Genomic DNA, 115,343 nt, shown 5'->3' with positions numbered 1-115,343 from the left:
ATAAATACGATGCACACCGTATTGGATCTATGCTGGGTCCCATGACAGCAGATGGCCGGAGGGAAAACAAGAGGCCGAACCCTTCGTCGCCCGGACGGCCCCGCGACGGGCGCATCGATGCCGCGATCATCGCGGCCACCCGCGAGCTCATCCTCGAGACGGGTTACCCGGCGTTGTCCCTCTCGGCGATCGCGGCCCGCGCGGGCACCACCACCGCGGCCATCTACCGGCGCTGGTCCGGCAAGGCCCAGCTCGTCCACGAAGCAATTCTGGCCGCCGAAACCCTGGAACCGCCAACGGGTTCAGGTGACGCCCGACAGGACATCCGGGCCCTTGTCGAGATCGTGCGTGCCATGTTCAACCGACCCGAGGTGCGCGTGGCGCTTCCGGGTCTCATCGCCGACACCGTGGCCTCACCCGAGCTGCACAGTCAGATGATCGCCCGGCTCGCCGGCGACCTCACCGCCTTCGAATCCCGGTTCGGTCAGGAACGCCGGGGCGACGACCGGTTGCCCATGCTCGCGGAGGTCGTCGCCGGTACCGCGATCTTCCGCATCCTCATCCGCAGCGACGCCGCACTCGACGACGCGTGGGTCGAGGAGATGGTCGAGCTGATCACCGAGCGGTGGCCGTCGACGTGACGTCGTGAGGATCAAGCCGTCGCGGATCGCGGCCTCACCCCGGTCGGCCGCGAGATCGCGGTGTCCGTAAGGTCGAAAATCGGACACGGCGATTCGCTGTCGCCGCCGTAGCACGTACAGCTCTTGAGCCGAGGGAGTCCCCCATGTTCCGCAACGCGTGGCGCGAACTGCACAAACCGGTGTTCCTCACCGCGTCGGCCGTCATCTTCGGTCTGATCATCTTCGCGGTGATCTACGCTCAGACCGCGGCCGACGCCTTCGACAAACTGAACACATGGATCACCGACGGCGTGGGCTGGTGGTACGTCCTGATCGCCACCGGCTTCGTCCTGTTCGCGGTGTACTGCGCGATCAGCCGGATCGGCACCATCAAGCTCGGCGAGGACGACGAGGACCCCGAGTTCGGGGTGCTCTCCTGGTTCGCCATGCTCTTCGCTGCCGGGATGGGCATCGGACTCGTGTTCTACGGCGTGGCCGAGCCTCTCTCGCACTACGTGAACCCGCCCGAGGCCGGCGGCATCCCGGGTGGCACCGACGCCGCGGCCAATCAGGCGATGGAACTGACGCTCTATCACTGGGGTCTGCACGCCTGGGCGATCTACGTCGTCGTCGGACTCGGCCTGGCCTACATGACCTTCCGCAAGGGACGGCCGTTGTCCGTCCGGTGGCTGCTCGAGCCGCTCCTCGGCCGCGAACGCGTCGAGGGCTGGCTGGGTCACGCGGTCGACATCGTCGCCATCGTCGGCACTCTGTTCGGCGTCGCGACCTCGCTTGGCTTCGGCATCCAGCAGATCAGCGCCGGTCTCGATTACCTCGGATGGGTCGACGTCAACAACTGGATCATCGTCGCGCTGATCATCGGCATCACCGGCCTGGCCATCTTCTCGGTGGTCACCGGGGTGACCAAGGGCCTGCGGTGGCTGTCCAACCTCAACATGGCCGTCGCGGCGGCACTGACCGTCTTCGTCCTGCTCCTCGGTTCGACGCTCTTTCTCATCCAGTCGTGGGTGCAGAACATCGGCAACTACATCCAGGCCTTCCCCGATCTGATGCTGCGCACGGCGCCGTTCACCGACGACGGATGGGAGGGCGCGTGGACGATCTTCTACTGGGGCTGGTGGATCAGCTGGGCGCCGTTCGTCGGTATGTTCATCGCGCGGATCTCGCGGGGCCGGACGATCCGGCAGTTCATCGGTGGCGTGCTCATCATGCCGACCCTGGTCAGCACCATATGGTTCACCGTGTTCGGCGACTCGGGCATCCTGCGGCAGATGGAGTTCGGCGACATGCTCGTCGACGGCGAGGTCGACACGAACACGTCGTTGTTCCAGCTCCTCGACACCTTGCCGATGTCGGCCATCAGCAGCGTCGTCGCAATCGTCATCGTCGTGCTGTTCTTCGTCACGTCTTCGGACTCGGGGTCGTTGGTCATCGACATGCTGGCTACCGGCGGCAAGATCGACACCCCGAAACTCACCCGCGTCTACTGGGCGTCGCTGCAGGGCGTGGCGGCCGCGGTCCTGCTGCTGGTCGGCGGCACCAGTTCGCTGACCGCGCTCCAGACGATGTCGATCGCCACGGCGGTGCCGTTCTCCATCGTCATGGTGCTGGCGTGCATCTCGCTGCTCCGTGCGTTCCACTACGACGTCGCGGTCCGTCCGCGGTATGTGCAACTGAGCACAACCGAACCCGCCGGGGGGTCCGCGGATACTGCGGACATGTCGGCGGCGCAGCACCATCGTCACCGCAGGGCACGCCAGCCGGTGTCGGCGACCTTCGCGGGCCTGCCCGGCGAGGGAGCGGTCCGCAATCGCGACGGATCGCCCATGGTGCTCGCAGTCCGTGAGGTGCCGCATCATGCGGTGACGGTCAATCCAGAGACCGGCTCGTTCGCGGTGTCCGAAGGGCACGAACCGGAGAACCCCCTCGGGAACGACCCGACCGAGAAGGGCTGAGCAGCGTCGGTCCAGGATCGTCGCGCGGGGTCGGGTCAGAGCGAGTTCTCGGCCGCGGCGAGGATCTGTCGCCGAAGGGTCGACGAGGTGTTGGGCAACCACATCGCGCGGACGGGTGCGAACGGCGGATCGGTGAACTCGACGATCCGGATGCGGTTGACGTAGATCCAGCCGGGTTCATTGGTGACGAAGGCGCACGCCTTCGGGTGTGCGATCACCGCCGTGTGCGGGGGCGTACCCAGCAGGGTCGACAGGATGATCTTCGGTTCGAATCCGGCGCGCCGGCACATGCCGACGAGGATGTCGGTGTACTCGTACTCGTGCTCGGGACCCCAGACGACGATCTCGTAGCCGGCGAGGTCGGCCATGTCGACCCGGTCGTGCGCGGCCAGCGGGTGATCGGCACGCACCGCCAGACGCAGTTCGTGTTGTGTCGCGATGGTGGTGGCCATGTCCGGCGGGGCCGCCACGCCTCGTCCGAGAGCCATGTCGATGGCTCCCGACAGCAACTCGTCGCGGATGAGTTCGGCGAAGACCGGTCGTACCGTGATCGGCACCGACGAGTCGGCGAGCACCACCGGTTCGATGATCCGGAAGACCTCGGAGGAGGCGAGGTCCGGGGCGTGACCGATCACGAACGGCGCAGGCGAGCCGGCGTCCACCCGTCGTACCTGCGTCGCGAGCTGTTCGCCACCGGCCAGCAACGGCACTGCACCACGGTAGAGCGCCTCACCGGCAGGCGTCGGCGTGAGGCTTCGGCGCGACCGCGAGAAGAGCTCTACCCCCAGGTGTCGCTCGAGTTCGCGGATCGCCGAGGAGAGCGCTTGCTGGCTGATGAACAGGTCATCCGCGGCGACACGAAGGCTGGGCGCCTCCATCACCACGACGAACATCCGCAGTCGTCGGAGGTCGATATCACGTAGTCCGGGCTCCCCGGGACCATTCATCAACGATCTCCTGTCAGTTATCCCGATTGATGTGATTGTAGGTTGACCATCGAGCCAATATGCTGGATTCCGCGAGGCCAGGTTCGCGCCGGCCACATCGCATTCGGACTACCTGCTGGGGTCCCTCCCGCGGAGGGGACGGGAGGACCCCAGCAGGCGGCGGCTGATCGGGCCCGATCGGCACGACCGTCTCAGCGCGCATCAGATCGACGGCGATTCTGCCGATTCTTACATCTTTCGCTCCGTTGGGTCATATCGCGGATTTCGAGAAGAAACGATCTTTAATCGTCCTCTAAACTCCGTAACGTGTGTTCGACGATTCTTCGTCGCGACATGCATGCGCGTCACGCGCATCACGAGTGAAAGAGGACGTGGCCATCGAGCACCGACAACGCGGAGACCACGAGGAACGGCCCGCCGCACGTTTCCGGGCTCTTCGCCACGGGCCGGCCACCGATGAGATATCCGGACACCCCCACCTTTTCTACGACAACGCAGATCACGTCCTCAAACAGGTCCGGATGCGCGAATGGCATGTCCGCGTCACCATCGCCGTATTGGTCGCGGTCTGCGGAGCGCTCGGTACGATCGCGCTCTTCACGCCGAGTGGCACACAGGGATCCGTCCCGCGCTCGATCGCCCTCGGCATCGTCGCCGCCACCACGATCCCGATGGCTTTCGTGGTCAGCCGGGTCCACCTCGGCGTGATCTGGTGGACCAAGCAGTCGTCGATAAGGGGGTTCAACACCCTGTTCGTCCTATGGGCCGACGCTGTGCTGACCGTTGCGATCCTCGCCATCTCCGACATCATCCTGGCCCAGTTCTGCGCCGTGATCTTCGCTGTCATCGGGTCATATGTGGCGCATTTCGTCCGGTCCCCGGTCGCGTACGCCCACATGATCTACTCGAGCATCGCGGTCTGCGCGATGGGCCTCATGTCGTGGGCAGATGGCACTCCGGTGTTGAACGTCCTGTTCACCACCCTCGCATTGTTGGTCGTCACCAATGGCACAACGGCCCTTCATCGCAGTTACACATCCGATTTCCAGCGATCGCTGAAACATCAGCTCACCATGGCAAATACCGATTCGCTCACCGGATTGCTGAATCGTCGCGGCTTCATCTACGCGACGACGACAATGCTCCGTCGGAGCCCCGCTCAACCGTTCGCCTTAATCACCGCGGATGTCGACCGGTTCAAGGCCATCAACGACGAACACGGTCACGCGACGGGTGACGACGTCCTGGAGCGGGTCGCGGCGATTCTGCAGGGGGCCACCGACGAGCAGGCCATCGTCGCGCGACTCGGCGGTGACGAGTTCGCGATCGCGACGCTTGCCGACGAGACCTCGGTGCGCGCGCTCGCCGAACGCATCCGCGCGCGGCGCATCACGATCCCCGGTGGTGCGACCGCGACGATGAGCCTGGGGATCGCCGTGGGTGCCACACCAGGCGGCCACATGTCCGCCGACGACGCCGACGCCTTCATCCGGCACGAGTTCGACGTCGCCGACCACGCGCTCTTCGACGCCAAGGCCGCAGGCCGCGACACCTATGTGGTGGCGGGGCGCACCGCGGCCTCCCGGTCCACCGGAGGACGCCCGGCTACAACAGCACGCCCGGGTTCAGCAGACCGTCGGGGTCGAGAGCCTGCTTGATCCGAGCCGTCAGTTCCATGACGTCGGGCCCCACCTGGTCGGGCAGCCAGCCCTTCTTCAGTCGCCCCACCCCGTGCTCGCCGGTGATGGTGCCGCCCAACTCGATCGCGAGGTCCATGATCTGACCGAAGGCGACCTGCGCGCGCTTCGCCTCGTCCACATCGGCGGGGTCGAAGACGATCAGCGGGTGCGTGTTGCCGTCGCCGGCGTGGGCGATCACCGAGATCATCACCCGGTTGCCGGCCGCGATCTCGGCGACACCGTCGATGAGGTCGGGCAACGAGGGCAGCGGTACGCCGACGTCCTCGAGCAGCAACGATCCCAGCTTCTCCACCGCCGGGATCGCCGCGCGGCGGGCCGCGGTGAACGCCTCGCCCTCGACGGGGTCGTCGGTCGCGAAGACCTCGCCGGCGCCATTGGACTCGAACGCCTTCCGGATGAACTCGACCTCGGCCGCGCCGGCCGCACCCGGGGCGTCGGACTGGGCGACGAGCAGCGCCCCGGCCTCTCGGTCGAGGCCCATCCGCAACAGGTCCTCGACGGCGTTGATGGCCACCGAGTCCATGAACTCGAGCATCGCGGGACGCATTTCCCCGGTCACCGCCAGCACCGCTCGGCTGGCGTCGTGCACCGAACCGAACACACCGACGACGGTGCTCGCGGGGCCTTGCGGTGGCAACAGCCGCAGGGTGACCTCGGTGATGATCCCGAGCAGCCCCTCGCTGCCCACGAACAGCTTGGTCAGCGGCAGGCCCGCGGAGTCTTTGAGCTGCTTGCCGCCGACGCGTACCGCCCGGCCGTCGGCCAGCACCACCTCCAGGCCCAGGACGTAGTCCGTGGTGACGCCGTACTTGACGCAGCACAGTCCGCCCGCGTTGGTGGCGACATTCCCGCCGATCGAGCAGATCTCGAACGACGACGGGTCCGGCGGATACCACAGCCCCGACGCGGCGGCCGCGGCCTTCACCTCCGAGTTGAACAGTCCGGGTTGGACGACGGCGGTGCGCGTCGCCGGGTCGACGTCGATGTCCCGCATCTTCTCGGTGGACAGCATGATCGCGCCGTCGACCGCCGTCGACCCGCCCGACAGACTGGTACCCGCACCCCGCGTGATGACCGGGACACCGTTGGCGGCACACCAGCGAACGGTGTCCTGCACTTCGGCGGTGGTGGTCGGCCGAACCAGCGCGAGCGGGGTGCCGGCCGTCGGATCGGCGGCACGGTCCTGCCGGTAGCCGGCGAGGATGTCGGCGTCGGTGACCACCATGCCGTCGGGAAGGGAAGCGGCCAGCGAACTCGGGTCGGCACTCATCTGTTCAGAGTATTCGCAGACCGAACGACCACGGTTTCAGATTGATACATGGCCGGAAACGCCGGGCACCGCGACAATGAGCGACGTGAACGATTTCAACGCGACCGTCATCAACGAGTTCCGCTCCAACAACGGGCATGTGGACACCGCCGGCTTCGGCAAGAACCTGGTGCTCCTGCACACGCTGGGCGCCAAGTCCGGCGAGCCGCGGATCAGTCCCCTGTTCGCCCTGCCCGACGCCGACAGCTGGCTGGTGATCGGCTCGTACGCCGGTTCGCCGAAGGCCCCGGCGTGGGTGCACAACCTGCGGGCACATCCCGAATCGGTCGCCGTGGAGGCGCCGGCGGAGAACGGCGTCGAACGGCTCGACACCGCGGTGACCGAAGTCGAGGGTGACGACTGGGAACCCGCGTGGCAGAAGTTCATCTCGGCATCCGAGCAGTTCCTGAAGTACACCGAGACCGCGCAGGGCCGCCGGTTCCCGATCTTCCGGCTGACACCGGCTCGCTGACCCGGCGGTTACCGCCGTCGGCCCGCGAACGCCACTACCCTGGCAGGGTGTTCGAGGTTGGCGAGAGCGTGGCCGGCTTCACCATCGACGACTTCCTCGGTGGCGGGGCGAGCGCCGATGTGTTCCGGGTCCATCGCACCGGCGACGACGGGGACCCGTCGTGCGATGGGCCGCTGGCCCTGAAGGTACTGCACCCGAACGCGTCCGACCACGCGCGGGTCCGGGAGCGCTTCGAGCGGGAATTCGGGATCGCGTCGCTGCTCGACCATCCGCACATCGTGCGCATGATCGAGCACGGCGAGATCGCCTCGCCGCGCGGGTCGCTCGGGCCGCGGCACCTGCCGTCGATGTGGCTGACCATGCAGTACATCGGCGGCCCCGCGGCGACCGCACTCGTCCCCGAGCGCGGCGACGAGCCGGACATGGACACCATCCTGCGGGTGGCGATGCAGATCGCCGATGCGCTGGATCATGCGCATTCGCAGGACATCCTGCATCGCGACGTCAAACCCGCGAACATCCTCCTCTCCCGCACCCCGCGATCTGTGGGTACACCCCTCGACGCCTACCTCTCGGACTTCGGGATCGCCCAGTTCCTCGACGACACCCGTCCACTCGCGCGCAACGGTCGTGTGCAGGGTTCCATCGGCTACGCCTCGCCCGAACTACTGCAGGCCCAGAAGCTCACCCCCGCAACCGATTTCTACGCATTCGCGTGCACGCTCGTCGAACTCATCACGGGCACACCGCCGTATCCGCGGAACACCGCTTTCGCGATCACCTATGCCCACCTCAACGACGACCCGCCGAAACTCACCCGACGCCGCCCCTGGCTGCCGTCGGCGATGAACTCGATCTTCGCCAAGGCGCTGGCGAAGTCACCGGAGGACCGGTATCCCTCGTGCACCGCCCTCGTCGAGATCCTGACCCGGCTCATGCGGGACGTGCCCGTGCCGGAGTCGCCGCAACGTTCGACGCGGTGGCCCCGCGGCCGGTGAGCGGTCAACCCGCCGCGTCATCGATCGTATAGACACGAACAGCGGTGTCGCGGAAGATCTTCCGCAGAGCCTCCGAACCCCACTGGGACACACAGTCGACGAGCGCGCCGACCAGCACGTCGACCGCGGCGTTGGGCCGGTCGATCGGATAGTTGGACCCGAACATGATGCGGTCCGACCCGAAATGGGTGACGATGTGCTCGACGAAGGGACCGATCATCTCGGCGAGCGTGGCCTGACCGCCGATGTTGCCCCACCGTTCGTGACCGTAACCCAGTATCGGCATCGCCAGACCCGACAGTTTGACGACGACGTTGCGGTGGTTCGCGAGGGTCGTCATCCGTTCTCGCCACAATCGCCAGATGTCCGCGCGCGCAGCGGCTGTCGCGCCGGTGCGGACACCGACGGGACCGAAGACCCCCGCCGGGATGCCGAAGTGGTCGAGGACGATCGTCGTGTCCGGGTACTCCCGGGCCAGCAGGATGACGTCGTACAGCTGATGGGAGTACACCGACGCCTCGAAGACCAGATCGCGGCTCGCGAGTTCGGCGAACCCCTCGAGGAACGCCGTCGAGGACAGCAGGTTGTCGGTGTCCCCGCCGTCGCGGACTCGCGGATCAGGATGTCGGGACGCGACGATGCGGATGCCGCGGAACCGCGGGGAGGCCGCGAACTGTTCGTCGAGCATGGTCGCGAACGTGCGGGTCCGCGGATCGCCGTGCGAGATGACGGCGCCGAGGCGGGGGGTACCGGCCTGGCCGAACGGCAGGCTCTCGAGATATCGGGTCTCCTCGACGGCGGTGCTGTCCACCGGGGGCTCCGCGGCGTCGGCGACCTCGCGGCGCCAATGCGACTCGACGTGCACCACCGTGTCGATCGGTACCCCCACCACGGTCGGCACCAGCGCCGCATCGGTGGCGTACTGGCGCGGCTCGTAGGCCCGGGCCACGGTGCGCGGGGTCAGGATGTACTCGCGGTCGGCGCGCGAGACCACGAGCGGAAACACCCGGTCGCCCAAGGTGGGGACGAACCCGTACAGCCGCGACGCCCGCGTCGCCGCCCACGGGGTGCGCCGCGGGTTCCAGTGCTGCACATGGGCATCAACGATGCCCGTGAGGACCCCTTCGAGGGACGTCATCCCCGTACCTTGCCATACCTCATCACTGTCCGACATGGGATGCCGGATCCTGAATTGTGACGTGTTGAAGGACTAGTGTGGGTCTCTTGAACCGGGTGGGGAGACGAGCCGCGACGGAGGTGTGATCTTTTCGAGATGGCGACACATACGCGCCACGCGCTGCATCAGCTGCGGACGGCTGTCAATCGACAGCCCGACCGGTTCGTCACCAACGTCTACACCCGGATGTTTGCGATCGATCCCGACCTGCGTGACCTGTTCGGGGTGTCGATGGCGGCCCAGCGAGTGGCCTTCCATCGGGTCATCGACCATGTGCTGGAAGCGATCCCGGCCGAGTCGGGTCACGCCGAACTCGTGGAGTTCCTCGCGCAGCTCGGACGCGACCATCGCAAGTTCGGGGTCGAGCCCGAGCATTACCACGTGATGTACGCCGCCCTGATGGGCGAGTTCGGCAGCCTCATGGCCGGTTACTGGGACGCCGAGACCGAACAGACCGTCTCGCAGGCGATGATGCTGGTCACCGGGGTCATGCGGGGCGCGGCCGAGAGCGCGACCCATCCTGCGCGCTGGACCGCCGAGGTCGTCGAGAAGTACCGGATCACCCGGGACCTCGCGGTCGTCCGACTCCTCGCCCACTCGCCGCTGACGTTCAACACGGGCCAGTACCTCGAGGTGCACACCCCGCAATGGCCCAAGCAGTGGCGCAATCTGTCCCCCGCCATCCCGCCCAACCCGGCCGGTGAACTGGAGTTCCACGTGCGTGCGATCCCCCGTGGAACGGTCAGCACCGCGATCGTGAGCGAGACCAGCATCGGCGATGTGTGGACCCTCGCCCAGGGGCACGGGACGCTGCACGTCGACCGCGACAGCAAGGTCCTCATGGTGGCGGGCGGGACCGGGCTCGCACCGCTGCGGGCGTTGTTGATCGAGATGTCCATGCGCGCGGATTCGCCGGAGACGCACATCTTCTACGGCATGCGCTACCCGGGCGAGCTCTACGACCTGACCGTCCTGCGCCGCATCGCGTCGACCAATCCCTGGCTGCGGGTCACCGCCGTGTCCCAGGAGGAGAGCGATCCGTGGTGGATCAACGCGGTGGCGACACCCGCCGAGCTCGGCATCGACCACGAGATCGGCACCCTCGCCGACGTCGTGGCCCGGTCCGGTGACTGGCAGGACCGTCAGGTGCTCATCGCGGGATCACCGCAGATGATCGAGAACACCCGACGCACGCTGATCATCGCGGGTGTCCGGGCCAGCCGCATCCAGCACGACCCGGTGTTCTGAGCCGGCACAAGAGTTGACTTCCCCGAACCGGTTGCAGCTCAGGGGACTTCGAGGCTCGGCTCGCTGCCGGCCGGAGCCGTGACCGTTTCGGTCTCGGTCACGGTGTACGTCTCGGGAGCCGACTCGGTCACCGTCTCCGTTCGAGTGACCGGACGCGGGGTGCTGGTGACCGTCGTCGTGCGGACGGAGGTCTCAGTCTCGGTCTCGGTGACCGTCGCCTCCTGGGTCGAGGTGACCGCTGCCGGTGTCTCGGTCACGGTGACGGGCGCGGGTTCGGCGACCGTTGACTCGGCGGTGAGGATGAGCGTCATCCCGACGGCGGCCAGGAACACGGCCGCGCCGATGGCGGCGCCGACGAACCACCAGCGACGTCCCGTGGACGTCCGCGGGGCGACGGGGGGTGCTGCCGCGGCTACCACCGCGGCGTCGGCCGCACCGAGGGCCGAGGCCAGCGCCGGGTTGTCCGCGACGGTGACGGGGCGTTGCGCCGCGTACTCGAAGGCCGGCGCGATGCCGGGGAGTTGCGCGCCGGGGCCGACCACGATGACCGACGTGATGTCACGCCCGCGCGGCAGGCGGGTGACCGCCGTCGCGAGCCGGGTCGCCGCGTCGGGGTCGGTGACCGAGGCGATCTCGCCCGGCGCGAAGTCGGTCGTGCCGAGGACGGCGCCGGAGGACGTGTCGACGGTGGCGAGGGTCGTGCCGGCGGCCGGCGCGGCATCGCGATCCAGGTCGACGACGGCCACCACCCCACCGCGCGTCGCATGCGTGCATGCGATCTCGGCGAGTGCGGCGGCATAGCCGGTGACGACGACCTTCTCCGTCCACGACGGCCCGGTGCCGGCGCCCGGCGCGAAGGCCCGTGCCAGGTGGTCGCGGACGTCTGCGCGGGACGCCGAGATGCCGATGCGGTCGACCTCCACGGGGACGGAATCGACGAGTTCGAGGATCGCGGCCTCGGCACCGGCCGCCGACGCGTCCGGGAGGTCGACGAGATTGCTCGCCAGGACGTGGCCGTCGGCGTCGCGGACCACCGAGCTGATCTGGTCGTCGACGACGGAGATACCCAGGACCACGAACCCTGGCATCGGGCCGTTTGCCGGTACCTCGGACATGGTTCACCTCCCGTCGCCGACCTTGCTGTGGCGTTCTGACCCGCAAGCCTAGCGGCTGACGCGAGGACCGGGGCATCCGGCTGTGTCCGGCGTCCGGCTCAGATCGACTCGGCAGCGTGCTGGGTGTACGCGGCGTCGCGCACCGCTTCGTCGGTTTCCAGGCCGGCGCCCAGGGCGCCGCCGACGGTCGCGAGGGAGCACGTCAGCCAGGCAACCTCCAGATAGTCGGTGAAGCCGACAGGGTGGTCGAGCGTCGCACCGATGACCTGCGGTACCACGAGGCAGAGCGCGCCGATCGCGGACAAGACGAACAGCGCCGCGTAGAACGCGCCCACACCGAGAACGACTGTGATCATGGTGACGATGTTGAACAGCGCCACCTGTTCGCGCGTCTGACGGGAGGTGCCACGTTCCCACAGGTCGGCGCCGATGATCAGCGTCGCGGTGATTGCGATGATCGAGCCGAGCGCCACCCCGGTCAGGCGAATCCCACCGAAAGTGTCTGCGAGAAGCCAGATGTCGGCGGTGACGAGTGCGAAGACCCCGGCCGCGATCGCCCCGGTGAGGGCGCGGGTGAGCCCGAGTGCGAGCCGCCACGGCCGATTGGCCCGCACCATGCCCGTGAGCAGACGCAGATTGCCCGTCAGCACGCGGGCGGTGAACGCGGTGCCCTCGTCCTCGACGTCGGTCCCGAGTTGACGGACACGGTGGCGTAGCGCCGATCGCGTCGGCGACTTCTGGTGTTCGCGGAGGTCGTCGGCGTCGGCACCGAGGAGCTGGCCGACCAGCCCGGTGATGATCCCGCGCGTCCGCTGCCGCACCCCGGTCGCGCCGAGGGCGGGCACCGAGAGCACCGCCACTCCGTGGACCGCGTTGGCGTGCGCCACCACCGGGCGTTTGCCGACGTGCAGCGGCAGGTCGGTCAGACAGACCACCAGATCCCACTCGCGTTCGAGCAGTAGGTCTCTCGTTGCATCCACGATCTCGGCATCACCCGCGGGCGGTTGCACGAGTCCGGCCTCGACGAGTTCGACCTGCCAGCGTGCGCCCGGGAAGTTCGTCTGGACATGGTCCGAGAGGTTGTCGTCGACGAGTTTGCGCGCCAAGCCGATCGCCTGGCCCGGCGCGGCGACGACACCGAGGACGACGACGGGTTCATCCGAGGCGTCGGACTCGGTCGACGTACCGGTGGCGGAGTCCATCGGCGGTCCGGCTCAGGCGAACCGGGCCGCGAGGGCCCGCAGGGTGCCCTCGATCCCCTTGCCGTTCTTCTTGTCGTAGCCGATGAGTTCCATGATCTTCGGTACCCGGAGCGTCGAGTAGTCGAAGGTCTCGGTGACCGCGGTCGTGGTCGGTGACGTCGACTCGAGTTCCCACCGCCAGCGGTGCCCCATCGGGTGCTGCCATTCGACGACCCGACCGGGTTCGAAGTCGGTGACGGTCGAGGTGATCTTGTACGGCACGCCGTACTGCTTCATCCCGACGCTGAAACGCGCCCCACGGGTCAGCGTCTCGGGCCCGTCCACAGGGGTGTCGCGGACCGTGCCGGAACCGTCGAGCTCCGGATGCCGATGCGGATTCGACACGAGCGCGAACACATCGGCGGCCGGGGCGTTCACGACGACCCGGCGCGAGACCTTGTGCGGGCCGGAGTCGACGGTGTTGACGGGTTCAGAAGCCATACGCTCAACGTTACGCACGTCCGTGGGCTCGGCGAAACCAAGCAGGTGGTCAGTCGGTGGTGCGTCTGCGTCGCGGCTGCCAGACGACCAGGGCATTGGTGCGCGGCACCGGGACGAGTTCGCCGCCGCGGCGGGTCCGGGACGCCTGCACCTCGTCGGTCAGCTCGCGCACGCGGTGCTGGAGCGCCTCGACCTGATTGCTCAGATCGATGATGCGTTTGATGCCCGCGAGGTTGACGCCTTCCTCCTGCGAGAGACGCTGGATCTCGCGCAGGAGTTCGACGTCGCGGGACGAGTAGCGGCGACCACCGCCACTCGTCCGTTGCGGGGTGACCAGACCCAGGCGGTCATAGGTCCGCAGGGTCTGGGCGTGCATGCCGGCGAGTTCGGCGGCCACCGAGATCAGGAAGGTCGCGCCATCACCGTCGAAGTTGCTCGCACCGGCCATGACTCATCGCCCCCAGTCCGCCCGCGGGTCGAAACCGCTTGCCCGCTCGGCCTGGTCGTAGGCGCGCATCGCCTCGACCGCGGCCTCGTCGAGCTTGTTCGGAACCGCGACCTTGACGGTGACGAGCAGGTCGCCCGCCCCGCCGGAGCGCTTGGGCACCCCACGACCGCGCACGCGCAGCGTGCGGCCGTCGGTGGTGTTCGGCGGGATCTTCACCCCGACCGAACCCTCCAGGGTCGGAACCGAGACCGTCGCTCCGAGAACGAGTTCGGAGATCCGCACCGGCAGCTGCACCCGAAGGTCGTTGCCGCTGCGGGTGAACTGCTTGTGCGGGGTCACGTGCACGACGACGTAGAGGTCACCCGACGGGGCGCCACGACGACCGGCCTCGCCCTGCCCGGCGAGCCGGATGCGTTGACCGTCCTCGACGCCGGCGGGGATCCGGACGTTGATGGTGCGCGCGCGAACCTTCACGCCGCTGCCGTCGCAATCGGTGCACGGGTCGTCGATCCGCGACCCGGTGCCCTGGCAGTCCTGGCAGGGCTCGCTGAATCCGAACGCGCCCTGGTTGCGGCTCACGAACCCGGAACCGTTGCAGTTCGCGCACACCCGCGGACTGGTACCGGGCTTGGCGCCCGAGCCGTGGCAGGTGGTGCAGGGCGACGGACTCGTCACCCGCAGGGGGACGGTCGTGCCGAGCGCGGCGTCGGAGAACGAGAGCGTCGTCTCGGTCTCGAGGTCCTTGCCACGACGCGGCCGGCTCGCCGTCGAAGTACGTTGCGTTCCGCCGCCGCGGTTGAACAGGCCGTCGAAGATGTCGCCGAAACCGCCACCGCCGCCCCCGGTCTGCGCCCCGCCGAACAGGTCGCCGAGGTCGAAGTCGCCACCGCCGCCGGTGGTGTAGGTGGTTCCGCCGCCGGGGAAGCCACCCGGGAAGCCGTTGCCGCCGCCGCGGAATCGTCCGCCGGCGAACATGGCGCGTGTCTCGTCGTATTCCTTGCGCTTCTCGGCATCGCCGAGGACGCTGTGGGCTTCGGACACCCGCTTGAAGCGCTCTTCGGCCGCGCTGTCACCCGGATTCGCATCAGGATGCAGCTCGCGCGCGAGCTTGCGGTAGGCCTTCTTGATCTCTTCAGCCGAAGCGTCAGAAGCAACGCCCAGGTCCTTGTAGAAGTCGTGTTCTAGCCACTCACGTTGTGGTGCCACCAGACGTCACCTCCTTGAGTTCTGTTGTCTGGATTGAAGTTTCAGTTGGGGCCACCTGCTCCCTGAGGTGCGAGCAGACCACCTGCTCCCTGAGGTGCGAGCCGACCACCTGCTCCCTGAGGTGCGAGCGAAGCGAGCCACGAAGGGTTCGTCGCCCTTCGTGGCTCGTCGCTTGCGCTCCTCGCACCTCAGGGATCAGTGGTGAGTTCGCCCACTCAGGATCGAGCGACGGTCGTTCTATTGTGCACCGGGCGCGTCGCCCGCGGGAGCGGGATCGGTGACCGTCACCATCGCGGTGCGGATCACCTTCTCGCCCAGGCGGTAGCCGCATCGGTACACCGATCCGATCACCGGATGTGCCCCGGTGCCGTCGTGCTGCACGGCTTCGTGGAGTTCGGGATCGAACTCGTCACCCGCCGCACCGAAGGCCACGAGACCTTCGGCGGCCAGCACACCGGTCAGCTTGTCGGCGACCGAACGCAGCGGACCGCTGTCGAGGTCGCCGTGTTCACGGGCACGGTCGAGATCGTCGATGATCGGCAGCAGCTTGTCGATCAGGATCTGCTTGCCGTAGGCGACCGACCCCTGCTTCTCCTCGGCGGCACGCCGCCGGAAGTTGGCGAACTGGGCGCGTTCGCGCTGCAGGTCGGCCGTCAGCTCGGCGACGCGGGCATCCGGCTCGTCGGCTGCCCCGTCCGCCTGCTGCTCGTCACTGGTCTGCTCGTCGACGACCGGTCCGGCATCGGCCGGGCCGGGGCCGGCGGCCGGCTCGTCGCGCACCTCACCCGTCTCCGGGTCGATACGACGACGGTCGGTCACCGTCACCGGCTCCTCGCCGGACCCATTCGACGAATGGGCTCCTGCGGTCACTTGTTCTCCTTCGAGTCGGCATCGTCGACGACCTCGGCGTCGACGACGTCGGGATCGCTGTCGGCCGCGGCGGACTCACCGTTGGGGGACTCGGCAGCGGCGCTGGCGTAGATCGCCTGGCCGAGGGCCTGCGATTCCTCCGACAGCTTCTCGATCGCGGACTTGATCGCCGCGGTGTCGTTGCCCTTGAGCGCTTCCTGCGCCCCGGCGACGGCCGCCTCGACCTTCTCCTTCAGCTCCGCCGGGACCTTGTCCTCGTTCTCCTTGAGGAACTTCTCGGTCTGGTGGACCAGCGACTCCGCCTGGTTGCGGGTCTCGGCCTCCTCGCGGCGCTTGCGGTCCTCGTCGGCGTGAGCCTCCGCGTCCTTGATCATGCGGTCGATCTCGTCCTTGCTCAGGCCGGAACCGTCCTGGATGCGGATCGAGTTCTCCTTGCCGGTGCCCTTGTCCTTCGCGGTGACGTGCACGATGCCGTTGGCGTCGATGTCGAAGGTCACCTCGATCTGCGGGACACCCTGCGGCGCCGGGGCGATGCCGCCGAGCTCGAAGCTGCCGAGCAGCTTGTTGTGCGAGGCGATCTCGCGCTCACCCTGATAGACCTGGATCTGCACCGACGGCTGATTGTCCTCGGCGGTCGTGTAGGTCTCCGACCGCTTGGTCGGGATCGTGGTGTTGCGCTCGATCAGCTTGTGCATCACGCCGCCCTTGGTCTCGATACCGAGGGAGAGCGGGGTGACGTCGAGCAGCAGCACGTCCTTGACCTCACCGCGGAGCACACCGGCCTGCAGTGCGGCGCCGACGGCGACGACCTCGTCCGGGTTGACGCCCTTGTTGGGCTCGCGGCCACCGGTCAGTTCCTTCACCAGGTCGGTGACGGCCGGCATACGGGTCGAACCACCGACGAGCACGACGTGGTCGATGTCGCCGACGGAGATGCCCGCATCCTTGATGACGGCCTGGAACGGTGCGCGGGTGCGCTCCAGCAGATCAGAGGTGATCTTCTGGAACTCGCTGCGCGAGAGCTGCTCGTCGAGGAACAGCGGGTTCTTGTCGGCGTCGACGGTGATGTAGGGCAGGTTGATCGAGGTGCTCTGCGAGCTCGAGAGTTCGATCTTGGCCTTCTCGGCGGCCTCACGGAGACGCTGCAGGGCCATCTTGTCCTTGGTCAGGTCGATGCCGTTCTGGCTCTTGAACTTCTCGACGAGCCAGTCGACGACGCGCTGATCCCAGTCGTCACCACCGAGGTGGTTGTCACCGGAGGTCGCACGGACCTCGACCACGCCGTCGCCGATCTCGAGCAGCGAGACGTCGAAGGTACCGCCACCGAGGTCGAAGACCAGGATGGTCTGTTCCTTCTCACCCTTGTCGAGCCCGTAGGCCAGGGCGGCCGCGGTCGGCTCGTTGACGATGCGGAGCACGTTGAGGCCGGCGATCTGGCCGGCTTCCTTGGTGGCCTGACGCTGCGCGTCGTTGAAGTAGGCCGGGACGGTGATGACCGCGTCGGTCACGTCCTCGCCCAGGTACGACTCGGCGTCGCGCTTGAGCTTCATGAGCGTGCGCGCGCTGATCTCCTGCGGGGTGTACTTCTTGTCGTCGATCTCGACGGTCCAGTCGCCTTCGCCCATGTGGCGCTTGACGGAGCGGATGGTGCGGTCCACGTTGGTGACCGCCTGATTCTTGGCGGGCTGACCGACCAGCACCTCGCCGTTACGCGCGAACGCGACCACCGACGGGGTGGTCCGTGCGCCTTCGGCGTTGGCGATGACGGCGGCCTCGCCGCCTTCGAGCACGGCCACCACCGAGTTGGTGGTACCGAGGTCGATTCCAACAGCACGAGACATGTTTGGCTTCCTCCTAGTTTGCGGGTGTGCACCCGAGTCCTTGTCCCGGGGTCTCGCGACCGCGGGGATGTCGTGGCGAAACTCTGCGGGACCGGACTTCAGTGCGTCCGACTCATGTCCTACTGAAAAAGTAGATCCGAGTCAAACCGACTTGAGTCTTCGCCGCTCAGGTTTCTCGAAGTGTGCAACGGGGGTGACCGACGGATTGTTCCCGGATCGTCGAAAAAATTGAGCGGAGTTCGCTCAATTTGGGCCGGGGCCTCAAACGCAAATGACGTTGCGCCCGGTTTCCGGGCACAACGTCATACGGATGCGTGGCTTCTTCGACCTCGCCATCGCCGGGGCCCCGGGCCCGCAACTTCCACGGTGGTCAGTACGCCACCACCCCAACACGCTGCGCCTCCGTTACCCATCGGTCCCGGTCGCGTGGGGGCTACGGTCGATACATCCCCTCGACGCGGAGGTGGCGATGACCAAGACCACACCGAGCGATCCGCGATGGGTGCTGTGGCGCGTCGCGCCGGCGTCTGGCTTCGAGGTCGACGACCCGACCGGGCGTGGCGAGGTCGAGATCGCGCAGATCGACGAGCGACAGTTTCTCGTGCGCAACGCCTTTCGGTTCTCCGATCCCGCGGTCGAGGAGTACCTCGTAACACAACTGGTCGAGCGAGGACAGACGGAAGCCCATGCGCGGGGCGCCGTCGACGCGGCCCGCACGTTTGTGCCCGGCGACGACAACCCCACCGACCTCGCCTCGATCCCCCGGTTCCTGCGCTGGTTTGAGAACCCCTACGGCAGACACTCACTCGCGGCGCTCATCCACGACGAGCTCATCACGGGCACCGTCAACTCCGGCGCGCTCGGGAGTGACACCCTGTCCGACCGGTTCTTCCGCGAGATGATGCGGGCGTCCGGCGTCCCCTGGCTCAAGCGGTGGATCATGTGGTCGGCCGTGGCACTTCGCACGCGATGGGTCGCCGGCGGATGGCGACGTCTCAGTGTGGTCGCGTGGCTGGTGCTGAGCCTCGTCGGCATCTGCGCGGCGGTCGGTTCGGGCGGGGCGTTGCTGTTCGATTGGTCGTGGCCGACATCATCGCCGGCGGTCTCTCTCCTGCTCTCCCTGCTGATGATTTTCGTCGCCGCGCCGCTGTGGGGGCGCCAGTGGGCGGCGAGTCTCGTTGCGGCCGTGGCCGCCTTGTGGGTCCTGCCCGCCGCGATCGTGGCCTACTTCGCCTATGCGCTGTATCTGTTGTCGGAGAGGATCGCTCGCACCGTCGGGCTCACGTAGCGGCTCGGCCGAGCATTCTTGTCGGTGGTCGGGTCTATCTTGGATGTATTAGTTGGACCGGTCAACCAGGCCGGGCGGCAACGACTTCGGGGGGAGTCACGGTGGGGGCATGGACGGATCTGCCGGGCGGGTTCCTCGCCGGGGTCGATCCTGCTTGTCCGGCCGATGCCGACACCGCTACCCATATGCAGCGTCTGGGGTCGATCCGCGCGGGCGAGTCGTATCTGGCGTGGTGTCGCTACCAGACGATCCTGGTGTTGTGTGATCGGCTGTTGACCACGGTCGGCAACAGTTACGTGTCCGACGGTTTCGGTGACATCGTCGCCCGGGTCTCGCGCGAGGCCGGGATCACCCGCTACCGGGCGGGGATGCTGGTCGACGAGGCACTGTGTCTTCGTGACCGACTGCCGCGGGTGTTGGAGACGTTGCGCGACGGTGTCATCGGGCCGCACCAGATCCGCGAGATCATCGGACGCACCCACCTGGTGTCCGATGATCACCTTCTCGACCCCGACGACCCCGACGACCCCGACAGCCGTCGGATCATCGAGGTGCTCGATGAATCGATCGCCGACCTGCTGCGCTCCCGGTCCGGGTCGTGGTCGACGTCAGGTCTGCGCGACATGATCGACCGCCTGGTCTTCGGCCACGACGCCGACGCCGTCCGCGAACGGCGCCGCGAAGCGCTCGACAAACGAGGCGTGTGGACCGAGAACCACGGTGACGGCACCGGTGAGATCACCGCGGTCATGGCCGCCGAGAACATCCGAGCTTCCGACGCCTCGGTACGGGAGCTCGCCGCCTCCGTCTGCGACCGGGATGGCCGCACCCTCGGGGAACGCAAGTCCGACGCCATGTACGCGTTGCTCACCCGAACAGCGTTCACCTGCGCGTGCGGTCAGTCCGACTGCACCGCAACATTGCCCGATCCTGCCGGCGCCACCGCGGGTACCGAGATCGTGATCCATGTCGTCACCGACGCCGACACCCTGGCCGGCGGGTCCGGACCCGGCTGGGTCGACGGGCATGGGGTGATCTCCGATGACCATGTGCGCGACCTCGCCGCCCGGCCCGACGCGACGATCAGGCCGGTCACCCCGGTCCGCACACCACCGTCGCAGGTTGTCGCCGGAGGCCCAGCCGTGACCGGCGAGGACGGATATGACGACGACACCACGCGGACGGCGAACATCGCCGCGCCACAGCAGGATACGGCGGGCAGCGACACCGACACGAACGCCGATGCCGGCGGCGCGGGTGACGCGTCGACACCCCCGACTTCGACCTCATCGTCGACGGAGCCGGTGTCGTCGGAGATGGTGGTGGTCTACCCGGCTGCCCTGCCTGGTGACCCGTACCGGCCGACGAGTGCGTGCGCGGAGTTCGTGCGGGTGCGCGACGGCTACTGCACCGAGCCGGGTTGCACGCGTTCGGCATTCACCGCCGATGTCGATCACGTCGCCGAGTACGACCACGCCCGACCCGCCCGCGGGGGTGCGACCTCGAGTGAGAACCTCAACGCCAAATGCCGTCCCGGTCATCTGCACAAGACCCACGGTGACTGGATCGATGTGCAGTACCGCGACGACGAGGGCCGCCTGGTCATCGAATACGTCACGCCCGAGGGCTTTGTGATCCCCGGCGAGGCCGAAACCCTCGAAGACCTCTTCCCCAACCTGCGTCGCATCCGATTCGAACAAGCCGCGAAAGCTCCACCCAGTCCGCGGATCATCGTGCCCGAACGGCAAGGCAGACAACAGCAAGGCCGACAACCGCGCACGATCACCGAACGCACCGCCGCCAAACACGCGAAGCGGCGAGAAGAACGTGCCCGCAACAAGAAACAACGCGAAGCGGATCGACTAGCCCGAGTCGAGGCAGCCAGCCATCAACCCGACACGCCCGACGACCCGCCACCCTTCTGACAGACGCCAACACCCCGGCGGAACGTGATCGTCCACGAACCACCGGGGCGTTGGGCTGGGCCTGGGCTACAGCGCGCGGGATCAGGCCGCGGTCACCTGCGCGTCGACGGCGACTTCCAGCGCCTGCGAGACGATCTCGGCGACGTCGGTCATCGGCCGCACGTCGAGGGCGTCGAGCACCTCGGCCGGCACGTCGTCGAGGTCGGGCTCGTTGCGCTGCGGGATGAAGATGGTCTTCAGCCCGCTGCGTTGTGCGGCAAGCAGTTTCTGCTTGACCCCACCGATCGGCAGGACCCGCCCGTTGAGCGTGACCTCGCCGGTCATCCCGACATCGCTGCGCACCTGACGTCCCGTCGCCATCGACACCAGCGCGGTGACCATGGTGACGCCGGCACTCGGACCGTCCTTCGGCACGGCTCCGGCCGGAACGTGCACGTGGATGGTCCTGTCGAGCGCCTTCGGGTCGACGCCGAGCTGCTCGGCGTGCGCCCGCACGTACGACAGTGCGATCTGCGCCGACTCCTTCATCACGTCGCCGAGCTGGCCGGTCAACTTCAGACCCGGCTCACCCTCGGTGGCGTTCACCTCGATGAACAGGACGTCGCCGCCCATGCCCGTGACCGCGAGACCGGTTGCGACACCGGGGACCGCCGTCCGCTCCGCCGATTCCGGCGTGAAACGCGGACGCCCCAGGTAGTCGCGCAGATCGGGCTCGTCGATGATGACGGGCGCCGTCGCGGTTCCCCCGTCTCCCGATTCGACCGCGAGGTTGGTCGCGGCCTTGCGCAGCGCCTTCGCCAGCAGCCGTTCGAACTGCCGCACACCGGGTTCGCGGGTGTAGTTGGCCGCGATCTCCCGCAGCGCCGCATCGGTGACGGTCACCTCGTCGGGTGTCAGCGCCGCCCGCTCGGCCTGCCGGGGCAGCAGGTAGTCGCGGGCGATGGCGACCTTGTCATCCTCGGTGTACCCGTCGAGGGTCACGAGCTCCATACGGTCGAGCAGGGCCGACGGGATGTTCTCGATGACGTTGGCGGTCGCGAGGAACAGCACATCGGACAGGTCGAGATCGAGATCGAGGTAGTGATCGCGGAAGGTGTGGTTCTGCGCGGGGTCGAGGACCTCGAGCAGCGCGGCGGCCGGGTCGCCCCGGTAGTCCGAGCCCACCTTGTCGATCTCGTCCAGCAGCACAACGGGATTCATCGATCCCGCCTCACCGATGGCCCGCACGATCCGGCCGGGCAGCGCACCGACGTAGGTACGCCGGTGGCCGCGGATCTCCGACTCGTCGCGCACACCACCGAGGGCGACGCGCACGAACTTGCGGCCCAACGCCCGGGCGACGCTCTCACCGAGCGATGTCTTGCCGACCCCGGGAGGACCGGCGAGCACCATCACGGCGCCCGACCCGCGTCCGCCGACGACCTGCAGGCCGCGTTCGGCGCGACGGGCACGCACCGCGAGGTACTCGACGATGCGGTCCTTCACGTCGTCGAGGCCGTGGTGGTCGGCGTCGAGGATCTCGCGCGCACCCTTGACGTCGGCCGAGTCCTCGGTCCGGGTGTTCCACGGCAGGTCGAGGACGGTGTCGAGCCAGGTGCGGATCCATCCGGTCTCCGGCGACTGGTCGCTGGCGCGCTCGAGCTTGCCCACCTCGCGGAGCGCGGCCTCGCGCACCTTCTCGGGCAGGTCGGCTTCCTCGACGCGGCCGCGGTAGTCTTCGGCGCCCTCGGGCTCGTCCTCGCCGAGCTCCTTGCGGATGGCGGCGAGCTGCTGGCGAAGCAGGAATTCCTTCTGCTGCTTGTCCATGCCCGCGCGGACGTCCTCGGCGATCTTCTCGGTCACCTCGGACTCGGCCAGATGATCGCCCGTCCACTCGATGAGCAGCCGCAACCGCGCCGCAGTCACCGGCGTCTCGAGCAGCTCGCGCTTCTGTTCATCGGACAGCCACGACGCATAGCCCGAGGTGTCGGCGAGATCCGCCGGATCGGACATCTTGTTGACGGCGTCAATGAGCTGCCATGCCTCGCGGCGCTGCAGCATCGCCAGCACGAGCTTCTTGTACTCGCCGGCGAGTTCACGGTCTTCGTCGGTGACGTCAACGGCGTCGACCTCGGTCACCTCGACCCACAGCGCGGCACCGTGACCGGGTGTCCCGGTCCCGATCTGCGCGCGCTGCTCACCCTTGACGACGGCTGCGATGCCGCCGCCCGGGATGCGGCCGACCTGCACGATCGACGCGATGACACCGTAGGTGGGATACCGGTCGTCCAGACGTGGGGCGACCAGCAGTTTCCCGGTCTCGCTCGCCCGGGCGGCGTCGACCGTGGCCTGCGCGGCATCGTCGAGCGGGATGGGCACGACCATGCCGGGCAGGACGACGACGTCGGGAACGAAGAGAACCGGCAGTGAATATGTCTGCGACATGAAACCTCCAGAGTTAAGTCTGACCGACTCAACCCAGGTGGCAGGAATCTTGTTCCCGAGCGATTTATGCCAGGAGCGAACGGGGTGCGGCCGCCCAGGTGAAGCCGTCCGGTCGGGACAGTGGGCGTGAGCGTCAGCCGGGCGAACCTCAGGTGAGGTCGACCGCGGCGCGGGTGGCGAGGACGACGATCTGGGCGATCACCAGAACCGCGACCGCGACGAAGAACGCCGCGGTGGTCACGACGACACCGGCCGCCCCGCGCAGCGCACTCGGCACCGCATGCAGCCAGGACACGGAGAGTCGGTGTGCGGGTGCGACATCGGGGGTCATGGGCGGTCCTCTGCATACAACGAGCGACCACACCGTTGTGGTCGCAATCACAACACTCAATCACAAGTAAGTACTTCTGTGCCACAAATCGACATCAAGACTCATCCCGACCCGAACCCTCCGGCGCTGACCGTCCGAAACCCCGCCCGCCACGAAGTGCGGTAGAACCGAACCGACACCCACCCGAGGAGCCCACATGTCGATCGTCACGCCGACCACCACTCGCCAGCCGCTGGGCCGGGCCATCGCCCGGATCGCCCTGGGAGCGGTGCTGGTGATCGCCGGCGTCGGCCACCTCACCGCCCAGCGCGAGGAGTTCCAGGCACAGGTCCCCGACTGGGTGCCGTTCAGCAAGGACTTCGTGGTGCTGGCCTCCGGCGGCGTCGAGATCGCCCTGGGCGCCGCGCTGATCGCGCTGCCGCGTCACCGCAAGGTGGTGTCGTGGATCGTGGCCGCGTTCTTCGTGGTCATCTTCCCCGGCAACATCAACCAGTACGTCGAGCACATCGACGCCTTCGGACTCGACACCGACCAGAAGCGCCTGACGCGACTGTTCTTCCAGCCCGTACTCGTGCTCTGGGCCATCGCGGCCGGCACCGGCGAACGCCGGGCCTAACCTGCCCGGGTAGCCGCATCCTGGCAGGCGGTGTCCACACCCGCACGGACCTGCGGCCGCACATCCGTGCTCGAGCGGATCGTGCACGCCGCCACCAGCCCGCCGACCGCGCAGCACGCCGCGCAGATGTACATGGCCGTCCGGAAGCCGGCGCCGAGCGGATCGCCGGGGCCCGCATCGATCCCCGCCACGGCGGGCAGCACCGCCACCGCGAGCAACCCCGCGAGCCGCGCCACCGCGTTGTTCACGCCCGACGCGGTACCGGCGAGCGCGTCGTCGACGGCGGCGAGCGCCGCTGAGGTGAGCGGCGCGACCGTCACCGTCATGCCGAGGCCGAACAGCAGCACCCCGGGCAGCACGGAGTCGACGTAGCCCGAGCCCGGATCGACCCGGGACATCAGCGCGAAACCACCGGCGGCGATGAGCGGGCCGACCGTCATCGGCAGCCGTGGCCCGGTGCGCTGCGCCAGCTTGCCGACCAAGGGCGACCCGAACAGCATGATGAACGTGCTCGGGAACATCGCCGCGCCGGCCTCGAACGCCGAGTAACCGAGGCTCTGCTGCAACTGCAGGGCCAGCAGGAACAGCGCACCGCCCAGCGCCGCATAGACCAGCAGCGTCGTCAGATTGGCGCCGGTGAACTGCGACGACCGGAACAGCCCCAGCGGCAGCAGCGGCGCCGGCACCCGCGACTCGATCACCACGAAGCCCACCAGCGCGACGACTCCGACCACCCCCGCCGCAACCGTTACCCCGTTCCACCCGTTCGACGGCCCCTCGATGAGTGCGTAGATCACGCCCGCGAGCCCGACGGTCATCGCCAGGGCACCCGCCACGTCCAGACGGGCGTTCGACGTCGCGCCTCGCGATTCGGGGACGTGCCGGATCGCGATCCACAACGCTCCCAGCGCGAGCGGCACACTGAGCAGGAACGTCCACCGCCACGACGCCGCGTCGACGAGCCAGCCACCGAGGAACGGGCCCAGAGCCGTGGTCGCGCCGGACATCCCGGCCCACAGACCGACCGCCGCACCGCGGTCCGACGGACGGATCTCGGCGTTGATCAACGCCAGGCTGCCCGGCACGACCGCGGCGGCGGCGATCCCCTGCACGATCCGTGCGGCGACGAGGAGTTCGACGGTCGGCGCCAGCCCGCACGCGACCGTGGCCACCGCGAACACGGCGAGACCTCCGGCGAAGACGAGCCGACGCCCATACCGGTCGCCGGCGACACCACCGATCAACAACAACGCGCTCAGCGTGAGCAGATACCCGTCGAGCACCCATTGCTGGCCGCGCAGACCGGTGTCGAGGTCGTTGGCGATCGCGGGCAGGGCGACGTTGACGACCGTGCCGTCGATGAACGCGACCCCCGAACCGAGAACCGCGGCGACGATCAGCCAGCGCCCCGCGGGCGACGCGGCCGGCACTCCACGGGCGTCGGTGTCGGCCGCGCTGTTCTCGCTCATCGGTTCTCGGCGGTTATGAGCTCGGCGGCGAGGACGTCGGCGAGCCCGTCGAACTGGTGACCGCCCACCGGATGACGATGCAGCGGCGCCGACGGAAGGAACGCCGCGTTCAGGTCCAGGTGCTCGACGGGCACCACGTCGTCGTCGACGCAGTGGTGGACCGAAGGGAGCAGAGTGCCGGTGCCGGGGAACACGTACTGCGGAACATCCCAGCCGTCCGGTCCCCAGTTCGGCATCGCAAGCAGCACAGCACTTCTCGAGACGACATCGGCGTCGGCGAAGACATGCATCAGCACCGTCGCCCCGAACGAGTGCGCGACGACGTGATCGTCGGCGTCCAGCCCCACGAGACGCCGGCGGATCGGCCGGGCCCACGCCTCGATCGACATGTCATCGTCGGAGAACCGAGGCATGTCCAGCGTCGCGTCGAGAGCCGCGGCCAGCGCCTCGGCGAGCGGGCCGTCGTCGGCGTATCCGCCCGCGCCGTGGATGAAGAACAGCCGACGGTGCGTCATGGGGTCTCCTCGAAATCGCGTTCCGTTCTCGAAGGCTGACTGCGACGTATGACGGATCTCATCGCCCCGCACCCTCCTCTCGTGCCGAAGATGCACCGGAGCCGACCAGCAGCAGACCGACCATCGCCCTGGCGTCGGCGTCGGTGTACCCGGGTCCGATGATGCACAGGTTGCCGATCGCCCGTAGGAAGGTCAGCGCGCAGATGTCCCGGCTGACCTCTCCCGTGGCCTGCGCCGGTTCGAGTAGCGAGGCGAACGCCGGCACGAGGGTGTCGAAGATGAGCGCGTGCAGATCGACGAGGCTCGGGTCGTCCGAGCTGAGCGCGTCACTCAAGCCGTGTTTGGTGACGAGGAAGTCGGTGAACGCCGACGTCCACCGGCACAGCGCGGCACGCGGCGGGACCTGTTCGGCGAGAAGCTGTTCCGCCAATGCCGCACATTCGTCGACCTGGTGCCGGTACACCGCGGTGACCAGTTCCGCCCGGGTCGGGAAATGCCGGTACACCGTGCCGACGCCGACACCGGCACGCGTGGCGATGTCGCGCACCGGGGCCTGCACGCCCGCATCGACGAAGGCCGCGGCCGCCGCCTCGAGAAGTGCCGTACGGCTCCGTTCAGCCTGCATCTGACGTGCTGTTTTTCCTGCGGACACCCTCCACCCCTTGCTCGCGGAACACTGTTCCGCTAGTTTGGCGGAACATCGTTCCGTCCAGGTTATCGCGCACCGGCCCCGCCCCGAAGGGAACTCCCATGTCCACGAAAGTGCTCGCTCGTCAGATCGTCTCCGTCAAGCCCATCGTCGTCCCCACCTCGGACCGTCCGTTCCCGTTGACGGTGAGGGTCACCGCACCGGCCACCGGGGATCGGCTCCCGGTCCTCGTGTTCTCCCACGGCAACGCCTGGTCGATGGACGGTTACGCACCACTCGTCGATCGTTGGGCCGCATCAGGTTTCGCCGTCATACAGCCGACGCATCTCGATTCCCGGCGCCACGGGATCGGATTCGACGACCCGCGATTCTCGTCCATCTGGCGCACGCGGGTGCAGGACGCGCACGCGGTGATCGACCATCTCGACGAGATCCTGATCGCGGCCGGCGGGGACCTGCGCCCGCGCGTCGACATCGACCTGCTCGCCGCGGCCGGCCACTCATGGGGCGGTCAGACCGTCGGCACCCTCCTCGGCGCGCGTGTGATCGGGCCGGACGGGGTCGTCGGCCCGGATCTCGCACACCCCGCCGTGCGAGCGGGCGCGCTGATAGCGACGGCCGGGACCGGCGACAGCCTGAGCGAGTACGCGCGCGAACACCTGCCGTTCATGCGGCCGGACTTCTCGACGATGTCCACCCCGGCGCTCGTCGTCGCCGGCGGCAAGGACGACTCGGCACTGTCGACACGTGGCCCGGAGTGGCTGACCGATGCCTTCCACCTCTCGCCCGGCGCGACGGACCTGATGTGGATTCCGGACGGCGAACACACTCTCGGCGGTATCGCCGGTGAGGCGGTCCGGGAGACCACCGATGAGAACCCGGCCCGGGTCGCGCTGGTGGCCGACGCCGTCGCGGCCTATCTACTCGACGCGCTCGGCGTCAGCTCGGCCGCGTGGGAAGCTCTGCGGCACGCGGACTCCGCGGAGTTCACGGTGCAACCAAAGTGACAACGTCCGGGTCTACCCAGACGGACACTAGGCCAAGTAATCCGCCTCCAGCAACGATTTCAGTTGTGCGAGATCCTTTTCCACCATCTGGGTGTCGCGGTCGAACTCGTCGTCGGACATGGCCAGCTGCCGGATCGTGAAGACGACTTCGGCACCTTCTGGATGCGCCAGCACCCGAAACGGATTGAGCACGGTGTCCCCGGTGGGGAGCACCACCTCGTGGTCGACGACGCCGTGTCCGTTCCGCGGGACGAACCGGACGGTCACGGTGCCCATCGGCGACTCCACGAGCAACTCGTCACCCCGCCGGACCACCTCCGACTTCGCCAGCCCCGCGGCCCAGCGCGGCAGATTGTCGGGCTCGGCCGCGAAGTCGTAGACCTTCGCGGGTTCGGCGTTGATGACCACACTCACGTGCCGGCTGCGCATGTGGCCAACGTAGTCGTGACAGCATGCTGCCGCCTACCGATCCCGACGCCGATCCGCCCGGTCAGGAGAGAGACTCCGCGCTCCCGTCGGTGGGCTCGGCCAGTTCCCTCTCGATGAGCTGTTCGGCGACCTTGGCCAGCGGCGTGTTGGTGTCCTGGGACAGGCGTCGGAGCAGAGCGAAGGCGGCGACCGCATCGATGCGGAAGCGGTACATGATCATGCCCTTGGCCTGACCGATGATGTCCCGGCTGGCCAACGCACTGCGGAAGTGTTGTTGCTGCCGCGCGGCACGCAACGCCAGGGCGGCGTGGGTCGCGAACAACAGGCCGACTTCCAGGGACTCGTCGCCGAAGGCGTCGGGCGTATCGGCGAACATGTTGAGCGCGCCGATGGTCCCCTTGTCGGTGAACAGCTTGAACGACAGGCTGGACCGCAGCGGACTCTCGTCGAGAATGCGAGCGGAGAAGGCGGGAAAACGCTCGTCGCGGGCGATGTCGTTCACGAGCACGGTGTGGTGGTCCCAGGCCGCCTGCAGGCACGGGCCCTCGCCCGTTTCCTTTTGAATCCGGTCTGCCAGATTCATCAGCGGGTCGGTGGGCGCGAGCGTGTCGAAATTGTTCTTCTGATCGACCACGAGAACGCCGGCGTACTGCGCACCGGGGACGTACTCGACGGCGCCGGCGGTGACCGAGGGCAGCACCTCGGCCGACGTGTCCTCAGTGGACTCGGGAATGGCATGCATCTGCCGCGCCAGCTCGGCGATCTTGAAATGGACGTCTGTTGCCACCGGCACTCAACCTCGATTCGATGCGCCGGCTCAGCCCGGCGAACCCCGTAATTCTACAAATCGCGCATGCGCTCAACCCGGTTGTTCGTGCCGAACCGTCTCTCGGATGGCCCTGAATCGGCTCAATCTTTGGGACGATCAGGCCCTTATCCCCGGGCGACGTGATCTCTACCATTGGCCTGGTGATCAAACGGTTGAGTGTCTCCGTCCTTTGTGTCATCGCGGCGATCACGGGGGCGGTGGCCGTCGGCACGCCCGCGGCGCAGGCCGCACCGTCGTGCTCCGACGTCGAGGTCGTGTTCGCGCGCGGAACCGTGGAGACCTCTCCGCCGCTGGGCCTGACCGGGATCTCCTTCGTCGAGGCCGTTCGCTCGCAGCTGCCGGGCAGGTCCGTCAGCGCCTACGGCGTCAAGTACCCGGCCAGCGACCGGTTCAACAACCGGCTGAAGTTCGCGCGCACGGTGGCCGACGGCGTCCGCACCACCCAGAACCGCATCAAATACCTGGCCGCGAAGTGCCCGGACACCAAGGTCGTCCTCGGCGGCTACTCCCAGGGCGCCGTCGTCGCCGGCTACGCCGTCCATGCCGGGCTGGACCTGCCCGCCCGGTACGCCGCGTACGACCGGTTCGTGCCGCCGCCGCTGCCGGCGAACATGGCGCGCAACGTCGCCGCGATCGTGCTCTACGGCGCGCCGTCGGATCGCTTCATCGACGACATCGGCGCTCCCCCGGTCAAGGTGGCCGCACCGTACCGTAGCCGCACCGTTCGCTACTGCATCCCCGGCGACACCATCTGCGACGGTGCGCCGGTTGGCGGCCCGAATGCCCTGCACGTGCTCTACTCGGTCAACGGCATGACGCTCGAGGGCGCCCGGTACGCAGCCCGGCGGGTCTGACCCGGGCGCTCCTCGGGGAGCGACTCGGCGCTCGGCTCAGAAGTCCGGCGCAGGCACGACTTTCGCGAAGGTCCTGCTGGCGTCGGACTTCTCCGCTTCGTAGACGAGAGCCAGTTCGGCGCGCTCGAAGTTCTGGAACCACTCGTCCCAGGTGATGTGCTCGAGGTCGCCGTCGACCGCACCGTCGAAGTCGATGCGGAGCATTCCTGTTCCGCCGACGCTCCGGATGTCGCGAACGCGGGCGGGCACACCCCGGTGGGTGGTCGCCCACTCTCGGATCTCGTCGTGATCGCGCGTCGTCCTGCAGTGAGACCCCATCGGTCGTCTCCTATCGTGCCGCACCGAAACCCACCATTGGGCATCGCGGTCCGTGGACCGCCCTGTCCTTGTCTCGGCGTCCGGGCGTCCGACGTCAACCGCTGATCGGTGCGCTGTTCATACCCAGGACAGGCTCTCGTCAACCCTGCGTGACCCGGGATGTCAGGGCGCGGCTCGGAGCGAGACGGTGAGATCGAAATGGTCGAAGGCGCGTGGCATCTCGACGTCGCCGCCGCGCACACGTGGCGCGAGCACGTTGTCGTCGGTAGCGTCGGCCTCTCGACGGCCGCCCGCGTCCGCCAGGCCGCCTCGTGGAATAGCCCGCGGGACAGCGAGCGAAACCGGCACCGGTCATGCGCAATCCACTGGTCGGCGATGCCCCCCGAGCGCGGAGTTTGACCCGTCGGGGCGGTTCCTCAGCCCGCGAGCAGCGCGACGATGGCCTTCGCCAGGCCACGTCGGGCCAGCTGCTGGTCCTGGAAGGTGCCGAGTTGCTTCTCCGACACCAGGCCTCGCATGGCCCCGGGCAGGAACGCCGCGACCTCGCGCACCCGCTCCGGATCGACGTCGAGGTCGGCGAATGCACGCTGGCACGAATCGATCCACGACGGCCCCCACGACGCGAACTCGGCGGCGGTCTTGGGAAACATCCGACGCAACTCGTCCGGATCGCGCGGCAGGGCCGCCCGCAGGGTCTCGATCGCGCGGGATTCGGGCGCGGTCAGTCCGTCGTACATGAGGTCGACGATGGCCGCAACCCGCTCTGCCAGTGGCGCATCGGGTTTCACACTCATCGGGAGGTCGCCACGATGTTCCGCGGTCCGATGAAGCACCGCCGCCCACAGGCCGTCGATGTCGTCGAACTGGTACTTGACCGCGCCCCACGTCGCGCCGATGTCCTTGGCGATCCGGTTGCCCGACACGGAGGCGGGGTCGCCGGTGGCCAACGAGGCGAGCGCGGCGTCGAGCATCGCCTCGCGCGTCGCCTGGCCGCGCCTGTTCACCCTCCGGGTGACGCTGCCCGTAGCACCGTTGGGGGACCCGTCGTCCGCGGCGCGGACGTCGGAGGCGCGGGATTCGCCGGGAACCATGGCTGCCGATCGTAGCCGCTGCCGACCGCGGTCACGACGTCGCGGCGATGCGCTGACCGGCGCGATGTTTGGCGATCGTTCGCTCGGCTACCCGTCCGTCGGGTCGATCGCGACGAAGTGCGGACGACCATCGTCCGACCAGGCAGCCGGCCCGTTCGGACACAACCCGACATTTGGCACAAACCGTTACCCGAAGCGGTAGATACAGACAGTACGAGTTTGTATCATTGTGCAGCCGATGTGACACACGTCACCGGCGGTCCGAGGGGGACGACATGAATGCAGCGACCGGCATCGGAGCCGCCCGCCACGCCCTGTCCGGCCTGCTGCCGGCCGAGGCGCGTCGCCGACTCCGCAACCGCGTCTACGTGGACACGCTGTTCAACAGCCGCGAACCCGAACGGACCTCATGGGCGGTGACCGACGACGGCGCGCGGTTGCGCGTCGTCCACCACGGACCGGCGGACGCTCCCGTACTCGTTCTCGTGCATGGTTGGTCGTGCTGTGTCGAGTACTGGAATCCACAGATCAATGCGCTGGCCGAGCGTTACCACGTCGTCGCCTACGACCAGCGCGGCCACGGCGAGAGCTCCTGGGGCCGTCGCGCGTTCGACACCGACGTCTTGGCGGATGACCTGTACACCGTTGTCTCCCAGACACTCCCCGAAGCAGCCACAGCCGTGTTCGTCGGGCACAGCATGGGCGGCATCACCCTGCAGGCCTGGGCCCACCGGCATCGTGATCAGGCCGAGTCGCGAGCCACCGCAATGATTCTCGCCAACACCACCTGGGGCGGGGTCGCCACCGAGAGCCGGGTGCTGCCACTCGTCAACGGCCCGATCAAGGCGCCGCTGTGGCTGCTCCAGATGGCGCTGTCCATACCGGTTCCGTTCCCGGGAGATCGGTTCACGCGGAGCGTCATCCGGCATCGCATCCTGAACGGCCGATCGGCGACCGTCGATCACGCCGCTTTCGTTCTCGCGATGACCCGCTCGTGCTCGCCCAGCTCCCGCGCGAAGTCCGCCGTGGCCCTTCTCCAGTTGGCGATGGGACCCGCCGGCGCCGACGCCATCACCGTGCCGACCACGGTCATCGGCGGTCGGCACGACCTCCTTCTCCCGCACGCGATGACCCAGCGCATCGCGCATGCCCTGTCGATTCGCGGCTACCTCGATCGCCTGGTCGTCCTCGACACCGGTCACGCGTCGAACATCGAGGCCGCCGAGGACTTCACGGCCGAGATCCATCGGGTCATGCAATCCGCGTCACCGAGTCCGGAGCTCGCCGAAACCGCCAGCTGACCAGGCACGGCCTTTTTCATAGACCCCTCTTGCATTCTCGTCGCGCGGGACCTACGGTTGCCGCATGGCGAGAACGCCGCTGTCGATGACACCCACCGGTTGGTTCCAGGTCGCCTGGTGCTCGGAGATCCCGGTCGGGGCGGTCCACACGATGAAGTACTTCGGGCGCGAGATGGTCGCCTGGCGGTCGCGGTCGGGCCGGGTCTCGGTGTTCGACGCCTATTGCGAACATCTCGGCGCCCACCTCGGCCACGGCGGCCATGTCGAGGGCGAGAACTTGGTCTGCCCGTTCCACGGCTGGGAGTGGAATCGCGAGGGGCGCAACGTCTGCATCCCGTACGAGAAACATCCCAATCGTGGGCGACGAATCCGCAGCTATCCGGTCGTCGAGCGCAACGAGGCCATCTGGATCTGGCACGACATCGAGGGTCGTCCACCGCATTTCGACGTTCCCGACATCTTCGGCGACTTCGACGACGATCGCACCGCCGCCGACTACTACCCGCCGGTGCCCGCGGCCACCCTCTTCCGGCCGGGACTCGAGATCCACCCGCAGTACATCATGGAGAACGGCGTCGACTTCGCCCACTTCAAGTTCGTCCACAAGACCCCGTTCATGCCGGAATTCACCCGGCACGACTTCGCCGGTCCGGTGTCCCACGTCGACTTCACCATCGCATTCGAGGACGGCGCGACACTCGAGAACGCCACCAGTGGAGTCGAATCCATCAACGCCGGGCTCGGGTGTTCGGTGACCAAGAGCTGGGGCATGGTCGACAATCGCACCATGCCGGCGGTCACCCCGGTCGACGAGCACACCTCCGACGTCCGGTTCACCGTGTGGATCGGCCGCAAACCGGGCGAGGAGACCGGCGAGATCACCCGCTACGGCACCGTCATGGCCGACCTCGTCATCGAGCAGTTCGCCGCCGACATCGACATCTGGGCGCACCAGCGCTACTCCGACCCGCCCGCGTTGTCCCGCAGGGAGTTCGAGGGCTTCACCGCACTTCGCAAGTGGGCGCGGCAGTTCTACCCCGACGGCGGCCCCGACGATGCCGATCCGTCGTCGTCGAGCGGAGCGGTGCTGCCACAAGGCGATGACTTCGTCCGCATCCGCCGTTCCGAGCTCGAGGCGCTACGCGCCGCCACGCAGTCCTGACATACGTTCAGCCCGAGAGGATCTGTCATGACCACCACCGAACGAATCCGGGTCTTCCAGGTCGCCACCGGCAATCTGGGCACCGAGATGATCGGGCGCATCCAGTCGCATCCCGACCTCGAACTGGTTGGGCTGCATTGTTATACGCCAGACAAGATCGGCCGCGACGCCGGTGAGATCGTCGGGCTCGACCCGATCGGGGTGACGGCCACCGGCACGGTCGAGGAGATCATCGCCGCCCGTCCGGATGTCCTCACCTTCCACGGCGTCTTCCCCGACGAGGACCTCTACGTCCAGGTTCTCGAGGCCGGGATCAACGTCGTGACCACGGCGGACTGGATCACCGGATTCCATCGCGATACCAATCACCCGCACCACTCCGGACGCAAGGTCAGCGAGGTGATCGCCGAGGCCTGCGAGCGCGGCGGCGCGACCTTCTACGGCACCGGCATGAACCCCGGTCTGGCGCAGATCCTCGGCATCGTGCACACCGCCGATGTGGCCGACATCGAGAACGTGAAGGTCATCGAGTCCGTCGACGTCTCCTGCCACCACTCCGTGGACACCTGGAAGGCGGTGGGTTACGGCTTGCCCGTGGACGATCCGAGCATCCCCGACTCGCTGTACAAGTACACCGCGGTGTTCGCGGACTCCGTCTACCTGATGGCCGACGCCTTCGACCTCGAACTCGACGAGGTGGCGTTCTCCTACGAACTGGGCGCCTGCACCAAGGACGTCGACCTCGGCTGGTATCAGCTCCCGGAGGGTTCGCTGGGCGGCAGCTACATCAAGTACCAGGGCATGGTCGACGGTGTGGCGCGCGTCGAATCCCACCTCGAATGGCAGATGACACCGCACACCGATCCGTCGTGGAACATCCAGGCCTGCTACATCACCCAGGTGACCGGCGACCCGAACATCTACTCCAAGCACATGATCTTCCCGCGTAAGGGCTTCGACCTCAGCAAGCCGGAGAACTTCGCATCCATCGGCATGACCGTCACCGGACTCCCGGCCCTCAACTCGATCACGTCGGTCGTCGCGGCCGCGCCGGGCATCGTGACGAGCGCCGACCTCCCGCTGCGGTCGTTCGCCGGGCGGTTCGCGATCTGACGAGAGGTCAGCCGAGGTCGATCGTCACCCCGGTGAGTTCGGCACCGATGTCCCACAACCGCGCCGCGACGTCGCGGTCCTTCGCCTTCGCCGACGGCTCAACCAGCACCGGAGGGCCGGCGAGCCCGAAACCGCCCACCGGACCGTAGTATTCGCCGCCCTGCGCCTTCGGGTCGGTGCCGGCGCGGAGGACCGACAACGCCCCGTCGGGCGGGTCCATGATGAAACGGTCGGTGAGCCATCGCAGCGAGGACGCGTGATAGGCCCACTGCAGGAACCGGCTCTGCTCGCGCATCACGCCGGTGCGGGTTCCGCCCGGGTGCGCGGCGAGCGAGATCGCCGGCGCCTCCGCGCTTCTCATCCGACGATCGAGTTCGAGGGCGAACAGCATCTGGGCGAGCTTCGCCCGCGAGTAGGCACCGGCGCTGGTGAACGCACGGTCCATCGGGAGGTCCGTGAAGTCGATGTTCCCGGCTCGGTGCGCGTGACTGCCGACGGTGACCACCCGCCCGGCGTCGGCTGCCAGGATCAGATCCATCAGCCGGCCGGTGAGTGCGTAATGACCGAGATAGTTGGTCCCGAAGTCCATCTCGAACCCGTCCGGGGTGAGTTCGTGCCGCGCCCGCATGACGCCGGCATTGTTCACCAGCAGATCGACGGTCGCGTGCCGGCGTCGGATCTCCTCGGCCGCGGATCGCACGGAATCCAGACTCGCCAGATCGAGATCGACGATCTCCACCTCGGCGCCCGGGACCTTCGTGACGATGTCGTCGCGGGCCTCCGCAGACGTTTGAGGATTGCGGCACGCCAGCACGACGCGAGCGCCCAGAGTCGCCAGCCCGAGCGCGATCTCGCGCCCGATCCCCGAGTTCGCCCCGGTCACCACCGCGACCCGTCCGGTTTGCGGAGGCGCGTCGGCCAACGTCCACCCCGACTTCACATCTGCCCCCTCCGGCACCGGCTCGAACGACGATGTTGTTCGTATCACATGGCGCCGGAGGGAGCGAGAGTCAGGCGCTCACGGCCTCCGGGGTGGCGCTGCTGAATTGTCCGGCGGGCGCGAAGCGGGCGAGGACCTCGTCGTGCGGCTCTCCGGCCACCGCGGCGATGAAGCCCTCCACGTCCTCGCGGGTCCGCAGACCGAGCAGTGGATTCGGTTCGGAGAGGAGACCGAACAGGGCCGACGCGATGGCGGGACTGACGGCGGCAGCCGGAAACGACAACTCCAGGTGGGTCGCGTAGTCGGGGTCGCCCAGGTAGAGCCGGGTGACCTCGACCGCGGCCCGTCCGCGTCGCTCCCAGTGCTTCTCGAATTCCGCCGACAGCCATTCGGCGGTGAACTCACCCTCGTGGTCCCGTGCGGCCTTGACGAGTTCGGCGACCTGGAACAGCGTGTTGGCTGCCCCCTGGCCCGCGACCGGGTCGACGGCGATCGCGGTGTCACCGATCGCCGCGACCGGATGTCCACCCGCGGTGGTCGCGACAGCCTGCCGGACAGTCGGGGTGACCGCGCCCTTGAGCCACGAGACCGGATCGGACTCGATGACCTCGAGCTGGTCGATGACCGGTGCGTCCTCCGGGAAGTACTCCGCGAAGATGCCGGAGATCGTCTGCCGGGCGGACACCGCGTCGTGGACGTCGTCGAGCCGGGCCGCCCACGCTCCGTCGGGCTTGGCGAAGACGATGAACGACCACGTCGGCCCGGCATCTTTGTGCAGGAACGGTCCGACGAAGATCTCCCCGTTCTGGGCATCGAGGTTGAACAGCGAGTGCTCGCCGCCCGCGCTGCTGCGGTAGGCGAAGGACTCCGGGCCGTGGTCGACGCCGGTCAGGGTGACCTGCAGCAGACGACGCTGCGGTTCCCGGTAATGCGTGCGTGACTCGTCGACCGGGAACAGCGTCGACAGTCCGCCCTTGCCGGTGGCGACGAGGGTGATGTCGGCGTCGGCGGCGATCGCGTCGAGACGGTCGAGGCCGATCTGCCCCACCTCGAATCGTCCACCGCGGTCCAGGAACCGGGCCAGGCGGTCGTCGGCACGCAGGCGCAGGTCGACAGCCTGTGCGACGTAGCCGTAGTCCGGGTTGAACTCGAGAACCGCGGCGCGCTCGTCGCCGCTGCCGGAGTACAACCGGGCGCTGATGCCGGTGGTGTTGCTGACCTCGTACAGGTCCTCGATGATCTCGGCATCCCACTCGCGGGACTTGCCGAACAGGACACCGACACCGGTCGGCGGCACCTTGTCGCGCAACGACTCGCGGTCCCGGTCGCTGTATAGCGTGACGTCGAACCCGGCGTCGAGGAAGCCGAGGGCGGCGCTGGTCCCGGCCAGCCCGGCCCCGATGATCGCGACCGATCGTCGTGCTGTCATGAATGGATCTCCCCTGGTTGTCGGCGTGGAATGACTGCTCGACAGCGTGCCGGGGCGATCGGTGTGGCTGAAGGGTTAGACGCACCGAGAACGAATCGGCGCGTCGGCGCCGGCTCGGGTGGGGACGCTACGCGTCGTCGCGAACCCGGCGGTACCGCTCGTAGATCACCTGTCCGCCGTAGGTCCGGGTCTCGGCGAGCGACAGCCGGATCGTGTCGGCGACCGGCGGCAGCAACGGGGTACCGCCACCGACGATGACCGGGTAGCGGAAGATGCGGAACTCGTCGACGAATCCGAGTTCGATTGCCTGCCGGGCCAAGTCGGCGCCGCCGATCTCCACGTCACCGTCGGTCGAGTCCAGCACCGCGGTGAGCTCGTCGGCCAGCGATCCCTGCGCCAACCGCGCGTTGCCCTCGACCGACGTGAGGGTGCGGCTGAAGACCACCTTGGGCAGCGCCGACCAGATGTCGGCGAACGCGGCATCCGCGTCGTTCTCACGCATCCGCGGGTCGGTCTCCCAGACCAGCATCGTCTCGTAGAGCCGTCGCCCGCACACGAAGGCACCGAGTTCGCCGACCCGTTCGGTGTGGAAGGCGAACAGATCGTCAGAGGGGACCGACCAGTTGAAGTTGCCGTCGCGGTCGGAGATGAAGCCGTCCACCGAGACGCCCATCGACAAGAGCAGCATGCGGGGATGTTACGACGCCTCGCCGACACAGTCGCGGACTCCGACGCAGCAGGTGAATCCACGAGTCTGCTGTGAGGTCCGACGACACCCCGCTCGTGCCAGGCTTCCCTCAGGTGCGGGCAAGTACCATCGCCCTCTGTGCGTACGCCCCTGACCGATGCGACACCCGTCGCAACCCCGAACGAGGACGCCGCGACCGGCAACACGTCCGGGTACCGGCTGGACCTCGACGGGCTGCGCGGCATCGCGATCGCGCTGGTCGCGATCTTCCATGTCTGGTTCGGCCGGGTGTCCGGCGGCGTCGACGTCTTCCTGACCCTGTCCGGTTACTTCTTCGTCGCGTCTCTGCTCAAGCACGTCCTGGCGACCCAGCCCACGACGAGTTCCTGGGGCGCGGCGATCAATCCGTGGCCGCGATTCTCCCGGCTCCTGCGCCGGTTGCTGCCCGCTCTGCTGCTGGTCCTCGCGGTCACCGCCGGACTGATCGCGCTGATCATGCCGACGACGCGTTGGGGACCGCTCGGGGCCGAACTGCAGGCCAGTGCCCTGTACTACCAGAACTGGCACCTCGCGTTCGAGTCGCAGGACTACGCGGCCGCCGACTCCGCGAACAGCCCGATGCAGCATCTCTGGTCCATGTCGATGCAGGGCCAGTTCTTCGTCCTCACCCTCGTCTGCGCGCTGGCACTGGGCGCGGTGCTGCGTGCCCTCGGCCGGCGATCCGCATTCTTCGCCGACCCCAAGGTGGTCCGTGGAGTCGTCGGGATCGCGCTCGGCGTCGTCGCACTGGGCTCCTTCGCGTGGGCCAACTACCGCCACGGGATCAACCAGCCCTTCACCTACTACGACACCGTGGCCCGTCTGTGGGAACCGCTCGTGGGCGGACTCCTCGCGGTGTGGATGCCGCGGATCGCGCTGTCGCAGCGGGTGCGTGACCTACTGGGACTCGTGGCCCTGGGCCTTATCGTGACGTGTGGCTGGTGGATCGCCGGCGTCCAGGAATACCCCGCGGCGTGGGCGCTCGTCCCCGTGGGAGCGACGCTGATCCTCATCTGGGTCGGCTCGTCCCAGACCGCCCCCATCGATCAGGCCCCCGTCGATCAGAAGACGGCGTCCGGCCAGACCTCGATCCGATCCGGGGTGAGCCGCGGTCTCGCCCATCCCCGGCTGGTGTGGCTGGGCTCGATCGCCTACGCGCTGTATCTGTGGCACTGGCCGCTGCTCATCTTCTACCTGGCGTGGCGCTATCAGGACGATGTCTCGTGGTTCGAGGGCACCGCCATCCTGGCCGTGTCCGTGCTGCTCGCCTGGCTGACCACGAAGTACGTCGAGGCGCCGCTGCGTGCCGGGTCGGCGAAGCGGAAGCAGTCCCCGGTGCCGCCCGATGCCGATGGCGTGGTCGCGCGGCCGCCGTTCGAGAAGACCAGAGGCTACCGGCGCGCCCTCGTCGCGGTACTGGTCGTCATCAGCGTCGCAGCCGGCGCCGCCGCGGTGACCTGGCAGCGCGACGCCGCCAACGCCACCCTCGACACCCAGAACCTCGACCCACGGCTGTACCCGGGTGCGCGGGCATTCCTCGACGGCGCTCCGGTACCGAACGTGACCGCACAACCGAGTCCCCAAGTCGTCGACATGGACTGGCCGATCACCTCCTACGACTCGATCATCAGCGGCTGGAAGGACCCGTCCATCAAGGTCGGGTACTACGGCAACGTGAACGCCACCCGAACCATCGCGCTGGTCGGCGGTTCGCATGCGGAACAGTGGATCACCGCGCTCGACGCCATCGGCAAGCGCCACGACTTCCGCGTGACCACCTACCTCAAGGTCGGGTGCGCCCTCACGACCGAGCACGTGTTCACGTGGTTCGGCCAGAAGTACTACCAGTGCAACGACTGGTCGCGTCGCGTCATGGAGCGGCTCGCCGTCGACAAGCCGGATGTCGTGTTCACCAACAGCACCCGGCCCGTCGAGTCGGGCGACGGCGACTACGTCCCCAAGGACTACGAAGAGATCTTCGCCGAGTTCCGCGACCGCGGGCAGCGGGTCGTCGCGGTCCGCGACAACCCCTGGGCGACCGGACAACTCAAGCCGCCGGAGTGTCTCGCCAGCGGACGCAAACCCGAGGTGTGCGGCGTGCCCCGAGCACAGGCGATGGCGCCGGCCGACCCCGCCGCCGCGCTCGCCGGCGAGTTCCCCAACATGAGCTTCCTCGACTACACCGACGCCATGTGCGACGACGAGTACTGCCCCGCGGTCGTCGGGAACATCCTGGTGTGGCACGACTTCCACCACTTGTCGGCGACCTTCGTCCGCAGCCTCATCCCTGCCGTCGAAGCCGATCTACAGCGGTCGCTGGGTTGGTGGTGAGCGGACGGCACGCCACCTCAGTGCCGCTCGCGAAAGTGCACCGGCCGTCGTTGCCGGTACTCGACGACGGTGCCGGCCGGACGATGCCATCCCGGCTCGGCCCGAACGGTCAACTCGACCGCGGGGCAGCCGGATTCGACCGGAGGCACCGATACTCGGACGTCCACGTGGTCACCGCGAGGTCGTACCGCGAGCACCTCTGCGCAACCGACATTCGCGACGCCGGATACGATCTCCAGGTCCCCGGGCCGCAGCATCACCACTCCTGCCCCGTGGCCCGGCCGGCGAATGCGTAACCGTCCTGCCGCGCACGAGACCTCGCCGTCGTCGGCTTCGCCCGGCAGATCCGTCATCTCCCCGAACATGCGCGCGACCTCCGCGTCGACGGGCTCGAGGTAGATCTCCTCGGGTGTCCCGACCTGGCGCACGCAACCCGCCATCAACACCACGACGTGGTCGGCCATCGCCATCGCCTCCTCACGGTCGTGAGTGACCAACAGCCCACTCGAACCCTCCGCCAGGATCGTGGCCCGGACATGCTCGCGCAGCTGCGTCCTCAGCTGGGCATCAAGTGCCGAAAACGGTTCGTCCAGCCCGATGACAGCTGGTCGGGGTGCGAGCGCGCGGGCCAGTGCCACCCGTTGGCGCTGACCGCCGGACAGCGAATCGGGCCGTCGATCGCCGAACTCCTCCAGCCCGACCACGTCGAGCAACTCAGCAATCCGGGCCGCCCGGCCGGGCATACGTCTCCACCAGGGACCGAGTCCGAACCCGACGTTGCCCGCGACGGTCAGATTGTCGAACAGCGCCCCCTCTTGTGGCACCAACCCGAACCTCCGACGTTCGGGTCGAACCCCCACCGGGCGGGTTCGGGCAGAGCCGGCCGAGGCGACCTCGACACCGTCGATCTCGATGCGACCCGCTCGGATCGGCTCGAGACCCGCGATCGCGCGCAACAGGGTCGTCTTACCGCAGCCCGATGGACCGATGACCGCCGTGATCGACCCGGCGGGAACGTGAAAGGACACGCCGTCGAGAACGGTCGTGCTGCCGTACACGACCGAGACGTCGTCTACACGAACCGCGTTCCTCATGCGTGGCGTGCCCTTCCGAACAGTGCGGACAGCGCCGCGGTGGGTAGCGACGAGACGACGATCAGAACCAACCCGAGGACGGCTGCGCGACCGTAACTCAAGTCGTTGTTCAGACTCCACATATCCGTTGCGAGAGTTCGTGTTCCGATCGGGGCAAGCATCAAGGTGGCGGGTAGTTCCTTGGCAACCGACAAGAACGCGAGAGCGGAGCCGGCCATGATCGCCGGCATCACCAACGGGAGTTGCACACGCACCGCGGTCGTCAGCGGTCCCGCACCGAGAGTGCGCGAGACCTCGGACACCGCACACGGGATGGAGTCGACACCGGATCGGATCGGACCCAGACAGACCGGCAGGAACAGGACCGCATAGGTGGCGATGAGCATCGTGGCGGTGAGGTAGAGGTCCGGGACGACGCGGGTGCCCAAGAAGACCATCGAGAGCGCAACGGTCACACCCGGCAACGTATAACCGAGGTAGGACACGGCCTCGACAGTGTCCCCGGTCCTGCTACGCGGACGAGATATGAAGAATGCCAACGGCAATGCGAGAAGGGCGATGACGATGGCCGCCTGTACCGAGAGCAACGTCGTGGTCCGGGCGTACGGACCCACCCAGGCCAGCAGTTCGCCGACGCTGTCGAATCCGAGCCGGCGGGACTCGCTGATCTCGCGTAACAGCCCGACGATCGGAAGGCAGACGCCCACCGCGACGGTGGCTGTGACGAGACCCCAGGCCACCGGCCGGTTCTTCGAGACCCTCGACCGCGACGGGGTGGCACTTGGATCGACGTGGCGTCGTGCTCGCCGTTCGACGACGGCGAGCGCCACCGCGACGAGTGCGAGAACCACACCGTAGAGTGCGGCGACCGAACGGTCCAGGGTTCCGTTGTAGGCGTTGTAGATCCCCACGGTGAACGGCTCGAAGCGGACGATCGCGGGTCCACCGAAATCGCTGATCGCGTACAGCGCAACCAGCAGTCCACCCGCAACGACCCCCGTGCGAACACGCGGGAGAGTCACGCGCACAAAGGCTTCGAGCGGACCACAGCCCAGAGTGCGGGCGGCATCCTCATCAGTGCGGCCGGTACCGGAAAGCAGCGCCACCGTCGGCAGCATGACCAGGGGATAACAGGCCAGGGTCAAGACGAGTGCAGCCGCCCCCAGGCCCTCGAATCCCGGGAACAGACGGGTCCACACAAAGCCCGATACGTACGAGGGGATCGCGAGCGGCGCCGCGAGTAACGCGATGACGAATGCGCGCCCGCGCCCCACCCCGCGGGACACACACCACGCCAGCACGACCCCGATGATGATCGACGCGCACGTGACGATCGCTGCGAGCTGAACCGTGCGCCAGAGAAGTTGACCGGTGCGCGGGCGGAACAGAAGCGCGGTCGCCTGATCGATCCCGATGTCGGCGACCCGAACGACGAGATAGACCGCGGGCGTGATCAACAACAGGGCGATGCAGACGCTGATCGTGCACAACAGCATTCGCCCCGGCCGGAGATGACGGCCGGGACGAATCCTGGTGTTGACCAACAGGTCAGACAGCGCCGACCTCGCGCAGCAACTCATCTGTGCCGACGACATCGGCCAGTTCGTCGAGGGCGATCTGCGGCGGTGACAGCTGCTCCAGCGTCGGCAGTCCCTCGACCGGGAGCGGCTCGTTCCCGACCACCGGGTACTCGCCCACCTCGGTGGCGAAGTAGGTCTGGGTCTCCGGCGTCAGCAACTGTCGGACGAATTCGAAGGCCTGCTCCTTGTCGGACGCGGTCTTGAGGACACCGATCGCACCCACGTTCACGAGCGCGCCCGGATCGCCGTCGGAGAAGAAGTGCAGTCGCCCGGGAACGTTCTCGATTCCCTTCTCCTGCACCTCCTGGACCCAGTAGTAGTGGTTGGTGAGTCCCGCTGCGAGTTGTCCGGTGTTCACGCCCTCCACGATGGGCCCGTTGCCCTCGAACGACTTGGGGTCGTTGGCAAGGAAGGCGGTGAGCCAAGCGCGAGCGCCATCGTCGCCGCGAGTGAGTCGGAGCGCAGTCACGAAGGACTTGAACGAGGCATTCGTGGGGGCGTAACCGACCTTGCCACGCATCTCGGGCGCGAGAAGTCCGTCGATGCCCGCCGGGAGGGTGGCCGGATCCACCTGCGCCGGATCGAAGATCAACACACGAGAGCGCGCCGACGTGGACACCCAGGTGCCGGTCTCAGACCGGTAGGCCTCGGGGACGTTCTCGGCGATGTCTGCGGGGAGGGGTTCGAGGAGTCCGGCCTCGGCAAGAGCGCCGAGCTCGCCGGCATCTTGCGCGAAGAAGAGGTCGGCCGGGCTACCGTCGCCCTCCTCCAGGATCTGCGCGGCCTTCTTGTCGTACGCCGCCGTCACCGGAACCGTCGCGTGGATTCGTTCCACCAGCGGACCCACCAGAGACTCCGAACGTCCCGAGTAGAGCACGAGCGCCTCGTCGTCGTTCGACGAATCGCTTCCTGTGCAGGCCGCGAGCAACCCGGCGGCCATGATCGCCGCCCCAGCGGTGGCGACCACTCGTCGAACCCATCGTCTTGTGTGCACTTGCCGATACTCCTCTGTTCTCGGGACACCAATGAACCTTCACCCCCGACCAAGCCAGGTAAGCCTAACCGATACTGGCGCAAGGTCGGACAAAACGGTCGTAGTCCGGTGACCGCCTGGGCGGCCGGCTTGCCCTCAGCCCACCGCGGTCAGCAGAGCACGCGGCCCGGCGAAGACCGTCTCGCGAATGTGGTTGCGGACGAGAGTCCAAGCGGGGCAGTCACATCGAGCAGCGACACCGCGCGCGTCGACGCCCTGGTCCCGGCACAACGCGATGGCCCGGCGCAGGTGGAAACCCTGCGTCACGATGACCACCTCGTCGACGCCGAACACCTCCCGGGCGCGCCGGCAGCTCGCCGCGGTGTCGAGGCCGGCCGGGTCGTCGGCGATCACCCGCGGGTTGACACCGCGTTCCTCGAGATAGCGTCGCATCACCGCTGGTTCGTTCCCAGCCTCGTCGGAACCGTTGCCCGAGTTGATGATCCGGGCGACTCCCCCGGTCCGGTACAGCTCCCGCGCCGTGTCGAGCCGCCCTCGCACGTAGTCGCCGGGCGACCCGTCGTCGTGGACGAGGGAACCCAGCACCAGCAGCGTGGACGGGCGAGCGGGTGCCGTCGCGTCGTCGATCCTGCCCACCGACGAGAAGTACATCCACGTGGCGGCCAGGGTGATCCACAGTTCGACCAGCACCAGCAGCACCGGTACGACGAGACGAGCACCTGACCTCACCCCTACAACGTAGGGGACCGACCACCAACATGCCCGTTCGAGCCCGGACCCGGCGGTCGCCCCGTGATACTGAGAGGACCTCGGTCGCGCTCAGCCTGTGCGCGCATCCATTTCGTGGTGTGAAAGTGATGGTGCGATGCCGTACATGCCGGTCACCTCGTCGATGTTCCTCCTCGCCGAGACGCGGGAGCAGCCCATGCACGTGGGCGGACTCCAACTGTTCGTACCGCGCGAGGGCCAGTCGTCGAGCGAACTCGCCGAAGAGATCATCGAAGCGTTCTGCGGCTGCACCGAAGTCCATCCGACCTTCCGCAAACGGCCGGCAGTACCGGTGACCCTGCTGGGCAACGTGGCGTGGTCCTTCGACGACGAGATCGACTTCGACTACCACGTCCGGCGGACCGTGCTCCCCCGCCCCGGCCGCGTCCGCGAGCTGCTGCGATACGTCTCCCTCAACCACGGGGCCCTGATGGACCGGTTCCGACCGATGTGGGAGATCCACGTCATCGAGGGTCTCGACGACGGCCGGGTGGCGCTCTACAGCAAGATCCACCACTCCGTCGTCGACGGCGTCTCCGCGTTGCGCCTGCTCCAGCGGACCTTGTCCGACGACCCCGACGACCGGTCGGGTACTGCACCCTGGGACCCGGCGCTGGTCGAGCGTCGACCCCCGCGCCCCTCGCCGAGTCTGCGCAGCCGGGTGTCCGGCCTGGCGAACGTGGCAGGCCAGGTCGCCGGCCTCGGGCCCGCGGCCGCGAAGGTCGCGGTGGCCGGCCTCCGCGACCCGGAGTTCGTCGCCCCACTGGGACGGGCCCCGCGCACGATTCTCGACGTCGCGATCGGGAGCGCCCGCCGATTCGCCTCGCAGCAGTGGGAGATCGACCGTCTGCGCGCAGTGGCCGATGCCCGGAACATCACCCTCAACGACGTGATCGTCGCCATGTGTTCGGGGGCCCTGCGGTCGTACCTCATCGACCAGGACGCGTTGCCCGACGCCCCGCTCATCGCGGCGGTGCCGGTGTCGATGCACACCGACGGCGATGACGACGGCAACGCGGTGACCGCCATCCTGGTGAGTCTCGCGACCGATGAGCCGGATCCCGAACGCCGCCTGGACAAACTCGTCGAGTCGGCGCGCCACAGCAAGTCGGTGGTCCGGGGCCTTCGTCCGCTGCAGGCGCTCGCGCTGGGAGCGGCGAATTTCGCGCCGCTCGCCTTCGCGACCGTGCCCGGCTTCGTCCAGTACGTCCCCCCGCAGTTCAACATCATCATCAGCAACGTCCCCGGGCCGTCGAAGCACCTGTACTGGAACGGCGCCCGCCTCGACGGGGTGTACCCGGTCTCCATCCCGACGCAGGGTCTCGCGCTCAACATCACGGTGACCAGCACCGCCGAGCACATCAACTTCGGGCTGATCGGCGCCCGGGCCCAGCTCCCGAGCCTGCAACGCCTGCTCACGCACCTCGATACGGCGCTCGAGGAACTCGAGAAGGTCGCGCGAACCCGGTGACGTCTCCGGGCACCCGCGGCCCGGACGTGGCCTCGGACACCCTGACTCGACAGTAAGTTACTCGCGAGTATCATCTGATATGAGGTAGACCAGCGTAATTAGGCCAGCCTTGGCAGCGCGCCGGTGGCGCAACGAATTACGGTTACCTGTAGTACACCGCCCCGTGGTACCCAGCCTCGCGTTCCGCGACCGGGGGCGGACGACCTAGACGAAAGGCCGGTACGCGCCCGTGACTACCACGACGATTGCCATCGGCACGACAGCCGCGGTGATCAGCCTCCTCTGCTGGTACCTGTTCCTCGGTGGCATGGTGCGGATCTTCCGCACCATCAAGCTCGGGCACAAGGTCGACAGCTCCCGCTTCTGGCCCATCCTCCCGCGCTTCCTGACGATGATGAAGGAATTCATCGTCCACACGCGGATGGTCAAGTTCCGCACCGTCGGCTGGGCGCACTGGCTCGTGATGGTCGGCTTCCTCGGTGGATTCCTGCTGTGGTTCGAGGCCTACGGACAGTCCATCAACCCGGAGTTCCAGTGGCCCGTCTTCGGTGACACCTTCGCGTGGCACCTCTGGGACGAGCTGCTCGGCATCGCCACCGTCGTCGGCATCATCGTGCTGATCGTGATCCGCCAGCTCAACCACCCGCGCGTCCCCGAGCGGCTGTCGCGCTTCGGTGGTTCGCGCTTCGGACCGGCCTACTTCGTCGAGGCCATCGTGCTGCTCGAAGGCCTCGGCATGATCCTGGTCAAGGCGTCGAAGATCGCGACCTACGGTCACGCGAACGCCTACTCCGATTTCTTCACCATGCAGGTCGCGAAGATTCTCCCGGCCTCGCCGACGCTGGTGTCGATCTTCGCCGTGATCAAGCTGATGAGCGGCATGGTCTGGCTGGCCATGGTCGGCATGAACATCAGCTGGGGCGTTGCCTGGCACCGTTTCTCGGCCTTCTTCAACATCTACTTCAAGCGCGAGCAGGACGGCGGCGTCGCCCTCGGTGCCGCGAAGCCGATGATGAGCCAGGGCAAGGTCCTCGACATGGAGACCGCCGATCCCGATGTCGACGCGTTCGGCGCCGGCAAGATCGAGGACTTCTCGTGGAAGGGATGGCTCGACTTCACCACGTGTACCGAGTGTGGCCGCTGCCAGTCGCAGTGTCCGGCGTGGAACACCGGCAAGCCGCTGAGCCCGAAGCTGCTCATCATGTCGCTGCGCGACCACGGCAACGCCAAGGCCCCGTACCTGCTCGCCGGTGGCCGCAAGGACATGGGCGGCGACGAGGTCGGCCTCGTCGATGCCGACGGCAACGTCCTCGAGGACAAACTCAACGCGATCCCGGAATCGGCGCGTGCCGAGGCGGCCCGCAAGCTCGTCGGCGAGTCCAAGGGCGATCTCGGCGGCGGTCAGGTCGTCGAAGCCGTGGAGGGTGAGTTCGATCCCGAGGCGCTCGGTGCCGTCATCGACACCGAGACCCTGTGGAGCTGCACCACCTGCGGTGCCTGCGTCGAGCAGTGCCCGGTCGACATCGAGCACGTCGACCACATCCTCGACATGCGCCGCTACCAGGTCCTGATCGAGTCGGACTTCCCGACCGAGCTGGCCGGCATGTTCAAGAACCTCGAGAACAAGGGCAACCCGTGGGGCCAGAACGCCTCCGCGCGCACCGCCTGGATCGACGAGATGGACATCGAGATCCCGGTCTTCGGCAAGGACGTCGAGTCGTTCGAGGGCTTCGAGTATCTGTTCTGGGTCGGCTGTGCCGGTGCCTACGAGGACCGCGCGAAGAAGACCACCAAAGCCGTCGCCGAGCTCCTCGACATGGCCGCGGTGAACTTCATGGTCCTCGGCGAGGGCGAGACCTGTACCGGTGACTCCGCACGACGTGCCGGCAACGAGTTCCTCTTCCAGATGCTCGCGCAGCAGAACATCGAGATGCTCGGCGAGGTCTTCGCGACCGCGCCCGAGCAGCGCAAGAAGGTCGTCGTCACCTGTGCGCACTGCTTCAACGCACTGGGCAACGAGTACCCGCAGCTGGGCGCGAAGTACGAGGTCGTCCACCACACGCAGCTGCTGAATCGTCTCGTGCGCGAGAAGCGACTCGTTCCGGTCGCACCGCTCGGCGAGGGTGTCACCTACCACGACCCGTGCTACCTGGGCCGCCACAACAAGGTCTACGACGCCCCGCGTGAGTTGATGGGTGCGGCCGGTTCGACGCTCACCGAGATGCCGCGACACGGCGAACGGTCCATGTGCTGTGGTGCCGGCGGTGCCCGCATGTGGATGGAAGAGCAGATCGGCAAGCGGATCAACATCGACCGGGTCGACGAGGCGCTGGACACCCTCGGCGACACCACCGGCGATCAGGTCAAGAAGGTCGCGACCGGCTGTCCGTTCTGCCGCGTCATGCTCACCGACGGTGTGACCGCCCGGACGAGCGGTACCGAGTCCGAGGGCAAGGTCGAGGTCGTCGACGTCGCGCAGTTGTTGCTCGAGTCGGTGAAGCGCGACCGGACCGAGGTCAAGCTCGGCGGCCGGTTCCTCGGACCGCGTCCCACCCTCGCCGAGCCGGAGCCGGAACCCGAGCCCGAGAAGGTGCCCGCGGCGGCGACTGCGTCGGCCGCGACCACCGAGGCCGCGCCGAAGCCGAAGGTCGGCCTGGGCATGAAGGGCGGCAAGAAGCCGGGCGCGGCGGCCAAGACCGCGGCACCGGAAGCACCCGCCGAGAAGGCACCCGCCGAGAAGAAGCCGGCATCGAAGGGCTTCGGCATGAAGGGCGGCAAGAAGCCCGGTGCCGCAGCGGCGTCGGCCGCCCCGGAGCCGGCAACCGCCGAGACCGCAGCCGAGGCACCCGCCGAGAAGAAGCCCGCAGCCAAGGGCTTCGGCATGAAGGGCGGCGCCAAGCGTCCCGGTGCCGCGAGCAAGCCCGCCGGTGGTACCGCCGAGCCGGTGCCGGCCGAGGCCGAGTCGTCCGAGGCGGTCAAGGAGGAGGTCGCCGAGGCCACCACCGAGACGCCGCAGGCCGAGAAGAAGCCCGCATCCAAGGGCTTCGGCATGGGCAAGGCCAAGCGCCCGGGTCAGAAGACCACCAACGCGGCGGCCCCCGCCGCCGGGGTGACCGCGCCCGCCGAGAGCAAGGTCGACGAAAGCGAATCGGCCCCGGACGCCGCCCCCACCGTGGACACGGAATCGGCTTCGGCGACAGCGGGAACGACGACAGCGGAGTCGGCTACCGCGGGATCGGCGACGGAATCACCTGTCGCTGCGGCAACGGAAGAGAAGCCTGGCAAGGCCAAGGGCTTCGGGATGTCCGCGGGCAAGAAGCGGCCCGGCGGTATCGGCAAGGCCGCGGCCAAGCCGGCTGCGGCACCTGCCGAGGCTGCGGACGCCCCCGCCCCCGCTCCCGAGACGGACGTCGCACCTGCCGAGACCGCCGAGGCACCCGCTGCCGAGGCTCCGGCTGCTGAGACTCCAGCCGCCGAGGCGCCGCAGGGCGGCTCGGCCGCCGTGCTGACCGAGGAGAAGCCGGCCAAGGCCAAGGGCTTCGGCATGGCCGCGGGCAAGAAGCGACCGGGCGGCGCGAGCAAGGCCGCACCGGCAGCTGCTCCGACTCCGGAATCGGCTGAGCCAGAACCCGAGGCCCCGCAGGCCGAGGAGGCACCAGCCGAGGCCGCAGCGACCGAAGCGGCTGTGAACGAGGCCCCGGCCGCCGAGGCTCCGGTAACAGAGGCCGACGACGCGGAGACGGCCGAGGTCGAGAGCCCGGGCGACGCAGACGACGCCGACACAGAGGCGGCGCCTGCGGCGTCGAGCAACGGTTCGTCCGCTGCTCGCACGGTCGCCGAGACCGGGGCGTCGAAGGCCAAGGGCTTCGGCATCGCGGCCGGCAAGAAGCGGCCCGGCCACAAGTAGAACTCTCAGCAAGGCAGACAGATGTCGTCTTTCGTGGCGCCCATCGCCACGAAAGACGACATCTCTCGTTTCGGGTGACCTCAGCTTCGGCACGCGCCAGAAACGCATTTGCCACCGGCTGCGACAATGTACCCGTGAGTAGGCCCCATGTTTCGCACCTCAACCAGAACCTCAAGCCGCTCGAGCAGTCGCTCAAGCTGCAGAACGTGTGCTACGAGATCCGCGGTCCCGTCCACGCGCACGCGCAGCGGCTCGAGGCGGAGGGCCATCGAATCCTCAAGCTGAACATCGGCAACCCGGCGCTGTTCGGTTTCGAGGCCCCCGACGTGATCATGCGCGACATGATCCACGCCCTCCCCTACGCGCAGGGCTACTCCGAGTCGGCCGGTGTCCTGTCCGCGCGTCGTGCCGTGGTGACCCGCTACGAGCTCATCCCCGACTTCCCGTACTTCGACGTCGACGACGTCATCCTGGGCAACGGCGTCTCCGAGCTCATCACGATGACGATGCAGGCCCTCCTGAACGACGGCGACGAGGTCCTGATCCCGGCGCCCGACTACCCGCTGTGGACCGCGATGACCTCGCTGTCCGGCGGGCAGCCCGTGCACTACCGCTGCGACGAGGAGAACGGGTGGAACCCCGACGTTGCCGACATCGCCGCGAAGATCACCGACCGCACCAAGGCGATCGTCATCATCAACCCGAACAATCCGACCGGCGCGGTCTACTCACGGGAGGTCCTCGAGCAGCTCGTCGAACTCGCCCGTGAGCATTCGCTGCTGATCCTCGCCGACGAGATCTACGACAAGATCATCTACGACGACGCCGAGCACGTGAACGTGGCATCGCTGGCGCCGGATCTGTTGTGCCTCACCTTCAACGGTCTGTCGAAGGCGTACCGCGTCTGCGGCTACCGAGCCGGATGGGTCGTGATGACCGGGCCGAAGGACCACGCGCGCGGGTTCATCGAGGGCATGGGCATCCTGGCGTCGACGCGCCTGTGCGCCAACGTGCCGGGCCAGCACGCGATCCAGGTGGCCCTCGGCGGTTACCAGTCCATCGAGGCCCTCGTCTCCCCCGGTGGCCGGTTGTACGAACAGCGGAACGTGACCTGGGAGAAGCTGAACGAGATCCCCGGGGTCAGCTGCGTCAAGCCCAAGGGCGCGCTGTACGCCTTCCCCCGCCTCGATCCCGAGATCTACGAGATCCACAACGACGAACTGTTCGTCCAGGACCTGCTGCTGCAGGAGAAGATCCTGGTGGTGCAGGGCACCGGGTTCAACCTCGACGACCACAACCACTTCCGCATCGTCACGCTGCCGTGGTCGCGCGATCTGAAAGAGGCTGTCGAGCGTATCGGAAACTTCCTGTCGTCGTATCGACAGTGATCCCGCGGAGTTCCGCGAGAAGTCCCTGGTGAGGGCCCGGTCATCCGACCGGGCCCTCACTGCTTTTCCGGGGTCTGGACATTTGTGTAACCGTTGGTAACGTGTACCTCCATCGGCGGGGCACACACAACGAGGTGACAGATGGCTCAACAGGCGATTCGACGACCCGAGTGGCGTCCGGGGACCGTCAGCAACAACGGGATCCGGCTGGCCACCTACGAGCTGGGCGATCCGTCGAAACCGACGGTGCTGCTGGTGCACGGCTGGCCGGACACCCACCACCTGTGGACCCACATCGCGCCGCGGCTGGCGGAGCAGTATCACGTGGTCGCCTATGACTGCCGCGGCTTCGGCGAGAGCGACCGCCCCCGGCAGGTCGCCGCCTACCGCCTCGACGAGCTCGCCGACGACCTGTACGCGGTCGCGGAGTCGGTGAGTCCCGACGACGCCGTACACGTGGTGGCACACGACTGGGGATCGGTGCAGACATGGGAGGCCGTCAGCCGCCCGCGCGCCAACGCCCGCATCGCCTCATTCGTCTCGGTGTCCGGCCCCAACCTCGACCACCTCGGTCAGTTCGTCCGCGATCAGGTCGCCAGCCCCACCCCTCGACACCTGCGCAATGTGCTCGCGCAGTCGATGTCGTCGGCTTACACAGGGCTGTTCCAGCTTCCGGTGCTCCCCAACGTGTTGTTGCGCGCGATGGGCAATCCGGCGGTGTGGAAACAGTTCCTGCGCGCGGTCGAGGGCACGCCACCGGAGAACGTCGACGTCGCCGACTCGTTGCGCCGCGACATGGTGAGCGGCCTCGCCCTGTACCGCGCGAACATCCGCGCCAAACTCCTGCGCCCCGATCCGCGGACCACCACGGTGCCGGTGCTCCAGGTGGTCAACGAACGCGACATCGCGCTGCGGCCGGCCATCTACGACATCACGCCGACGTACGTCGCGAAACTCTGGCGCCGCGACACCCCGACCGGACATTGGCTGCCCTACACCAACCCCGACTATCTGACCGATCTCGTCCTGGATTTCCTTGCGGTGCAGACCAACAGTGGGGCCCCGGCCCCGGTCATCGAGCGGGCCCGGCTTTTCACCGAACCGAAACCTCTGGCGGGCAAACTCGTCGTGATCACCGGTGCGGGCAGCGGCATCGGACGCGAGACGGCCCTGGCACTGGCCGAACGCGGGTGCGAGCTCGTCCTGGCCGACCTCGACCTCGCGTCCGCCGACGAGACCGCCCGCGCCTGCAAGGCCGCGGGGTCGGCCGCGCACGCCTACCTCCTCGATGTCTCGGACACCGCCGAGTTCGCCACCTTCGCCGCTCGCGTCCGAGAGGCCCACGGCATCCCCGACATCGTGGTCAACAACGCCGGAATCGGTTTGGCCGGCGGGGTGTTGGCGGCCACCGACGAGCAGGTCGACCGGCTCCTCGACGTCAACCTGCGCGGCGTCGTCACCGGCAGCCGGGAGTTCGGCCGGCAGATGGTCGAGCGCGGGGTCGGCGGGCACATCGTCAACATCGCGTCGGCCGCGGCGTTCACGCCGTCACGCAGCCTCGGTCTGTACTCGGCGTCGAAGGCGGGCGTACTCCTCTTCTCCGAGTCGCTCCGCGCCGAGCTCGCCGAACACCGCATCGGCGTCAGCGCGATCTGTCCCGGACTCGTCGACACCAACATCGTCTCCTCGACGCCGATCGCCGGCCTCGACGCCGAGGCCGAACAGGCCCGCCGCGATCGGCTCGACCGGTTCTACCAGCGCCGGGGATTCACCCCGGACCGGGTCGCCGGTGAGATCGTCGCTGCCATCGAGCACAACAAGGCGGTGGTGCCGGTGACCGTGGAGGCGAAGGTGGGATACCGGATCTACCGCTTCGCGCCGTGGCTGTCGCGCATCGGCGCCCGTCAGAACGTCACGGGGTGAACCACATGACGCACACCGAGGATCACGCACACGACGACGCTTCGGCCGATCCCGGCCCCGTCGAACTGCACGCCCGGAACGTGGCATTCGACTGGGATGACGTCCCGCTGCATTGGATTCCCGGCCATCCGGTCGCGTCGAACTTCATCAGTGTGCTCAATCTCCTCCTGCCCGAGGGCGAACGATGGTTCGTGCAGACCTACAACGAGGCCCTGCCGCTGGTCGACGACGAGGAACTCGCCTCTCGCATGCGAGGATTCATCGGCCAGGAGGCGATGCACGCCGAGGCCCACGATCACGTCCTGTGGGAGTTCCTCGATCACCACGGCATCGACCCGCGGCCCTACCAGCTGCAGATGGAGTGGATCTTCCGCAAGGTGCTCGGCCCGCTGGAGGGTGGCACCCAGGCGGCCCGCGACAAACACCTCGTCGAACGCCTCTGGCTCATCGCGGCTTTGGAGCACTACACCGCCATCCTCGGCGACTTCGCGTTGAACAACACCTGGACCCGGGTCGGGGCGCACCCCACGATGACCGACCTGTTCATGTGGCATGGCGCCGAGGAGGTGGAGCACCGCGCGGTGGCACACGATGTCGCCGCGTACTTCGGCGACGGATATCTGCGTCGCGGCCGGGCGATGTTCGTGGTGCTGCCGATCCTGTTGATCCTCATCCAGCGGGGTTACCGATTCATCATGGGCCAGGACAGGTCGTTGTCGTACAACTACTTCCAGAAGACCTGGCATTACCACCGCGGGGTGCGGGCCGGCGTGCTCCCGAAGATGCGGACGATCGTCTTCGCCACCTTCAGCTACTTCCGGCCCGGGTTCCGGCCGGAGGACATCGGCAGCACCGCACAGGCGGTCGCGTATCTCGCGAGCTCGCCGGCCGCGCGCAACGCGGCGTGAGTGCGGACGGGAGAGCAGGGTCATGAACCAACGCGCGCATCCGCATTCGACAACGCTCACGCAACCACCGCCCCACCTGCACGGCCGATGGCGGCATGACCCGCTGCTCACGTTCGGCACCATGGTGTTCCGGGCGTGGTGGCCGGTCTGGCGGCCGCTGTCACCGCTGCGCCGAGGTGCGGTGCGCGACGGGACCACCCGGGTCCGAATCGTCGGACGCGAGGTGGTCGCGCGCGACGAGAACGTCATCGCGCTCACCCTCGCCGCCGCGGACGGTGGCGCGCTGCCGAACTGGCACGCCGGGGCGCACATCGATCTGTTGTTGCCGTCGGGACGCATGCGGGAGTACTCGCTGTGCGGTGACACCGCGGATCGGGAGCACTACCGGATCGCGGTGCGCCGGATTGCCGACGGCGGTGGTGGTTCGGTCGAGGTCCACGACTCGTTGCGTGTCGGCGACGTCTTCTCGATCAAGGGTCCCCGCAACGCCTTTCCGTTCGCGGTCCCCGGCCACGGATCACCTGCGCGCCGAATCCGCTTCGTCGCGGCCGGAATCGGCATCACCCCGATCCTGCCGATGCTCGCCACGGCCGAGCGCTTCGGGCTGGACTGGTCGATGATCTACACCGGCCGCACCGCCGAGTCGATCCCGTTCCTCGACGAGGTGGCAGCGTTCGGCGACCGCGTCACCATCCGGACCGACGACGTCCACGGACTGCCGAGCATGGCCGATCTGGTCGGTCCCGTCGACGCCCCCGCCGACCTCGCCGTCTACTGTTGCGGCCCGGTTCCCATGCTGGAGGGGCTTCGCCGTCATCTCGCGACACGCGCCGACATCGAGCTGCACTACGAGCGGTTCAGCCCGCCACCGGTGGAGAACGGCTCCGAGTTCACGGTGACGCTGGCCTCGACCGGTCAGGAGATCCCGGTCGCCGCAGACGAATCGGCGCTCGCCGCGATCCGCCGAGTGGTGCCGTCGGTACCGTACTCGTGCCGGCAGGGATTCTGCGGCACCTGCAAGGTCAGGACGCTGTCCGGCGAGGTCGACCACCGCGACAACATCCTGACCGAGCCCGAGCGCGCGGCCGGGACCATGCTGACCTGCGTATCACGCAGTCCCGGCGGGAATCTCACCCTCGACCTCTGAGGCTTCCGCCCCCTGAGCTGAGGTGTGAGGAGCGCTGGCGACAACCCGTCCGCTCCCTGAGGTGCGAGGAGCGTTAGCGACGAGCCACGAAGGGTTCCCGCTCCCCCGCAACAAGAATGCCGCCGCGACGCCCGCGACCGCCGTGACGGCGACCGCGGCCCAGACCGCGTCGTGCAACCCGACCATGAAGGCGTCCTGCACCGCGATCCGGACCGCATCACCGATCGCGCCCGGCGCCTGGTCGGCCACCCCGACCCCGGCCATCACCGATTGCTTCGCCGCGTCGACCGCCGCGGCCGGCAACCCGCTGCCCGCCAGCCGGTCCCCGACCCCGGCGACATACGCCGAAGTCAGGATCGACCCGAGGACCGCGACACCGAGCGTCCCGCCGATCTCGCGTGTCGTGTCGTTGACCGCACTGCCCGCACCGGCCTGTTCCGGACGCAGCGCGTCCATGATGAGCTGGGTGCACGGACCGGAGATGAAGGCGAGACCCGCCGCCATCAGCGACATCGCCCAGATGATGAGTTCCCAATACCCGGAGTCCCGCGCGGAGAGCTCGACGAGCGCGAACCCGCCGGACATCAGGAAGGCACCGGTCACCGAGACCACCCGGGGCCCGAAACGGTGCGACAGTGCCATCGCAACCGGCGACAGCGCCGCCATCACGATCGCGAACGGAAGGGTACGGACACCGGCCGCCAGCGGACCGTATCCCTTCACCGCCTGGAAGAACTGCGTGATCAGGAAGATGAAGCCGAAGAGCGCGAAGAACGCCACGCTGATCATCCCGGCCGCGGTGGCGAAGCGCCGGTTGGCGAAGAGCCGGACGTCGAGGATGGGGTGCGCGATCCGCAGCTGTGTGGCCACGAACACCGCCAGGATGGCCACTGCGACAACGACACCCGCCACCGTGCGTGGCGTGGCCCAACCGACGTGGGGCGCCTCGATCAGGGTGAAGGTCAGCAGGCCCAGGCCGGCGATCGAGAGCACGACCCCGAGCGCGTCGAACCGGGGCACCGACACCGGTCGCGTGCCGGGTACGACCGCCAGGATCATCGCGAGGGCCACCACACCGAACGGGACGTTGACCCAGAACACCGATGTCCACGAGAAGTGTTCGAGGAGCCAGCCGCCGAGAACCGGTCCGATGGCCACTGCCACTCCGGAGACCGCCGCCCAGATCCCGACAGCCATCGCGCGTTCCCGGGCATCGACGAAGATGGTCGTGATGATCGCGAGCGTGGCGGGAAAGACCAGCGCCGCGAAGACCCCGAGCCCCGCACGGCCGGCGACGAGCTGCCCGAGGTTCTGGGATGACGCCGCCAGCACCGACACCAGCATGAAACCTCCGATGCCGGTGAGGAGCACCCGACGGTGCCCGAACCGGTCACCGAGGTAGCCGCCGGTCAACAGCAGGCCGGCGAAGACGAGCGTGTAGGCGTCGACGATCCATTGCAGGCCCGAGATCCCGGCGCCGAGGTCGCGGGCGAGCGTCGGGAGGGCCACGTTGACGATCGTGTTGTCGATCATCACGAGTAGTTCGGCGAAGCTGAGGGCGCCCAGCGCCCACCAGCGAGCATGCGTGCGTTCGGTTGGCATCGATCTTCTCCTGGTCGGGTGGCGCAAGCGGTTTCGTCGATCCGTTAGAACAACGTTCCAGTTTTGTAGAACAGTGTTCTATTCAAGAAGAACACCGTTCCAGTAGGTTGTCAACATGTCTCCCGCGAAGCCGCGCACGCGTACAGCAGGCGCCGACGTCCGATCCGCGCTGCTCCGGGCAGGTCGCACGATCCTCGAGCGCGATGGCACGGCCGGTCTGACGGTTCGGGCCGTGGCCGGTGAGGCGAAGGTCGCCCCGATGGGCGTCTACAACCACTTCGACGGCCGGGACGGCCTGCTGGACGCCCTGGTCACCGACGGTTACGCCGAATTCGGACGGGCGATTGCGACGAGGGATGACGATCCGGCGACTCGTCTGCGCAACGCCGGTGTGGCGTACCGGAAGTTCGCACTCGCCAATCCGGTGCTCTACGGGCTGATGTTCTCAGCGCAGTGCACGCCCGAGATCGACGTGGCCGCAAATGCATTCGAGGTCCTCGTCGACACCATCCGGTACGGCCAGGTGGCCGGGGTCATCTTGTCCGCCGACCCCGTCGAACAAGCCATGCAGACCTGGTCCGCCGTTCACGGCGCCGTGAGTCTCGAACTCGCCCATGCCTATCACCCCGACGTCGATGCATCGGCGAACTATGAGAACGTCCTCGACTTCGTGGCGCGCGCACTGGCGCCCCGGCCCGGCGACTGAGACCCGGCTCGGACACGGTCATCGGGTTCGTGCGTCAGGGCAGGACGATCGGCGGCAGACCGGGAAGCGGGATCGTCACGCCACCTGGCGGACGCGGAGTCCGCGGCCGGGGACGAGGCCGGGGCGCGGGTTCCTCCGCGGAGGGCGTCGTCGTCTCCGGCGGGGGAGGAGTCGTGTATCGGCGCGCCGGTTGCCGGGCCTCGGCATAGATTGCGGGATCGGCGAATTCGGGTTCCGGGGTGGCGCTGGTGCGCTGGGGAAGCGGCGCGGCCACGGTCGGCGACGCCTCATCGTGTCCGACGGCCAACGCCGTGGCCACCGCGACGACGGCCACCGCGCACAGCAGCGCCACCGCGGCGAGAACGCGCTTGCCTCCGTGCCGCCGTCGCCTCGCGCCGGCCGCCTGCGGCCCTGCTACGGACACGTCGGAGTGCGGTGGAGCCCCGATGGCCGACCCTGTGTCCGCCGAATACCCGGCCATCGGATCGACGTTCACCTCCCCATCGCCGGACCGGACGGGCGGCGTGGGCGTATGCGCCGACGTCCACCGTGGCGCAAACTCGGCCGACGGCGGCGGCTCGGCAACCGGATTCGTCGGCGTGCGCTGATCGTGACCGACCGGAGAGAGCTCGGAGAACTGCTGGTCGTCCCGAAGCGGCTGGGCGCGAGGGACATCCGGGGCAGCAACATACGGAGCGAGCGCCCCGAACGCCGTGGCCACCACCGGTGGCGACTGGGTGACGGACTCGAAGATGGGGGTGTCGTGCGTATCGTGCGTATGGTCGTCGCCACTCGGAGCGATCTCGGCCATCTCGGCGGGGGCCGAGAAACCGTCATCCGGCCGGGTCGGGACCGCATCCTGTTCGGCGGGCGGGGTCGCCACTTCCACGTCCGGTTCGATCACATCGCCGGACACCGCGATCGGGTGCGGTACCTCCGGTTCCGCCGCGTGTCCGCCGTGCACCGGGGGCCGAGTGATGCTTCCCGACGGAGCGACGTCGACGACCGGCACGGGTACCGCTCGCGCGATCGCGTCCCGGAGGCCGGGCCATGCGCTCACGCGATCGGTGACCACGACCGCGGGGGCGGAGGCTCCGGACACCGCCGCGCGAGCGAGGTCCTCGGCGCGTGCGGTCAGCGGGGCTCCGGCTTCGGCGACGTCGCGGCGCGCCATGCGGAACAGCCGGATGTGGTCGCGGCCCATCAGGAAGGTGCCGTCGGACTCGCGGAGCCGCTCGCGGCCGCGGGTGACGAGGTCGAGGACCTCCTCGTGCCATTCGCGCGAGGTCGGTGCCGCCACCCGCCCGACCCGAACGAGATGGTCGGCGATCACCTCATCCAGGACGGCGAGGGTGAGACCGGAATCGGAGTAGGAGTCCGCGACGGTCCCTCGAGCCGGGTCCAACCGTCCCACCGAGACGCCCGCCCGCGGATCGAGATCGAACAGCACGACCTCGGCATTCTGCGCGATCCCCCGCTCAGCGAGTTCGGCGCGCACGGCGTCGACGACGGCAGCACTGACCGTGACCTCTGCCTGCGCAGACGTCGGTGTCACGGCCGGATCGGCCACCGTGTCGGTCATCTGGTTGATTCCTGCACCTCACGTGCACCTCGCCTCATGTCCCCCACCGGCGAGTAGGTGCCCCCTGGACAGTCGCGAGCTCAACCTAGCACGACTCAGCGGACGGTGGCCCCCGGCGCATATCCGTTCACCTGCTCGGACGGGTGGTTTCGCGGCGCAGGGCGGGTGGGAGCGGGGCCGCCCAGGGCGCGGTAGTCCCAACCCGCGTCGCGCCACATCTGCGGGTCGAGGCAGCGCCGGCCGTCGACGATGCGTTTGGCGCGGACGACGCCCTCGAGTTCTTCGGGCGCCATGTGCACGAACTCGGCCCACTCGGTGGCGATGACGACGACGTCGGCCCGGTCGCACGCGTCGCGCGCCGAGGTGGCGTAGCCGAGGCTCGGGTGGACGCGTCGTGAGTTGTCCATGGCCTTCGGGTCGAAGACGGTCACGGACGCCCCTTCGAGCGCCAGCCTGCTGGCCACCGTCAGCGCGGGTGAGTCACGGACGTCGTCGCTCTCCGGTTTGAAGGCGGCGCCCAGGACGGCGACGTTGCGCCCGAGGACCTCGCCGCCGAGGGCCTCGAAGACCAGTTCCACCGCCGCACCCCGGCGACGCATGTTGATGGCGTCGACCTCCCGCAGGAAGCCGACGGCCCGCGGGGCGCCCATGTCGTCGGCGCGCGCGGTCAGGGCGCGGATGTCCTTGGGCAGGCAACCGCCGCCGAAACCGAGACCGGCGTTGAGGAATCGGCGTCCGATCCGCGGGTCGTGCCCGATCGCGTCGGCGAGGGTGTTGATGTCGGCGCCGGCGATCTCGCACAGTTCACTGATCGCGTTGATGAACGATATCTTGGTGGCCAGAAAGGCGTTCGCCGAGACCTTCACGAGTTCCGCGGTGGCCCAGTCGGTCTCGATCAACGGCACGCCGGTCTCGAGGATCTCGCGGTAGATCTCGCGGGTGACCTCCCCGGCCGACGACCCGGCGTCGGGGTCGTCGGCGGCCGTGTTGAGGCCGCTCGGGTCGAGCGAACCGGTACCGAGGACGAGCCGATCCGGCCGGAGCGTGTCCTCGACGGCGAATCCCTCGCGCAGGAACTCCGGACTCCACGACAGTTCGACATCCGCCCCGGCGTGCGACAGTACCGAGATCCGTTGTGCGAGTTTGGCGCAGGTGCCGACCGGTACGGTCGACTTGCCGATGATGAGGTGGGCGCCCCGCAGCGTCGGCACGAGCGCGTCGATCGCCGAGTACACGTGCGAGAGGTCGGCCCGGTGCCCGCGGGGTTCCTGCGGGGTCCCGACGCCGAGGAAGTGCACCGAGGCGTGGTCGGCGGCCGCGAGGTGGTCGGTCGTGAAGCGGAGTCGTCCGGCGTCGATGTTGCGGCGCAGGATGTCGGCGAGCCCCGGCTCGAAGAACGGGACCTCGCCGGCCTGCAGGCGTTCGATCTTGTACGGATCGACGTCGATGCCGACGACCTCGTGCCCGAGTTCGGCCATGCAGGCCGCGTGAGTGGCACCGAGGTAGCCGCATCCGATCACCGTGAGCTTCATGAGGGCAACGGTTACCCAGGCGGAACCACCGGTAACCATCCTCGTCGTGGCGGGTTGTCATCGGCTGGGTGAACTTCCGGAGCCGCGCCCACCCGGTCCGCCCACCCGCCGGTTGAGCCGAGTCGAAACCCCTCAGTCGTGCTTCTGGAAATTCAGGTACGCCTTCGAAGGGGTGGGGCCACGTTGTCCCTGGTATTTCGATCCGACCGACGCGCTGCCGTACGGTTCCTCGGCCGGGCTGCTGAGGCGGATGAGGCACAGCTGCCCGATCTTCATGCCGGGCCAGAGGGTGATCGGAAGGTTCGCGACGTTCGACAGCTCGAGGGTGATGTGGCCGGAGAAGCCGGGGTCGATGAAGCCCGCCGTCGAATGCGTGAGGAGGCCGAGCCGACCGAGTGACGACTTGCCTTCGAGCCGGCCGGCGAGGTCGTCGGGCAGCGAGCACACTTCAAGGGTGGACCCCAGCACGAACTCACCCGGGTGCAGCACGAAGGGCTCACCGTCGGCCGGTTCGACCAGCGAGGTGAGTTCGTCTTGGCGTTGTGCGGGGTCGATGTGGGTGTAGCGGGTGTTGTTGAACACCCGGAACAGGCCGTCGAGCCGGACGTCGACGCTGGAGGGCTGGACGAGGGCGGGATCGAACGGATCGATGGCGAGGCGCCCGTCAGCGATCTCGGCGCGGATGTCGCGGTCGGAGAGCAGCACGGTGTCGAGGTTATCGAATGGTCAGGGAGGATCTGCGCCGGTGTCGGTCGGCGCCGACCCTCCGCTCTCCGGCACCGCTGTTCTGCGCCGCCGCCGGACATCAGCGCGCATTCGGTCGAGGATCGCGTCGGTGCGATGGGCATGGTTGATCCGCGGCGTCGGCGACGGGTGCGCGCGGGGCGGGTGCCAGACGGCGCGGCCGGCGTCGACCCCTTCGGTGGCGATGGTGGTGGCCCACTGATCCACCCCGGTGCCGACCACTCGGTTGTGTGGTGGGCAGGCGGTCGCGAGGGTGTCGAGGTCGGTGGATCCGTGGTGGGCGTCCCACTCGACGACGTGGTGGATCTCGCAGTCGAACGACGGCCGCGTGCATCCCGGGAAGGTGCAGCCGCCGTCGCGGGCGACCGCGGCGATTCGTTGTGCGCGCGAGGCCAATCGCCGGGACCGCCCGAGGTAGAGCACCTCACTGGAGTGGTCCCGGAACACCGCGAGATGATGCTGCGCGGCGGCGGCGAGGTCGATGGCGTCCTTGATGGGTAGGAGGGTTCCCGTCGCGGTCCGTGCCGGGTCGCCGGCCGCGTCGCGCAGCGCCGATTCGGTGATGGAGACGACGAGGTGTGGCGGCAGCCCGTGGTGCGAACCCCCGAGCGCGCCGGCGTCGAGCACGAAGCGCAGCATGGCGCGCAACGCGTCGTGGTTCCGCTTCTCCGCGGAGCGCTCGTCGCGTCCGGCAGCGGCGGCCAGCGCGTCGGGGTCCGCGGCGGCGGGGTTCCCGGTGGGCGACTCGGGATCGGCGGGATTGTTCATCCCAGGAGCGGCCCACACCGACAAGACGACGTCGAACATGGCGCGCGTCACGGGGTCGAGCGTTGCGGTCAGCCGGGACATCAGTTGGGCGTCTTGCGGCCCGAGTTTGAGTCCGCGGTTACGGGCGCGGTCGCGATCGTCGGTGATGGTTCCGTCGGGGTCGAGGTGGGCCAGGATGCGGGCGCCGAGATCACGGAGTGACGACGGGTCGTACTCGCGTGCGTATTGCGCGAGCGTTGCCTCGGCGGCTTCCCGGTCGGCAGGGTCCACGTCGGCGGGGATCTTGCGCATCACCTCGATGACGACGTCGACGTGGCGTCCCGAGATCTCGCCGTCGGCAACACCTTTGGCGGTCTCGGGGAAGCGCGGTTCGAGCGGCACCCCCTGCATGTCCGGAAACCTGCCCAAGGCCCAGACCCGGTTCATCAGGCGGGTCGCCTCGCCGCGCCGGTTCAGACCATGGCAGAGGAAGTTGGAGACGGTCTGGCACCCCATCTTCCGGTACGCCGACCGCTCGTCGATGTCGACGATGTGATCGGTGAACAGCGACAGCAACCGTCGTTCGGCACGCTCGTGCTCGATCGCGACCTGTAAGAGGTCAGTGTCGGAGCAATCCGTGGACTGCGTCTCGGCGATCTCGTCCATAAGTGCATGCAGGCGCTTGTACTGGTCGAGAAGAAGTGGTGGTGCTGCAGATGGCCCTGTAGAAGCCATGATTTCATCCCCCGTCATCATGGCTTTACTCGAAACTACGTTCGAGACTACCGGCCGATCGCCCGGCGCGCAACCCCTTCCGGCGAGTTGTTCTGCGTCGCAACCGAATCGCGTCGCCCCGCCGCGACCCGGTCTCGCCCAGATGTCGCAGTTCGTTGCGCCTGACGCCACGTTCTGCGACATCTGCGCGTGCCGGCGACCGGACCGGCCACGGGTTTGCTAGGCTGTCGTTCGCGAGTCCGGCACTCGCACGCCGATGTAGTTCAATGGCAGAACATCAGCTTCCCAAGCTGAATACGCGGGTTCGATTCCCGTCATCGGCTCCACCATCACCGCAACTCGCGAGGCCCCCTGGTCCGGTGATCGACTAGCCGAAGAGAGCGACAGCGGTGCCGGCGATCAGCGGCACACTGAGCATGACCAGGACGACTCCGTTGATCCATCGGTGGTCACGCAGAACCGCCAAGAACTCACGGACCTGGGCGTTGGGGACGAAGTATCGCGCGGTGTGGGCGCCGGTCGAGAATCCGTCGATCCCGGCAGACCGCATGAGCATCGCTCCGCGGAAGGCGTGATAGCCGCTCGTCACCACCGCGACCGGTTCGGTCACTCCACGCTCGTCGAGCACACGCCTCGAGTACCGGAGGTTCTCCGCGGTGTCGGTGGATCGGTCCTCGAGTGCGATGGCATCACGATCGACGCCCTTCGACACGAGGTACTCGGCCATCGCCGCGGCCTCCGACAGCCGCTCGTCGCCACCTCTGCCTCCGGAGCAGATGATCAGCGGGTCCAGGCCGGAAGCCCGGGCCAGATCATAGATCTCGCGACCGCGGTCGAGTCGTGATGCCAGCAGCGGACCGACGCGGGACCCGTCGAGCAGACCGGCACCCAGGACGATGATCGCGCCGACCTTCGCCCGTCGCGCCCGCCACCTGCTCCACCGGCCGTACAGCCACGACCAGAGCAGCAGCGAGGCAAACACGAACCCCAGGTAACCGGCCGGCATCCCCACCGCCAGGAGGAAGTTGAGCAGCGCGTTGCTCGTCGACACGTCGAACCATCCGACGATGATCCCGAGCAGGACAGCGAGCGCGTAACCGGACAGGAGTGCACCCAGGAGCGCCGACAGCAGGTTCGATGGACGGCGCCCCTCTCGGCGCAGAAGCGTCACGCCGTTGGCGATCAACGACACCCCGAGAATGAGGATGGCAAGCAGCGCAACGAGTCCGAGGGCCACGATGACGACCGCCGGCGCGAGAACCGAGCCGTCGTCGTCGACGCCACTGTCCACGGCCGCGATCACCGCGGCGAGCATCACGCCCGACAAGCCCGCGGTCAGCAGGATGCCGGGGCTCAGACGACGTGGGTCCTGCCATGCGAGCACCGCGCTCGCGATGAGCAGCACTGCCGCAACTATCGGTACGCCCATCACGAGCACGATGGTGTCACAGGTGTCGCGCAGGTCGGCGAATGAGGAATGAGCCCAGCGGCTCTAACTCGATCTCGGCGCACACGAAACGTTTCTCCGTACCCATTCTCGGACGCGATCGAAACCGCGCGGCCGGCGTGCAATCATCGAACGAGTTGGGCCGACGCCACAGTCGGTCCTCGTCATCCCAGGACGCACACATGCATCTGCCCGCGATGAGAACTCCGATTCTGGTGCTGAGCATCGGCCTGCTCCTGAGTTGGCTGCTGCCGCCGCCCGCTCATGCGGCGCCCAACCGGGTCGATGCCACTCCGGCTGGGTTGACCCTTGATGGACGCCAGTGGTGGCCATCCGGATTCGACGCCTACCAGCTGGCCACCGATTGGTCGGTGAATGCCGGATGCGGAGCGATGGTTGATCTCGACGACTATTTCGCCGCCTTACCTCCGCATTCGCTCACCCGCTTCAATCTGTTCGCTCAACTGGCCGTGAACAAGTACACCCAAAAATTGGATTTCGGGCCGATGGATGCCGTCTTCGACGCCGCCGCACGGCACGATCAGATGGTCTTGCCTGTCCTCGCGGCCGCCGATGGCGCATGCGAGAGCAGAGTTTTCAAGGAACGGGACTGGTACCGATCCGGCTGGCGAACCGTCGCCGGCGCGGGCGGACTCACGTTCGAGCAGTGGGTCAGGACGGCAGTGGGACGCTGGAAGAGCAGGTCGGCCCTGGCGGGATGGGAATTGGTGGGTGAACCCGAACCGTCCATCTGTGGCGATCAGTCGTGTGGATGGCAGCAGCGGTCGTGCCCGGTCGACGCCGCGCGCGTACTGCGGTCGTTTTTCGGCAGCGCAGGCGCGATGGTCACCCGACTGCACGGCGGGGCGGTGATCTGGTCCGGCTTCACCGGCGGTGGCCAGTGCGGCATCGCCGGGCCCGACTACCAGTACGTCGCCGGCTCCCCGTACGTGGACGTCCTGGACTATCACGACTACGGTGCGGACGGTGTCGCGCTCCCCGGGGATCAGTGGAACGGACTGGCCGAACGTCTACGCCAGGCACGCGTAGTCGGAAAACCCCTCGCGGTGAACGAGATCGGCCAGCATGCCGGCTCATGCGGTTCGACATCCGAGCGCGCCGACGACTTCCGGACCAAGGTCGCCGGTCAGCGGGCGGCCGGGACGGCAACCGCACTCTTCTGGGCATTCGTCCCGGACCCGAGGCACGACCAGTGCACCTACGACATCGGTCCCGGTGACCCGGTGCACGAACTGGTCTCCGAACTGACAAGCCTCGATTGAGGGTCAGCACTCGGGCAACAGTTCAATACCCGGCCGACGGGCCGACCGGCCGTTAGACTCTGCCGATGTCCAGTCCCCTGGGGATCACCCCCGACGAGTCGCTGCGCAAGGGACTTCAGAGTCGTCACATCAGCATGCTCGCGCTCGGCGGTGCCATCGGCACCGGCTTGTTCGTCGCCTCGGGCGCCACCATCTCCGACGCGGGCCCGGGTGGCGCCATCCTGGCGTATCTGCTGATGGGCTGCATGGTCTTCTTCCTGATGCAGAGCCTCGGCGAGATGTCGGCGTACATCCCGTGCAGCAACCCGTTCGAGGAGTACGGAAAGCGCTTCGTGTCCAAGTCCTTCGGCTTCGCAGCCGGGTGGAACTACTGGCTCAACTGGTCGGTCACCTTGGCCGCCGAGTTGGTGGCCGCCGGGCTGATCATGAAGTACTGGGCACCCGACGTGCCGTCGTGGATCTGGTCGGTCGTGTTCCTGGCGGGTCTGCTGGCGCTGAACCTGTTCGCGGTCAAGGCATTCGGCGAAGCCGAGTTCTGGTTCGCGGCGATCAAGGTCATCGCGGTGGTCGTCTTCCTCATCGTCGGCGTGCTGCTGATTCTCGGTGTCGTCGGCGACCGTCCGTCGCCGGGCTTCAGCAACTGGACGATCGACGACGCTCCGTTCGTGGACTTCCCGCTCGGCATGCTGTCGGTCTTCCTCATCGCCGGTTTCGCATTCCAGGGCACCGAGATGATCGCGGTCGCCGCCGGCGAGGCGGTCGAACCGAAGACGGCGATTCCACGCGCCGTGCGCACCGTCTTCGTGCGCATCCTGCTGTTCTACATCGGCACCCTGACCGTCATCGCGTTCCTGATCCCGTACACCGACCCCAATCTGCTGAATGCGTCCGAGGAGAACATCGCAATCGCCCCGTTCACCCTCGTGTTCTCCGACGCGGGGATCGCGGTGGCGGCATCGATGATGAACGCCGTGATCCTGATCGCGATCCTGTCGGCGGGCAATGCGAGCCTGTTCGCGGCAACCCGCGCGTTGTACGGCCTGTCGGTGCAGGGCAACGCCCCACGTGTGTTCGGCTGGGTCACGCGATCAGGAGTGCCACTCCTCGCCGTGGCCGCGACGACGGCCATCGGCGCCCTCTGCTTCCTGGCGAGTCGGGTGGGCGACGGTCGCGCGTATGTGTGGCTGGTCACCGCCTCGTCGGTGGCGGGCTTCATCACGTGGATGGGTATCGCGTGGGCCCACTATCGTTTTCGTCGGGCGTGGCAGGCGCAGGGTCTGGACCTCGGCAGACTCCCCTACAAGGCCTGGCTCTACCCGGCCGGCCCGATCATCGCGTTGCTCATGTGTGTTGCAGTCATCGCGGGGCAGAATCTCCCGGCGATCCGCGACGGATCCGCGGGGAATCTCGAACTCTGGCTCACCGCCTACGGCGCACTGTTCGTGTTCCTCGCTCTGTGGTGGGGCCACAAGGTGATCACGCGCAGCCCGACCGTCGACCTGCTCACCGCCGATCTGTCACCCACATCGGCTGCGTCGGCGCATCGCGATCCGGATCCGGACCTCGTCGGCTGACCGGTTCGTCGGGCGATCGGGGTGGGGCGCCGGGGCTCGCTCAGTCGCTGACCTCGCCGATCAGCCGACAAGTTCGGCGATGTGGTTCAACGAGTTACGCAGATGGTCGTCGGCGAACGGCGGGAACTCGATGTACTCGCGGATGTGGGTGGGTACGGCCGACCAGTCGTAGGTCAAGGTGAGCTCGGTGGACGACTCCCCCACCGGCACCAGGTCGTACCGCCATGTCCAGCCGCCGAATTCGAGCTCCCCGGAGTCGTTGCGCTGCCCTGGTTGCCACGCTATCGCCGACCGCGGTTCGATCACCTCGACCCGGTTCTCCATAAGGTAGTCACCATCCGGATGGTTGGAGTGGTACATGTTCATCCGGAAGACCTGGCCCACCTCCCGCAGCGGTGTCGTGTCGACTGCGTCCCGAACCCAGCCGGTGCCGTCGATGGCCTGGTGTGTGCGGGGGTCGGCGAGCGCCGCGAACACCTCCTCGGGCGTGGCGGAGATCGTGCGGCTGACGGCAACGTTCTGGTTCGTCATGGTGCTGGCCCTTTCGGGTCGGGTCCCCCGGATCGGGGTTCGGACACAGAGGTGGACCCGAACCGGCGCCCGAGCTCATCGGTGACCTTGTTTCCCACGAGTGCATGCCATCCTCGGATGATGGACCTGCGCCTGAGTCGCGAACGCTTCGCCGCCGCCCGGTCGGTCACGCTCGCCACCGTGTCACCCTCCACCAAGCCGCACCTGGTCCCCGTCGTGTGCGCACTCGACGACGACGTCATCTACACGTGCGTGGATCACAAGCCGAAACGAACCACCGCACTCCGTCGTCTCGCCAACATCGCGGACAACCCCGCGGTGTCGCTCCTGGCTGACATGTATTCCGACAACTGGGATGAACTCTGGTGGGTGCGGGTCGACGGCCGGGCACATGTCGTCGACGCCGGTGAATCCGTCGGCAGTCACGGCATCGACACGCTGGCCGCGAAGTACCCGCAGTATCGACTCCGACGGCCCGATGGACCGGTGATCGTCGTGGAGTCTCTGACGTGGCACAGCTGGTCGGCCACCTCATAGGCATGTCGGCGGGCGGCGGTTTCGGGCAATTCCGGCACGTTCCTCGATAGGCTGGCTGCCACGCAGGCATACCGAGGAGGTTCCCGATGGTGCAGCGCAGCGGCGAACGGCCACGCGACAACCGGTCCGGATCACCGGGCTCGGCCGGCCGAGGCTCCGGATCGCCTGACCCACAGCGGGACTTCGACGAGATCGACCACCAGTCGGCGGGTGAGCGCGCCGACGAGGTGGAACCGAAGATGCGACGTCGGCAGTGGATCGGACTGCTTGCCGGCGTGGCACTCGCGGCCCTGGTCTACGTGATCCTGCCCGCCGAAGTCGGGCAGGGAGCCCGGCTCACGGCGGCGACCGCAGTTCTCATGGGCCTCTGGTGGATGACCGAGGCGATCCCCATTCCCGCGACGGCCCTGCTGCCGCTGGTGATCTTCCCGGTCTTCGGCTCAGACGACGCGGGCGAGTCGATCTCGGTGAACGACGTCGGCGCGGCCTACGGAAACAACGTCATCTTCCTGTTCATGGGCGGCTTCATCATCGCCCTCGCGATGCAGCGGTGGAATCTGCACCGCCGCGTCGCCCTGGTCACGGTCTCGGCGATGGGCACCAAGCCGCCGATGGTGATCGCCGGCTTCATGATCGCCACCGGATTCCTGTCGATGTGGGTGTCCAACACCGCAACCGCCGTGATGATGATCCCGATCGGCGTGTCGGTCCTGGCGCTGGTTCTCGACCTCGGTAAGGATTCGGGCACCGACGCGCCCGGGCCCAAGGCCACCGACACCGACGAACCGGTGGACGGTGAGACCCTCACCCAGGCGGTCATCAAGAGCAATTTCGGCACAGCACTGATGCTCGGCATCGCCTACGCCGCATCGATCGGATCGTTGGGCACGATCATCGGCACCCCGCCCAACACCCTCCTGGTCGGATACCTCGAGGGTGAAGGCATCGACATCGGGTTCCTGGAGTGGATGATCGCCGGAGTCCCGCTCGCCGTCATCTTCCTCGCCATCGCGTGGTTCCTGCTCACTCACGTCCTGTTCAAGCCGGAGATCGACGACATCCCCGGCGGCCGGCGCATCATCCGCGATCAGCTCGACGCCCTCGGCTCGATGTCGCAGGGCGAGATCCGGGTCGCCGCGATCTTCGGCCTCACCGCACTGGCGTGGATCGCGGTCCCGCTGATCTGGGACGAGAACCCGCCGATCTCCGACACCGGCATCGCGATGACCGCCGCCGTTCTCCTGTTCCTGCTGCCCAGCGGCTCCAAACCCGGTGTGCGCCTGCTCGACTGGGAGACCGCGATCAAACTGCCATGGGGCGTGCTGCTGCTCTTCGGCGGCGGCCTGGCATTGTCCCAGCAGTTCGAGTCCAGCGGACTGACCGCTTGGATCGGCGATGTGGCCGCCGGGCTCGACACGATCCCGGTCATCGTGCTGGTGGTCATCGCGGCGACCGCGATCATCTTCCTCACCGAGATCACGAGCAACACCGCGACAGCGGCGACCTTTCTCCCGGTCGCCGGAGGCGTGGCCATGGGGATGGGTCTCGACCCCCTGGTGCTCACGATCCCCGTCGCCCTCGCCGCGACCTGCGCATTCATGCTCCCGGTGGCGACCCCACCGAACGCGGTGGCCTACGCCAGCGGGTACGTCACCATCGGCCAGATGATCCGTGGCGGGCTCTGGCTCAACCTCATCGGGATCGTGCTCATCACCCTCGCCGCCTACACGGTGTTCGCCTGGTCTCTCGGCATCGCGTACTGACCCACGACTCGACCGGGCCCGACCGAGTCGCTCGTCACCCTCCCGCCGACCACGGGAATGCACCGAACCGACGGATCCGTTGCGCGAAGGGTCAACAACGTCGTCGAACAAAGAGGTGCAGTTGTGAAGATCGGGATCATCGGAGCGGGATTCATCGGCGGGACGCTCACGCGTCGTCTGACATCGTTGGGACACGAGGTGCGGGTGGCGAACTCGCGCGACCCGGAGACGCTGGCCGAACTGGCCTCCGAGACCGGCGCCACCGCGGTATGGGCCGCCGACGCCGCGAAGGACGCCGACCTGGTGATCGTCAGCATCCCGCAGAAGAACACCCCCGACCTCGCGCCGGGCATCCTCGACGCCCGCAAGCCCGACGCCCCGGTGATCGAGACGAACAACTACTACCCCCAGCAGCGCGACGGCAAGATCGAGGCGATCGAGAACGGTACCCCCGAGAGCGTCTGGGTGTCGGAACTGCTCGGCGTCCCGGTGTACAAGGTGTTCAACGGTATCTACTGGAAGCACCTGCTGAACAAGGGCGTACCCGCGGGCACAGAGGGCCGCATCGCGCTGCCGATCGCCGGCGACGATCCGGCCGGCAAGGAGATCGTGTTCCGCGTGGTCGACGAACTCGGGTTCGACCCGGTCGACGCCGGACCGCTCGCCGAGTCGTGGCGGCAACAGCCGGGAACGCCGGTGTACGGCAAGGATTTCGGCGCCGCCGACACCCTCAAGGCGCTTGCCGATGCGTCGCCGGAACGCACCGCTGAGTGGCGCGCCTGACGCACTGACAGGGGCGGCACGCCACGGCGGGAATCAGCGACGCTTCGGACGTCCGGGCCCGCGTCGCGCACTCTTGCCGGGGATCTTCCCGGCCGCCTCGCGTGCCGCCCTCTTCGCCGCCGCCTTCTCCTTCGCCGACCGTTTGGGCGCCTCGTCGGTCCGCCCCCGCGACGACGTCGCCTTGCGGCCGCGCACGATGCCGATGAACTCATCGGCCAATTGAGTTGTGGGAGCAGGCCAGAGGAGTCCGACGGACCCGGTCGGGGCGTCGGTGACCGGCCGATACACCAGGTCCTTGCGGTGATGCAGGCGCGCCAGCGACTGCGGCACGAGCAGTACGCCGACGCCGGCCGCGACGAGTTCGACTGCGTCACCGGTGGTCTCGGGCCGATGATCCACCGCCGCACCCGGGCGTTCGGATACTGTCAACGGTTCGTCCAGCGGCCACAGCAACTGCTCGTCGGTCAGATCGGCCAGGGTCATCTCGTCGCCGGCGGTCAGGGCGTGGTCCTTCGGCACGACGACGACCGTCGTCTCCTCGTACAGGTCGATCGTGTGATGTTCCCGCGCATCGCCGGACCGCAGGGCATCGGGCAATCTGGTGATCGCCATGTCGACGCGCCGCTCCCCGACCGCCTCGGCACAGACCGCGACGTCGAGGGCGATGAGTTCCAGCGAGACGTCGGGACGCCGCTCGGCCCAGATCCTGACCCACTTGCTCGGCGTGACCCCCGGAACGTATGCCAGCCGGAAGACAGGGGCCTCGCCCGCTGCGTGAACGTCGAGTGTGGTCACGCCCAAAGGCTACCGCCCGATACCCTCGTCGAATGAGCTCGCAGTCGATGAAGCCGGCCACCGCCGCCAAGAAGCTGGACGTGTACCTGCCGGCCACTCCTGCGGAGTTCCAGCAGGGCCCGATCACCCGGGCCGAACTCGCCGCCCTCCAGACCGACCCGCCGGAATGGCTCCGCACGCTTCGCGCGGACGGCCCGCACCCCAAGAATCTGGTCGCGGCCAAACTGGGCATCTCGAACTCGGGTCTGGTTCGCGGGGGCATCACCGAGGCACTCACGACGGCGCAGATCGACGACCTCCTCGCCGAGATGCCGGATTGGCTGGCCGCCGAACGGGCCACCCAGATCGAGGTCCGTCGCGAGGAGCGGCGCGTCAAGTCGCTGCACGCCGACCGACGACGCGCCCGCGAAGAGGGTGACACGGAGCCCGAGGGCTGACGGCCGCGGGGGCGCCGGCGGAATCGCACGGGGGGCTGCGCCCCTGCACAGACCGCCGGGGATACGGCTAGCGTCTCATCGCTCATGTCCTCGACGAAGGAACGAACGATGCGTCGCCTTGTCCTGCTCGCCGCCCTGGTCGCGGCTCTCACGCTCACCGGTTGCGGTCAGATCGGGAAACCGGATCGCGCGGAGGTCCGCGAGGGCCTGATCACCGTCTATCTGGACAGCAAGAGCAAACCCGACCGGGCCAGTGCCGAGTTCATGGCGGATTGCATGCTCGACCGGGTGTACGACTCGGCCCACGACATCACCCTCCGCGCATGGGCCGACGGCACCGAAGACCAGGATGAGGTGTCCGACAACGTCGTCGTGTTCGAGGCCTCGCGTGCGTGCAATGGCGAACTCGCCGCACAGCGAGAAGCCGAAGAGAAGCGAAAAGCGGGCCCGATGCCCAGCGAGGCAGAGATCCGGTCCGGTCTCGCCAGGGTCTTTCGCGAACAGAGCAGTTCACTGACCGAAGCCGAGTCCGCGGCGATCGCCGACTGCGTGCTCGGTGAGGTCGAGGGTTCCGTCAGCGACGCCACTCTGCGTGCACTGGCCTCGGGTAGCAACCGGATGGGCGTCGACGACGCGAGCAAGATCCGAACGGCAACTCAACCGTGCTACGACAGAGTCGTCGACAACTGACCTCGACCTCGTGGCTCGTGCCGGATACCGACGGTTGCACGCACTTTGCGAGACTCGACGACATGGGCTGTTCAGGCGAGGGCGACGAAGAAGTATGGGTGAAGGGACGGACGAGCGGCGTCCGCGAGAGTCGTGGGACGGTGCACGTGACCGATCTCCGCGGGGTCGTCACGCACACCCTCGCAGACGAAGGCCCGAACGGACCCAATGGCATTGTGACGCAATACATCCTGTCCGCCGCGGAGAAACAGCTCTTTGACGGTTTGCGAAACGCTTTGGGCGAGAACGAGATGAGCCGGGACGCGACCCTGTTGGGCAGGATGATTCCGCTGGAGACATTCGGACCCGACGTCCTCGACATCAGCCGGAACAATCTGCGGCGGCGTTGGGCCACTTCGACGGACTGGCTCGACGATGTCATCGCCTACTCGCTGCGGCCGGGCAGGGCCGACGATCACGCACGCACCGCGGTTGCACGGGCCGCCGCACTGATCGGAGAACCGCTGGGGCAGTTGATCGACGCGGTCGCGGCCGGCGAGGTGGAGGCCGAACGCGACCCCGGGCGGTTCGCCCTTGCCGAAATGATTCGGACGATGTGGCCCGAGCACCCCGCGGTTCGTCGATCCCAGGCGACGCTCGACGAATACGCGCTGCGATGGTGGGTCCCGGTTTACCAGCACCTCCTCGACAGGTACGGCCTCCGATTGCTCCCCGGCCTCGACATCGAGCAATTCGCGTGGCCGCTGTTGGCCTTGGTCGACCATGAGGCGCGCACGCCGACGAACGGTGGCCGCTCGGCACTCGCGATCCGCGTGTTGGTGTCCGGGGGAACCGTCGACGCAGCCACCGGCTCTCGACTGACCCCCGACGAGGTCGCCGCGCGCGTTCCCCCTCGAACACAACTCTGACCACACGCCGACGACACGTCTGCCGTCGTCGCGGTCGGTGCCCTCACGATTCGTCGACCCGCAACTGCGCCACGTACTCCCGCAACACGCGCTGCGCGCGAGCCGGCGAATCCGTGTCGGCGAGGAGCAGGTGCATCGCCAGACCGTCGACGAGGGCGTGTACCGCGACCGCATGAGAGTCGAGATCGCGGCCGGCGCCGATCAGCCCGTGCTCGTCGAGGACGCCCAGCACCGTCCGACAGAGCGAACGCAAACCGTCGTGGGCCTCACGCGCAGCATCTGCGAGACCGGGATGTGCCACCGACTCGGTCACCATCGCGAGGTTGACGTGCATCTCGACGCGCCGCTCGTCGTCCAGCGGTAGGACCTCGGACAACACGGCCTCGGTCCAGCGCAGCGGGTTGCGAATTCGGTCGTGCCGACGGATGCGAACCGCCACCCGCTCGTAGATCAGCCGCATCGAGAACTCGAGCAGCTCCTCCTTGTCCGCGAAGACGTGGCGGAGCGAGCCGACCGAGATGTTCGCTTCCGCCGCCACCTCGCGGACCGATACTCCGGATGCGCCTTCGCGCAACACGATTCGCCACAGGGCCTCGGCTATCTCGGCGCGTCGCCCGTCCCGGTCGATCAACTTGGGCATTGACTCATGGTAGTACACCCGTGCTACGTTGGCGCCGGTTTTGATAGCACGGTTGTGTCAGCAAAGAACGGAGAACCGATGGCGACCCGACACGCGGCGCTGGACGTCCTGCGCGGCACCGCGATTCTGGGCACCCTCGCCACCAACATCTGGATCTTCACCAACGCGGAGGGGCTGATCGGCTACATCCAGGGCGCCTATCGGGCCACCGGCTCCTGGGCGGTGGCCGAGGACGTCCTGCAGCAGCTCGCCCAGGGCAAATTCCTCGGTCTGCTCACGATCATGTTCGGAATCGGGCTGGCCATCCAGCAGCGGTCGGCTGTTCGACGAGGCCGGACCTGGCCGGGACGGTACTACTGGCGAGCCGCGCTGCTGTTCGTCGACGGCGTGATCAACTACTTCCTCTTCACCGAGTTCGACGTCCTCATGGGTTACGCGGTCACCGGACTCATCGTCGCCTACCTGCTGTCGATGCGGCTGCGGCGCCAGTACGTCGCGATCGCGATCGCTGCGTCGACGCATCTGGCGCTGCTGGGCCTGGTGAGCTGGGCCCTTCTCGCCGCGCCCGCTACATCGGGTCCGGGTGCCGCGCTGTCCCCGAACCCCTACGCGAGTGGCAGTTTCGTCGACCTCGTCGCTTTTCGCGCCGAGAACTTCCTGATGTTCCGTGCCGAGGTCCTCTTCATCCTGCCGATGTCGATCGCGCTCTTCCTCATCGGCGCGGCCCTGCTGCGCGCCGGCGTCCTGGAACCGCGCGGCGCCCGGCTTCGGCGACGCCTGATGGCCGTCGGGCTGGGGATCGCCCTACCTCTCGACTTTGCCGTCGGACTGGCCGGTGGCGATGCCGGACTCGTCGTGGGGCGGTACGGGTTGGCGCCGGTCGTCGCACTGGGGTTGCTCGCATGGGTCGCCGGGTACTACGCCGACGGCCGCACTCCCGGGCGGTGCGGCCGCGCGCTGACACCGGTCGGTCGAATGGCGTTGTCCTGCTATGTGTTACAGAACGCGATCGCGGGTGCCGCCTGTTACGGCTGGGGCCTGGGGCTCGCGCACCATCTCGACGGCTCGACGCTGGTCCCCGCCACGGTGTCGCTGTACCTCGGCATCGCCGTGGTGCTCATGCTGTTCTCCCGCTTCTGGCTCAGCCGATTCGAGCGGGGCCCTCTCGAATGGCTGTGGCACCGAAGCTACGACCGCATCACCGCTTCCGCCGACCGGCGACTGTCACCCGAACGAGTGGACAACCCGCGGTGACGGCTGCTCGACCGCAGGTCAGCGAGCTGACCGGGATGGGTTAGCCATCCCCGCCGCGGGGTACCCGACGCGCACCATCATCCGACCGAGGAGTGAGTCGTGGACACCGCCATCTGGATCATCATCGCCGTCGTCGTCGTGATCGTCATTCTTGCGCTCGTGTTGCTGCTGCTTCGTCAGCGAAAGGCACGCCGACGGGTTCAAGCCGAGGAGATCAGGCAGAACGCCACGCAACAGGTCTCGACCGTCCGCCACCGCGAGGCCGTCGCCGAGGAGGCCGATGCCCGGGCACGGAAAGCGCAGGCCGAAGCCGATGCGAAGGCTGCAGAGGCCAAGCGGCTGCAGGAACAGGCACGCCACCACCAGGGACACGCGGCCGAGTCGCGGCACGAGGTCGAGAGCGAGTTCGCCCGTGCGGATCGTCTCGACCCCGATGTCCGACGGAACGCGGATGGACGGGACACCGAGGGACGGGGCGCCGACGGGCGTGGTGCGGACGGGCGGAACGACCCGAACGTCGCAGGCCGGCACGCCGGTCAGCCATCGAACAACCCGATCGATCCGCGTCACCGCCCGGACGCCGATCCCCGCGGACACCAGACGCCGCCGAACGCCCGCTGACGAGACCCTCTCGCAAGCGATGCCGGCCACACCGCCGGCGCGGTGTGACGGAGCCCGCTCCGAAAAGTGGTACTCGGTCCCGAGTGTTAGTGGGTACCATTTCTCTCGTCATCTGCGCCGGGACCTTCGGGGCCGGTCTTCCGCAGCACCAGAGGGGTCCACGCATGGCGTCGTTTCTGTTCAAGCTCGGAAGCTTCTGCTTTCGCCACAAATGGTCGGTGATCGCGGCCTGGCTGGCTGCGCTCATCGCGGTCACCGGACTGGTCGGTGCACTCCAGCCCAAGTTCGCGCAGGACTTCAGCCTTCCCGGCACCGACTCGGGGGTTGCCACCGAACAGGTCGAGCAGTACTTCCCACAGGTCATGGCCCAGCAGGAACAGGCGTCCACGAGCATCCTGGTCGCTGCCGAGGACGGGCTGCAGAACCACACCGCGCAGCTGAACGAACTCGCCGCGGCCCTCCGCGGACTCCCCGACGTCATCGAGCCGCAGACCGTCGTCAACCCGCTGACGGTTGCGGCCGCTGATCCAGCACTCGCTGCGCAGGCCGTCGGCGACAACGGTCGGGTCGGTCTCATCCAGGTTCGCCAGGACATCCCGATCCTCGACCTCACTGTCGAGAACAAGGAAGAACTCGTCTCGATCCTGGACGAGTTCTCCGTCGACGGCCTGCAGGTGGAGGCAACCGGGTCGCTGATGCAGGTGATGGAAGCCGGCGGCACGGCCGAACTGCTCGGTTTCGCCGTCGCCTTCGTCGTGATGATCGTGGCGTTCGGAGCCCTCATCGCCGCCTTCATACCTCTCGTCACCGCGATCGTCAGTGTCGGCATCACCATCCTGCTGCTCACGCTGTCGGCCGAGGCTCTGTCGATCAACGAGTCCGCCACCGCCATCGTCACGATGCTCGGCATCGCCGTCTCCATCGACTACGCGCTGTTCATCGTGTCCCGGTACCGCGCGGAACTCCTCCGCGGCGGCGCGCCATCAGACGCCATCGGCCGAGCCGTCGGCACAGCCGGGTCGGCGGTGGTTTTCGCCGGCCTCACCGTGATCGTCGCGGTGGTGGCCCTCATGGTGATCGGCATCCCGATCATCACTCAGATGGGCGCGGGTGCCGGCGTCGCCGTGTTCATCGCGGTGCTGGCTGCTCTGACCCTCATCCCAGCCATCCTCGGTGCGTTCGGGCGGTTCGCCTTCCTACCTCGAATCCCCTGGATCAAGCACGCCGCGGAATCCGAGGACGACACTCTGGGTGTCAAAGTCGGGCGCACCGTCGTCAAATGGCCCATCCCGTTCATCGTGATCGGCCTGCTGGCGCTTGCGGCCGCGGCCATCCCGGCCACCAAGCTGGAACTCGGTCTGTCGCTGTCCAGCGAAGCCGAAGCACCCGCGCAGGAACTGCTGAGCCGCGGTTTCGGTGAGGGCATCAACGGCCCACTACTCGTCGTCGTGCACGACGAGGACGGCGCGATCAACGCCGCGGCCGAGGAAACCGTCCGGCACATCGCAACTCTGAGTGATGTCGCCAACCCCGAGGGACTCACCTTCACCGGCAATCGGGCCGGCGACACCGCGCTCATCATGGTCACCCCGGAGAGCGCGCCGTCGTCAACCGCCACACACGACCTCATGGAGCAGATCCGCGCCTTCGCACCGACGGTCGAGAACCGTGGCGCCGAACTCCACGTCGGCGGTCAGACAGCCATCATGTCCGATCTCTCCCAGAAACTCGACGATGCACTCATCCCCTACCTGGTCGTGGTCGTCGGTCTCGCATTCCTGATCATGATCGGCGTCTTCCGGTCGCTCTGGGTCCCGCTCATCGGCACCCTCGGATTCGTCTTCTCGGTCCTGGCGACCTTCGGCGTCACCGTGGCGATCTTCCAGGAGGGCTGGCTGGGATTGATCACCCACACGCAGCCGATCATCTCCTTCCTGCCGATCTTCCTCATCGGCGTGGTGTTCGGGCTCGCGATGGACTACCAGGTGTTCCTGGTGACCCGAATGCGCGAGGAGTTCATGCACGGCTTGTCGGCCAAGGAGGCGATCGTCGCCGGTTACCGGCACGGAGCCCGGGTGGTCACGTCGGCGGCGATCATCATGATCAGCGTCTTCGCGGCGTTCATGCTCTCCCCGGAGACGACCGCCAAGATGATGGGTTTCGCGCTGGCCGCGGCAGTGTTCTTCGACGCCTTCGTGATCCGCATGCTGGTCGTACCCGCGGCGATCGCGTTGCTCGGCGACCGGGCCTGGGGCCTCCCGCGCTGGCTCGACCGCTTCGTGATCAACTTCGACATCGAGGGCGAAGCAGTCCGCCATCGTGGGCTCGAGGAACCGGACGACACCAGGTCCCCGGTCCCGGCGAGCTGAGAAGCCGCACAATCCTTCTGACAAGAAGTGAGCACACATGGGCAACTGCCTGACTGTGCACGCCGACTCCGACGCCCCGGAACCCGCGCCGGGGCGTCGGATGGGCCTGCGTGAACAGAACAAACTGCGCACCCGCAACGCCATCCGGCAGGCGGCGATCACCCTGATCGCCGAGCAGGGGTACGCCAAGACCACCGTCGAGCAGATCGCCGAGGCCGCCGGCGTCTCACACACGACGTTCTTCCGCTACTTCCCGTCGAAGGAACAGGTGGTCGTCGGAGACGAGCACCTGCATGCCGAGGCGCACGCGATCGTCGAGTCCATGCCGCCCGGGCTCAGCCACTTCGACCTCATCCGGCGCCTGATGACCGAGCTGCACCGCCTCACCATCGACGACCCCTGGGTCGGCAATCCACTTCGCATGCAACTGATCCGCACCGAGCCGTTGCTGCAGAAGACCTTCCAGGTCGAGTCCGAGCGCATGATCTCGGACATGACCCAGCTCATCGCCGACTACTTACGGATCGCGCCCGACGACTTCCGGCTCAAGGTGTTCCTCGACGCGGTGGCCGGGGTGACCTTCCACCTGGCCACCGAGTTCGACGACAACCGGGAGATACCCCAGCTCGAGACGACGCTGCGCGCGATCGATCTCCTCGAGCAGGGGTTGCCGGTCGGATGAACAGTGGTTGTCCGGCCATTCGCCCCGCGAACATTCCCTCTAGGATTCAGAGCGTGATCTCGGACAACGCTGCCCGACCGCGACCGATGCCGGGCCTTCGACACGGCTCCTCGCTGCGCTCGTCGCCGGCTCAGGCAGCAGGGGGACCGGTCCGCTGGACGCGGTTCGTCGTTTCATGGGTCAGTACAGTCGCGGCCATCGCGGCCACCGTCTCGCTCGCGGCATCGGCGCAGGCCGCGCCGGCCAAGCCGACCCCGGCGCCCTTCCCCGTGACCGACATCGCGCGGCTCTACGCCTCGGACATCTCGTCGTACCCGGGCGGCGTGTACCTGCAACCGGTGGAGACCTTCACCGCCCTGCGCCGCGACCACCCCGAGGTGATGGCCCGCAATCTCGAGACGGCGGTCGCGATCAACCAGTCGGCGGCCGGCAACCCGGGACTGCAGCGCCGAGCGCTCGCCGACGCACACGACGATCCGCTCTGGACGATGTCCGATGCCTTCGGCGACCGGCTCGGACGGGATTTCCGGAACGCCCTCGCCGCCGATCGCCTCCCGAAGACCACGGCCCTCTTCAGCGACTACCTCGCCCGCGCCGGTGGGCTCGCGAACGCGACGCTCATCGAGAAGTACGTGTTCGGGTACGAGCGGCCGTTCATCGTCGCACCCGAGCGGATCCGCAAGTACACGCGCGCCGGAGCCAGCGAGTACGACGCGCTGGGCAGCAACCCGTCGTTCCCGTCCGGCCACACCAGCCTGTTCTTCTGGCGGGGCACCCTGTTCGCATCGATGCTCCCGGAACTCGCGCCGCAGTTCCTCGCCCGTGCCTCGGAGGGTGGATATCACCGCATCGTGCTGGGCGTGCACTACCCGCTCGACGTGATCGGTGGAGCGATCGTCGGGCAGGCCGCCGCCGCCGATCGCTGGAACGACCCGCAGTTCCGCCGGCTCCTCGCCGCGTCTGCCACCGAGATCCGCAAGGAACTCGAATGGCGTTGCGGCGCAGCCCTCTCGGTGTGCATTGCGCGTGACACGCCCTACGCCACCGACGCCGCGGCCCAGACGATCTACGCCCAGCGCATGACCTACGGATTCGGACGCGTCTCGTCGCCGACACATCCGATGGTGGTGCCCCGACAGGCCGTCGAACTGATCGCCGGGGCGTACCCGCAACTCACCGACGAGCAGCGGCGTCAGGTCCTGGAACAGACCGCGTCGCCCGCGGGATACCCGCTCGACGACCAGCGTCCCGGCCGCGCCTCCTGGCAGCGCCTGGACCTCGTCCGTGCTTACACCGCCGACGTCACGGTCGGCCGCGACGGTCGGGTGACCGTCCACTGAGGACCGCCCTGACCTGCCGGTAACTGAATCGTTTGTCCCACTGCCCGTTGCGAACTCGTTCGTGACGGGCAGTGTCGTGCCATGTGGTCCTCTGTGTGTCCAGTTTCGCCGAACAGCTTGACACCGGCGTAAGGGTATGGCTACTTTTCGAGTGGCCCACATCACATCCGACGTGGACTCACCGCCGTGACCAGGGCGGACGGTGCCGGAATCGCGGACCCAGACACAGCGCTGGGTCGATGAACTCAATCCTTCTAAGCCCCGCCGGGGCGATGTCGCCGTGCCCTCACGCAGGGCGGTTCCGTCGTGCCCGGAGATCATCGGGAAAGGCAGTCGAAACATGCGTTGGTCGAATTCACGCAGGAGAGCCGGACGGTTGGCGGCAGTCGCCGTCGCCGCGGCGTGCATCTTCTCGGTCGTGTCGTGCAGCAGCGACGACGGCGGATCGTCGGACGGCTCCGCCGCGGATGCCAGCGGCACCAAGGCGTCGGGCGAGGCGATCAAGGTGGGGTTGTTCAACCCCACCAAGGGCCCCGCCACCCAGGGTGGCGTGACCACCGGCAAGGACGCCGCCCTGGACTACATCAACAACCAGATCGGCGGCATCGGGGGCCGGCCCGTCGAGATCGTCGACTGCGGAATCGACCAGACCGCACCGGAATCGACGGTGTCGTGCGCCAACCAGTTCGTCGAGGCCGGCGTGGTCGCCGCGATCGACGGCTACAATGCCGAATCCGCCTCCGCGGTGCCGATTCTCACCTCGGCCGGCATCCCGTTGGTCGGCCAGATCCCGTTCAACACCTCCACCGGCGCCTCGGCGGAGAACCGCGTGTACTTCGGTCCGCCACCCGCCGCGTTCCTCGTCGGTTTCATGCAGCAGCTCAAGGCCGCCAACAAGAATTCGTTGACGCTGGCGAATGCCGATCTCCCACAGGCACATCAGGTGTTCGACGGTTTGATGAAGCCACTCGGCGCCCAGCTCGGCATCGACGTCAAGTCGGTCTACTACCCGCCGACCGGCCCGAACTTCACCTCGCTGGCCACCACCCTGGCCGAGGGCAACCCCGCCGCGGCCGGCCTGATGACCTCACAGAACGACAACGTGTGCACCAAGCTCGCGCAGTCGCTGCGGTCGGTGAACTACGAGGGCACCATGTTCATGGCGGCCTGCACCGACTTCATCGACACCATGGGCGCGCAAGCGGTTGGCGCACAGACCTACTCACCGATCTGGCAGCCCCCGGCCATGGACTCCGCACCGGAGCCGGCCAAGGCGAATCTCGGGATCGCCCAGAAGTTCATCGACGAGCAGGGTGGCACCGGTGGTTTCTACGCCTACGGCACCTTCGCGACCCTTGCCGACTTCGCGATCACGCTCAACAACGCCAAGGTCACCGATTTCACCGGCCCGAACGTGCTCGGCGCGCTCAAGGCAGTCACGGACTACCAGTCCTTCATCGGCCCGAAGCTCAACTGCGGTAAGCCGACCACACCGAACTGCACCACCGAGATGCTGCTGTTCGACGTCGTCGCCGAGAAGAAGACCGAACCCGCCACCGGCGGCTTCATCACCCCGCTTCCGGCTGCGCTGCAGCGCATCCCGGGCGCTTACTGACACGGGTCGCTGGTGTGGCGGGGTGGTCACCCACCCCGCCACACCCGGCTCTGCTCCCCGATCCGAACGCTCCGCATCCTCACACGCGCGTGAGATCCGTACGCGCCGAACGAATGAGTACGCCACATGGGCCAGTTCCTCCAGTTCGTCTTCCTCGGACTATCCGCCGGTGCCATCTATTCGGTGCTCGCGTCGTCCCTCGTGGGCATCTATGCCGCCACCGGCATCATCAACTTCGCGCAGGGCGCCATCGGCCTCTACTCGGTCTATCTCGTCGCCGCACTGCGCACCGACGGCAGTCTCGTCCTGCCCATCGGCACACTGAAACTCGGGAGTGAGTCCGACCCCACCTCGATGGAGTTGGCACTGGTCCTCGGCGTGCTCAGCGCGGTCGTCTGGGCCCTGCTCGCACACGTACTCATCTTCCGGCCGCTTCGCTCGGCCCCGGTGCTCGCCCAGGTCGTCGCCTCGGTGGGACTCATGCTCTTCATCCAGGCGCTCGTCCATCTCCGCTTCGAGACCGAGAACCTCTTCGCCGAGGCCATCCTGCCGGAGGACACCGTCGACATCGCCGGCGCGGTCGTCAACGTCTCGGACCTGATCCTGGCCGGCGTCGCCATCGCCATCTCACTGGTGCTGTGGGCCTACTTCCGGCTCACCACCCTGGGCGTCGCCACCCGCGCGGGCTCCGAAGACGAACTCGCCGCCCGACTGTCGGGCTACTCCCCGGACCGCCTCGCGGCGATCGTGTGGGCACTCACCGGTGCGGCAACCGGTCTCATCGTCGTCCTCGCGTCCTACACCATCGGACTCACCGAGACCAGCTACACCTTCTTCGTCATCCCGGCCCTGGCCGTCGCCCTCGTCGGCCGGCTCACCTCATTCGGGATCGCCTGTGCCGCAGGTCTTGTCCTCGGCGCATTCCAATCCACCATCACGTGGCTCACCACCAAGGACTGGTGGCCGGAATGGGCGCAGGCCGGCCTCGGTGACGCCGTTCCGTTCGTCATCGTCGTCATCGCCCTCTTCCTGCTCGGCGGTCGTATCCCGTCGCGCGGTTCGCTCGGTGAGGTGCGCATGCCCGCGGTCCGGATCCCCCGCATCCGGCTGATCCCGACGGTCGTCTGCATCGCGGTGGTCGTCGTCGCGATCCTCCTCACATCCGGCAGCTGGCGGTTCGGCGTCGTCACCTCGGTGATCCTCAGCCTCATCGCACTGTCGCTGGTCCTGCTCACCGGTTACCTCGGCCAGATCTCGCTGGCCAGCATGGCCTTTGCCGGCGCGGCCGGGTTCGCCCTGTCGAAGCTGACGACCAACTGGGATGTGCCGTTCCCGTTCAGCATGATCTTCGCCGCCCTGATCGCGACCGGCCTCGGTGTCCTGGTGGGCGTGCCCGCACTCCGGATCCGCGGCGCCCAGCTGGCCGTCGTGACATTGGCTGCCGCCTTGGCCATCCAGAGCTTCGTCTTCAACAACCCGGCGATCACGTCCTTCGAGGGCAACCTCATCGCGGACCCGACGATCTTCGGCCTCGACCTCGGGGTCCGCGACGGCACCAACCTGGTCACGATCCGGTTCTCGCTGATGGTCCTGATCGTCGTCGCGATCGCGACTCTCGTGGTGTTGCGCTTCATGGGCGGCTCGACCGGCCGGGCCTTCCTGGCCGTCCGCTCCAACGAGCGCGCCGCGTCGTCGGTCGGGATCAACGTCGCCGCAACCAAATTGCTCGGCTTCGCACTGTCGGCGTTCCTGGCCGGCATCGGCGGTTGCCTCATCGGTTACAGCCGCGGACAGCTGTCGGCCGGCTCGTTCACGGTGATGATCGGGCTGGCGCTGCTCGCGATGACCTACGTCGGCGGCATCACGTCGTTCGCCGGTGCGGTCCTCGCCGGCATCATCGGACCGCTGGGCGTGGGTTACGTCTTCCTCAACCAAACCCTCGCTCTCGGTGAGTACTACGAGCTCTTCGCCGCCGGCAGCCTCCTGCTGATGGCGGTGCTGAATCCCGTCGGCGTCGCGGGGGCCATGTCGGAGCTCGGCGAGAAGCTACGCGCCCACCGGCACACACCGTCCCCCCGTCCGGAAGCGCCCGGCGCGGCACAGAACGCACAGGAGGGTGCACATGTCTGAGTCGACACTCGAGAAGCCGGCCACGTCGACGACACTCCTCGAGACGGGCGGGCTGTCGGTCCGGTACGGCGGCGTCAGCGCCAACTCCGACATCGACATCTCGGTCTCGGCGGGCGAGATCGTCGGACTGATCGGACCCAACGGCGCGGGCAAGACCACGTTCGTCGACGCGGTCACCGGATTCACCAAGGCCACCGGCACGGTGTCGTTGCGCGGGGAGAGACTGGACAAGGCGAGCCCCCATCGTCGACGCCGGGCCGGCATGGCCCGAACGTGGCAGGCGGGCGAACTGTTCACCGACCTCACCGTCGAGCAGAACCTGGCCGTGGCGGTCCAGCCGGTCGGCCTGCGTGCCATGCTCGCCGACGTCCTCAACGGTTCCCGTCCGCCCGCCGATGTCATCTCGTCGGCACTCGAACTCGTCGGCCTGGCCGATGCCGCCGACCAGTTCCCCGGCGAGCTGACCCTGGGACAGCAGAAACTTGTCGGTGTCGCGCGGGCGTTGGTCGGCGGGACGCAACTCGTCCTGCTGGACGAGCCGGCCGCCGGACTCGACACCCACGAGAGCCGCGACTTCGGGACCGAACTCCGCCGGATCGCGGCGACCGGTATCGGCATCCTGCTCATCGACCACGACATGTCGCTCGTCCTCGACGTGTGCGACCGCCTGTACGTGCTCGACTTCGGCCGGGTGATCGCCAGCGGGCCCCCGGCCGCCATCCAGGACGATCCGGCGGTCATCTCGGCCTACCTCGGCAGTCCCGAGGTGGACCCGGACGCCGCCCCGACCGGACCCGACCCGAAGGAAACGCGATGAGCGCGCACGCCGCCCCCGGCCAGGCGACACCGGACCCGACGACACCGGATTCGACGACCCCGGTGTTGACGATCGACGACGTCACCGTCGGTTACGGCGGGGTTCCCGCCGTCCGCGGTCTCAGCGCCGCCGTCCGTCCCGGCGAGATCCTCGCGCTGCTCGGTCCGAACGGGGCGGGCAAGACGACGAGTCTGCTCGCCGCGGTCGGTGCCCTCGGACTGATGTCGGGCACGGTGACCGCCCTCGGCGACCCCATCGACCGTCGCATCGAACGCAACGCGCGGCGCGGGATCACCCTGGTCCCCGACACCCGGGGCGTCTTCCACCGTCTGTCGGTGTCGGACAATCTCCGTCTCGCCAAGCGTCGTAACGGGCCCGACCTCGACACCGTCTACCAGTACTTCCCGAAGCTCAAGACGATGCGGGGCCGACGCTGCGGCAATCTCTCCGGCGGCGAACAGCAGATGCTCGCACTTGCCAAGGCGCTGCTGGCGGACCCGAAGGTCCTCCTCATCGACGAGCTGAGCCTGGGCCTGTCCCCGGTCGCGGTCCAGGACCTGCTGCCCCGGCTCCGGTCGATCGCCGACGAACACCAGATGGCTGTCGTCCTCGTCGAACAGCACATCGATCTCGCCCTCGGCATCGCCGACGCCGCCATCGTGCTCCATCACGGTCGGGTCGCGCTCTCGGCACCCGCGAGCGAACTCCGCAACCGGCGGGACATGGTCGAGGCGGCCTACTTCGGGCGCACCGTCGAGGACCGCGCCTCCTAGGGCCGCGCGGTCTGCAGGCGTACGGACGAGACGACGGAACCGGGACGACGTGGCCACCGGAGACACCGACGATCCGGTGGCCACGGACGCCGGCGTCGTACGACCGGCCCGCAACACCCGCAATCGGCCCACCGACGACGAGTTGCTCGACGCCGCATGCGCGGTCATCGCCGAGGTCGGTGCCGAGCGCACCACGATGACCGCCATCGCCGAACGCGGCGGCACCACCCGGGTCACCCTCTACGCACACTTCGGGTCCCGCGACGAGCTGGTCAACCGGGTGATGACCCGCGAGCTCGACACGTTCACCTCGTTCATGTTCGAGGTGTACGACGCGAGTGAGGACATGCCGTACGGTGCCCGCGCCCGCTACTCGGTGCAGGCCCTGTTCGACTACGCCCGACGCCACCCGGCAGGTCTGCGTGTCCTCATCGGCCACCGGGAGGGTGGCAGTGACCGCCGGTTGTACGCCGCGCTCGAACCCCGTATCGCCGCACGCCTACGCCAGAACTACGCCGAACGCGGCGCGCGGATCGCGGCCAGTGCCGACACCCTCGCGTCGCTCCTGCTGGGGATGAGCCTCGACGTCGCCCACCGCGCGCTGATCGTCGACGGCGCCGGCGTCGACGAGGCCTGCGACCTCGCGATCACCGCGACCCTCGCCGTGCTCCGCGACGTCCGCGCGGACCAGCTGCGCGCTCTCGACGAATCGCTCGGGCAGCGCTGAACCCGTGACAGGCGGTCGACACGGGCGCGCTCAGGACCCGGGGCGGTCACCCCAGCCAGCGGCCGGCCCGCCGGCTGTGGCCCGCCTTCGTCGCCGCGGGCAACCGGTCGTAGGCCCGGGCGAGGAAGTTCGACCGCGCATTGGCCTCGAAGACGTCCCGGTGGTCGCGAACGAACGTCCAGTACAGCCCGTCCCAGTCCGCGGCCCAGTCGCCGGGCGGTATGTCCGACATCTTCTTCAGATAGTTGCTGCCCGAGACGTAGGGCTTGGTGGTGATCGCCTCACCGGCCGCGAACTGACTCATCGCGTACACGTTGGGGACCATCACCCAGTCGTAGGCGTCGACGAACATCTCCATGAACCACTCGTAGATCTGCTCCGGGTCGATGCGGAGCAGGCACATCGCGTTGCCCAGGACCATCAATCTCTCGATGTGGTGGGCATACCCGTTGGCGAGAACCCGCCGGATGACGAGATCGACCGGCTCGAGTCCGGTCTCGGCGGTCCACCACCCGTCGGACAGCTTCCGATCGTGGCCCAGATGATTCCGGCTCCGGAGGGCACGCCCGCGGGTCTCGTACGACGCCCGCATGTACTCCCGCCAGCCGATCAGCTGCCGCACGAACCCTTCGACGCTGGCCAGCGGGACACGGTTACGTCCACCGGCCTCGAGCGCCCTTCTCAGCACCGTTCGCGGGCTCAGGAGCCCGGTGTTGAGTGCGGGCGTCAGCAATGAATGGAAGACGAACGGGTGCTCGGTGCTGATCGCATCCTCGTAGGGTCCGAACTCCGCGAACCGGTCGGCCAGGAACTGCTCGAGCATGGCCCGCGCCTCGTCGTGGGCGGTGGGCCAGGCGAAACCGTCGGCGCCGCCCGGGTTGTCGGGAAACTCGTCGGCCACCCAGGCGATCGCGGCGTCGACCTCGGGATGTCGCGCCGGCGGTGTCGGTTGCGGGACCTCACGGTTCTTCGGCAGTTTCTTCCGGTTCTCGGTGTCGAAACTCCACCGACCGCCAGCCGGTTTGCCGTCGTCGTCGACGAGGATGCCGAGCCGTCGTCGCTGCCAGGTGTAGAACTGCTGCATCCGCGGTCGCTTGCCGGCGAAGAACTCGTGGATCTGCGCACGGGTGGTGAGGAAGTTCGGACTCTCGACGATGTCGTCGGCCGCGAGTGGACACCCGGCGTGCTGGAAGGCCGCCAGCAGGTCGCCCGTCAGCCAGTCGTCGACGACGTCGTACAGGTGAACCGACGCCGGCGCCCGGCGGGACAGGTACTCCACGAGCTGATCGTGACTGGACTCCTCCGCGTCGGTCTCGAGCACGTCGACCTCGAAACCCCGGTCCCGCAGCCGGTCTGCGAACCTGCGCATGCTCGCCCGGTGCAGGACGAGTTTCTGCACGTGGAACCGGTACTGCCGGAACATCAGATCGTGTTCGACGAGGACGAAGCGGGTGCCGGGGTCCGCGTCGAGGTGCGACTCGAACAACTGATGCGGCAGCACCACGCGGACGACATCGCCGGACGGACCTGACATCGGCTCTCCTCTCGCCGCCGCTACACGCTCCCGACTTGGACGGCCCCCTCAAGGGCCGGACAAGTCGACCCCAAGTTCGCACCAAGCGCCCGGCGACATCCTGTCGTTCATCACCCGAACACCACGATGAGCCGCCGAGACCGGGCACCCGCCCACTCCAGACGATAGGAACCACGATGTCGCGCAGCACAGCCAGCTATTCGCACCCCTCCGACGATCGGATTGCCGAGTCCGGCGGCGACGTGCCGTCCGTGGACAGGCCCCTCTGGCAGCTGGGCCGGCGTGCCACGGTCATCGCGGCCTGCGTGGGCTTCGCCGCCCTCGCGGCCTGCAGTGTCAGCGTCGGCACGCAGTCGATCGAAGAGGCCTCCGACATCGACGTGGGCGAGTGCCTGCAGATCGGTGCCGAAGCCGGTGAAGGCAAGGTCGAGGCGACCAAGGCCGAGTGCGAAGGCACCGAGGGACTCACCTTCTACGCGGCCGACAAGGTCAGCACGTCGGCGGAGTGCGGCACCCCCAACACCTCCGCGCTCACCTTCGGTGAAGGCGACCAGAAGCTCTGCCTCACACCCAACTTCGCCGTCGACACCTGCTACCAGATCCCGATCGGCGGCGGCAAACTCGCCGACTACCGCGAGGTCGCGTGCGACGCCTCCCCCGCGGACAGCACCATCCTCGCCAAGACCGTCGGCCGCGGTGCAGATTCCCTCACCTGCACCGAGGACGAAACGAAATGGGCCTTCACACAGCCGCTGTCGGTCAGCTACTGCTTGACCGAGGACGTCACGGCCGCGAGCCGATTCGACGGCTGAGCGGCGGCCTGCGGGCCGGGCGCCGCGTCGACGAGGTCGTGGGTGACGCGGTAGTCCTCCCGCATCCGCGCCATGGCGACATCCCGCGCGCGGTAGGACTTCTCGACGCGTGCTCGTGCCCGCCGGGTGCCACCGACCCGCTGCGCCGAATCCGCCACCGCGAGAACCCGTCCGACCCGTCTCAGCACATGTTTGAACCGGCCGTCGGGGATTCCGAGCGCGTCGGCGTCGGCGTCACCGATGAACACCCGCTGCAGTCCGTGCATCGTCTTCGTGGCCAGCCGGCGTCGCAGGGCCTGCGGCCCCGGGAACACCGCGGCCAGTTCGGGCACCAGATAGTCGTCGGTCAACGCGACCACGAAATCCCGGTCGTCGGGACCCGGCCCCGGCGAGGTCAGCCGATAGAGCTCCTCGATCCGGACGTGGTCGGCCTCGCAGACCGGGTTGAGCTCGGGGCTCATCCCGACCACATGCCCCACGTACCGCCACAGGTGATAGATGTCGTCGAGCTCGCGGTCGGTGAACCGCACCCCCAACTTGTGCATCGCGTCGATCGCGATGTGCCCGAACTCGGCGATGGTGAACGCCATGTACGGCTGCGGGATCGGCACCCCCCACGCGGTCTCGTCCCAGTCTCCGCGCGTGAGCAGCATGGAACGGACATGCGCGTGGATCATCCGGACCCGCACCGTATACGCGAAACCGTCTCCGCCGCGGCGCATCCCACCGGGCGTCAGTACCTGCCCCAGCCACTCACCGACCTCCACCGACCGCACCGCCGGCTGGGACACGTAACGCCCGGTGACCGCGAGTGGCTTGCCCGCGATCGTGTTTCCCGCCCCGCGGACCAGCGATGCCGCGCCGAGCACGATGCCCAGCGGTGCGGTGTTGACGACCAGCGCGTCGGCCGCGCGATTCATCCGATCATGATCGACCCTGTCGGGCTCGTCATCGAGGAACCCGAACAGCGCGCGCAACGAGTCGGTCGCGTCGTCGACCGAGTCGATGCCGTTCTTCAGCGCCGCCCGCAGCACTGTCGTGGTCGGGCCGCCGGGTTGCCGGTCGGCGGCCACGGCGTCGGCGAGCGGGTCGGCGATCCACATCTGATCGAGCCAGTCACGGCCGGCCGTCCCGAACCGCTGCACGGCGAGGTCGGTGTTCACGAGGTCGGCGGGTGCGCTCCGTTCCATGGATCCATGAGAACACGAGCAATCCTCACTTACTATTCACTTTTGATGGCATCGTCGACGACTTCCAAAACCACCGCATCGCAACGGCGCAAGGCACCCAAGCAGCAGCGCAGTCGTGAGATGAGGCAGCGCCTCCTCACGTCGGCGCTCACACTCCTGGAGCGTCGTCCCGGCCGACGGCCCACCACTGCCGAACTCGCCGACCACGCGCACGTCAGCATCGGGACGGTGTACCGCTACTTCGCCGACATGGACGCGATCGTGGAAGAACTGCGCCTCGCCGCCGTTCACGACATCACCGCCACCCTCGCGAGCGGGATCGGCCGGGCGATGGATCAGCAACCGGAGACCGCGATGGTCACGGTGGTCGAGACCCTCGTGTCGTCGTTCGAGTCACATGCGCCGGTCCTGCGCGCCTCGCTCGAGATCGGCGAACACGGCTTCGGCGAGGCCTGGGCCGAGGTCGAGGGACCGCTCCTCCCGCTGGCGCGGATCCTGCCGTCGCGGATGAGGCCCGACCTCGACGATCGGGCGATCGACGAACTGGTGTTCCTCACCATGGGTGCGACCGCGAGCCTGTGCCTGCGCATCGCCCTGCAACGACCCCGCGACGCCGACCGGACCTCGCTCATCGCGATGGCGGCACGAATGTTGTTGGCGGCGTTCGACTCGCCGCCGTCGGCCAGTGCTGGTCGAGTAAGTGCCGGCTGAGTCGGCGACTCAGAGGCTGCGCTGTTCCGCGTACTCCGCCATCGCCGTTCGCTCCGCCTCGTGTCTGGGGTAGAAGAAGAACACCACCGCCGCACCCACCACCACGATGGCGGCCGCCGCGCCGTAGGCGTTCCTGTCGCCCTGTACGAACGCGTCGCGGGCCGCGGCGATGATCTGATCGGCGTACTGCGGATAGCGTTCGGCCAGGACCTCGGCACTCGAGAACGACTTCGTCAGCGCGGCTTCGGTCTGTTCGGTGACCTGATCGGCCTGCGGCGAACCGGAGATGGTGTCCTGCAACTGCTTCGCGTAACCCGCGGTGAGGATCGCGCCGAGGGTGGACTGCAGGATCGCGCCACCGAGGTCGCGTTGCAGATCGGACATGCTCGACGCCATGCCCGCGCGCTGCACCGGCACCGAACCGGTCAGCGACTGCGACGCCGGGGTACCGGCGAGACCGACGCCCACCCCGACGAGGACGTAGACGAGGCCGACATGCCAGAAGTGGGCGTCCTCATCCCAGGTGAGCATCGCGAGCACCAGGCCGACGACGATGAAGGCGTAACCGGACAGCAGCGTGAACCGCGAACCCATGCTCTGCACGAGTTTGGCCGAGCGCGGGGCCACGACGATCATGGCGGCCGCGGCTGGCAGGATCGTGGCGCCGGCCGCCAGCGTCGAGTAGCCGAGCACGTTCTGCATGTACTGCTGGCCGATGAACATCGCGCCCATGAGCGTGCCGAACACGATGAGCCCGCCCACCGCCGCGACCCAGAAGGTGCGTCGGGCTGCGATCCGCAGGTCGAAGAGCGGAACCCGCACGCGCAGCTGCCGCCAGACGAAACCCGCCCCTGCCAGCAGCGCGATCGCGGCCAGGATGTAGACCTGCAGTCGCTGATCGGAGTTCGGGGCGAAGTTGATCGCCAGCACCAGCGAGCCCACCATCACGATGGACACGACGCCGCCCAGGTTGTCGACGACCGCCGCCTGGTCGCCGTTATCATCGGGCACCAACCGCCACGCCGCGATCAACGCGACGACGGCGAGCGGCAGGGTCACCAGAAACACCGAGTGCCAGGCCAGGATCTCGAGGAGCGCCCCGGACAGGACCGGTCCCAGCGCCGAGATCGCACCGCCGAACGCCGACCACGCGGCGATTGCCCGGACCCGTTTCGGCCCCGACCACAGTGCGGTGATCACCGCGAGGGTGGTCGGGAAGGCCAGGCCCGCGGCGATGCCGCCCACCAGACGAGCACCGAACAGGACCTCGACGTTGGGCGCGAATCCGGCGACGAGCGACGCCGGGATCGACAGGCACATGCCGATGACCAGCATCCGCTTGCGCCCGTGCCGATCTCCCAGCGCGCCGAAGTAGAGCACCGACGCCGCCAGGCCCAGCGAGTAGCCGACCGCGACCAGGTTCAACTGCGTCGAACTCGCGTCGAGCGCCTTGCCGATGTCGGGTAGCGCGACATTCGCCACCGCGAGATTGATGTTGGCCACCCCGGCGACCAGGATCAGCGCGACCAGGATCGCCTTCGCCCGCTTCGGAGCCGTCCCCGCCTCGACCTCGGCCGTTGTCGACGTCATCGGGGAATCGTACGTGCGCGAGCGCCATCGGGCCGCGGATCGGGACGCTCCGGCACGAAATGGTCACGCCGGCGTCGACTTCTGGTGGGGTACGAGGAATCCGTATGACGTCGTGCCCGGTTTCCGGGCACAGCGTCATACGGCTCGGATCAGATCAGAGGCAGACGCTGATGGTCACCGGCCCGATGGGGATGCCGAAGCAGATCGCCACCGAACCGACGGCCTGCACCGGCTGCACCGGCGCGGCGGAAGCGGCCGGCGCGGTGGCCAGTCCGATCGCGCAGGCGGCACCGACAGCGGCCACCCCGACAGACGTACGACGCATGATCCCGGACATGTTCATGAGCAGCTCCCCTCGAGCTCGAGTCCCCCCGGACAACCCTGCGGATGGGGTCAACACGCAGGTGATGGTGACTCGAGATTCTACGCCCCGGCGTCGGCGTCGTCCCCATCCCGACGGGCCGAATCCGCGACGGGTGTCACAGGCTGATGCGGAGGCCGTCCCACTCGTGGTCGTGCATGAAACCCTCCGCCAGCCCGACCCGGTACTTGAGGCAACTACGCAGGATCCCGGCATAGGCGAACGGGAGCATCAGCGCGGGCTTCTGGTCGCCCGGACTGCTGACGACATCGGACGCGCCGCGGAAGTCGCGGACGAAGTCGCGCAGGGTCCGGTCCTTGCGCGACGACGGACGCCACCCGTAGAGCAGCATGCCCAGCCCGATCATCTTGTCCACGCCCGACCCGGGCGTGATCGGTCCGTGGTCGGGATCCCAGGTCCCGAGGAACGCGCGATCGACCCCGTCTTCGGGCGTGAACATCATGATCCCGCTTGTGGCGCGCGGATTGCACTCGATGCAGAACAGGTCGCCGCCACCGTTCCGGTCTTCGATGAAGTCGAAGCCGATCTGGCCGGTGAAGTTCACCCGGCGAACGAAATCGCTGACCCACCCGGCGATCCGCGGATGGTCCACGGACCGGAAGTTGAGGCACGAACTGCCGTCGATGGCGTAGTCGACCGGATAGGTGGCGTGGGCGTAGACGCGGCCCTCATGGCAGACCGAATACGTGCAGAAGTTGTTCCCCGACGCCCACTCCTGTGCGATCCACGGGTTCTGCCCATCGTGTTCGAGCCAGGTGAGCGGATCGTCGGGAGTCACCTTGTGAACCTTCTGCGAGCCCCGCGAATAGCAGTGTTTGAGCGCGAACGGCTTGGTGAAATCGAGCGATCCGACGTCCTCGGGTCCGGACACCCGCGCGAACTTGCGCGTCGGGATTCCGAGTTCGACGAGCAGCTCCTGGAAGTCGTACTTGTTGTGCAGGCGGTTCTCGGTGGTGAAATCGGAGAGGAACAGCCGACATTCGGGCGGGAACACCTCGGCGAGCATCGCGATGATGTCGGTCTCCTCGTGCACCGGGATCACCATGTCGACGTCGTTGTCGGCCACGATCCGGGCGAGGGCGAGACAGTATGCGAGCGGCTCGAACTTCGGCGGGGGCACGCGGTGAAAGTCGCTCACCGCGTTGGAGAATCGGCCGATCCCGACCGGGATGGAGTCGACGATGCTCACCCGGTGACCCGCCGCGGCCATGAGCCGCGCGAGTTCCAGGGTGAGGAACGATCTGCCGAATGTGATCAGTACATGGGTTTGTCCGGCGTTGTTCACCGAGCGAGTGTAGTGCCGACGGGCCCTGAGCACGGAAGCCGGACGGCCTGCGAAAAAAATGCGGTCAGGTCGGGAATATTCAGTACCGTCCTGTCGGTTCACCCTGTTAGTTTTTTGCACGATCGGCCGGTCCGTGTGCTTCGCTTCCGGTTGCGGAACAGCAGTTGCGGAGCAGCGCTGGTGCGGCCCGAGCCGATCGCGTGCGTACGCAGTCGGGGTGGTCGTCGGTCCGAGCCTGTCGAGGCTCATCCGGGCCGAGTTGGAGGAGGCATGCAGCTGTTCGTCATCGGCGTCATCGCCGCGTGCCTCGCCGCAGTCGCCTATGGGATGTCCACGGTCCTGCGCGCGCTCGGCGCCCGCCGCGTGGCCGAAGCCGCTGCCGACGAGGGTGAGGGCATCACCACCGAGAACGGCGCACCGACCCTCTCGTCCACGATGTCGACGCTGGTCGATCCGGCCTTCATCCTCGGCACGACGCTGGTCGTGCTCGGCTTCGCGGGTGGCGCCCTCGCTGCCCGGTTCCTACCGCTGTTCCTCTCGCAGACCATCGTGTCGGCCAACCTGGTCATCACCGCCCTGCTCGGCACGATCATCCTCAACATCGCCCTGCACACGCGCGAATGGGTCGCCATCTGGCTCGTCGTGATGTCGCTCTGCCTCCTCGGCGTTGCCTCGTCCCATCACACCGGCGGCGGGGAAGAGGTCGGATTCCACTGGGGTCTGTTCGTCGCGACGCTCGCCCTCTGCGCTCTTGCTCTGGTGGGCGTCTACAACCTCGGTCCGGCGGGCGCCATCGTCGGCGGCGCATCGGCGGGTCTGCTGTTCGGCATCATCGCCATCGCCGTGCGCATCCTCGACGGAGTCCAGCCGTTCGATCCCGTGGCGCTGCTGACCGATCCGGCCGCCTGGACCATCGCCGCCGCGGGCGCGGTGGGCTTCTACGTCCAGACCGTCGCCCTGCAGCTCGGCGCCGTGAACGGGGTGACCGCGGTGCTCGTGGTCGGCGAGACGGCCGGCCCGAGCCTGGTCGGGGTCGTCTTCCTCGACGACACGGCCAAACCCGGACTCGGCTGGCTGGCCATCCTCGGTTTCGTCGGCGCCGTCGTCGGTGCCGTACTGGTCGCCTGGTACGGCTCGGTCGACCCGGACCACCTCGGCGAGGCGCCGCCCATGAAGGGCGGGTGGCGCCGTGGCCGCGAAGAACCCGCCTCCGACGAGGAGCACGAAGCGTCCGCGGCAGACGCCGATCCCGACATCGCTGATGGCGATCTGTGGACCACCGACGACCCCGTCTTCGACAGCCGGGACTCCCGGCGCACCTGACGCTCCCACTCTCGTCATCGCAGGTGGTTGACACCCGCCCCGCTGATGGAGAGGGTGGGTTGATGACATCGACCAGCACGGGCTCCGCTGCCCGGCTCGCCTACGAAACCCTCGAACCCTTCCACATTCTGGCCTACTTCAACCCGGGACTGAAAGGCGCGCAGGCGGACACCGGGCTCGATCCCTACGCCTTCTACGTCGGTGCGCGCGGAGCGCCGTTCGGTCCGTGCGCGTCCTCGGTCGTCGCCTCCGCCTTCTACAACTTCAACCACGAACTCATCGCCAAGGGCTGGACGGCCGCCGTCGACGCCGGGCTCGACCGGGTCCACGAACGACGCAACCAGATGCTCGACGACTCGCTGCGAGAGATCCTGGGCGACTCCATCGACGACTCCCTCCTCGACGAACTCGCCTCCGCCTATTACGATCTGGCGGCCCGGCTCCCGCTCGGCGGACGCCCGCTCGCTGCCGCGTGGTCGACGGCCCCGCGACCGGACACCGCGCGCCTACGTCTGTGGCACGCCATCGCGATTCTCCGAGAGTGGCGCGGCGACAACCACATCGCCGCTCTCGCCCTCAACGGTCTGAACGGCTTCGACGCGGCCGTCTTCCACGAGTCGCAGCTTCCCGACCCCACGGTTCGTCGTCGCACCCTGGGCAAGCGCATCGTGCTGATGACCCGCGGCTGGTCCGAACAGGACTGGCAGGACAGCGTCGATCGCCTGGTCGACGCCGGGCTGGCCGAGCGCGTTGAGGACGGGCACCGTCTCACCGCTTCCGGCGCGGCGACCTACGACGACATCGAGGCCACCACCGATGCTGTCGGAGAAGCCATCTGGGCCGGCACCGACGACCTCCTCACTCGGACGAGACCGGTCGTGAAAGCCGTCATCGATGCCGGAATCCTGCCGGGAACGAGGACGAAGTGAGCGCGCCCGCCGGCGGCTTCGAGGACCTGCGGGCGATCGAGAGCCTCAAGTATCGCTACCTGCGATCTCTCGACACCAAGGACTGGACGGCGTTCGAGTCGACGCTCACCGAGGACGTCACCGGTAACTACGGTGAGAGTCTGGCCTTCTCGAATCGGAACGAGCTGGTCGGATACATGCGCGAGAACGTCGGTCCCGCAGTCATCACCGAACATCGTGTCGCACACCCGGAGATCGAGATCGACGGGGACACCGCACGCGGACGCTGGTACCTGCACGACCGGGTCATCGTCGCCGAGTTCTCCTTCATGCTCATCGGGGCGGCGTTCTACGACGACACCTACCGCCGCACCGCAGACGGATGGCGGATCAGCAGTACCGGTTATGACCGCACGTACGAGGCCACCGTCGGGCTCGCCGACGTGCCGAGCTTCGCACTGAAGGTCGGTCCCGCAGTGCAGGTCTGAGCCTGCCCATGCGCGCCCGCATCTTCGCCGACCGCCGCGAGGCGGGTCGGTTGCTGGGTGCGCGGGTCGTCGAAGTCCGGTACGGCGTCGGCATTCCGGAGGCCGGTACAACAGAACCTGTTGTCCTGGGACTCGCGCGCGGCGGGGTTCCGGTCGCCCGCGAGGTCGCCGACGCCATCGCGGCGTCGACAGGCAGGTGCGCGATGGACGTGCTGGTGGTGCGCAAGATCGGGGCGCCCGGCCACGAGGAGTTCGCCATGGGCGCGCTCACCGCGCACCACCTGGTGGTCAACGACGACATACCGCGTCGACTCGAAGTGTCCCGCAGCGAGTTCGACGAGGCCGCCGATCGACAGCGGCGCATCCTCGACGACCGCGAACGACGTTACCGCGGCGGACGTCCCGGCACCGAGCTCGGCGGCCGGACGGTCATCCTGGTCGACGACGGTCTCGCCACCGGGTCGAGCATGGCCGTCGCGGTCGACTCCGTCCGGTCCGCCGGCGCCACCCACGTGGTGGTGGCGGTACCCACGGCACCCTCCGATTCGATTCAGCGACTGCGGGATCGGGGCGCCGACGACGTGATCGTCCTCGTGACGCCGGAACCGTTCCGGGCCGTCGGCCTGTCCTACGGCGACTTCACTCAGGTGGACGACGACGAGGTGATCGCGGCCCTCAGCCGGCCGAGCGACTGAGCCGTCGAGGACCGCACCGGAAACCACCCGTCCGAGCGGCACCGGCGAGCTGTCGTCGACTGTCCGTTTCCTACGGGTGGTTTTCAGCCGGGCTTTCGCTGGTCTTTGAGGAGTAGCTCAGCAAGCTCGGCACGGTCACCCACATCCAGCTTGGTGTAGGCGCGGAACAGATGACCTTCGACGGTGCGGACCGAGACGGTGAGTCGCTGCGCGATGTCCTTGTTGGACAGGCCCGCCGCAGCGAGGTTGGCGATCTCCCGCTCGCGCGACGTCAACGGCAACGGTTGCGCGGCCGAGATCAGCGCCGGCGTCCGCAGGCCACCGCACTGCGACGCGAGTCGGTTCGCCACCGCGGCCGACGCCACGGTCGCGGACCGTCTGCCCGCCGCGTCGTGCAGGACACTGGCCTGCGCGGCCGCGTCCGCGGCGGACAGGCACACCCCGGAGTCCTCGAACGCCGTCGAGCACAGATCGAGTTCGACCGCATCACCGTCGCGGAGGGCCGCGGCGTGGCGCGCGTACAGATCCGAGAGCGGACCGTCGACGCGCTCGGCCAGTTCGGTGAGCCGGTCGGCGACGCCGCCGTCCCCGAACCGGGCGGCGGTGTGCAGGGCCTCGGCCTCCACCGCGAACTGACCGGCGGCACGGGCGGATGTGGCCGCGGAGTGCGCGAGTTCGACGGCGGGCGTGACGGTTCCGGCGGCCGCCGACTGCCAGGCCGCCGCGATGGCGAGCATGGGCCCGAAGACGGCCACATGCTTGCCGGAACGTTTCCGCGCCTTGGCCAGCGCGGCCGCGGCACGATCGGCCTGTCCCAGCGCACTCAGGGCCTGCACCAGGAAGATGTGGGCCGGGAAGTTCCACGACTCGGAGAACCGGCCACTGTCGAGGATGGCGAGGGTCTGCTCCATCCGCCGGGTCACCGAGGCGCACGATCCGCGGGCGAGTTCGACTGCGGCGACGAGTATTCCGGACATCGCCCAGCCCAGGTACTGCGCGGTCTGCGCGGCGGACACGAAACGCCCCGCGGCACCGTCCGCGTCGTCGAGTCGGCCGGTGAGGGTCAGCGCGAGGGTCTCGCCGAAACCGGTGGGGAACCGGAGCAATCCGTCCACCTCGACCTCGCGCGAGTGTTCGGCCAGCGCCCCGACCTCCGCTCCCCGACCGGCGACCGCACGGGCGAGGCTGCCACCGAAGACCGCCCACTCCACCGCCCACGGCAGCGCCCTGGATTCGGCGAGGACGGTGTCGGACAGCGTGATCGCCTCGTCGATCCGGTTCTCGAAGAGGGCGCACGCCGAGGCGATTCCGGTGACGATCGGCGTGAGTGCCGGGTGGGTGACCCGCTCGGTCAGCAACCGCAGGATCTCGTCGGCCCGATCAGCGTCGCCCAGAGCCCAGAACGTGTTGCCGATGATCGAATTGCCCCACAGCACGAGTCGACCCTCGTCGAGATCGTCGGGCGAGAAGCGGGACAGGATGTCCCGCGCCTCGTCCGGATGCCCCTGCCACATGACCGCCCGCGCGAGCAACTCGGCCTCCTCGAGTCCACCGCCCTCGTCGAGCGCCGCCCGCGCGAATCGTTCGCCGAGCGGCGTCTGCGCGAGGTTCAGGGCATCGCGTGCGGCGGTCCGTACCAGCGCGAGGTCGATCTCCACGTCGCTCTCGATCGCGAGATCGGCGAGCCGAATCCGCTCGGCCGGGGTGTTCGTGGGCCGTGACTGCAACGCCTCGACGAGCCGGCCGCGCAGCCGCCGCGACGACACGAGACCCAGGCGGCGCCGGATCACCTCACCGAACAGCGGATGGTGGAAGGCGACGTCGAGACGCCGCCCGTCGCGGGTGATGCGCACCAGCCCGGCGATCTCCGCCTCTTCGACGGCTTCTTCGCCGGCGAGCTCGGCGAGGACGTCGATGTCGAGGGGTTCGCACAGACTGAGGTATTTGAGGGCCCCGAGAACCGGCGCGTCGAGTTGCTCGATCCGCCCCTCGAGCAGCGATGCGAGCTCCGAGGTGATGGCGGCGCGTCCGCGTAGCTGCCACACGCCGTTGACCTGCCGCAGCGTGTCGGCCTGCCGCGCACCGTCGACGAGATGCCGTAGGAACAGGGCGTTCCCACCGGAGGCCTCCCACATGAGATCGGCCGAATGCTCCTCGAGCTGCCCGCCGAGCACCGACTCGATGAGGTCGACGCTCTGCTCTTTGGTGAACGGCGACAACGTGATCCGCGTGAGGTGATTGTCCTTCCACAGCGAGGTCACCGCATCCGGGACGGTCTCGCCGCTGCGGACCGTCGCGACGATGTGCACCGCACGGTCGATCGCGAGCTGATGCAGCAGTGTCGCCGACAGTTCGTCGAGCAGGTGGGCGTCGTCGACCCCGATCACGACATCGCCGTCGGCGAGGAGCGATTCACGGGCCGCCGCAAGGTAGGTGACCGGATCGCTCGACGTCGCCGGACCGACGAGATGCGCGAACACACCGAGCGGGATCGAGCGCGCGGACTCGGTGCCCGCCACCCAGCGCACCCCGGTCGGCAACTCGGCGGTGACGTGCCGGGCGAGGGTCGTCTTGCCCACGCCCGAGTCACCGGTCAGGACCACCCCACAGCCGGTCGTCTCACCCCTGAGGGCCGCCTGGATCGTGCGGAACTCCCGATCGCGCTCGACGAGCGGCCAATTCGTGGACATAACCGCGAATTTTAGTCTGCTGGGCCCTACAATGGGCCGCCCGGAAGCACCAATGTGGTCCGACCGGATGGCCCTGTCGACACGCGGCCAATCCCGGATTTGACATCGGCGGAAGAAAATCCGCGAACTACGCATCCCGGGCATTGGTCACGGCCACTGCCGCCGCCAGCAACACGATCGTGAAGCCCGCGAAGTAGGCCAACGAACCGTAGGCGTTCCAGTGGAACGTGTCGCTCCCGCCGGCGAGGAAGTTCCACCCGTTCAGGAACGGCAAGAACGACACGATGTGCTCGCCCACCCGCGGGAGCACCGACACGATGCGCTCGAGGGCCAGCATCCAGACGAGCACGATCGCCACCGCACCGGCCGAATGCCGCACCAACGCACCCACCGCGAGGCCGATCAGCGCGCACAGCATCGCGAAAACCGGCGTCCCCCAGAGATGCCGGACGGTCTCGGGTCCGGTCAGCGAGACTCCGACGCCGGCGAGCACCTGCGCCGCCACGACCGCGACGACGGACACGATGGCCACCACCGCGAACGAGAGTCCGCCGAACACGACCGCTTTCGCGAGGAGGACCTGTGGCCGACGCGGGATCGCCGCGAACGTCGGTCGGATCGTGCCGAAGCGATATTCGGTGGTGACGCCCAGGATCGCCATGATCGCGAGCACCGCGACCCCGAACTGGTTGACGCCGAGCAGGAAGTCGTCGGTCAGGGTGTCGGTCTCACCGGGACTGCCGTAGGAACCGCCGGCGATGGCGCCGAGCAGCACCGCGAAGCCCAGGCCCAGCACCACGACGACGCCGAGGCACCAGTACGGCGACCGGGTGCTGGCGAGTTTGATCCGTTCGGCGTTGATCGCGGCGATCACCGGTTCACTCCCCCGTGGTTCCCGACGGCCCGGTTGTGGGCGTCGGGGTCGTGGACGGCGCGGTTGTCGACGGCGGTGTAGTCGACGGCGTGCGCCGTCATCGACATGAAGACCTCTTCCAGTGACGCCGACTCGGCGGCGAGTTCGTGCAGGGTGATGCCCGCGGCGGCGGCGAGGTCGCCGACCCGATCGGTCGTGGTGTCCGGCACGCGCATCACCGGGCGCCCGTGGGCATCCGGGTCACCCGGCGCGGGATTCAGCCCCGCCGACGCGAGCGCGGCATGCAACTGTTCGAGCTGCGGGCCGCGCACCCGCACCGACTGCCGTGCCCGCCCGGTGAACTCCGCCACCGAACAGTCGGCGATCAGCCGGCCCCGCCCGATGACGACGAGATGGTCTGCGGTGAGCGACATCTCGGTGAGCAGATGGCTCGACACCAACACCGTCCGCCCCTCCGCGGCGAGCTTGCGCATGAACCCGCGGATCCACACGATGCCCTCCGGGTCGAGGCCGTTGACCGGCTCGTCGAACAGCAGTGTGTGCGGGTCGCCGATCAGGGCACCCGCCAGCCCGAGCCGCTGCGACATACCGAGCGAGAAGCCGCCGGCGCGCTTCTTGGCCACCGAGGTGAGCCCGACCGTCTCGAGCACCTCGTCGACGCGGGCGGCCGGGATCCGGTTGCTCGCCGCGAGCCACCGCAAGTGGGACCGCGCACTGCGATTGGGATGCACCCACCGGGCGTCGAGCAGCGCACCGACCTGCCGCAGCGGATGCTCGAGGTCCCGGTAGCGCTGCCCGTTGATCGTCGCCGTGCCCGATGTCGAACGGTCGAGTCCGAGCATCATCCGCATGGTCGTCGACTTACCCGCACCGTTGGGGCCCAGGAAACCGGTGACCCGTCCCGGCCCCACCTCGAAGGTGAGGTCGTCGACCGCGCGTTGACCGCCGAAGTCCTTCGTCAGATTCGCTACCTGCAACACGACTCGACCATAGCCGCCGAACCCCGAGCGGCCCGGTCTGTCATTCGGACGGCCTGCCGCGGGACCGCGGGTCAGTCCCGGTCGCGCCCGGGTGAGGACGCGTGCGCCCAGAAACGCTTGGGGATCCGGCCCGCACGCGCGGCCAGGCGGCCCGCGGTCACCGCGTGCCGCATCGCCGTCGCCATCAGTTCAGGGTTCTCCGCCCGGGTCACGGCGGTGGCCAGAAGCACGCCGTCGCAACCGAGTTCCATCGCCAGGGCCGCGTCGCTCGCCGTGCCGATGCCCGCGTCGAGAATGACCGGCAGCGGGTCGTCGAAGCGGGTGTGGCAGTCGTCGACGATCATCTCGATGTTGTGCGGGTTGAGGATTCCGAGTCCGGTCCCGATGGGCGATCCGAGGGGCATCACCGCCGCCACCCCGAGATCGGCGAGTCGCGCGGCCAGGACCGGATCGTCGTTGGTGTAGGCCAGCACGACGAAACCGTCGGCCACCAGTGCGGCCGCGGCGTCGACGAGTTCGATGGCGTCGGGCATCAGGGTGCGTTCGTCGGCGACCACCTCGAGCTTCACCCAGTCGGTCTCGAACGCCTCGCGCGCCAGCTGGGCGGTCAGGACCGCCTCGGCGGTGGTGTGACAGCCCGCGGTGTTGGGCAGGACGGCGATGTCGAGCCGGCGCAGCAGATCGAAGACCCCGGTGCCCGAGGCCGCGTCGACGCGCCGAACCGCGACGGTGGTCAGCTCGGTCCCCGACGCGACCAGCGCGCGTTCCAGGGTCGCGAGATTCGACGCGCCGCCGGTACCGGTGATGAGTCGCGACGAGAAGTCGCGACCGGCGATGCGCAGATGGTCCGCATCCGGGATCGTCTCGTCGCCGGACTTCTGCTCGGTCCGCGAGGCGTCGGGCTTCAGATCGGCGAGGTCAGCCACCCTGCACCGCCGTGACGATCTCGACGACGGCACCGTCGGTCATCGTGTGCCGGTCCCAGCGGCCGCGCGGGACGACCGCGCCGTCCACCGCGACCGCGATCCCCCGGTCCGGCAACCCCAGCCCGGTGACGACGTCGCGCACCGACGTGTCGGCGCCGACGTCGACGCTCTTGCCGTTGACGGTGATGCTGGCGGTGATACTCATTCCTCTGCTCCTTCCAGAATCGACAACACGCGGGCGGCGGTGCCCGGGGCGAGGACGATCCCGTTGCGCCCGTGCCCGGTCGCCACGACCGTTCGTGTGTCCACACGGGTGACGATCGGCAATCCGTCCGCGGTGCACGGCCGCAGACCGGCCCCCGCTTCGGTCAGTTCGTAGGTCCGCAGCCCGGGGAAGACCTCGATCGCGTCGGCGAGCAGATCCGCGACCCCGCCGGCCTGCGGCGCGCGGTCGGCCGTCCCCTCGGCCTCGTACTGGGTGGCGCCGACGACGACTCCGTCCTCGCGCGGCACCAGGTACACGGCCCGCCCGTGGAGGCGTGCCCGGACGACGTGACCGGGCGGCGGCACCGACCAGCGCGTGCGGTGCAGGCGGAGGATCTCCCCCTTCGCCGCATGCAGGTCCACACCCGGCCAGAGGGCCGCGGTGCCCAGTCCAGCGGCGAGCAGGATCTGGGTGTCGGAACCGAGGTCGTCGAGGTCGGCCAGGGATTCGACGCGCGCGGAGACCAACTCGGCACCCGCCGACGTCGCGGCGGCGCGCAACGCCTCGAGCAGCCGCCGGTTGTCGACGGACCACTCGCCGACCGCGCGGTAGCCACCGACCAGTCGAGAGCTCAGCGACGGTTCCAGGGTCCGGATGTCGCGGCCGGTCACCGACTGCAGCGCGGCATCGGTGGCGGGCTGCCCGGCCCAGACGAAATCGGCGAGATGCCGCAGGTATTCGATGTCGGTGGCCGAGGCCGCGACGAACAGCGAGTCGGTGGCGGTGACGACACCCGGGTCGTCGAGCCGCTTCACGAGCGCCGGCCACAGCCGGACCGATTCGACCGACAGGGCCAGGGACGCGTCCTCGCCGGGATGACCCTCGCCGAGTGAACCGAGCATGCCGCCGGCGACCCAGGACGCGCGCTCGTCGGTGCCGGCGTCGAGGACGCGAACCCGCCATCCGGCGTCGGCCGCGGTGAGCGCACAGGTCAGCCCGATGACACCGCCCCCGACGACCGTCAGGGCGCGGTGGGCAGGGCGCTGCGGTGGGGAATCCACGCTGGGAATCACCTTCCTTCGCCGGAATGACCCGGATCAGGTTCGACGGTCAGCGGAATCTGTCCGCACTCTCAGCCCGGCCGATCCGGACTCCCGTGTGTTCGTGCGATCCACCCTACGCCGGGGCGTCGGGGGTCCGGTTAGCCTGGTCGGCGTGACGACCCCGAACCGCACCAGCTCCGCGTCGACGGACCCCGGCTCCGCGACGGACCGTCGCCGGCGGCTCTCCACGGCCCGCCTGTACCTGTGCACCGACGCCCGGCGCGAACGCGGTGATCTGCTCGACTTCGTCGACGCGGCGCTCGCGGGCGGCGTCGACATCGTGCAGCTGCGCGACAAGAACTCGCCGGGTGAGCGCGAATTCGGGACCCTGGAGGCGGGCGAGGAACTCGAGATCCTCGCGGGCATGCGGACGGTCGCCGACGCGCACGGTGCCCTGCTGGCGGTCAACGACCGCGCCGACATCGCGGCGCTCTCCGGGGCCGATGTCCTGCACGTCGGACAGGGCGACCTGTCGCCGTCGGCGGCCCGCCGGATCGTCGGACCGGACGTCGTCATCGGCGCCTCGACCCACGACCCCGAGCAGGCTGCCGCCGCGATCGCCGACGACGACGTCGACTACTTCTGCGTCGGTCCGTGCTGGACCACCCCCACCAAACCGGGCCGCGCCGCCGCCGGCCTCGACCTCGTGTCCTCAACGGCCGCAACACAATCAGCCAAGCCGTGGTTCGCCATCGGCGGGGTCGACGCCGGCCGCGTCGGGGAGGTCACCGCGCTCGGGGCGCGGCGCATCGTCGTCGTGCGGGCCATCACCGCGGCCGACGACCCGGCCGCCGCAGCCGGCGACCTCGCCGCGATGCTCTAGCGGTTCCCTGGCGGAAACACGTTTGCCCGGTCGGTGTCGCGGGTCTATGGTGGACCGATCATGTTGTGCATCACGAGCGTTCTCGTAACCCGCCGCAGCGGGGTCTGAATCTGACCGACCCCCCGCTGCGGGTCGGTTGCGCTCTCCAGTCGGTCATCCGTTCTTCGACCGAAATCGGTTTTCGAGATGCACCCTCTTCATCTACCTCGTCGATCCTGTTCGTGGACCGAGCGCGACGACCGGCACGGCGGCGACCACTTCGCCGCACGTTTCGGCCGCCCGCTTCCCCCTGGGATGCACGAGGAGGCCGCCGGGATGACCTGGCCGGAATTCACCGACGAGTACTCCCGTGGCGGCACGATCCGGCTGGGCTCCTTCTCTGCCGTCCCGTACTCGGGCGACCTGGTCGAGTGCCGCGCGACGCTCGCGATCGCCGACCGCATCATGTCCCGCAGCGCCGTCGCCGCCGGCCCCGTCGGTGCGATGACCTCGATCCTCTACGACGTCGGCGCCCCGGTTCAGATCGTCCGGCTGCACCAGCGGGTCGTCGACGGCATGGTCACGACGTTCCTGCTGTGCGAGCACGACGGCCGGCAGGCCTGGGCCGTCGGTGAGGGCGCGAGCAGCGACGAGGCGAACGTCCACGCGCTGGTCGCCGGGGCGAACCGACTGCTGGAGTCCGACCGCGCCGGGGTGTGACCCCGGGCTCCTCAGGGAGCGGTGATCAGCTCTGGGGATCCAACATCGCGATCCGGTCGCGGAGGACGGGCCACGCGAGTCCGAACGCGGGGTGCAGCGGTAGTTGATCGACGCGCTTCTCGTCGACCCATCGCAGTTCCGTGGATTCGAAGTTGGCGACCGTGCGGACCGGCGAGTCCGTCTCGGCGATGACCGTCGTGTAGGTCCATCCGCCGGGCGCCTCGAGGGTGACGACCGCTGCGACGACGCGCAGATCGTCGGCGGTGATCCCGGCTTCTTCCTCGGCCTCGCGGATCGCGGTGTCGATGGCACCCTCGTGCGAGTCGCGGGCCCCGCCGGGCAGCGCCCACGTGCCGCCCTGATGCGACCACGCGGCGCGGTGTTGGAGAAGCACCCCGGTCGATCCGTCCGGCAGCGGTGCCCGCAGCAGCAGACCTGCCGCACCGTGGATACCCCAATATCGAGAACCATCGGGATCGATCACCCAGCCGTCGCCGTCGCCGCGCACCACGCCTCCTCGCAACCCGGTCGCCCCGACCGGGTGCCTCCACCGTAAGTGAGATGCGCAACACCTGCCAGGGAGACCGCGAAGCCCTCTCATCGCGGCTCGGAACCACGAGGTGCCGTCGGCGAGCACCCGGCACGCGCGAACCGCCGAGGTCGGCGGCGCGGCGCCGGTCGACTCGGGAGGAACCCGGCACGATGACATAGGGTGAAACACGCACGACCCGGTGAACGATGACCCAGATGACACAACCCCTGACGTTGATCGCCCGGTCACGCGAATCCGGAACGGGGAACCGGTGACCGTAGGACCGCACCGGAGACGATCCAGCGTTCGAGAAGGGATCAGGTAGGTGACCGGCGACGCGTCCTCCGTGCGGACGGCGCTGACGCGTGGCGGTCGCACGATCCGTCCGGCACAGGCCTCACCCCCGATTCGCCAGGTGCTCGCCGACCGACGCGAACTCGTCGCCACCGCCCGGGAACGCGCCCAGTCCCCGTTCCAGACCCTGCGCCACTTCGCCGTCACGACCCCGGGCAAGCTGATCATCATCTGCGGAATCCTGGCGCTCGGCTGTCTGAGCACCGGCCTGTACGCATCAACGGTGCTGGAAGACCGCACCCAGACTCTGCAGCGCCTCATCGATCGGACCGAACCGCTCGCCGAGGCCGCGCAGGTTCTCTACAGCTCGCTGTCGATCGCCGACGCGTCGGCGAACGCGGCGTTCATCTCCGGCGGACTGGAGACCCCCGATCTGCGGCAGCGCTACTCCGACGCGCTGGCGACGGCGTCGTCGTCGCTGATCCTGGCCACCGGCACCTCCAGCGAACCCGGTTCCGGCATGGTGTCGGACCGGGCCGAGCAGGCGGTCAGCGCCGATCTCGAGACCCTGTCCACCTCGATCCCGGTCTACAGCGGACTCATCGAGACGGCGCGGACGAACAACCGGCTCGGCAACCCGGTGGGATCGGCGTATCTCGGCCAGGCGTCGTCGATGATGCAGGACCAGATCCTCCCGGCCGCCCAGCGCCTCTACGAACGGCGATCGATGGCCATCGCCGACCCCCAGCAGACCCTCACCCGTCCACCCTGGACCGTGTACGCGCCGCTGCTGTTCCTGCTCGCCGCGCTGATCCTGACGTCGCGCTATCTCGCTCGGCGGACCCGGCGGCGGTTCAACATCGGCATCGTGGCGGCCATCTTCGCCCTCAGCGTCGGAACCCTGTGGTTGCTCGCCTCCGGTCTGATGTCGGTGGCCGCCACCAGCGACGCCCGCACCGAGGGCGCCGACCCGCTCCGCGACCTGACCGCCGCCCGGATCCTGACCCAGCAGGCGCGGTCGGCCGAGACGCTCTCGCTCATCCGCCGCGGTGATCAGGGCGGTCTCGAGCGCAGCTTCTCCGCGGCGACCAGCGAGATCGGCAACATCGTCGACGACGTCCGCGAGGGCACCGAAGACGGCGACAGCGCGGTCACCGGCGAACAACTGGACACGGTCACGGCGGCGCTGACCGAGTGGCGCCGCACCGACGCCGCGGTTCGCCGCTACATCCAGACCGGCAACTTCGGTCTCGCGCGCCTGCACACCGTCGGCGACGGACCGGACAGTTCGGCGCGCGCCTACACCGCGGTGGACACCGCGCTGGTCGATGCGATCACGACTGCGCGGAACTCCTTCCGGGACGACATCAACACCGCGCAACGGGTCCTCGGGTTCACCGGCACCGGCATCCTGCTGCTCACCGTCTTCGCCGGAGTCGCGGTCGTGGGCGGTCTCATACCGCGCATCCGGGAGTACCGATGATGACCGTCTCCTCGCCTCGCCGCCTGCTGACCGTCGTGGTCCTGCTCGCGCTCACCGGCCTCGTCGCCACCGGGTGCGTGCGTTTCCCCGCACCTGAATCACCCCCGCCGACGGCGACCGCCGGGCAACCGATGCTGCCCGGCGTCCAGGTCGACGTGCCCGTCGAACCGCCGCCGAGTTCCGAGGCCTGCAACGCGACCCTGACCCTGCGGCCGCCCGCCCAGATGCCGCCGCCGCGTCAGATGCCGATCAATTCGACGATGGCCGGCATCCTCGAGCGGGGCCGGCTCATCGTCGGGCTCGACATCGGGTCCAACCTGTTCAGCTTCCGCGACCCGATCACCGGCGACATCCAGGGCTTCGACGTCGACATCGCGCACGAGATCGCCGGCGCCATCTTCGGCGACGACCGCCGCGTCGAGTTCCAGGTGTTGAGTTCCGCCCAGCGGATCGACGCCCTGCGGGACATGACGGTCGATCTGGTGATCAAGACGATGAGCATCACCTGCGACCGGTTGCGCGACATCAGTTTCTCGGCTCCCTATTACGTCGCGTCCCAGCGCATCCTGTCGTTCCGGAACTCCAACGTGACCGGTCCGGCGCAGCTCGCCGACAAGCGGGTCTGCGCCGCGCGCGGGACCACCTCGATCGGTCGTATCCAGGCCATCCAGCCCCGAGCCACGATCGTCAGCACGACGACCTGGGCCGATTGCCTGGTCCTGATGCAGCAGGGTCAGATCGACGCGGCGACCACCGACGACGCGATCCTCGCCGGTCTCGCCGCACAGGATCCGTGGTTGCGGGTCGTCGGTCCCAGCCTCGGCGAGGAGTTCTACGGCGTCGGGATTCCCAAGGGCCAGGACGATATGATCCGGTTCGTCAACGGCGTGCTCGAGCGCATCCGGGTGACCGGCCGATGGCAGGAGATCCGGGACCGGTGGCTGTCCATCCTCGACAGTGGGTACGGCGCTCCCCAGCCGTATTACCGGGACTGATGCCCATGGACGACGCGGCCCGGAACGGGCACGACACAGACGACGTCACCCACGGCGACCGGGGCGACGACCTCGGCACCCAGCGGGTCTCGCTCGACGCCCTGCTCGGCGACGACGACGCCGACCTCGACGGTCCCGGCCCGGGCGGTGGCCGTCCCGGTGGTGAGGACGCCGAGACGACCGCGAAGGTGGTCGACGTCGGCACCCAGCGGGCCGACCTGGCGGCGCTGACCGAGGGCCCCGACGACATGGCCGACACCACCGACCCCCGGCCCGGCCGACGCACCGACCCGGATGTCGGAACCCAGGCCGTCGCACCGGTGTTCACCGTCGGGGTCGACCCCGACGACCGGACCGACCGCGTCGAACGGCAGCGTCCGGCCGTGCCCCATCCCGAACCCGACTCCGGTCCGCTCGGCCGGCGTCTGGTTCCGCGGCGTCGGCCTCCGGTGCACGAGCGACGGATCGGCAGCGGCCTGGTCGAGATGCCGAAGATCACCGACATCGAGCCCGAGGACGCCGTCATCGACGACCCGGTGATCGCCGACAGCAAGCGGTTCTGCTGGCGCTGCGGCAAACCCGTCGGTCGAGCCGAGGGCGAGGGCGCCGGTCCCCCGACCGGCGACTGTGGCAACTGCGGCGCCCGGTACTCCTTCGTCCCGGGACTGGCTCCCGGAACATTGGTCGCCGACCAGTACGAGATCGCCGGCGCCATCGCCCACGGCGGCCTCGGCTGGATCTACCTGGCCATCGACCGCAACGTGAGCGACCGGCCCGTCGTCCTCAAAGGCCTGCTGAATTCCTCGGATTCGGAGGCGCAGCGCGTCGCGGTCGCGGAACGGCAGTTCCTGGCCTCGGTCAACCATCCCGGGATCGTCAAGATCTACAACTTCGTCGAGCACGTCGGCGACGATGACCGCTTCGGATACATCGTGATGGAGTACATCGGCGGCCAGACGCTCAAACAGATCACCGCGGGCGATCCGGACAACTCCCTGCTGTCGGTGGAGCAGGGCCTGGCCTACATCCTGGAAGTGCTTCTCGCCGTGGGCTATCTGCACTCGGTCGGCCTGGTCTACAACGACGTGAAACCCGAGAACATCATGGTCGGCAGCGACGAGGTGAAGCTGATCGACCTCGGCGCCGTCTCGCCGATCAACGGCTACGGGCACCTCTACGGCACGCCCGGGTTCCAGGCACCGGAGATCGTCAAGACCGGACCGCAGATCGCGACCGACATCTACAGCATCGGACGCACTCTCGCGGTCCTGACCGTGCCGATGGAGATGCGGAACGGACGCTACGTCGACGGTCTGCCCGCCGCGTCGAAAACGCCTGTCTTCCGCAACAATCCGTCGTACTACCGCCTCCTGCAACGCGCCACCGCCCCCGACCCGGCCGATCGGTTCGTCTCCGCGGAGGAGATGAGCACTCAGGTGCTGAATGTGTTGCGCGAGACGGTCGCCGTGCACACGGGGGTCCCGCGGCCCGCGCTGTCCACGGTCTTCACCCCGCAGCGCTCGACGTTCGGCACGGACCTGATGCTCGCGCCGGTCGATGGCTTCTTCGACCCCGATCAGGCGGCGTTCTACGATCCGGTCGACATCGCCAACGCCCTGCCCGTCCCGCTGGTCAACCCCCTCGACCCGGCGGCGAGTCTGCTCACCTCGGCGGCGCTGTCGGACCCGCGACAGACCCTTGATTCCATCAACACCGCCCGGGCAGAGGGTTTCGCCTCGCTCTTCGGCGGCCGGCCGGTCAAGAACGCCCACCCGTCACGGGAGATCGATCTCGCCGAGGCCCGCGCGCATCTGCAGCTCGACGACGTCGACACCGCGCTCGCCCTTCTCCAGGAAGTCCGCGCCCACCACGGTGATTCGTGGCGGGTCGAGTGGTACATGGGCATCTGCGCGTTGATGAACGACGAACCCGAACTGGCCTACGAGCGCTTCGACGAGGTGCTCGGCGCGATGCCGGGCGAGGTCGCGCCCAAGCTCGCCGTCGCCGGCACCGCCGAACTCATCGGCCGCTGGCTGGCCGACGAGAAAGGCCCGGCGAAGTCCGCGGAGAAGATCGCCAAACTGTATGACGTTGCGCAACATCACTATCACGATCTGTGGTTGACCGATCACAGCATCGTGACCGCCGCGTTCGGTCTGGCCCGGCTCGCCGTGGCGGCCGGTGACATCGACGCCGCGATCCAGCCGCTCGACGAGGTCCCGGCCACCAGCCGCCACTTCAACACCGCGCGTGCGACGGCGATCATCGCGCTCGTGCACGGCCGACCCACCTCGCAGGTGACCCGCGAGCAGATCGTCGAGGCCGCACGCCGTCTCGAGCAGATCCCGGACACCGAACCACGCAAGGCCCGGATGCTACTCATCGTGCTGGGCACCGCGCTGGGCTGGATCCACGACAATCCCGACGACGCCAAGCAGGACAACGAACCCTCGACGCTGCTCGGTTTCCCGTTCACCGAGTACGGCATCCGCACCGGCACCGAACGTTCGCTGCGCCAGCTGGCCCGCCTGACCCGCACCAACCGGGACCACCGGTTCATGCTCGTCGACCTCGCCAACTACGTCCGGCCGAATACGTTGTTCTAGGGCTGTCCGAAGAACGTCCCTGTTGCGTTGCGTACCAGCGGGTCGTCGCCGAGGAGCTCCGCGAGGTGGGCCTCGACCGGTGATGGACGGGTGCTGCGACGCACGCGCAGTGGCGGTCGGACGTCGATGACGTGGCTGGTTTTCAGCCATGAGCGGCGCGCTTGATCGCCGGGCCCCCTGCTCCCTGCGGAGCTTGCGGAAGGCGCGTCAGCCCGGTTCCCTGAGGAGCGCCCGGAGCTTGCGGAGGGCGCGTCACGAAGGGTCGGGCGCGTCTGACCGCCGGGCCGCGGTGGTGGTCCGTGGATCTCGTCGCGCACGGTGTTCAGGTGTTCTGCGAACCGCCGCGGTATGTCGGGTCCGCGGTTCAGGCGACCGGGATTGGGTGGGGCGCCGGGTTCGGCGTTCAATCGCCAGACGCAGCGGCCTTCATCAGGTCCCGAGCGCTCGATGTGCGTGGTGTACTGGCCGGGATTGTCGCCGACCATCCGGTTGTGTCGCGGGCAAGCCGGCGCGAGATCGTCGATGTCGGTGAGACCGCCCTTGGCCCAGTCTCGTTCGGCGTGATGAAGCTCGATGTGGGTGGCGGGCTGATCGCAGCCGGGTGCCGAGCACACTTCCCCGTAGGGGCGGGCGAAGGAGACGAGTCGTTGTTCGCGGGTGGCGAGGCGTTTGCCGCGCCCGAAGTGCAGCGGGACGGTGGTGGCGTCTTTGAAGATCGCCAACCATGGCTGGACGTCACCGGCCATCGCGATCAGGTCCCGGATGGGCACCAGGGTGCCGGTGGCGGTGGTCGCGAGTCCGGCACCCCGGATCAGGTCGGAGAGGTCGGCTTTGACGATCAGTTGCACGGGTAGCCCGCGGTGCGAGGTACCGAGTGCGCCGTCGGCGAAGCCGGCGGCCAGTGCGGCGTCGAGTGCATCATGATTCGTCTGGGCGAGAGTGCGACCGTCGCGGTCGACTGCCGCGGCCAGGGCGTCAGGGTCGGCGGTGGCGGCCGGGCCTTGGGGTGAGGCGGGGTCGTCGGGGTTGTTGAGTCCGGGTTTGCCCCAGACGGCGAACATCATGGTGAGTCGGGCGTGGAGTGCGGGTGTCAGGGTGCCGGAGATCTTGGCGGTGCCGTCGGCGCGTTGGCGTCCGATCCACAGGCCGCGGCGTCGTTTCTGGTCGGTGTCGTCGGACAGTGTGCCGTCGGGGTCGAGGTGGGCAACCAGCCGCGAGCCGAGCTGGGTGATCTCGGCAGGCGTGTGGGCTTCGGCGATCTCGGCCATCTGTCGCTCGGCGGCGACCTTGATGTCGTGTTCGACAGCATGCGGGATCTGGTCGAGGACATCCATGGCGGCCTGGACGTGCCCGGTTCCCACGGCACCTTTGGCGAAAGCCTCTGCCAGCGTGGGGTGTTAAGGTTCGAGACGGTCGCCGTTGAGACAAGTCAGCGCGGCGGTGGCGTTCAGCTGCTTGCGTCGACGCAGCGGGTTGGAGATCCGCAGTCGGTGGGTCATGAACTGCATGAGAGTGCGGCAGCCGGTCTTGCGGGGCAGATCACGAGCCTCGATTTCGGCGATTTGCCGGTCGCCGGCGTAAGTGGTTCGCGCGATCGCGCGTTCGGTCGCGGCGGCGACTTCCATCAGTTCTTCGTCGGTGCACTGAGACAAGTCGACGGTCTGCAGTTCGTCGAGGGTCGCGTGCAGCTCGGCCACCAACTCGACGGCGCGCGGTTGCGCCGTGATTGACTCGTCAGACATTGTCACCCCCGGGGACGATTGCGCGAATACATGTTCGAGTGTAGCCGCTATAGGTCTGGCGCGCAATGCGTTTCGTCGTCCTGTCGCTTCGCGAACATTGTCGGTGGTACGTGATAAGGCGTCGTATCGCGTGCGGTGGTTCACAGCGCAGCCTGCGGTCTGACAAGGCGAATTTCCGACGCATGTTCGGGTTTGTGGCTTAATTGCTTCATCGTGCTGACGTCATCCGCGCAGACGGAAAGGCACGACAGACCTCAGCCCGTCCGAAGTGGTCCGCGAGTGAGTTGCCGAGCACGTTGGTCGCAGCGCGAAGGAGTTCCGCACATACCTGCGCGCGATCGCTGTCGACAAGGATCCGACACGGGTCGCTACGCGTTTAGCAAGACGCAAGCAACGAAGCCCCGCGAAGCAGCACGCCGCATGCTCCGAGCGTCGCGCTGAGGCCCGCGCAGCAGCACGAGCAGCGGAGGAAACTAAACTACCAAGGCTCGTTACTGAACAGAGGCCCCTCGGGTGCGTCTCGAGGGGCGTCCTCTTCGGCGTTGATGTCGTTGCCGCCCATTCCGATTTCGTCCCAGATACCCTCGTACCCCGGCACGATCGTCGTACGAATGGGCATTCCAGAATTAAGAAAGTGCCGGTTGAGAACAACGAGTCCGTACATTTGAATTCCGTCAGAGAGATGATGGAACTCACTCGAACCTATCAGCAGCTTGTCTCCGACCGAGGCGCGTGAACTGCATGACTCCACGAACTTCGCATCGGCAACACCACCACGATGCGCCCACACATGCCTTATTTGCTGGGCCAACAACACCGAATCACGCACAACCCTCGGAACTTGCCCGTCGAGCAGAACCGGTTTCAACAGAGCTTCGAACTGCCCAACACCCTTCTTTTGGTCGGCACCTATAGTTCGAATGAATTCTGCAAGTATGGCATTGGCGCGATCCTCACCGCTCCCCAGAATGACGTCAACAGGTAGTTTCACCCTACTCAATCTCTCGTGGGCAAGTAGCGAGGGTTCGTACAGTATCGACGTTATGAATATATCTTCGATTAATCGCTCAAGCGCACCCCATAGTCCCAGGAGGGTATGGGCGTGGAGGACCGGATAGTCAGCATCTATTTCCCGATGAGCGTCCCTCGACTTCACTAGTAGAGCATCTCGTAGCACCTGGTCGCGCCCCCGCTCCACCTCGAGCCTGAAGCCTCTGAGTATGTCACCCAATTCGATGCGGAAATCGATGCTGTTGAGTCCGCCATAGGTCAAGTGGACCAGGTTCAGTGCATCCTGGTAGTACTCAATCCAGGTTCGGAATGGCAGGTCGAGGTGACCTGCGGGCCTCTTTTTGGCGTCTACCATCTGCAAACTATCCCAGGCCAGCTCGACACCCTCAGAGTCGGCCGCGCAACTGCGAGTCGGATTAGTTCGTCTAGACGACGTTCCTCTCCCATTTCTTCAAGGTGAACGCGTCCCGGAACGGAGTATGAGTGTCCATGGCCGTGAGAAAGTCCCCATTGGTGGCCAGGTCGAGGTCCCCGCTGGTGGCCAGATAAAAGTCCCCACCC

The 115,343-nt window shown here is 68.0% G+C and carries 99 protein-coding genes, 1 tRNA gene, 2 pseudogenes and 1 riboswitch (1 of these 103 running past the window's edge); of the genes and pseudogenes, 52 read left to right on the top strand and 50 right to left on the bottom strand.

Going from position 1 to position 115,343, the window contains the following annotated elements:
* A protein-coding gene (locus KB201_RS16390) for a hypothetical protein (RefSeq protein WP_249145788.1) crosses the window boundary here: on the bottom strand, positions 1 to 2 show a 2-nt sliver of it. It extends 1,126 nt beyond the left edge of the window; a 2-nt sliver of its 1,128-nt coding sequence is all that appears in the window; its start codon straddles the left edge of the window (only 2 of its three bases are visible, at positions 1 to 2); the stop codon falls past the left edge of the window.
* A gap of 39 nt (positions 3 to 41) precedes the next feature.
* Here KB201_RS16390 and KB201_RS16385 point away from each other — a divergent pair, with 39 nt between their 5' ends.
* Positions 42 to 641, top strand: a complete 600-nt coding sequence (locus KB201_RS16385) for a TetR-like C-terminal domain-containing protein (protein ID WP_211539813.1) — start codon at positions 42 to 44, stop codon at positions 639 to 641.
* Between the two features lie 143 nt (positions 642 to 784).
* Positions 785 to 2,596: a BCCT family transporter gene (locus tag KB201_RS16380; protein WP_211539812.1), complete on the top strand. Its 1,812-nt coding sequence runs from the start codon at positions 785 to 787 to the stop codon at positions 2,594 to 2,596.
* A 35-nt stretch (positions 2,597 to 2,631) separates the two neighbouring features.
* Here KB201_RS16380 and KB201_RS16375 read toward each other — a convergent pair whose 3' ends face one another.
* Positions 2,632 to 3,543, bottom strand: a complete 912-nt coding sequence (locus tag KB201_RS16375; RefSeq protein ID WP_058249674.1) for a LysR family transcriptional regulator — start codon at positions 3,541 to 3,543, stop codon at positions 2,632 to 2,634.
* 371 nt (positions 3,544 to 3,914) lie between these two features.
* Here KB201_RS16375 and KB201_RS25190 point away from each other — a divergent pair, with 371 nt between their 5' ends.
* Complete coding sequence (locus tag KB201_RS25190) at positions 3,915 to 5,201, top strand: diguanylate cyclase (RefSeq protein ID WP_242697037.1); 1,287 nt, start codon at positions 3,915 to 3,917, stop codon at positions 5,199 to 5,201.
* Here KB201_RS25190 and KB201_RS16365 read toward each other — a convergent pair.
* Entirely contained in the window at positions 5,149 to 6,513 is a 1,365-nt protein-coding gene (locus KB201_RS16365; protein ID WP_058249673.1) for an FAD-binding oxidoreductase, read from the bottom strand. The genes KB201_RS25190 and KB201_RS16365 overlap by 53 nt on opposite strands.
* Before the next feature lie 85 nt (positions 6,514 to 6,598).
* On the opposite strand from KB201_RS16365, the gene KB201_RS16360 reads away from it, so the two are divergent.
* Together KB201_RS16360 and KB201_RS16355 are read left to right on the top strand one after the other, a co-directional pair.
* Entirely contained in the window at positions 6,599 to 7,024 is a 426-nt protein-coding gene (locus KB201_RS16360) for a nitroreductase/quinone reductase family protein (protein WP_068970840.1), read from the top strand.
* A 47-nt stretch (positions 7,025 to 7,071) separates the two neighbouring features.
* Entirely contained in the window at positions 7,072 to 8,022 is a 951-nt protein-coding gene (locus KB201_RS16355; protein WP_211539811.1) for a serine/threonine-protein kinase, read from the top strand.
* A gap of 4 nt (positions 8,023 to 8,026) precedes the next feature.
* On the opposite strand, the gene KB201_RS16350 is transcribed toward KB201_RS16355, so the two are convergent.
* Positions 8,027 to 9,160 (bottom strand): amidohydrolase, encoded by a 1,134-nt coding sequence (locus KB201_RS16350; RefSeq protein WP_058249671.1) that lies wholly within the window; start codon positions 9,158 to 9,160, stop codon positions 8,027 to 8,029.
* A gap of 123 nt (positions 9,161 to 9,283) precedes the next feature.
* Here KB201_RS16350 and KB201_RS16345 point away from each other — a divergent pair.
* Positions 9,284 to 10,447: pseudogene (locus KB201_RS16345) on the top strand (FAD-binding oxidoreductase); the annotation flags it as partial.
* 38 nt (positions 10,448 to 10,485) lie between these two features.
* Here KB201_RS16345 and KB201_RS16340 read toward each other — a convergent pair.
* The 7 genes from KB201_RS16340 to dnaK form a co-directional block, all read right to left on the bottom strand.
* Positions 10,486 to 11,562 carry a hypothetical protein gene (locus KB201_RS16340; protein ID WP_211539810.1) on the bottom strand — a complete coding sequence of 359 codons (1,077 nt, stop codon included), beginning with the start codon at positions 11,560 to 11,562 and terminating at the stop codon, positions 10,486 to 10,488.
* Between the two features lie 98 nt (positions 11,563 to 11,660).
* The gene (locus KB201_RS16335) at positions 11,661 to 12,764 is read right to left on the bottom strand and encodes a hypothetical protein (protein ID WP_211539809.1); all 1,104 of its coding nucleotides are present in this window, start codon (positions 12,762 to 12,764) and stop codon (positions 11,661 to 11,663) included.
* A gap of 12 nt (positions 12,765 to 12,776) precedes the next feature.
* The gene (locus KB201_RS16330; RefSeq protein ID WP_211539808.1) at positions 12,777 to 13,244 is read right to left on the bottom strand and encodes an SRPBCC family protein; all 468 of its coding nucleotides are present in this window, start codon (positions 13,242 to 13,244) and stop codon (positions 12,777 to 12,779) included.
* Positions 13,245 to 13,293: 49 nt separating this feature from the next.
* Positions 13,294 to 13,692 carry a heat shock protein transcriptional repressor HspR gene (locus tag KB201_RS16325; protein ID WP_211539806.1) on the bottom strand — a complete coding sequence of 133 codons (399 nt, stop codon included), beginning with the start codon at positions 13,690 to 13,692 and terminating at the stop codon, positions 13,294 to 13,296.
* A gap of 3 nt (positions 13,693 to 13,695) precedes the next feature.
* Positions 13,696 to 14,898: a molecular chaperone DnaJ gene (gene dnaJ, locus KB201_RS16320; RefSeq protein WP_058249666.1), complete on the bottom strand. Its 1,203-nt coding sequence runs from the start codon at positions 14,896 to 14,898 to the stop codon at positions 13,696 to 13,698.
* 237 nt (positions 14,899 to 15,135) lie between these two features.
* Entirely contained in the window at positions 15,136 to 15,768 is a 633-nt protein-coding gene (grpE, locus tag KB201_RS16315) for a nucleotide exchange factor GrpE (protein WP_211539804.1), read from the bottom strand.
* Positions 15,765 to 17,609 carry a molecular chaperone DnaK gene (gene dnaK, locus KB201_RS16310; protein ID WP_211539803.1) on the bottom strand — a complete coding sequence of 615 codons (1,845 nt, stop codon included), beginning with the start codon at positions 17,607 to 17,609 and terminating at the stop codon, positions 15,765 to 15,767. Before dnaK ends, grpE begins: the two co-directional genes overlap by 4 nt.
* 469 nt (positions 17,610 to 18,078) lie before the next feature.
* Between dnaK and KB201_RS16305 the strand changes: the two genes are divergently transcribed.
* Positions 18,079 to 18,897: a DUF1353 domain-containing protein gene (locus KB201_RS16305; protein ID WP_211539802.1), complete on the top strand. Its 819-nt coding sequence runs from the start codon at positions 18,079 to 18,081 to the stop codon at positions 18,895 to 18,897.
* 101 nt (positions 18,898 to 18,998) lie between these two features.
* A complete protein-coding gene (locus tag KB201_RS16300) occupies positions 18,999 to 20,822 on the top strand; it encodes an HNH endonuclease signature motif containing protein (RefSeq protein ID WP_211539801.1) in 1,824 nt (607 codons plus the stop codon).
* 81 nt (positions 20,823 to 20,903) lie between these two features.
* Here the strand turns inward: KB201_RS16300 and lon are convergent, their stop codons facing one another.
* Complete coding sequence (gene lon / locus KB201_RS16295) at positions 20,904 to 23,246, bottom strand: endopeptidase La (RefSeq protein WP_211539800.1); 2,343 nt, start codon at positions 23,244 to 23,246, stop codon at positions 20,904 to 20,906.
* A 148-nt stretch (positions 23,247 to 23,394) separates the two neighbouring features.
* Complete coding sequence (locus KB201_RS16290; RefSeq protein WP_058249659.1) at positions 23,395 to 23,577, bottom strand: hypothetical protein; 183 nt, start codon at positions 23,575 to 23,577, stop codon at positions 23,395 to 23,397.
* A gap of 196 nt (positions 23,578 to 23,773) precedes the next feature.
* Here KB201_RS16290 and KB201_RS16285 point away from each other — a divergent pair, with 196 nt between their 5' ends.
* Positions 23,774 to 24,193: a MauE/DoxX family redox-associated membrane protein gene (locus KB201_RS16285; protein ID WP_165629524.1), complete on the top strand. Its 420-nt coding sequence runs from the start codon at positions 23,774 to 23,776 to the stop codon at positions 24,191 to 24,193.
* Here KB201_RS16285 and KB201_RS16280 read toward each other — a convergent pair.
* The 3 genes from KB201_RS16280 to KB201_RS16270 are packed head-to-tail and all read right to left on the bottom strand — an operon-like array spanning position 24,190 to position 26,802.
* Complete coding sequence (locus KB201_RS16280) at positions 24,190 to 25,662, bottom strand: MFS transporter (RefSeq protein WP_165629523.1); 1,473 nt, start codon at positions 25,660 to 25,662, stop codon at positions 24,190 to 24,192. The two genes, KB201_RS16285 and KB201_RS16280, sit on opposite strands and share 4 nt — an antisense overlap.
* Positions 25,659 to 26,177 carry an alpha/beta hydrolase gene (locus tag KB201_RS16275; protein ID WP_211539799.1) on the bottom strand — a complete coding sequence of 173 codons (519 nt, stop codon included), beginning with the start codon at positions 26,175 to 26,177 and terminating at the stop codon, positions 25,659 to 25,661. Before KB201_RS16275 ends, KB201_RS16280 begins: the two co-directional genes overlap by 4 nt.
* 58 nt (positions 26,178 to 26,235) lie before the next feature.
* On the bottom strand, positions 26,236 to 26,802 hold the full coding sequence (locus KB201_RS16270; RefSeq protein WP_165630781.1) for a TetR/AcrR family transcriptional regulator: 567 nt from the start codon (positions 26,800 to 26,802) through the stop codon (positions 26,236 to 26,238).
* Between the two features lie 125 nt (positions 26,803 to 26,927).
* On the opposite strand from KB201_RS16270, the gene KB201_RS16265 reads away from it, so the two are divergent.
* Positions 26,928 to 27,833 carry a chlorophyllase gene (locus KB201_RS16265; RefSeq protein ID WP_165629522.1) on the top strand — a complete coding sequence of 302 codons (906 nt, stop codon included), beginning with the start codon at positions 26,928 to 26,930 and terminating at the stop codon, positions 27,831 to 27,833.
* Positions 27,834 to 27,860: 27 nt separating this feature from the next.
* Here KB201_RS16265 and KB201_RS16260 read toward each other — a convergent pair whose 3' ends face one another.
* Together KB201_RS16260 and KB201_RS16255 are read right to left on the bottom strand one after the other, a co-directional pair.
* A complete protein-coding gene (locus tag KB201_RS16260) occupies positions 27,861 to 28,262 on the bottom strand; it encodes an SRPBCC family protein (RefSeq protein ID WP_165629521.1) in 402 nt (133 codons plus the stop codon).
* A 61-nt stretch (positions 28,263 to 28,323) separates the two neighbouring features.
* Complete coding sequence (locus KB201_RS16255; RefSeq protein WP_165629520.1) at positions 28,324 to 29,049, bottom strand: GAF and ANTAR domain-containing protein; 726 nt, start codon at positions 29,047 to 29,049, stop codon at positions 28,324 to 28,326.
* Between the two features lie 173 nt (positions 29,050 to 29,222).
* Here KB201_RS16255 and KB201_RS16250 point away from each other — a divergent pair, with 173 nt between their 5' ends.
* Positions 29,223 to 29,945 (top strand): cutinase family protein, encoded by a 723-nt coding sequence (locus tag KB201_RS16250; protein ID WP_165630780.1) that lies wholly within the window; start codon positions 29,223 to 29,225, stop codon positions 29,943 to 29,945.
* Positions 29,946 to 29,981: 36 nt separating this feature from the next.
* Here KB201_RS16250 and KB201_RS16245 read toward each other — a convergent pair whose 3' ends face one another.
* Positions 29,982 to 30,263, bottom strand: a complete 282-nt coding sequence (locus tag KB201_RS16245; protein ID WP_065632445.1) for a hypothetical protein — start codon at positions 30,261 to 30,263, stop codon at positions 29,982 to 29,984.
* Between the two features lie 416 nt (positions 30,264 to 30,679).
* Positions 30,680 to 31,354, bottom strand: coding sequence for a TetR/AcrR family transcriptional regulator (locus KB201_RS16240; protein WP_374193943.1), 675 nt, complete (start codon positions 31,352 to 31,354; stop codon positions 30,680 to 30,682).
* A gap of 275 nt (positions 31,355 to 31,629) precedes the next feature.
* Here KB201_RS16240 and KB201_RS16235 point away from each other — a divergent pair, with 275 nt between their 5' ends.
* The 3 genes from KB201_RS16235 (at position 31,630) to KB201_RS16225 (ending at position 34,930) form a co-directional block, all read left to right on the top strand.
* Complete coding sequence (locus KB201_RS16235) at positions 31,630 to 32,655, top strand: alpha/beta fold hydrolase (protein WP_165629519.1); 1,026 nt, start codon at positions 31,630 to 31,632, stop codon at positions 32,653 to 32,655.
* A 64-nt stretch (positions 32,656 to 32,719) separates the two neighbouring features.
* Complete coding sequence (locus tag KB201_RS16230) at positions 32,720 to 33,817, top strand: Rieske 2Fe-2S domain-containing protein (RefSeq protein WP_211539798.1); 1,098 nt, start codon at positions 32,720 to 32,722, stop codon at positions 33,815 to 33,817.
* Between the two features lie 27 nt (positions 33,818 to 33,844).
* A complete protein-coding gene (locus KB201_RS16225; RefSeq protein WP_211539797.1) occupies positions 33,845 to 34,930 on the top strand; it encodes a dihydrodipicolinate reductase in 1,086 nt (361 codons plus the stop codon).
* A gap of 7 nt (positions 34,931 to 34,937) precedes the next feature.
* Here KB201_RS16225 and KB201_RS16220 read toward each other — a convergent pair whose 3' ends face one another.
* The 3 genes from KB201_RS16220 to KB201_RS16210 all read right to left on the bottom strand — a co-directional run bounded on the left by KB201_RS16220 (position 34,938) and on the right by KB201_RS16210 (position 37,987).
* On the bottom strand, positions 34,938 to 35,870 hold the full coding sequence (locus tag KB201_RS16220) for an oxidoreductase (RefSeq protein ID WP_211539795.1): 933 nt from the start codon (positions 35,868 to 35,870) through the stop codon (positions 34,938 to 34,940).
* 70 nt (positions 35,871 to 35,940) lie between these two features.
* The gene (locus KB201_RS16215; RefSeq protein ID WP_211539793.1) at positions 35,941 to 37,299 is read right to left on the bottom strand and encodes a styrene monooxygenase/indole monooxygenase family protein; all 1,359 of its coding nucleotides are present in this window, start codon (positions 37,297 to 37,299) and stop codon (positions 35,941 to 35,943) included.
* 127 nt (positions 37,300 to 37,426) lie between these two features.
* Positions 37,427 to 37,987 carry a dihydrofolate reductase family protein gene (locus KB201_RS16210; protein WP_078114005.1) on the bottom strand — a complete coding sequence of 187 codons (561 nt, stop codon included), beginning with the start codon at positions 37,985 to 37,987 and terminating at the stop codon, positions 37,427 to 37,429.
* Between the two features lie 138 nt (positions 37,988 to 38,125).
* Between KB201_RS16210 and KB201_RS16205 the strand changes: the two genes are divergently transcribed.
* On the top strand, positions 38,126 to 40,357 hold the full coding sequence (locus KB201_RS16205) for an acyltransferase family protein (RefSeq protein ID WP_159371545.1): 2,232 nt from the start codon (positions 38,126 to 38,128) through the stop codon (positions 40,355 to 40,357).
* Between the two features lie 17 nt (positions 40,358 to 40,374).
* Here the strand turns inward: KB201_RS16205 and KB201_RS16200 are convergent, their stop codons facing one another.
* The 4 genes from KB201_RS16200 to KB201_RS16185 all read right to left on the bottom strand — a co-directional run bounded on the left by KB201_RS16200 (position 40,375) and on the right by KB201_RS16185 (position 44,676).
* Positions 40,375 to 41,451, bottom strand: a complete 1,077-nt coding sequence (locus KB201_RS16200) for an ABC transporter ATP-binding protein (RefSeq protein ID WP_159371546.1) — start codon at positions 41,449 to 41,451, stop codon at positions 40,375 to 40,377.
* The gene (locus KB201_RS16195; RefSeq protein ID WP_226514175.1) at positions 41,448 to 43,046 is read right to left on the bottom strand and encodes an iron ABC transporter permease; all 1,599 of its coding nucleotides are present in this window, start codon (positions 43,044 to 43,046) and stop codon (positions 41,448 to 41,450) included. The genes KB201_RS16200 and KB201_RS16195 overlap by 4 nt, the downstream gene beginning before the upstream one ends.
* Positions 43,000 to 43,971 carry an extracellular solute-binding protein gene (locus KB201_RS16190; protein WP_058249930.1) on the bottom strand — a complete coding sequence of 324 codons (972 nt, stop codon included), beginning with the start codon at positions 43,969 to 43,971 and terminating at the stop codon, positions 43,000 to 43,002. The genes KB201_RS16195 and KB201_RS16190 overlap by 47 nt, the downstream gene beginning before the upstream one ends.
* A gap of 189 nt (positions 43,972 to 44,160) precedes the next feature.
* Entirely contained in the window at positions 44,161 to 44,676 is a 516-nt protein-coding gene (locus KB201_RS16185; protein ID WP_058249929.1) for a vancomycin high temperature exclusion protein, read from the bottom strand.
* 214 nt (positions 44,677 to 44,890) lie between these two features.
* Here KB201_RS16185 and KB201_RS16180 point away from each other — a divergent pair, with 214 nt between their 5' ends.
* From KB201_RS16180 to KB201_RS16155, 6 genes are all read left to right on the top strand, one after another.
* Positions 44,891 to 46,264 (top strand): wax ester/triacylglycerol synthase family O-acyltransferase, encoded by a 1,374-nt coding sequence (locus KB201_RS16180; protein ID WP_058249642.1) that lies wholly within the window; start codon positions 44,891 to 44,893, stop codon positions 46,262 to 46,264.
* A 229-nt stretch (positions 46,265 to 46,493) separates the two neighbouring features.
* The gene (locus KB201_RS16175; RefSeq protein WP_058249641.1) at positions 46,494 to 50,171 is read left to right on the top strand and encodes a (Fe-S)-binding protein; all 3,678 of its coding nucleotides are present in this window, start codon (positions 46,494 to 46,496) and stop codon (positions 50,169 to 50,171) included.
* 134 nt (positions 50,172 to 50,305) lie between these two features.
* Complete coding sequence (locus tag KB201_RS16170) at positions 50,306 to 51,559, top strand: pyridoxal phosphate-dependent aminotransferase (protein ID WP_058249640.1); 1,254 nt, start codon at positions 50,306 to 50,308, stop codon at positions 51,557 to 51,559.
* A gap of 141 nt (positions 51,560 to 51,700) precedes the next feature.
* Complete coding sequence (locus tag KB201_RS16165) at positions 51,701 to 53,482, top strand: SDR family oxidoreductase (protein WP_058249639.1); 1,782 nt, start codon at positions 51,701 to 51,703, stop codon at positions 53,480 to 53,482.
* A 5-nt stretch (positions 53,483 to 53,487) separates the two neighbouring features.
* Complete coding sequence (locus KB201_RS16160; protein ID WP_058249928.1) at positions 53,488 to 54,390, top strand: metal-dependent hydrolase; 903 nt, start codon at positions 53,488 to 53,490, stop codon at positions 54,388 to 54,390.
* Positions 54,391 to 54,412: 22 nt separating this feature from the next.
* Complete coding sequence (locus tag KB201_RS16155) at positions 54,413 to 55,537, top strand: PDR/VanB family oxidoreductase (RefSeq protein ID WP_058249638.1); 1,125 nt, start codon at positions 54,413 to 54,415, stop codon at positions 55,535 to 55,537.
* Here KB201_RS16155 and KB201_RS16150 read toward each other — a convergent pair.
* Positions 55,499 to 57,139: an MFS transporter gene (locus KB201_RS16150; RefSeq protein ID WP_058249637.1), complete on the bottom strand. Its 1,641-nt coding sequence runs from the start codon at positions 57,137 to 57,139 to the stop codon at positions 55,499 to 55,501. The two genes, KB201_RS16155 and KB201_RS16150, sit on opposite strands and share 39 nt — an antisense overlap.
* A gap of 115 nt (positions 57,140 to 57,254) precedes the next feature.
* Here KB201_RS16150 and KB201_RS16145 point away from each other — a divergent pair, with 115 nt between their 5' ends.
* Positions 57,255 to 57,845, top strand: coding sequence for a TetR/AcrR family transcriptional regulator (locus KB201_RS16145; protein WP_058249636.1), 591 nt, complete (start codon positions 57,255 to 57,257; stop codon positions 57,843 to 57,845).
* A 34-nt stretch (positions 57,846 to 57,879) separates the two neighbouring features.
* On the opposite strand, the gene KB201_RS16140 is transcribed toward KB201_RS16145, so the two are convergent.
* The 4 genes from KB201_RS16140 to KB201_RS16125 form a co-directional block, all read right to left on the bottom strand.
* Positions 57,880 to 59,427 carry a hypothetical protein gene (locus KB201_RS16140; RefSeq protein ID WP_058249635.1) on the bottom strand — a complete coding sequence of 516 codons (1,548 nt, stop codon included), beginning with the start codon at positions 59,425 to 59,427 and terminating at the stop codon, positions 57,880 to 57,882.
* 95 nt (positions 59,428 to 59,522) lie between these two features.
* Entirely contained in the window at positions 59,523 to 60,959 is a 1,437-nt protein-coding gene (locus tag KB201_RS16135; protein ID WP_058249634.1) for a UDP-glucose/GDP-mannose dehydrogenase family protein, read from the bottom strand.
* Positions 60,960 to 61,091: 132 nt separating this feature from the next.
* Entirely contained in the window at positions 61,092 to 61,664 is a 573-nt protein-coding gene (gene dcd / locus KB201_RS16130) for a dCTP deaminase (RefSeq protein ID WP_058249633.1), read from the bottom strand.
* A gap of 21 nt (positions 61,665 to 61,685) precedes the next feature.
* Positions 61,686 to 63,185 (bottom strand): HNH endonuclease signature motif containing protein, encoded by a 1,500-nt coding sequence (locus KB201_RS16125; protein WP_058249927.1) that lies wholly within the window; start codon positions 63,183 to 63,185, stop codon positions 61,686 to 61,688.
* Positions 63,186 to 63,437: 252 nt separating this feature from the next.
* Here KB201_RS16125 and KB201_RS16120 point away from each other — a divergent pair.
* A tRNA-Gly gene (locus tag KB201_RS16120) sits at positions 63,438 to 63,511 on the top strand.
* A gap of 41 nt (positions 63,512 to 63,552) precedes the next feature.
* On the opposite strand, the gene KB201_RS16115 is transcribed toward KB201_RS16120, so the two are convergent.
* On the bottom strand, positions 63,553 to 64,614 hold the full coding sequence (locus KB201_RS16115) for a YdcF family protein (RefSeq protein ID WP_058249926.1): 1,062 nt from the start codon (positions 64,612 to 64,614) through the stop codon (positions 63,553 to 63,555).
* 200 nt (positions 64,615 to 64,814) lie between these two features.
* On the opposite strand from KB201_RS16115, the gene KB201_RS16110 reads away from it, so the two are divergent.
* Positions 64,815 to 65,915: a hypothetical protein gene (locus tag KB201_RS16110; protein ID WP_058249632.1), complete on the top strand. Its 1,101-nt coding sequence runs from the start codon at positions 64,815 to 64,817 to the stop codon at positions 65,913 to 65,915.
* 65 nt (positions 65,916 to 65,980) lie between these two features.
* A complete protein-coding gene (locus KB201_RS16105; protein ID WP_058249631.1) occupies positions 65,981 to 67,489 on the top strand; it encodes an amino acid permease in 1,509 nt (502 codons plus the stop codon).
* A gap of 60 nt (positions 67,490 to 67,549) precedes the next feature.
* On the opposite strand, the gene KB201_RS16100 is transcribed toward KB201_RS16105, so the two are convergent.
* A complete protein-coding gene (locus KB201_RS16100) occupies positions 67,550 to 68,020 on the bottom strand; it encodes an SRPBCC domain-containing protein (RefSeq protein WP_205334322.1) in 471 nt (156 codons plus the stop codon).
* A 120-nt stretch (positions 68,021 to 68,140) separates the two neighbouring features.
* Here KB201_RS16100 and KB201_RS16095 point away from each other — a divergent pair, with 120 nt between their 5' ends.
* The 3 genes from KB201_RS16095 (at position 68,141) to KB201_RS16085 (ending at position 71,103) form a co-directional block, all read left to right on the top strand.
* Complete coding sequence (locus tag KB201_RS16095; RefSeq protein ID WP_078114144.1) at positions 68,141 to 68,557, top strand: TIGR03668 family PPOX class F420-dependent oxidoreductase; 417 nt, start codon at positions 68,141 to 68,143, stop codon at positions 68,555 to 68,557.
* A 239-nt stretch (positions 68,558 to 68,796) separates the two neighbouring features.
* Complete coding sequence (locus tag KB201_RS16090; protein WP_374193946.1) at positions 68,797 to 70,320, top strand: DASS family sodium-coupled anion symporter; 1,524 nt, start codon at positions 68,797 to 68,799, stop codon at positions 70,318 to 70,320.
* A 123-nt stretch (positions 70,321 to 70,443) separates the two neighbouring features.
* Entirely contained in the window at positions 70,444 to 71,103 is a 660-nt protein-coding gene (locus KB201_RS16085; protein WP_211539789.1) for an NAD(P)-binding domain-containing protein, read from the top strand.
* 33 nt (positions 71,104 to 71,136) lie between these two features.
* Here KB201_RS16085 and KB201_RS16080 read toward each other — a convergent pair whose 3' ends face one another.
* Positions 71,137 to 71,904, bottom strand: coding sequence for a LysR family transcriptional regulator substrate-binding protein (locus KB201_RS16080; RefSeq protein WP_249145785.1), 768 nt, complete (start codon positions 71,902 to 71,904; stop codon positions 71,137 to 71,139).
* Between the two features lie 41 nt (positions 71,905 to 71,945).
* Here KB201_RS16080 and KB201_RS16075 point away from each other — a divergent pair, with 41 nt between their 5' ends.
* From KB201_RS16075 to KB201_RS16065, 3 genes are all read left to right on the top strand, one after another.
* On the top strand, positions 71,946 to 72,335 hold the full coding sequence (locus KB201_RS16075; RefSeq protein ID WP_211539833.1) for a DUF5997 family protein: 390 nt from the start codon (positions 71,946 to 71,948) through the stop codon (positions 72,333 to 72,335).
* Between the two features lie 108 nt (positions 72,336 to 72,443).
* Entirely contained in the window at positions 72,444 to 73,025 is a 582-nt protein-coding gene (locus KB201_RS16070; protein WP_211539786.1) for a hypothetical protein, read from the top strand.
* A gap of 62 nt (positions 73,026 to 73,087) precedes the next feature.
* Positions 73,088 to 73,933, top strand: coding sequence for a hypothetical protein (locus KB201_RS16065; RefSeq protein WP_211539784.1), 846 nt, complete (start codon positions 73,088 to 73,090; stop codon positions 73,931 to 73,933).
* Positions 73,934 to 73,976: 43 nt separating this feature from the next.
* On the opposite strand, the gene KB201_RS16060 is transcribed toward KB201_RS16065, so the two are convergent.
* Positions 73,977 to 74,573, bottom strand: coding sequence for a TetR/AcrR family transcriptional regulator (locus tag KB201_RS16060; protein WP_211539783.1), 597 nt, complete (start codon positions 74,571 to 74,573; stop codon positions 73,977 to 73,979).
* 78 nt (positions 74,574 to 74,651) lie between these two features.
* On the opposite strand from KB201_RS16060, the gene KB201_RS16055 reads away from it, so the two are divergent.
* The 10 genes from KB201_RS16055 to KB201_RS16010 all read left to right on the top strand — a co-directional run bounded on the left by KB201_RS16055 (position 74,652) and on the right by KB201_RS16010 (position 86,901).
* Positions 74,652 to 75,827, top strand: coding sequence for a DUF418 domain-containing protein (locus KB201_RS16055; RefSeq protein ID WP_211539782.1), 1,176 nt, complete (start codon positions 74,652 to 74,654; stop codon positions 75,825 to 75,827).
* 99 nt (positions 75,828 to 75,926) lie between these two features.
* Positions 75,927 to 76,448, top strand: a complete 522-nt coding sequence (locus KB201_RS16050; protein WP_211539781.1) for a hypothetical protein — start codon at positions 75,927 to 75,929, stop codon at positions 76,446 to 76,448.
* 164 nt (positions 76,449 to 76,612) lie between these two features.
* On the top strand, positions 76,613 to 78,817 hold the full coding sequence (locus KB201_RS16045) for an MMPL family transporter (RefSeq protein ID WP_211539780.1): 2,205 nt from the start codon (positions 76,613 to 76,615) through the stop codon (positions 78,815 to 78,817).
* Positions 78,818 to 78,854: 37 nt separating this feature from the next.
* The gene (locus KB201_RS16040) at positions 78,855 to 79,499 is read left to right on the top strand and encodes a TetR family transcriptional regulator (RefSeq protein WP_211539779.1); all 645 of its coding nucleotides are present in this window, start codon (positions 78,855 to 78,857) and stop codon (positions 79,497 to 79,499) included.
* A 53-nt stretch (positions 79,500 to 79,552) separates the two neighbouring features.
* Positions 79,553 to 80,839, top strand: a complete 1,287-nt coding sequence (locus tag KB201_RS16035) for a phosphatase PAP2 family protein (protein ID WP_223258911.1) — start codon at positions 79,553 to 79,555, stop codon at positions 80,837 to 80,839.
* Between the two features lie 340 nt (positions 80,840 to 81,179).
* A complete protein-coding gene (locus tag KB201_RS16030; RefSeq protein WP_171011606.1) occupies positions 81,180 to 82,454 on the top strand; it encodes an ABC transporter substrate-binding protein in 1,275 nt (424 codons plus the stop codon).
* Positions 82,455 to 82,580: 126 nt separating this feature from the next.
* Positions 82,581 to 84,584: an ABC transporter permease gene (locus tag KB201_RS16025; protein WP_211539778.1), complete on the top strand. Its 2,004-nt coding sequence runs from the start codon at positions 82,581 to 82,583 to the stop codon at positions 84,582 to 84,584.
* The gene (locus KB201_RS16020) at positions 84,577 to 85,401 is read left to right on the top strand and encodes an ABC transporter ATP-binding protein (protein WP_058249620.1); all 825 of its coding nucleotides are present in this window, start codon (positions 84,577 to 84,579) and stop codon (positions 85,399 to 85,401) included. Before KB201_RS16025 ends, KB201_RS16020 begins: the two co-directional genes overlap by 8 nt.
* Positions 85,398 to 86,174, top strand: coding sequence for an ABC transporter ATP-binding protein (locus KB201_RS16015; protein WP_058249619.1), 777 nt, complete (start codon positions 85,398 to 85,400; stop codon positions 86,172 to 86,174). Before KB201_RS16020 ends, KB201_RS16015 begins: the two co-directional genes overlap by 4 nt.
* Positions 86,175 to 86,223: 49 nt before the next feature.
* Positions 86,224 to 86,901, top strand: a complete 678-nt coding sequence (locus KB201_RS16010) for a TetR/AcrR family transcriptional regulator (protein WP_065630385.1) — start codon at positions 86,224 to 86,226, stop codon at positions 86,899 to 86,901.
* 46 nt (positions 86,902 to 86,947) lie between these two features.
* Here KB201_RS16010 and KB201_RS16005 read toward each other — a convergent pair whose 3' ends face one another.
* Positions 86,948 to 88,435 carry a cryptochrome/photolyase family protein gene (locus KB201_RS16005; RefSeq protein ID WP_211539777.1) on the bottom strand — a complete coding sequence of 496 codons (1,488 nt, stop codon included), beginning with the start codon at positions 88,433 to 88,435 and terminating at the stop codon, positions 86,948 to 86,950.
* 176 nt (positions 88,436 to 88,611) lie between these two features.
* Here KB201_RS16005 and KB201_RS16000 point away from each other — a divergent pair, with 176 nt between their 5' ends.
* On the top strand, positions 88,612 to 89,247 hold the full coding sequence (locus KB201_RS16000; protein WP_211539776.1) for a pyridine nucleotide-disulfide oxidoreductase: 636 nt from the start codon (positions 88,612 to 88,614) through the stop codon (positions 89,245 to 89,247).
* Here the strand turns inward: KB201_RS16000 and KB201_RS15995 are convergent.
* Positions 89,199 to 90,437 carry an oxygenase MpaB family protein gene (locus KB201_RS15995; protein ID WP_211539775.1) on the bottom strand — a complete coding sequence of 413 codons (1,239 nt, stop codon included), beginning with the start codon at positions 90,435 to 90,437 and terminating at the stop codon, positions 89,199 to 89,201. The genes KB201_RS16000 and KB201_RS15995 overlap by 49 nt on opposite strands.
* 120 nt (positions 90,438 to 90,557) lie before the next feature.
* On the opposite strand from KB201_RS15995, the gene KB201_RS15990 reads away from it, so the two are divergent.
* Entirely contained in the window at positions 90,558 to 91,148 is a 591-nt protein-coding gene (locus KB201_RS15990; protein ID WP_211539830.1) for a TetR/AcrR family transcriptional regulator, read from the top strand.
* A gap of 9 nt (positions 91,149 to 91,157) precedes the next feature.
* Here the strand turns inward: KB201_RS15990 and KB201_RS15985 are convergent, their stop codons facing one another.
* The 3 genes from KB201_RS15985 to KB201_RS15975 all read right to left on the bottom strand — a co-directional run bounded on the left by KB201_RS15985 (position 91,158) and on the right by KB201_RS15975 (position 94,405).
* Positions 91,158 to 92,738, bottom strand: a complete 1,581-nt coding sequence (locus KB201_RS15985) for an MFS transporter (RefSeq protein WP_211539774.1) — start codon at positions 92,736 to 92,738, stop codon at positions 91,158 to 91,160.
* Positions 92,739 to 92,892: 154 nt separating this feature from the next.
* Positions 92,893 to 93,081 carry a hypothetical protein gene (locus KB201_RS15980; RefSeq protein ID WP_165629484.1) on the bottom strand — a complete coding sequence of 63 codons (189 nt, stop codon included), beginning with the start codon at positions 93,079 to 93,081 and terminating at the stop codon, positions 92,893 to 92,895.
* A 136-nt stretch (positions 93,082 to 93,217) separates the two neighbouring features.
* On the bottom strand, positions 93,218 to 94,405 hold the full coding sequence (locus KB201_RS15975; RefSeq protein WP_211539773.1) for a carboxylate--amine ligase: 1,188 nt from the start codon (positions 94,403 to 94,405) through the stop codon (positions 93,218 to 93,220).
* A 270-nt stretch (positions 94,406 to 94,675) separates the two neighbouring features.
* Between KB201_RS15975 and KB201_RS15970 the strand changes: the two genes are divergently transcribed.
* From KB201_RS15970 to KB201_RS15955, 4 genes are all read left to right on the top strand, one after another.
* A complete protein-coding gene (locus KB201_RS15970; protein WP_165629482.1) occupies positions 94,676 to 95,728 on the top strand; it encodes an EamA/RhaT family transporter in 1,053 nt (350 codons plus the stop codon).
* A gap of 62 nt (positions 95,729 to 95,790) precedes the next feature.
* Complete coding sequence (locus KB201_RS15965) at positions 95,791 to 96,657, top strand: hypothetical protein (protein WP_068970951.1); 867 nt, start codon at positions 95,791 to 95,793, stop codon at positions 96,655 to 96,657.
* A complete protein-coding gene (locus KB201_RS15960) occupies positions 96,654 to 97,124 on the top strand; it encodes a nuclear transport factor 2 family protein (RefSeq protein WP_058249611.1) in 471 nt (156 codons plus the stop codon). Before KB201_RS15965 ends, KB201_RS15960 begins: the two co-directional genes overlap by 4 nt.
* Positions 97,125 to 97,132: 8 nt before the next feature.
* Positions 97,133 to 97,819: a phosphoribosyltransferase gene (locus KB201_RS15955; protein WP_211539772.1), complete on the top strand. Its 687-nt coding sequence runs from the start codon at positions 97,133 to 97,135 to the stop codon at positions 97,817 to 97,819.
* Between the two features lie 83 nt (positions 97,820 to 97,902).
* Here the strand turns inward: KB201_RS15955 and KB201_RS15950 are convergent, their stop codons facing one another.
* The 6 genes from KB201_RS15950 to thiO all read right to left on the bottom strand — a co-directional run bounded on the left by KB201_RS15950 (position 97,903) and on the right by thiO (position 104,555).
* The gene (locus KB201_RS15950; protein ID WP_211539771.1) at positions 97,903 to 100,509 is read right to left on the bottom strand and encodes a LuxR C-terminal-related transcriptional regulator; all 2,607 of its coding nucleotides are present in this window, start codon (positions 100,507 to 100,509) and stop codon (positions 97,903 to 97,905) included.
* A gap of 127 nt (positions 100,510 to 100,636) precedes the next feature.
* A complete protein-coding gene (locus KB201_RS15945) occupies positions 100,637 to 101,383 on the bottom strand; it encodes an ABC transporter permease (RefSeq protein ID WP_068970954.1) in 747 nt (248 codons plus the stop codon).
* On the bottom strand, positions 101,380 to 102,363 hold the full coding sequence (locus tag KB201_RS15940; protein WP_280360241.1) for an ABC transporter ATP-binding protein: 984 nt from the start codon (positions 102,361 to 102,363) through the stop codon (positions 101,380 to 101,382). Before KB201_RS15940 ends, KB201_RS15945 begins: the two co-directional genes overlap by 4 nt.
* A gap of 71 nt (positions 102,364 to 102,434) precedes the next feature.
* Positions 102,435 to 103,223 carry a thiazole synthase gene (locus KB201_RS15935; RefSeq protein ID WP_280361828.1) on the bottom strand — a complete coding sequence of 263 codons (789 nt, stop codon included), beginning with the start codon at positions 103,221 to 103,223 and terminating at the stop codon, positions 102,435 to 102,437.
* 58 nt (positions 103,224 to 103,281) lie between these two features.
* Positions 103,282 to 103,494: a sulfur carrier protein ThiS gene (gene thiS / locus KB201_RS15930; protein WP_058249608.1), complete on the bottom strand. Its 213-nt coding sequence runs from the start codon at positions 103,492 to 103,494 to the stop codon at positions 103,282 to 103,284.
* Positions 103,491 to 104,555: a glycine oxidase ThiO gene (thiO, locus tag KB201_RS15925; protein ID WP_211539770.1), complete on the bottom strand. Its 1,065-nt coding sequence runs from the start codon at positions 104,553 to 104,555 to the stop codon at positions 103,491 to 103,493. Before thiO ends, thiS begins: the two co-directional genes overlap by 4 nt.
* A riboswitch (TPP riboswitch) is annotated at positions 104,551 to 104,662 on the bottom strand. It overlaps the preceding gene by 5 nt.
* Positions 104,663 to 104,709: 47 nt before the next feature.
* Here thiO and thiE point away from each other — a divergent pair.
* Complete coding sequence (gene thiE / locus KB201_RS15920; RefSeq protein WP_211539769.1) at positions 104,710 to 105,420, top strand: thiamine phosphate synthase; 711 nt, start codon at positions 104,710 to 104,712, stop codon at positions 105,418 to 105,420.
* Positions 105,421 to 105,735: 315 nt separating this feature from the next.
* Positions 105,736 to 106,119 (top strand): hypothetical protein, encoded by a 384-nt coding sequence (locus tag KB201_RS15915; protein WP_211539768.1) that lies wholly within the window; start codon positions 105,736 to 105,738, stop codon positions 106,117 to 106,119.
* Positions 106,120 to 106,144: 25 nt separating this feature from the next.
* Here the strand turns inward: KB201_RS15915 and KB201_RS15910 are convergent, their stop codons facing one another.
* On the bottom strand, positions 106,145 to 106,627 hold the full coding sequence (locus KB201_RS15910) for an NUDIX hydrolase (protein ID WP_211539767.1): 483 nt from the start codon (positions 106,625 to 106,627) through the stop codon (positions 106,145 to 106,147).
* A 349-nt stretch (positions 106,628 to 106,976) separates the two neighbouring features.
* Between KB201_RS15910 and KB201_RS15905 the strand changes: the two genes are divergently transcribed.
* From KB201_RS15905 to KB201_RS15895, 3 genes are read left to right on the top strand one after another with little or no spacing between them, the layout of a single operon-like run.
* Positions 106,977 to 108,428: a hypothetical protein gene (locus tag KB201_RS15905; protein ID WP_211539765.1), complete on the top strand. Its 1,452-nt coding sequence runs from the start codon at positions 106,977 to 106,979 to the stop codon at positions 108,426 to 108,428.
* On the top strand, positions 108,425 to 109,423 hold the full coding sequence (locus KB201_RS15900) for a glutamate ABC transporter substrate-binding protein (RefSeq protein ID WP_211539763.1): 999 nt from the start codon (positions 108,425 to 108,427) through the stop codon (positions 109,421 to 109,423). Before KB201_RS15905 ends, KB201_RS15900 begins: the two co-directional genes overlap by 4 nt.
* A gap of 5 nt (positions 109,424 to 109,428) precedes the next feature.
* Positions 109,429 to 112,029 carry a serine/threonine-protein kinase gene (locus KB201_RS15895; protein ID WP_211539827.1) on the top strand — a complete coding sequence of 867 codons (2,601 nt, stop codon included), beginning with the start codon at positions 109,429 to 109,431 and terminating at the stop codon, positions 112,027 to 112,029.
* Here the strand turns inward: KB201_RS15895 and KB201_RS15890 are convergent.
* Together KB201_RS15890 and KB201_RS15885 are read right to left on the bottom strand one after the other, a co-directional pair.
* Positions 112,026 to 113,771, bottom strand: a pseudogene (locus KB201_RS15890) (DUF222 domain-containing protein). The gene KB201_RS15895 and the pseudogene KB201_RS15890 sit on opposite strands and share 4 nt — an antisense overlap.
* Positions 113,772 to 114,249: 478 nt before the next feature.
* Complete coding sequence (locus KB201_RS15885) at positions 114,250 to 115,137, bottom strand: hypothetical protein (protein WP_211539761.1); 888 nt, start codon at positions 115,135 to 115,137, stop codon at positions 114,250 to 114,252.
* Positions 115,138 to 115,343 lie beyond the last annotated feature (206 nt).

It is taken from the genome of Gordonia sp. SCSIO 19800, assembly GCF_018132775.1.
Classification (GTDB): domain Bacteria; phylum Actinomycetota; class Actinomycetes; order Mycobacteriales; family Mycobacteriaceae; genus Gordonia; species Gordonia hongkongensis.
The sequence above is the reverse complement of the archived record's forward strand: the minus strand, read 5'-3'. Positions and strand labels throughout refer to the sequence as shown.

Excerpts from the sequence above, each read along its gene's own strand:
- KB201_RS16385 (WP_211539813.1), top strand. The coding sequence starts at position 42 with ATGACAGCAGATGGCCGGAGGGAAAACAAGAGGCCGAACCCTTCGTCG.
- KB201_RS16380 (WP_211539812.1), top strand. The coding sequence starts at position 785 with ATGTTCCGCAACGCGTGGCGCGAACTGCACAAACCGGTGTTCCTCACC.
- KB201_RS16375 (WP_058249674.1), bottom strand. The coding sequence starts at position 3,543 with ATGAATGGTCCCGGGGAGCCCGGACTACGTGATATCGACCTCCGACGA.
- KB201_RS16365 (WP_058249673.1), bottom strand. The coding sequence starts at position 6,513 with ATGAGTGCCGACCCGAGTTCGCTGGCCGCTTCCCTTCCCGACGGCATG.
- KB201_RS16350 (WP_058249671.1), bottom strand. The coding sequence starts at position 9,160 with ATGACGTCCCTCGAAGGGGTCCTCACGGGCATCGTTGATGCCCATGTG.
- KB201_RS16340 (WP_211539810.1), bottom strand. The coding sequence starts at position 11,562 with ATGTCCGAGGTACCGGCAAACGGCCCGATGCCAGGGTTCGTGGTCCTG.
- KB201_RS16335 (WP_211539809.1), bottom strand. The coding sequence starts at position 12,764 with ATGGACTCCGCCACCGGTACGTCGACCGAGTCCGACGCCTCGGATGAA.
- KB201_RS16330 (WP_211539808.1), bottom strand. The coding sequence starts at position 13,244 with ATGGCTTCTGAACCCGTCAACACCGTCGACTCCGGCCCGCACAAGGTC.
- KB201_RS16325 (WP_211539806.1), bottom strand. The coding sequence starts at position 13,692 with ATGGCCGGTGCGAGCAACTTCGACGGTGATGGCGCGACCTTCCTGATC.
- dnaK (WP_211539803.1), bottom strand. The coding sequence starts at position 17,609 with ATGTCTCGTGCTGTTGGAATCGACCTCGGTACCACCAACTCGGTGGTG.
- KB201_RS16305 (WP_211539802.1), top strand. The coding sequence starts at position 18,079 with ATGACCAAGACCACACCGAGCGATCCGCGATGGGTGCTGTGGCGCGTC.
- lon (WP_211539800.1), bottom strand. The coding sequence starts at position 23,246 with ATGTCGCAGACATATTCACTGCCGGTTCTCTTCGTTCCCGACGTCGTC.
- KB201_RS16290 (WP_058249659.1), bottom strand. The coding sequence starts at position 23,577 with ATGACCCCCGATGTCGCACCCGCACACCGACTCTCCGTGTCCTGGCTG.
- KB201_RS16285 (WP_165629524.1), top strand. The coding sequence starts at position 23,774 with ATGTCGATCGTCACGCCGACCACCACTCGCCAGCCGCTGGGCCGGGCC.
- KB201_RS16280 (WP_165629523.1), bottom strand. The coding sequence starts at position 25,662 with ATGAGCGAGAACAGCGCGGCCGACACCGACGCCCGTGGAGTGCCGGCC.
- KB201_RS16275 (WP_211539799.1), bottom strand. The coding sequence starts at position 26,177 with ATGACGCACCGTCGGCTGTTCTTCATCCACGGCGCGGGCGGATACGCC.
- KB201_RS16270 (WP_165630781.1), bottom strand. The coding sequence starts at position 26,802 with ATGCAGGCTGAACGGAGCCGTACGGCACTTCTCGAGGCGGCGGCCGCG.
- KB201_RS16265 (WP_165629522.1), top strand. The coding sequence starts at position 26,928 with ATGTCCACGAAAGTGCTCGCTCGTCAGATCGTCTCCGTCAAGCCCATC.
- KB201_RS16260 (WP_165629521.1), bottom strand. The coding sequence starts at position 28,262 with ATGCGCAGCCGGCACGTGAGTGTGGTCATCAACGCCGAACCCGCGAAG.
- KB201_RS16245 (WP_065632445.1), bottom strand. The coding sequence starts at position 30,263 with ATGGGGTCTCACTGCAGGACGACGCGCGATCACGACGAGATCCGAGAG.
- KB201_RS16240 (WP_374193943.1), bottom strand. The coding sequence starts at position 31,354 with ATGGTTCCCGGCGAATCCCGCGCCTCCGACGTCCGCGCCGCGGACGAC.
- KB201_RS16235 (WP_165629519.1), top strand. The coding sequence starts at position 31,630 with ATGAATGCAGCGACCGGCATCGGAGCCGCCCGCCACGCCCTGTCCGGC.
- KB201_RS16230 (WP_211539798.1), top strand. The coding sequence starts at position 32,720 with ATGGCGAGAACGCCGCTGTCGATGACACCCACCGGTTGGTTCCAGGTC.
- KB201_RS16225 (WP_211539797.1), top strand. The coding sequence starts at position 33,845 with ATGACCACCACCGAACGAATCCGGGTCTTCCAGGTCGCCACCGGCAAT.
- KB201_RS16215 (WP_211539793.1), bottom strand. The coding sequence starts at position 37,299 with ATGACAGCACGACGATCGGTCGCGATCATCGGGGCCGGGCTGGCCGGG.
- KB201_RS16210 (WP_078114005.1), bottom strand. The coding sequence starts at position 37,987 with ATGCTGCTCTTGTCGATGGGCGTCTCGGTGGACGGCTTCATCTCCGAC.
- KB201_RS16200 (WP_159371546.1), bottom strand. The coding sequence starts at position 41,451 with ATGAGGAACGCGGTTCGTGTAGACGACGTCTCGGTCGTGTACGGCAGC.
- KB201_RS16195 (WP_226514175.1), bottom strand. The coding sequence starts at position 43,046 with ATGTCGTCGGCACAGATGAGTTGCTGCGCGAGGTCGGCGCTGTCTGAC.
- KB201_RS16190 (WP_058249930.1), bottom strand. The coding sequence starts at position 43,971 with ATGGCCGCCGGGTTGCTCGCGGCCTGCACAGGAAGCGATTCGTCGAAC.
- KB201_RS16185 (WP_058249929.1), bottom strand. The coding sequence starts at position 44,676 with ATGTACTTCTCGTCGGTGGGCAGGATCGACGACGCGACGGCACCCGCT.
- KB201_RS16180 (WP_058249642.1), top strand. The coding sequence starts at position 44,891 with ATGCCGTACATGCCGGTCACCTCGTCGATGTTCCTCCTCGCCGAGACG.
- KB201_RS16165 (WP_058249639.1), top strand. The coding sequence starts at position 51,701 with ATGGCTCAACAGGCGATTCGACGACCCGAGTGGCGTCCGGGGACCGTC.
- KB201_RS16160 (WP_058249928.1), top strand. The coding sequence starts at position 53,488 with ATGACGCACACCGAGGATCACGCACACGACGACGCTTCGGCCGATCCC.
- KB201_RS16155 (WP_058249638.1), top strand. The coding sequence starts at position 54,413 with ATGAACCAACGCGCGCATCCGCATTCGACAACGCTCACGCAACCACCG.
- KB201_RS16150 (WP_058249637.1), bottom strand. The coding sequence starts at position 57,139 with ATGCCAACCGAACGCACGCATGCTCGCTGGTGGGCGCTGGGCGCCCTC.
- KB201_RS16145 (WP_058249636.1), top strand. The coding sequence starts at position 57,255 with ATGTCTCCCGCGAAGCCGCGCACGCGTACAGCAGGCGCCGACGTCCGA.
- KB201_RS16140 (WP_058249635.1), bottom strand. The coding sequence starts at position 59,427 with ATGACCGACACGGTGGCCGATCCGGCCGTGACACCGACGTCTGCGCAG.
- KB201_RS16135 (WP_058249634.1), bottom strand. The coding sequence starts at position 60,959 with ATGAAGCTCACGGTGATCGGATGCGGCTACCTCGGTGCCACTCACGCG.
- KB201_RS16125 (WP_058249927.1), bottom strand. The coding sequence starts at position 63,185 with ATGGCTTCTACAGGGCCATCTGCAGCACCACCACTTCTTCTCGACCAG.
- KB201_RS16115 (WP_058249926.1), bottom strand. The coding sequence starts at position 64,614 with ATGGGCGTACCGATAGTTGCGGCAGTGCTGCTCATCGCGAGCGCGGTG.
- KB201_RS16110 (WP_058249632.1), top strand. The coding sequence starts at position 64,815 with ATGCATCTGCCCGCGATGAGAACTCCGATTCTGGTGCTGAGCATCGGC.
- KB201_RS16105 (WP_058249631.1), top strand. The coding sequence starts at position 65,981 with ATGTCCAGTCCCCTGGGGATCACCCCCGACGAGTCGCTGCGCAAGGGA.
- KB201_RS16100 (WP_205334322.1), bottom strand. The coding sequence starts at position 68,020 with ATGACGAACCAGAACGTTGCCGTCAGCCGCACGATCTCCGCCACGCCC.
- KB201_RS16095 (WP_078114144.1), top strand. The coding sequence starts at position 68,141 with ATGGACCTGCGCCTGAGTCGCGAACGCTTCGCCGCCGCCCGGTCGGTC.
- KB201_RS16090 (WP_374193946.1), top strand. The coding sequence starts at position 68,797 with ATGCGACGTCGGCAGTGGATCGGACTGCTTGCCGGCGTGGCACTCGCG.
- KB201_RS16075 (WP_211539833.1), top strand. The coding sequence starts at position 71,946 with ATGAAGCCGGCCACCGCCGCCAAGAAGCTGGACGTGTACCTGCCGGCC.
- KB201_RS16070 (WP_211539786.1), top strand. The coding sequence starts at position 72,444 with ATGCGTCGCCTTGTCCTGCTCGCCGCCCTGGTCGCGGCTCTCACGCTC.
- KB201_RS16065 (WP_211539784.1), top strand. The coding sequence starts at position 73,088 with ATGGGCTGTTCAGGCGAGGGCGACGAAGAAGTATGGGTGAAGGGACGG.
- KB201_RS16060 (WP_211539783.1), bottom strand. The coding sequence starts at position 74,573 with ATGCCCAAGTTGATCGACCGGGACGGGCGACGCGCCGAGATAGCCGAG.
- KB201_RS16055 (WP_211539782.1), top strand. The coding sequence starts at position 74,652 with ATGGCGACCCGACACGCGGCGCTGGACGTCCTGCGCGGCACCGCGATT.
- KB201_RS16045 (WP_211539780.1), top strand. The coding sequence starts at position 76,613 with ATGGCGTCGTTTCTGTTCAAGCTCGGAAGCTTCTGCTTTCGCCACAAA.
- KB201_RS16040 (WP_211539779.1), top strand. The coding sequence starts at position 78,855 with ATGGGCAACTGCCTGACTGTGCACGCCGACTCCGACGCCCCGGAACCC.
- KB201_RS16030 (WP_171011606.1), top strand. The coding sequence starts at position 81,180 with ATGCGTTGGTCGAATTCACGCAGGAGAGCCGGACGGTTGGCGGCAGTC.
- KB201_RS16025 (WP_211539778.1), top strand. The coding sequence starts at position 82,581 with ATGGGCCAGTTCCTCCAGTTCGTCTTCCTCGGACTATCCGCCGGTGCC.
- KB201_RS16020 (WP_058249620.1), top strand. The coding sequence starts at position 84,577 with ATGTCTGAGTCGACACTCGAGAAGCCGGCCACGTCGACGACACTCCTC.
- KB201_RS16015 (WP_058249619.1), top strand. The coding sequence starts at position 85,398 with ATGAGCGCGCACGCCGCCCCCGGCCAGGCGACACCGGACCCGACGACA.
- KB201_RS16005 (WP_211539777.1), bottom strand. The coding sequence starts at position 88,435 with ATGTCAGGTCCGTCCGGCGATGTCGTCCGCGTGGTGCTGCCGCATCAG.
- KB201_RS16000 (WP_211539776.1), top strand. The coding sequence starts at position 88,612 with ATGTCGCGCAGCACAGCCAGCTATTCGCACCCCTCCGACGATCGGATT.
- KB201_RS15995 (WP_211539775.1), bottom strand. The coding sequence starts at position 90,437 with ATGGAACGGAGCGCACCCGCCGACCTCGTGAACACCGACCTCGCCGTG.
- KB201_RS15990 (WP_211539830.1), top strand. The coding sequence starts at position 90,558 with ATGAGGCAGCGCCTCCTCACGTCGGCGCTCACACTCCTGGAGCGTCGT.
- KB201_RS15985 (WP_211539774.1), bottom strand. The coding sequence starts at position 92,738 with ATGACGTCGACAACGGCCGAGGTCGAGGCGGGGACGGCTCCGAAGCGG.
- KB201_RS15980 (WP_165629484.1), bottom strand. The coding sequence starts at position 93,081 with ATGAACATGTCCGGGATCATGCGTCGTACGTCTGTCGGGGTGGCCGCT.
- KB201_RS15970 (WP_165629482.1), top strand. The coding sequence starts at position 94,676 with ATGCAGCTGTTCGTCATCGGCGTCATCGCCGCGTGCCTCGCCGCAGTC.
- KB201_RS15965 (WP_068970951.1), top strand. The coding sequence starts at position 95,791 with ATGACATCGACCAGCACGGGCTCCGCTGCCCGGCTCGCCTACGAAACC.
- KB201_RS15955 (WP_211539772.1), top strand. The coding sequence starts at position 97,133 with ATGCGCGCCCGCATCTTCGCCGACCGCCGCGAGGCGGGTCGGTTGCTG.
- KB201_RS15950 (WP_211539771.1), bottom strand. The coding sequence starts at position 100,509 with ATGTCCACGAATTGGCCGCTCGTCGAGCGCGATCGGGAGTTCCGCACG.
- thiS (WP_058249608.1), bottom strand. The coding sequence starts at position 103,494 with ATGAGTATCACCGCCAGCATCACCGTCAACGGCAAGAGCGTCGACGTC.
- KB201_RS15915 (WP_211539768.1), top strand. The coding sequence starts at position 105,736 with ATGACCTGGCCGGAATTCACCGACGAGTACTCCCGTGGCGGCACGATC.
- KB201_RS15900 (WP_211539763.1), top strand. The coding sequence starts at position 108,425 with ATGATGACCGTCTCCTCGCCTCGCCGCCTGCTGACCGTCGTGGTCCTG.
- KB201_RS15895 (WP_211539827.1), top strand. The coding sequence starts at position 109,429 with ATGGACGACGCGGCCCGGAACGGGCACGACACAGACGACGTCACCCAC.
- KB201_RS15885 (WP_211539761.1), bottom strand. The coding sequence starts at position 115,137 with ATGGTAGACGCCAAAAAGAGGCCCGCAGGTCACCTCGACCTGCCATTC.